111 protein-coding genes and 2 tRNA genes (2 of these 113 only partly in view) are annotated in these 112105 nt (G+C 68.8%); 70 read left to right on the top strand and 43 right to left on the bottom strand.

What is annotated here, in order from left to right:
• Positions 1–2405, top strand: the 3' portion of a protein-coding gene (locus tag ACFVV5_RS04765; RefSeq protein WP_387239728.1) for a phosphoketolase. It extends 28 nt beyond the left edge of the window; 2405 of the gene's 2433 nt are visible here — the last part of the coding sequence; the start codon falls outside the window, past its left edge; it ends in the stop codon at positions 2403–2405.
• Positions 2406–2419: 14 nt separating this feature from the next.
• On the opposite strand, the gene ACFVV5_RS04760 is transcribed toward ACFVV5_RS04765, so the two are convergent.
• Positions 2420–2800 (bottom strand): VOC family protein, encoded by a 381-nt coding sequence (locus tag ACFVV5_RS04760; protein ID WP_387239725.1) that lies wholly within the window; start codon positions 2798–2800, stop codon positions 2420–2422.
• 24 nt (positions 2801–2824) lie between these two features.
• Positions 2825–3601, bottom strand: coding sequence for an SGNH/GDSL hydrolase family protein (locus ACFVV5_RS04755; protein WP_387239722.1), 777 nt, complete (start codon positions 3599–3601; stop codon positions 2825–2827).
• Positions 3602–3685: 84 nt separating this feature from the next.
• Between ACFVV5_RS04755 and ACFVV5_RS04750 the strand changes: the two genes are divergently transcribed.
• On the top strand, positions 3686–4162 hold the full coding sequence (locus ACFVV5_RS04750) for a VOC family protein (protein WP_387239719.1): 477 nt from the start codon (positions 3686–3688) through the stop codon (positions 4160–4162).
• Positions 4163–4168: 6 nt separating this feature from the next.
• On the opposite strand, the gene ACFVV5_RS04745 is transcribed toward ACFVV5_RS04750, so the two are convergent.
• From ACFVV5_RS04745 to ACFVV5_RS04735, 3 genes are all read right to left on the bottom strand, one after another.
• Entirely contained in the window at positions 4169–5104 is a 936-nt protein-coding gene (locus ACFVV5_RS04745; RefSeq protein WP_387239716.1) for a hypothetical protein, read from the bottom strand.
• Between the two features lie 136 nt (positions 5105–5240).
• Positions 5241–6263, bottom strand: a complete 1023-nt coding sequence (locus tag ACFVV5_RS04740) for an LLM class flavin-dependent oxidoreductase (RefSeq protein ID WP_387239713.1) — start codon at positions 6261–6263, stop codon at positions 5241–5243.
• Positions 6264–6346: 83 nt separating this feature from the next.
• Positions 6347–7147, bottom strand: coding sequence for an alpha/beta hydrolase (locus ACFVV5_RS04735; protein ID WP_387239710.1), 801 nt, complete (start codon positions 7145–7147; stop codon positions 6347–6349).
• A 108-nt stretch (positions 7148–7255) separates the two neighbouring features.
• On the opposite strand from ACFVV5_RS04735, the gene ACFVV5_RS04730 reads away from it, so the two are divergent.
• Positions 7256–8065, top strand: coding sequence for an MBL fold metallo-hydrolase (locus ACFVV5_RS04730; RefSeq protein ID WP_387239707.1), 810 nt, complete (start codon positions 7256–7258; stop codon positions 8063–8065).
• A 36-nt stretch (positions 8066–8101) separates the two neighbouring features.
• Here the strand turns inward: ACFVV5_RS04730 and trxA are convergent, their stop codons facing one another.
• Positions 8102–8425, bottom strand: coding sequence for a thioredoxin (gene trxA / locus ACFVV5_RS04725; RefSeq protein ID WP_387239704.1), 324 nt, complete (start codon positions 8423–8425; stop codon positions 8102–8104).
• A gap of 69 nt (positions 8426–8494) precedes the next feature.
• Between trxA and ACFVV5_RS04720 the strand changes: the two genes are divergently transcribed.
• Positions 8495–8995: an FBP domain-containing protein gene (locus tag ACFVV5_RS04720; RefSeq protein WP_387239701.1), complete on the top strand. Its 501-nt coding sequence runs from the start codon at positions 8495–8497 to the stop codon at positions 8993–8995.
• A gap of 39 nt (positions 8996–9034) precedes the next feature.
• A complete protein-coding gene (locus ACFVV5_RS04715; RefSeq protein WP_387239698.1) occupies positions 9035–9439 on the top strand; it encodes a DUF6855 family protein in 405 nt (134 codons plus the stop codon).
• Positions 9440–9485: 46 nt separating this feature from the next.
• On the opposite strand, the gene ACFVV5_RS04710 is transcribed toward ACFVV5_RS04715, so the two are convergent.
• The gene (locus tag ACFVV5_RS04710) at positions 9486–11171 is read right to left on the bottom strand and encodes an HAD family acid phosphatase (RefSeq protein WP_387239696.1); all 1686 of its coding nucleotides are present in this window, start codon (positions 11169–11171) and stop codon (positions 9486–9488) included.
• Between the two features lie 177 nt (positions 11172–11348).
• Between ACFVV5_RS04710 and ACFVV5_RS04705 the strand changes: the two genes are divergently transcribed.
• The 4 genes from ACFVV5_RS04705 (at position 11349) to ACFVV5_RS04690 (ending at position 13871) form a co-directional block, all read left to right on the top strand.
• On the top strand, positions 11349–11660 hold the full coding sequence (locus ACFVV5_RS04705; protein WP_387239693.1) for a putative quinol monooxygenase: 312 nt from the start codon (positions 11349–11351) through the stop codon (positions 11658–11660).
• Between the two features lie 191 nt (positions 11661–11851).
• Entirely contained in the window at positions 11852–12295 is a 444-nt protein-coding gene (locus ACFVV5_RS04700; protein WP_387239690.1) for a VOC family protein, read from the top strand.
• A gap of 79 nt (positions 12296–12374) precedes the next feature.
• Positions 12375–12527, top strand: a complete 153-nt coding sequence (locus tag ACFVV5_RS04695) for a hypothetical protein (RefSeq protein WP_387239687.1) — start codon at positions 12375–12377, stop codon at positions 12525–12527.
• A 12-nt stretch (positions 12528–12539) separates the two neighbouring features.
• Complete coding sequence (locus tag ACFVV5_RS04690; protein WP_387239684.1) at positions 12540–13871, top strand: dihydrolipoyl dehydrogenase family protein; 1332 nt, start codon at positions 12540–12542, stop codon at positions 13869–13871.
• A gap of 54 nt (positions 13872–13925) precedes the next feature.
• Here the strand turns inward: ACFVV5_RS04690 and ACFVV5_RS04685 are convergent.
• Positions 13926–14008 (bottom strand) — tRNA-Leu (locus ACFVV5_RS04685).
• 38 nt (positions 14009–14046) lie between these two features.
• Here ACFVV5_RS04685 and ACFVV5_RS04680 point away from each other — a divergent pair.
• Positions 14047–14652 (top strand): ANTAR domain-containing response regulator, encoded by a 606-nt coding sequence (locus tag ACFVV5_RS04680; protein ID WP_387239681.1) that lies wholly within the window; start codon positions 14047–14049, stop codon positions 14650–14652.
• A 37-nt stretch (positions 14653–14689) separates the two neighbouring features.
• On the opposite strand, the gene ACFVV5_RS04675 is transcribed toward ACFVV5_RS04680, so the two are convergent.
• Positions 14690–15094, bottom strand: a complete 405-nt coding sequence (locus ACFVV5_RS04675; protein WP_387239678.1) for a hotdog fold thioesterase — start codon at positions 15092–15094, stop codon at positions 14690–14692.
• 66 nt (positions 15095–15160) lie between these two features.
• Here ACFVV5_RS04675 and polA point away from each other — a divergent pair, with 66 nt between their 5' ends.
• From polA to ACFVV5_RS04565, 22 genes are all read left to right on the top strand, one after another.
• Positions 15161–17833 carry a DNA polymerase I gene (gene polA / locus ACFVV5_RS04670; protein ID WP_387239675.1) on the top strand — a complete coding sequence of 891 codons (2673 nt, stop codon included), beginning with the start codon at positions 15161–15163 and terminating at the stop codon, positions 17831–17833.
• Between the two features lie 81 nt (positions 17834–17914).
• Positions 17915–19588 (top strand): DUF885 domain-containing protein, encoded by a 1674-nt coding sequence (locus ACFVV5_RS04665; protein WP_387239672.1) that lies wholly within the window; start codon positions 17915–17917, stop codon positions 19586–19588.
• Between the two features lie 22 nt (positions 19589–19610).
• Positions 19611–20276: a DUF4166 domain-containing protein gene (locus ACFVV5_RS04660; protein WP_387239669.1), complete on the top strand. Its 666-nt coding sequence runs from the start codon at positions 19611–19613 to the stop codon at positions 20274–20276.
• Positions 20273–21256 (top strand): epimerase, encoded by a 984-nt coding sequence (locus ACFVV5_RS04655; protein WP_387239666.1) that lies wholly within the window; start codon positions 20273–20275, stop codon positions 21254–21256. The genes ACFVV5_RS04660 and ACFVV5_RS04655 overlap by 4 nt, the downstream gene beginning before the upstream one ends.
• Positions 21257–21364: 108 nt before the next feature.
• Positions 21365–22816: a 30S ribosomal protein S1 gene (gene rpsA, locus ACFVV5_RS04650; protein WP_387239663.1), complete on the top strand. Its 1452-nt coding sequence runs from the start codon at positions 21365–21367 to the stop codon at positions 22814–22816.
• A gap of 107 nt (positions 22817–22923) precedes the next feature.
• The gene (gene coaE / locus ACFVV5_RS04645; protein ID WP_387239660.1) at positions 22924–23520 is read left to right on the top strand and encodes a dephospho-CoA kinase; all 597 of its coding nucleotides are present in this window, start codon (positions 22924–22926) and stop codon (positions 23518–23520) included.
• An 80-nt stretch (positions 23521–23600) separates the two neighbouring features.
• Positions 23601–25673, top strand: a complete 2073-nt coding sequence (gene uvrB / locus ACFVV5_RS04640; RefSeq protein WP_387239657.1) for an excinuclease ABC subunit UvrB — start codon at positions 23601–23603, stop codon at positions 25671–25673.
• Positions 25674–25733: 60 nt separating this feature from the next.
• On the top strand, positions 25734–26468 hold the full coding sequence (locus ACFVV5_RS04635; protein WP_387239654.1) for a DUF4129 domain-containing protein: 735 nt from the start codon (positions 25734–25736) through the stop codon (positions 26466–26468).
• Positions 26465–27028, top strand: coding sequence for a hypothetical protein (locus ACFVV5_RS04630; protein WP_387239651.1), 564 nt, complete (start codon positions 26465–26467; stop codon positions 27026–27028). Before ACFVV5_RS04635 ends, ACFVV5_RS04630 begins: the two co-directional genes overlap by 4 nt.
• Positions 27018–28079, top strand: coding sequence for an AAA family ATPase (locus tag ACFVV5_RS04625; RefSeq protein WP_387239648.1), 1062 nt, complete (start codon positions 27018–27020; stop codon positions 28077–28079). Before ACFVV5_RS04630 ends, ACFVV5_RS04625 begins: the two co-directional genes overlap by 11 nt.
• The gene (locus ACFVV5_RS04620; RefSeq protein ID WP_387239646.1) at positions 28076–29398 is read left to right on the top strand and encodes a DUF58 domain-containing protein; all 1323 of its coding nucleotides are present in this window, start codon (positions 28076–28078) and stop codon (positions 29396–29398) included. Before ACFVV5_RS04625 ends, ACFVV5_RS04620 begins: the two co-directional genes overlap by 4 nt.
• Complete coding sequence (locus ACFVV5_RS04615; RefSeq protein ID WP_387239643.1) at positions 29395–29925, top strand: hypothetical protein; 531 nt, start codon at positions 29395–29397, stop codon at positions 29923–29925. The genes ACFVV5_RS04620 and ACFVV5_RS04615 overlap by 4 nt, the downstream gene beginning before the upstream one ends.
• A gap of 142 nt (positions 29926–30067) precedes the next feature.
• Positions 30068–32953 (top strand): excinuclease ABC subunit UvrA, encoded by a 2886-nt coding sequence (gene uvrA / locus ACFVV5_RS04610; RefSeq protein ID WP_387239640.1) that lies wholly within the window; start codon positions 30068–30070, stop codon positions 32951–32953.
• A 9-nt stretch (positions 32954–32962) separates the two neighbouring features.
• On the top strand, positions 32963–34993 hold the full coding sequence (gene uvrC, locus ACFVV5_RS04605; protein ID WP_387239637.1) for an excinuclease ABC subunit UvrC: 2031 nt from the start codon (positions 32963–32965) through the stop codon (positions 34991–34993).
• 37 nt (positions 34994–35030) lie between these two features.
• Entirely contained in the window at positions 35031–35906 is an 876-nt protein-coding gene (rapZ, locus tag ACFVV5_RS04600) for an RNase adapter RapZ (RefSeq protein WP_387239634.1), read from the top strand.
• 55 nt (positions 35907–35961) lie between these two features.
• Positions 35962–36942: a DNA-binding protein WhiA gene (gene whiA / locus ACFVV5_RS04595; RefSeq protein ID WP_387239632.1), complete on the top strand. Its 981-nt coding sequence runs from the start codon at positions 35962–35964 to the stop codon at positions 36940–36942.
• 109 nt (positions 36943–37051) lie between these two features.
• Positions 37052–37678 (top strand): superoxide dismutase, encoded by a 627-nt coding sequence (locus ACFVV5_RS04590; protein ID WP_387239629.1) that lies wholly within the window; start codon positions 37052–37054, stop codon positions 37676–37678.
• Positions 37679–37779: 101 nt separating this feature from the next.
• Positions 37780–38787: a type I glyceraldehyde-3-phosphate dehydrogenase gene (gene gap, locus ACFVV5_RS04585; RefSeq protein ID WP_387239626.1), complete on the top strand. Its 1008-nt coding sequence runs from the start codon at positions 37780–37782 to the stop codon at positions 38785–38787.
• 16 nt (positions 38788–38803) lie between these two features.
• On the top strand, positions 38804–40021 hold the full coding sequence (locus ACFVV5_RS04580; RefSeq protein ID WP_387239623.1) for a phosphoglycerate kinase: 1218 nt from the start codon (positions 38804–38806) through the stop codon (positions 40019–40021).
• Entirely contained in the window at positions 40009–40812 is an 804-nt protein-coding gene (gene tpiA / locus ACFVV5_RS04575; protein WP_387239620.1) for a triose-phosphate isomerase, read from the top strand. The genes ACFVV5_RS04580 and tpiA overlap by 13 nt, the downstream gene beginning before the upstream one ends.
• A gap of 99 nt (positions 40813–40911) precedes the next feature.
• Positions 40912–41163, top strand: coding sequence for a preprotein translocase subunit SecG (secG, locus tag ACFVV5_RS04570; protein ID WP_271178736.1), 252 nt, complete (start codon positions 40912–40914; stop codon positions 41161–41163).
• 29 nt (positions 41164–41192) lie between these two features.
• Entirely contained in the window at positions 41193–41561 is a 369-nt protein-coding gene (locus ACFVV5_RS04565) for an RNA polymerase-binding protein RbpA (RefSeq protein ID WP_387239617.1), read from the top strand.
• Between the two features lie 232 nt (positions 41562–41793).
• On the opposite strand, the gene pgl is transcribed toward ACFVV5_RS04565, so the two are convergent.
• Genes pgl through tkt form a run of 6 tightly spaced genes read right to left on the bottom strand, consistent with a single transcriptional unit; the run spans position 41794 to position 49936 of the window.
• Positions 41794–42564 (bottom strand): 6-phosphogluconolactonase, encoded by a 771-nt coding sequence (pgl, locus tag ACFVV5_RS04560; protein WP_387239614.1) that lies wholly within the window; start codon positions 42562–42564, stop codon positions 41794–41796.
• The gene (locus ACFVV5_RS04555) at positions 42561–43523 is read right to left on the bottom strand and encodes a glucose-6-phosphate dehydrogenase assembly protein OpcA (RefSeq protein WP_387239611.1); all 963 of its coding nucleotides are present in this window, start codon (positions 43521–43523) and stop codon (positions 42561–42563) included. The genes pgl and ACFVV5_RS04555 overlap by 4 nt, the downstream gene beginning before the upstream one ends.
• Complete coding sequence (zwf, locus tag ACFVV5_RS04550) at positions 43520–45064, bottom strand: glucose-6-phosphate dehydrogenase (RefSeq protein ID WP_387239609.1); 1545 nt, start codon at positions 45062–45064, stop codon at positions 43520–43522. Before zwf ends, ACFVV5_RS04555 begins: the two co-directional genes overlap by 4 nt.
• A gap of 29 nt (positions 45065–45093) precedes the next feature.
• The gene (locus ACFVV5_RS04545; protein WP_387239606.1) at positions 45094–46704 is read right to left on the bottom strand and encodes a glucose-6-phosphate isomerase; all 1611 of its coding nucleotides are present in this window, start codon (positions 46702–46704) and stop codon (positions 45094–45096) included.
• Positions 46701–47813 (bottom strand): transaldolase, encoded by a 1113-nt coding sequence (gene tal, locus ACFVV5_RS04540; protein WP_387239603.1) that lies wholly within the window; start codon positions 47811–47813, stop codon positions 46701–46703. Before tal ends, ACFVV5_RS04545 begins: the two co-directional genes overlap by 4 nt.
• Positions 47814–47842: 29 nt before the next feature.
• Positions 47843–49936, bottom strand: coding sequence for a transketolase (tkt, locus tag ACFVV5_RS04535; RefSeq protein WP_387239600.1), 2094 nt, complete (start codon positions 49934–49936; stop codon positions 47843–47845).
• 277 nt (positions 49937–50213) lie between these two features.
• Here tkt and ACFVV5_RS04530 point away from each other — a divergent pair, with 277 nt between their 5' ends.
• Both ACFVV5_RS04530 and ACFVV5_RS04525 read left to right on the top strand, forming a co-directional pair.
• The gene (locus ACFVV5_RS04530; RefSeq protein WP_387239597.1) at positions 50214–51134 is read left to right on the top strand and encodes a heme o synthase; all 921 of its coding nucleotides are present in this window, start codon (positions 50214–50216) and stop codon (positions 51132–51134) included.
• A gap of 2 nt (positions 51135–51136) precedes the next feature.
• Positions 51137–51694 carry a GNAT family N-acetyltransferase gene (locus tag ACFVV5_RS04525; protein ID WP_387239594.1) on the top strand — a complete coding sequence of 186 codons (558 nt, stop codon included), beginning with the start codon at positions 51137–51139 and terminating at the stop codon, positions 51692–51694.
• On the opposite strand, the gene ACFVV5_RS04520 is transcribed toward ACFVV5_RS04525, so the two are convergent.
• Positions 51656–52612: a heme A synthase gene (locus ACFVV5_RS04520; protein WP_387239591.1), complete on the bottom strand. Its 957-nt coding sequence runs from the start codon at positions 52610–52612 to the stop codon at positions 51656–51658. The two genes, ACFVV5_RS04525 and ACFVV5_RS04520, sit on opposite strands and share 39 nt — an antisense overlap.
• Before the next feature lie 298 nt (positions 52613–52910).
• Between ACFVV5_RS04520 and sufB the strand changes: the two genes are divergently transcribed.
• From sufB to ACFVV5_RS04490, 6 genes are all read left to right on the top strand, one after another.
• The gene (gene sufB, locus ACFVV5_RS04515) at positions 52911–54329 is read left to right on the top strand and encodes a Fe-S cluster assembly protein SufB (protein WP_387239588.1); all 1419 of its coding nucleotides are present in this window, start codon (positions 52911–52913) and stop codon (positions 54327–54329) included.
• Entirely contained in the window at positions 54330–55523 is a 1194-nt protein-coding gene (gene sufD, locus ACFVV5_RS04510; RefSeq protein ID WP_387239585.1) for a Fe-S cluster assembly protein SufD, read from the top strand.
• The gene (locus ACFVV5_RS04505; RefSeq protein WP_387239582.1) at positions 55523–55846 is read left to right on the top strand and encodes a non-heme iron oxygenase ferredoxin subunit; all 324 of its coding nucleotides are present in this window, start codon (positions 55523–55525) and stop codon (positions 55844–55846) included. The genes sufD and ACFVV5_RS04505 overlap by 1 nt, the downstream gene beginning before the upstream one ends.
• A gap of 4 nt (positions 55847–55850) precedes the next feature.
• Positions 55851–56660, top strand: coding sequence for a Fe-S cluster assembly ATPase SufC (gene sufC / locus ACFVV5_RS04500; RefSeq protein WP_387239580.1), 810 nt, complete (start codon positions 55851–55853; stop codon positions 56658–56660).
• Between the two features lie 9 nt (positions 56661–56669).
• A complete protein-coding gene (locus ACFVV5_RS04495) occupies positions 56670–56999 on the top strand; it encodes a metal-sulfur cluster assembly factor (RefSeq protein WP_387063772.1) in 330 nt (109 codons plus the stop codon).
• A 98-nt stretch (positions 57000–57097) separates the two neighbouring features.
• Positions 57098–58696, top strand: a complete 1599-nt coding sequence (locus ACFVV5_RS04490) for an ABC-F family ATP-binding cassette domain-containing protein (protein WP_387240108.1) — start codon at positions 57098–57100, stop codon at positions 58694–58696.
• 42 nt (positions 58697–58738) lie between these two features.
• Here ACFVV5_RS04490 and ACFVV5_RS04485 read toward each other — a convergent pair whose 3' ends face one another.
• Genes ACFVV5_RS04485 through ACFVV5_RS04475 form a run of 3 tightly spaced genes read right to left on the bottom strand, consistent with a single transcriptional unit; the run spans position 58739 to position 60119 of the window.
• Entirely contained in the window at positions 58739–59590 is an 852-nt protein-coding gene (locus ACFVV5_RS04485; protein WP_387239577.1) for an SURF1 family protein, read from the bottom strand.
• Positions 59587–59811, bottom strand: a complete 225-nt coding sequence (locus ACFVV5_RS04480) for a hypothetical protein (RefSeq protein WP_387239575.1) — start codon at positions 59809–59811, stop codon at positions 59587–59589. Before ACFVV5_RS04480 ends, ACFVV5_RS04485 begins: the two co-directional genes overlap by 4 nt.
• Positions 59808–60119, bottom strand: coding sequence for a DUF3099 domain-containing protein (locus ACFVV5_RS04475; RefSeq protein ID WP_387239572.1), 312 nt, complete (start codon positions 60117–60119; stop codon positions 59808–59810). Before ACFVV5_RS04475 ends, ACFVV5_RS04480 begins: the two co-directional genes overlap by 4 nt.
• 60 nt (positions 60120–60179) lie before the next feature.
• On the opposite strand from ACFVV5_RS04475, the gene fabG reads away from it, so the two are divergent.
• The gene (gene fabG, locus ACFVV5_RS04470) at positions 60180–60890 is read left to right on the top strand and encodes a 3-oxoacyl-ACP reductase FabG (RefSeq protein WP_387239569.1); all 711 of its coding nucleotides are present in this window, start codon (positions 60180–60182) and stop codon (positions 60888–60890) included.
• Between the two features lie 21 nt (positions 60891–60911).
• Here fabG and serB read toward each other — a convergent pair whose 3' ends face one another.
• Together serB and ACFVV5_RS04460 are read right to left on the bottom strand one after the other, a co-directional pair.
• A complete protein-coding gene (gene serB, locus ACFVV5_RS04465; RefSeq protein WP_387239566.1) occupies positions 60912–61577 on the bottom strand; it encodes a phosphoserine phosphatase SerB in 666 nt (221 codons plus the stop codon).
• Positions 61574–62815: a glucose-1-phosphate adenylyltransferase gene (locus ACFVV5_RS04460; RefSeq protein ID WP_387239564.1), complete on the bottom strand. Its 1242-nt coding sequence runs from the start codon at positions 62813–62815 to the stop codon at positions 61574–61576. The genes serB and ACFVV5_RS04460 overlap by 4 nt, the downstream gene beginning before the upstream one ends.
• Positions 62816–62862: 47 nt before the next feature.
• Here ACFVV5_RS04460 and glgA point away from each other — a divergent pair, with 47 nt between their 5' ends.
• The 5 genes from glgA (at position 62863) to ACFVV5_RS04435 (ending at position 66180) form a co-directional block, all read left to right on the top strand.
• Complete coding sequence (glgA, locus tag ACFVV5_RS04455; RefSeq protein ID WP_387239561.1) at positions 62863–64047, top strand: glycogen synthase; 1185 nt, start codon at positions 62863–62865, stop codon at positions 64045–64047.
• A gap of 22 nt (positions 64048–64069) precedes the next feature.
• Positions 64070–64867 (top strand): ABC transporter ATP-binding protein, encoded by a 798-nt coding sequence (locus ACFVV5_RS04450; protein ID WP_387239558.1) that lies wholly within the window; start codon positions 64070–64072, stop codon positions 64865–64867.
• Between the two features lie 132 nt (positions 64868–64999).
• Positions 65000–65251, top strand: a complete 252-nt coding sequence (locus ACFVV5_RS04445) for a type B 50S ribosomal protein L31 (protein WP_387239555.1) — start codon at positions 65000–65002, stop codon at positions 65249–65251.
• 90 nt (positions 65252–65341) lie between these two features.
• Positions 65342–65770, top strand: a complete 429-nt coding sequence (locus tag ACFVV5_RS04440; protein ID WP_387239552.1) for a hypothetical protein — start codon at positions 65342–65344, stop codon at positions 65768–65770.
• The gene (locus tag ACFVV5_RS04435) at positions 65770–66180 is read left to right on the top strand and encodes a RidA family protein (RefSeq protein WP_387239549.1); all 411 of its coding nucleotides are present in this window, start codon (positions 65770–65772) and stop codon (positions 66178–66180) included. Before ACFVV5_RS04440 ends, ACFVV5_RS04435 begins: the two co-directional genes overlap by 1 nt.
• 31 nt (positions 66181–66211) lie before the next feature.
• Here the strand turns inward: ACFVV5_RS04435 and ACFVV5_RS04430 are convergent, their stop codons facing one another.
• The 3 genes from ACFVV5_RS04430 to treS are packed head-to-tail and all read right to left on the bottom strand — an operon-like array spanning position 66212 to position 69037.
• Entirely contained in the window at positions 66212–66538 is a 327-nt protein-coding gene (locus tag ACFVV5_RS04430; protein WP_387239547.1) for a DUF4190 domain-containing protein, read from the bottom strand.
• Positions 66539–66589: 51 nt separating this feature from the next.
• Entirely contained in the window at positions 66590–67276 is a 687-nt protein-coding gene (locus tag ACFVV5_RS04425; protein WP_387239544.1) for an exonuclease domain-containing protein, read from the bottom strand.
• Between the two features lie 51 nt (positions 67277–67327).
• The gene (gene treS, locus ACFVV5_RS04420; protein WP_387239541.1) at positions 67328–69037 is read right to left on the bottom strand and encodes a maltose alpha-D-glucosyltransferase; all 1710 of its coding nucleotides are present in this window, start codon (positions 69035–69037) and stop codon (positions 67328–67330) included.
• A 135-nt stretch (positions 69038–69172) separates the two neighbouring features.
• On the opposite strand from treS, the gene ACFVV5_RS04415 reads away from it, so the two are divergent.
• Positions 69173–70099: an alpha/beta fold hydrolase gene (locus tag ACFVV5_RS04415; protein ID WP_387239538.1), complete on the top strand. Its 927-nt coding sequence runs from the start codon at positions 69173–69175 to the stop codon at positions 70097–70099.
• On the top strand, positions 70096–71187 hold the full coding sequence (locus tag ACFVV5_RS04410) for a glycosyltransferase family 4 protein (RefSeq protein WP_387239535.1): 1092 nt from the start codon (positions 70096–70098) through the stop codon (positions 71185–71187). Before ACFVV5_RS04415 ends, ACFVV5_RS04410 begins: the two co-directional genes overlap by 4 nt.
• Positions 71188–71227: 40 nt before the next feature.
• Here the strand turns inward: ACFVV5_RS04410 and ACFVV5_RS04405 are convergent, their stop codons facing one another.
• Positions 71228–71827 carry a histidine phosphatase family protein gene (locus ACFVV5_RS04405; RefSeq protein WP_387239532.1) on the bottom strand — a complete coding sequence of 200 codons (600 nt, stop codon included), beginning with the start codon at positions 71825–71827 and terminating at the stop codon, positions 71228–71230.
• A 31-nt stretch (positions 71828–71858) separates the two neighbouring features.
• The gene (locus ACFVV5_RS04400; protein WP_387239530.1) at positions 71859–72704 is read right to left on the bottom strand and encodes a Sir2 family NAD-dependent protein deacetylase; all 846 of its coding nucleotides are present in this window, start codon (positions 72702–72704) and stop codon (positions 71859–71861) included.
• Between the two features lie 107 nt (positions 72705–72811).
• On the opposite strand from ACFVV5_RS04400, the gene ACFVV5_RS04395 reads away from it, so the two are divergent.
• Positions 72812–73636, top strand: coding sequence for a TrmH family RNA methyltransferase (locus ACFVV5_RS04395; RefSeq protein WP_387239527.1), 825 nt, complete (start codon positions 72812–72814; stop codon positions 73634–73636).
• 19 nt (positions 73637–73655) lie between these two features.
• Entirely contained in the window at positions 73656–74897 is a 1242-nt protein-coding gene (locus ACFVV5_RS04390) for a D-alanyl-D-alanine carboxypeptidase family protein (protein WP_387239523.1), read from the top strand.
• A gap of 22 nt (positions 74898–74919) precedes the next feature.
• On the opposite strand, the gene ACFVV5_RS04385 is transcribed toward ACFVV5_RS04390, so the two are convergent.
• Positions 74920–75711 (bottom strand): SGNH/GDSL hydrolase family protein, encoded by a 792-nt coding sequence (locus ACFVV5_RS04385; protein ID WP_387239520.1) that lies wholly within the window; start codon positions 75709–75711, stop codon positions 74920–74922.
• Positions 75712–75815: 104 nt separating this feature from the next.
• Between ACFVV5_RS04385 and ACFVV5_RS04380 the strand changes: the two genes are divergently transcribed.
• From ACFVV5_RS04380 to ACFVV5_RS04370, 3 genes are all read left to right on the top strand, one after another.
• On the top strand, positions 75816–77639 hold the full coding sequence (locus ACFVV5_RS04380) for a DEAD/DEAH box helicase (RefSeq protein WP_387239517.1): 1824 nt from the start codon (positions 75816–75818) through the stop codon (positions 77637–77639).
• Between the two features lie 150 nt (positions 77640–77789).
• Positions 77790–78533 (top strand): VIT family protein, encoded by a 744-nt coding sequence (locus tag ACFVV5_RS04375; protein WP_387239514.1) that lies wholly within the window; start codon positions 77790–77792, stop codon positions 78531–78533.
• A 50-nt stretch (positions 78534–78583) separates the two neighbouring features.
• On the top strand, positions 78584–79363 hold the full coding sequence (locus tag ACFVV5_RS04370) for an AMP nucleosidase (RefSeq protein WP_387239511.1): 780 nt from the start codon (positions 78584–78586) through the stop codon (positions 79361–79363).
• A 36-nt stretch (positions 79364–79399) separates the two neighbouring features.
• Here the strand turns inward: ACFVV5_RS04370 and ACFVV5_RS04365 are convergent, their stop codons facing one another.
• The 3 genes from ACFVV5_RS04365 to ACFVV5_RS04355 are packed head-to-tail and all read right to left on the bottom strand — an operon-like array spanning position 79400 to position 85158.
• A complete protein-coding gene (locus ACFVV5_RS04365) occupies positions 79400–82789 on the bottom strand; it encodes an error-prone DNA polymerase (RefSeq protein ID WP_387239508.1) in 3390 nt (1129 codons plus the stop codon).
• 26 nt (positions 82790–82815) lie between these two features.
• Complete coding sequence (locus ACFVV5_RS04360; protein ID WP_387239505.1) at positions 82816–84366, bottom strand: DNA polymerase Y family protein; 1551 nt, start codon at positions 84364–84366, stop codon at positions 82816–82818.
• Entirely contained in the window at positions 84367–85158 is a 792-nt protein-coding gene (locus ACFVV5_RS04355; RefSeq protein WP_387239502.1) for a hypothetical protein, read from the bottom strand.
• Positions 85159–85247: 89 nt separating this feature from the next.
• Between ACFVV5_RS04355 and ACFVV5_RS04350 the strand changes: the two genes are divergently transcribed.
• Complete coding sequence (locus ACFVV5_RS04350; protein WP_387239499.1) at positions 85248–85679, top strand: NUDIX domain-containing protein; 432 nt, start codon at positions 85248–85250, stop codon at positions 85677–85679.
• 70 nt (positions 85680–85749) lie between these two features.
• Here the strand turns inward: ACFVV5_RS04350 and ACFVV5_RS04345 are convergent, their stop codons facing one another.
• The 3 genes from ACFVV5_RS04345 to ACFVV5_RS04335 all read right to left on the bottom strand — a co-directional run bounded on the left by ACFVV5_RS04345 (position 85750) and on the right by ACFVV5_RS04335 (position 87381).
• On the bottom strand, positions 85750–85953 hold the full coding sequence (locus ACFVV5_RS04345; RefSeq protein WP_223690547.1) for a cold-shock protein: 204 nt from the start codon (positions 85951–85953) through the stop codon (positions 85750–85752).
• Between the two features lie 179 nt (positions 85954–86132).
• Positions 86133–86972, bottom strand: a complete 840-nt coding sequence (locus ACFVV5_RS04340) for a DUF3097 domain-containing protein (RefSeq protein ID WP_387239496.1) — start codon at positions 86970–86972, stop codon at positions 86133–86135.
• A gap of 118 nt (positions 86973–87090) precedes the next feature.
• Positions 87091–87381 (bottom strand): DUF6504 family protein, encoded by a 291-nt coding sequence (locus ACFVV5_RS04335; RefSeq protein WP_387239494.1) that lies wholly within the window; start codon positions 87379–87381, stop codon positions 87091–87093.
• 149 nt (positions 87382–87530) lie between these two features.
• Here ACFVV5_RS04335 and ACFVV5_RS04330 point away from each other — a divergent pair, with 149 nt between their 5' ends.
• Positions 87531–88013, top strand: coding sequence for a DUF1707 domain-containing protein (locus ACFVV5_RS04330; protein WP_387239491.1), 483 nt, complete (start codon positions 87531–87533; stop codon positions 88011–88013).
• A gap of 42 nt (positions 88014–88055) precedes the next feature.
• Here ACFVV5_RS04330 and ACFVV5_RS04325 read toward each other — a convergent pair whose 3' ends face one another.
• The 4 genes from ACFVV5_RS04325 to ACFVV5_RS04310 all read right to left on the bottom strand — a co-directional run bounded on the left by ACFVV5_RS04325 (position 88056) and on the right by ACFVV5_RS04310 (position 91346).
• Positions 88056–89153, bottom strand: a complete 1098-nt coding sequence (locus ACFVV5_RS04325) for a VIT1/CCC1 transporter family protein (protein ID WP_387239488.1) — start codon at positions 89151–89153, stop codon at positions 88056–88058.
• Positions 89154–89167: 14 nt separating this feature from the next.
• The gene (locus ACFVV5_RS04320) at positions 89168–90154 is read right to left on the bottom strand and encodes a helix-turn-helix transcriptional regulator (RefSeq protein ID WP_387239484.1); all 987 of its coding nucleotides are present in this window, start codon (positions 90152–90154) and stop codon (positions 89168–89170) included.
• Between the two features lie 75 nt (positions 90155–90229).
• Positions 90230–91180, bottom strand: coding sequence for a cation diffusion facilitator family transporter (locus ACFVV5_RS04315; RefSeq protein ID WP_387239481.1), 951 nt, complete (start codon positions 91178–91180; stop codon positions 90230–90232).
• An 81-nt stretch (positions 91181–91261) separates the two neighbouring features.
• Positions 91262–91346 (bottom strand) — tRNA-Leu (locus ACFVV5_RS04310).
• A 100-nt stretch (positions 91347–91446) separates the two neighbouring features.
• Between ACFVV5_RS04310 and ACFVV5_RS04305 the strand changes: the two genes are divergently transcribed.
• From ACFVV5_RS04305 to mshC, 3 genes are read left to right on the top strand one after another with little or no spacing between them, the layout of a single operon-like run.
• Positions 91447–92760: a M20/M25/M40 family metallo-hydrolase gene (locus ACFVV5_RS04305; protein WP_387239478.1), complete on the top strand. Its 1314-nt coding sequence runs from the start codon at positions 91447–91449 to the stop codon at positions 92758–92760.
• Between the two features lie 39 nt (positions 92761–92799).
• Positions 92800–93663 carry an undecaprenyl-diphosphate phosphatase gene (locus ACFVV5_RS04300; protein ID WP_387239475.1) on the top strand — a complete coding sequence of 288 codons (864 nt, stop codon included), beginning with the start codon at positions 92800–92802 and terminating at the stop codon, positions 93661–93663.
• A 6-nt stretch (positions 93664–93669) separates the two neighbouring features.
• A complete protein-coding gene (gene mshC / locus ACFVV5_RS04295; RefSeq protein ID WP_387239472.1) occupies positions 93670–94917 on the top strand; it encodes a cysteine--1-D-myo-inosityl 2-amino-2-deoxy-alpha-D-glucopyranoside ligase in 1248 nt (415 codons plus the stop codon).
• A 25-nt stretch (positions 94918–94942) separates the two neighbouring features.
• Here mshC and ACFVV5_RS04290 read toward each other — a convergent pair whose 3' ends face one another.
• The gene (locus ACFVV5_RS04290; protein WP_387239469.1) at positions 94943–95884 is read right to left on the bottom strand and encodes a proteasome assembly chaperone family protein; all 942 of its coding nucleotides are present in this window, start codon (positions 95882–95884) and stop codon (positions 94943–94945) included.
• 88 nt (positions 95885–95972) lie between these two features.
• On the opposite strand from ACFVV5_RS04290, the gene ACFVV5_RS04285 reads away from it, so the two are divergent.
• The 10 genes from ACFVV5_RS04285 to lnt all read left to right on the top strand — a co-directional run bounded on the left by ACFVV5_RS04285 (position 95973) and on the right by lnt (position 106211).
• Complete coding sequence (locus ACFVV5_RS04285; protein ID WP_387239466.1) at positions 95973–96659, top strand: HAD family hydrolase; 687 nt, start codon at positions 95973–95975, stop codon at positions 96657–96659.
• Positions 96656–97681, top strand: a complete 1026-nt coding sequence (locus ACFVV5_RS04280) for a tRNA (adenine-N1)-methyltransferase (RefSeq protein ID WP_387239463.1) — start codon at positions 96656–96658, stop codon at positions 97679–97681. The genes ACFVV5_RS04285 and ACFVV5_RS04280 overlap by 4 nt, the downstream gene beginning before the upstream one ends.
• 58 nt (positions 97682–97739) lie before the next feature.
• A complete protein-coding gene (locus ACFVV5_RS04275; protein WP_387239461.1) occupies positions 97740–98660 on the top strand; it encodes a peptidylprolyl isomerase in 921 nt (306 codons plus the stop codon).
• A gap of 17 nt (positions 98661–98677) precedes the next feature.
• Entirely contained in the window at positions 98678–99763 is a 1086-nt protein-coding gene (locus ACFVV5_RS04270; RefSeq protein WP_387239458.1) for a helix-turn-helix transcriptional regulator, read from the top strand.
• Positions 99756–100730 carry a helix-turn-helix transcriptional regulator gene (locus ACFVV5_RS04265; RefSeq protein ID WP_387239455.1) on the top strand — a complete coding sequence of 325 codons (975 nt, stop codon included), beginning with the start codon at positions 99756–99758 and terminating at the stop codon, positions 100728–100730. The genes ACFVV5_RS04270 and ACFVV5_RS04265 overlap by 8 nt, the downstream gene beginning before the upstream one ends.
• A 10-nt stretch (positions 100731–100740) precedes the next feature.
• Positions 100741–101091: a hypothetical protein gene (locus ACFVV5_RS04260; RefSeq protein WP_387239452.1), complete on the top strand. Its 351-nt coding sequence runs from the start codon at positions 100741–100743 to the stop codon at positions 101089–101091.
• 4 nt (positions 101092–101095) lie between these two features.
• Positions 101096–101365 carry a Sec-independent protein translocase subunit TatA gene (gene tatA, locus ACFVV5_RS04255; RefSeq protein WP_387239449.1) on the top strand — a complete coding sequence of 90 codons (270 nt, stop codon included), beginning with the start codon at positions 101096–101098 and terminating at the stop codon, positions 101363–101365.
• Between the two features lie 42 nt (positions 101366–101407).
• Positions 101408–102160, top strand: a complete 753-nt coding sequence (tatC, locus tag ACFVV5_RS04250) for a twin-arginine translocase subunit TatC (RefSeq protein ID WP_387239446.1) — start codon at positions 101408–101410, stop codon at positions 102158–102160.
• 9 nt (positions 102161–102169) lie between these two features.
• Complete coding sequence (locus ACFVV5_RS04245; RefSeq protein WP_387239443.1) at positions 102170–104599, top strand: DEAD/DEAH box helicase; 2430 nt, start codon at positions 102170–102172, stop codon at positions 104597–104599.
• A 61-nt stretch (positions 104600–104660) separates the two neighbouring features.
• Positions 104661–106211, top strand: a complete 1551-nt coding sequence (gene lnt / locus ACFVV5_RS04240) for an apolipoprotein N-acyltransferase (RefSeq protein WP_387239441.1) — start codon at positions 104661–104663, stop codon at positions 106209–106211.
• Positions 106212–106241: 30 nt separating this feature from the next.
• On the opposite strand, the gene ACFVV5_RS04235 is transcribed toward lnt, so the two are convergent.
• The 4 genes from ACFVV5_RS04235 to ACFVV5_RS04220 all read right to left on the bottom strand — a co-directional run bounded on the left by ACFVV5_RS04235 (position 106242) and on the right by ACFVV5_RS04220 (position 108952).
• Positions 106242–106610: an RNA polymerase-binding protein RbpA gene (locus ACFVV5_RS04235; RefSeq protein ID WP_387239438.1), complete on the bottom strand. Its 369-nt coding sequence runs from the start codon at positions 106608–106610 to the stop codon at positions 106242–106244.
• A 91-nt stretch (positions 106611–106701) separates the two neighbouring features.
• Positions 106702–107457: a glycerophosphodiester phosphodiesterase family protein gene (locus ACFVV5_RS04230; RefSeq protein ID WP_387239436.1), complete on the bottom strand. Its 756-nt coding sequence runs from the start codon at positions 107455–107457 to the stop codon at positions 106702–106704.
• On the bottom strand, positions 107454–108458 hold the full coding sequence (locus ACFVV5_RS04225; RefSeq protein WP_387239433.1) for an SPFH domain-containing protein: 1005 nt from the start codon (positions 108456–108458) through the stop codon (positions 107454–107456). Before ACFVV5_RS04225 ends, ACFVV5_RS04230 begins: the two co-directional genes overlap by 4 nt.
• The gene (locus tag ACFVV5_RS04220; RefSeq protein WP_387239430.1) at positions 108455–108952 is read right to left on the bottom strand and encodes an NfeD family protein; all 498 of its coding nucleotides are present in this window, start codon (positions 108950–108952) and stop codon (positions 108455–108457) included. Before ACFVV5_RS04220 ends, ACFVV5_RS04225 begins: the two co-directional genes overlap by 4 nt.
• A 107-nt stretch (positions 108953–109059) precedes the next feature.
• Between ACFVV5_RS04220 and ACFVV5_RS04215 the strand changes: the two genes are divergently transcribed.
• Together ACFVV5_RS04215 and ACFVV5_RS04210 are read left to right on the top strand one after the other, a co-directional pair.
• Entirely contained in the window at positions 109060–109830 is a 771-nt protein-coding gene (locus ACFVV5_RS04215; RefSeq protein ID WP_387239427.1) for an SDR family oxidoreductase, read from the top strand.
• On the top strand, positions 109827–111824 hold the full coding sequence (locus ACFVV5_RS04210; protein ID WP_387239424.1) for a S9 family peptidase: 1998 nt from the start codon (positions 109827–109829) through the stop codon (positions 111822–111824). Before ACFVV5_RS04215 ends, ACFVV5_RS04210 begins: the two co-directional genes overlap by 4 nt.
• A 33-nt stretch (positions 111825–111857) precedes the next feature.
• Here the strand turns inward: ACFVV5_RS04210 and ACFVV5_RS04205 are convergent, their stop codons facing one another.
• Positions 111858–112105 carry the final stretch of an HdeD family acid-resistance protein gene (locus ACFVV5_RS04205; protein ID WP_387239421.1) on the bottom strand. Its footprint extends 376 nt past the window's final position, so 248 of the gene's 624 nt are visible here — the last part of the coding sequence; the start codon falls outside the window, past its right edge; the stop codon is at positions 111858–111860.

Genomic DNA, 112105 nt, shown 5'->3' with positions numbered 1-112105 from the left:
CTCCCGAAACACTCGACCGACTGGATGCTTGGTGGCGTGCCGCCAACTATCTCTCGGTCGGCCAGATCTATCTGCTGGACAACCCGCTGCTGCGAGAACCGCTCGGCCGCGATCACATCAAGCCGCGCCTGCTCGGTCACTGGGGTACGACGCCCGGGCTCAACTTCATCTACGCGCACCTGAATCGGGTGATCCAGGAGCGGGATCTGGACACGATCTTCATCGCCGGTCCGGGTCACGGGGGACCTGGGGTGGTGGCGAGCGCCTATCTCGATGGAACGTACAGCGAGATCTACAGCACCATCGACAAGTCCGTGGACGGGCTGCGCAGGCTCTTCCGGCAGTTCTCGTTCCCCGGTGGCATCCCGAGCCATGCGGCGCCGGAGACGCCCGGGTCCATCCATGAGGGGGGCGAGCTCGGCTACTCTCTGTCGCACGCTTACGGCGCCGCGTTCGACAATCCGAACCTGCTGGTGGCGGCGGTCGTCGGCGATGGGGAGGCCGAGACGGGTCCGCTGGCGACGGCGTGGCATTCGAACAAGTTCCTCGACCCGGTGACGGATGGGGTCGTGCTGCCGATCCTGCATCTCAACGGGTACAAGATCGCCAACCCGACGATCCTGGCGCGCATCCCGGAGACCGAGCTCTTCGAGCTCATGCGCGGCTACGGGTACACGCCCTACCTGGTGTCGGGCGGGTTCGACGGCGAGGACCCGCGCGCCGTGCATCAGCGCATGGCCGAGACGCTGGACAGCATCCTGGATCAGATCGCCGGCATCAAGAAGGCGGCGGCGGCCGGCGAGCTGACCGAGCGACCGGCCTGGCCGATGCTCATCTTGCGGACGCCGAAGGGCTGGACCTGCCCGAAGGAAATCGACGGGCATCCGGCCGAGAACAACTGGCGTTCGCACCAGGTGCCGTTGGCGGATGCACGTGACACGGAGGCGCACACGCGTCTGCTGGAGAGCTGGCTGGCCTCCTACCGGCCGGAGGAGCTGTTCGACGAGAGCGGGGCACCGGTCGAGCTGGTGACCGCGCTCGCTCCGCGGGGGGAGCGGCGGATGAGCGCCAACCCGGTCGCCAACGGCGGGCTGCTGCGCAGCGACCTCCGGCTGCCCGATTTCCGGGACTACGCCGTCGATGTGCCGTCGCCGGGCGAGACGGTCGCCGAGGCGACGAAAGTGCTCGGGGAGTGGCTGCGGGACGTGATGGTGGCCAACCCCCGCGACTTCCGGCTGTTCGGGCCGGACGAGACCGCGTCCAACCGGCTGCAGGCGGTGTTCGAGGTGACGGACAAGCAGTGGAATGCGGAACGCTGGCCCATCGACGACGACAACCACCTGGCACCGAGCGGCCGGGTGATGGAGATGCTGAGCGAGCACCAGTGCCAGGGCTGGCTGGAAGGCTACCTGCTGACGGGACGGCACGGCGTCCTGAACTCGTACGAGGCGTTCATCCATATCGTCGACTCGATGTTCAACCAGCACGCTAAATGGCTGAAGACGTCGAGGGGCATCCCGTGGCGGCGGCCGGTCGCCTCGCTCAACTATCTGCTCAGCTCGCACGTCTGGCGGCAGGACCACAACGGCGCGTCGCACCAGGACCCGGGGTTCATCGACCACGTGGTCAACAAGAAGGCCGACGTGGTGCGGGTGTACCTCCCGTTCGACGCGAACACCCTGCTCTCCACCTACGACCACTGCCTCCGCTCGGTGGACTATGTGAACGTCGTCGTCGCCGGCAAGCAGCCCGCCCCCAACTGGCTCACGATGGAGGAGGCGATCGCGCACTGCACGCGCGGCATCGGCATCTTCGACTGGGCCGGCACCGAGGTGGAAGGCGAAGAACCGGATGTGGTGCTGGCGGCAGCCGGCGACGTGCCGACTCTCGAAGTGCTCGCCGCCGCGTCGATCCTGCGGGAACGCATCCCGTCACTGAAAGTTCGTGTCGTGAACGTGGTGGACCTGATGCGCATGCAGACCGAAGGCGAGCATCCGCACGGACTGAACGATCGCGAGTACGACGCGATCTTCACCACCGACAAGCCGGTCGTTTTCGCGTACCACGGCTATCCCTGGCTGATCCACCGGCTCACCTACCGCCGGAACGGTCACGACAACCTGCACGTGCGCGGCTACATGGAGGAAGGCACCACGACCACGCCCTTCGACATGGTCATGTTGAACGACCTCGACCGCTACCACCTGGTGATCGACGTGCTCGACCGGGTGCCGGGGCTGGCGGCGCGGGAGGGCACGCTTCGTCAGGAGATGCAGGATGCGCGGCTGAAGGCGCGCCAGTACACCCGCGATCACGGAGAGGACATCCCCGAGGTGGCGGAGTGGGGGTGGGGCGATGGCACCCGCACCACCCGGTTCGACACGACCGGCGGGGACAACGACTAGGGCGCCGGCCGGCCTCAGTGGGCGATCTGGATCAGGTTGCCACAGGTGTCGTCGAGGATCGCGGTGGTCACCGGACCCATGGCGGCGGGCGGCTGGGTGAAACGCACGCCGAGCCCGAGGAGCCGCTCGTACTCCGCCGCGACGTTGTCGACGCCGAACGAGGTGTACGGGATGCCATCGGCGACGAGCGCGTCCCGGAAGGGCTTCGCCGCCGGGTGGCTGCTGGGTTCGAGCAGCAGTTCGGTGCCGTCCGGGTCCTGCGGGGACACCACGGTCAGCCAGCGGTACTCGCCCACCGCCACGTCGTTCTTCTTCACGAAGCCCAGCACCTCGGTGTAGAAGCGCAGCGCCTGCTCCTGGTCGTCGACGAGCACGCTCGTCAGGTTGATCCTCATGGCGGCCCTTTCTGAGTCGATCGGTTAGAGGGGTGCGGCGGCCGACGGGTCGACGACCGTCAGGGTCGCGATCTTGGCGGTGCGGCCGTCGCCGGACGAGCGGCCGGTGAGCCGGCGCCCGATCCACGGGAGCACGTACTTGCGGTAGTAGTCGACGGTGCGGCGCGACTTCTCGCCCGCCGGAGCGGCCGCGACCTCCTCGACGCCCCACTCGCCGGGAACGGGGACGCCGAGGGCGGTGAGCACGTTGCTCGCCACGCGGGCGTGGCCGAGCGGGTTGAGGTGCAGGCGGTCGACCGACCAGTAGCGGAAGTCGCCCAGGCCCTCGTCGGCCCAGTTGTCGACGAACGTGACGTTCTCACGAGGAAGCAGCGCGCGCACGGCGGCGTCCAGCTCGTCTCCGCGGCGGCGCATGACCGAGCCCATCGGCAGGTGGGCTGTCGGGTTGGCCCCGCTCAGCAGCAGCATATGGAGTCCGGCGTCGGTGACGCGCGTGGCCGCGTCGTCGAGCATCCGGACCACCGACTGCATCGAGATCTTCGGCCGCATGATGTCGTTGCCGCCGCCGTTCAGGCTGACCAGCTGCGGTCGCTGGTCGATGGCGGGCTGCAGCTGCTCGGCGATCAGCGGCGCGAGCTTGCGGCCCCGGATGGCGAGGTTGGCGTAGCGCACCGGCTCGGGCGTGGCTGCTGCGAGACCGAGGGCGACGAAGTCGGCCCAGCCTCGTGCGCGACCGTCGGGAAGCTCGTCTCCGACTCCTTCGGTGAAACTGTCGCCGATGGCGATGTAACTCGTGAACACACGGCTACGCTACCCGGACCGCGCGTAGCATGGGTGCCACTCGCACCACCGAACGATTCATCTGACTCGCAAGGAGCAAACGCAATGCAGCGGATCTCACCTTTCCTGTGGTTCGACGACCAGGCCGAACAGGCGGCCGAGTTCTACGTGTCCCTGTTCCCGAACTCGCGCATCCTGGAGGTGATGCGGTTCGCCGACGACGCACCGGGGCCGTCGGCCGGAGTCACGAGCGTGCGGTTCGAGCTCGACGGTCTGGAGTTCGGCGCGCTCAACGGCGGTCCGCTGTTCCCCTTCACCGAGGCGGTGTCGTTCTACGTCAACGTCGACGACCAGGAGGAGATCGACCGGTTGTGGAACGCGCTCACAGCGGACGGCGGCGAGCCGGGCCAGTGTGGCTGGCTGAAGGATCGCTGGGGTCTGTCGTGGCAGATCGTGCCGACGTCGCTCACGCAACTGCTCGGAGACCCGGACCCGGCCCGCGCCAAGCGCGCGACCGAGGCGATGCTCTCGATGGGCAAGCTCGACATCGGCGCCCTCCAGGCTGCCGCCGACGGAGTCTGACGCCCGTCAACGGGCGAGGAGCGCCTGCCAGGCGAGGAGGTGCTCGACCGTGACGCCGCGATAGGCCGCGACGGACGCGAAGTGCGAGCGGACAAGGGCGGCCTGAGTCTCGAGCGCCGTAGGACCGTCGTCGAAGAAGGTGTACTGCGCGCCGCCGGCGACGGCCGGGGTGTCGGTCTCGACTCCGATCGTGAACGGCACCGACGCGGCCGCAGCGGCATCGGCGGCGGGCTGCGCGAGTGCGATGATCCCGTCGGGTCCGCCGGCATGGTCGGAGAACGCCACGATCGCGACGCTCTGCACGTGGGGGAGGATCGCGTCGAACGCGGTTCCGCTCCCGACCGGCTTCGCCGCCAGCCACCACGGCAGATCCGCGCCGATCGGGGTGTCTCCGGCGACGGCCTTCGCCGCTTCGAGCATTGCCGTGTACTGCGGCACGATCACCGTGAGGTCGGGGTCCGGGATGCCTGCCCAGGGCTCCACGTCGAACTGGAACGCGTCGAACGGGGCCGTGGCAAGGGCATCCGTCACCCATTGGGCTGCGAGCGACGGCTGACTCGCCCAGGCGGAGTCGCCCCCGAGTGCGGAGACCGAGATGCCCGCGTGGTGGAGAGCCTGCACGGCCGACGGCAGCCAGGCGGCGAACGCACCCTGGTTCGCCGCCCACGGAACCGAGAGGTACACCGAGTGCAGTCCGTGCGCCCGCGCGAACGAGACGAGGGCGGCGGGCTCGAACTGGGGCTGGCCGAGTCCGCGGGCGTCCGTCGCCGGGTCGATCGGGTTGCCCCATGCCCACAGGCTGGTGACGGCCGATGGAGCCGACCCTTCGAGGGAGTTCTGCACGGCCGCGGCCGGGCTGGCGGTGACTCCGGATGCTCCCGCCACGACGATCATCGCGGCGATCGCGCCGGCGAGTGCGGACCCGAACCCGACTGCTGACATGGCACACCCTTTTCAACCGCGCTGGCAACGACTGCGCTGCGGGTTCGGGTGTGCAGCCCGCTCAGTCTGTCAGGTCGCGGCCCAGCGGCGCCAGGGAGCGGACCTCGGGTCTGTACCCCACCTTCGCGGGCCGTCGTCAGTCCCGCCAGCCGAGGGCCGGGGCGAGTTGCGTGACGATCGTCTCGAGCAGGTGGGCGTTGTAGTCGACGCCGAGCTGATTGGGGACCGTAACGAGGACGGTGTCCGCCTCGCGCACGGCGGCATCGTCGCGGAGCTCCTCGACGAGCTGCTCGGGCTCGCCGGCGTAGGTCTTGCCGAAACGCGCGATCCCGCCGTCGAGGTGGCCGATCTGGTCGGTGCGCTCGCCGAGCGCCGACGCTCCGAAGTACTTCCGGTCGAGGTCCGAGACGATCGGCAGGATGCTGCGGCTCACCGAGACGCGCGGCTCGCGCTCCCAGCCGGCCTCCTTCCACGCCGCCCGGTAGAGGGCGATCTGCTCGGCCTGCAGGTCGCCGAACGGCACCCCGGTGTCTTCGGTGAGCAGAGTGGAGCTCATCAGGTTCATTCCCTGTTCGGCGGTCCACACAGCCGTCGCGCGGGTCCCGGATCCCCACCAGATGCGGTCGGGCAGGCCCGGCGACTGCGGCTGGACCGCCAGGCCGCCGGTGGTCCCCGTCATCTGCGGGTTCGCGACCGCGACGGCAGCGCCGTCGATCGCCGCACGGAACAGGGCCGTGTGCTGCCGGGCCATGTCGGCATCCGTTTCGCCCTCATCCGGCACATAGCCGAACGACTCGTAGCCCTTCAGCGCCGTCTCGGGAGATCCGCGGCTGACGCCGAGCTGCAGCCGGCCACCGCTGATCAGGTCGGCGGAGGCGGCCTCCTCGGCCATGTAGAGGGGGTTCTCATAGCGCATGTCGATCACGCCGGTGCCGAGCTCGATGCGGCTGGTTCGCGCGCCCATGGCGGCGAGGAGGGGGAACGGCGACGAGAGTTGCCGGGCGAAATGATGCACGCGCACGAACGCGCCGTCGATCCCGAGCTCCTCCGCCGCCACCGCGAGGTCGATGGTCTGCAGGAGCGCGTCGTCGGCGGTTCTCGCCACCGAGCCGGGGATCGGCTGCCAGTGGCCGAAGGAGAGAAATCCGATGCGTTTCACGATGAGGCCAAGCGCGGTCGCGCCGCAGGTATTCCGTCACCGGCGGCAGTCGCGCTCACTGCCGACTCCCGACGACGGGCCCTTCAGTCCATGACATGCTGCTGGCTCAGCCAGACGAGGACCTCGGTCGCGACGTCGTTCCAGCCGTGGTCGATGGCGAGGGAGTGCCCTCGGCCGTGGAACTTGATCAGCTCGGTGACCGCCGTGGAGTCCCGGTACTGCTTCATCGTGGCGTCGGTCACGACATCCGGGACCGTGTGGTCGGCTGTGCCGGAGACCAGCAGGAGCGGTCCGCGGTCCTCGTTGCCGGTGTCGACCTTCGCCTGCGAGTGCAGCGCGAAGTTGGCCGCAGCGGCCTGGAAGAGCGGGCGCACCGTCGACGGGATCGTGTACTCGTCGTAGAGCCGGCGTGCCTCGTCCTCGTCGAGCGCGTTGGCGAACCCGAACGTGAACTCCTCGAAGGTGAGGGCGATCGGCTTGCTGATGTTCGCGGGGTTCTTGAGAGCGGGGAGCGACGACCGGAGCTGGGCCAGGGGCAGCGGGAGCACTCCCTTGATCTGGGCGGGGTCGATCGCGACGGCGCAGTTGCCGTAGCCCTGGCCGAGGAGCTTCTCGGCGATGAGGCCGCCGAACGAGTGCCCGATGATGACGGGCGGAGTGTCCATGGCGTCGATGATCTTCGCGTAGTGCTCGGTCACGTCGTCGATGCTCTTGTTCGCGACGTCGTCTGCGTGCTCACGCGTTTCGGCGACGGTGTCGTGCTCACCGGGCCAGTTCGGCGCGACCGGGTCGAAGCCTTCCGCCTGGAAGCGTTCGACCCACGGTTGCCAACTCACCGCATGCAACCACAGTCCGTGGATGAAGATCACTGGTTGATTCGCCATTGCTCGCACCTTTCGAGGAACGTCAGAGGGAAGAGACCACCGTGCTGCGTGCCCAGGCTATGCCCAGGGTCTGGGCACGGCAATGGGGCGAACGGTATGGTCTGGTGAATGGCCGACTGGTTGTGCGCGACGTGCGCCGTTGAGTATCCGTCCGGGGACGAGCATCCCGGCACCTGCCCGATCTGCGAGGACGAGCGACAGTACGTGCCTCCCGGCGGCCAGGTCTGGACGTCGCTGCTGGAGCTCGAGAGCGCCGGCGAGCGGATCGCCGTGTCCGAACTGGAGCCCGACCTCTACGCGCTGCGCTCGCAGCCGAAGGTCGGCATCGGCCAGCAGAGCATGCTGCTGCGCACCACGGAGGGCAACCTGCTCTGGGACCCGACCGGCTACGTCGACGAGGCGGCCGCTGCTGCCGTTCGCGAACTCGGGGGCGTCTCGGTGATCGCCACCAGCCACCCGCACATGTTCGGCGCTCAGACCGCATGGTCCCGGATGTTCGGGGACGTCCCTGTCCTCGTGTCGGAGCCCGACCGGGCCTGGGTGCAGCGGGATGAGCCGTGCATCCGGACCTGGTCGGGCGAGCTGGAGGTGCTGCCCGGGGTGACGCTGCGCACGATCGGGGGCCATTTTCCCGGCAGCGCGATCGTGCACTGGGCGGAAGGAGTGGTGCTCGCCGGCGACACGGTGTTCCCGGGCCCGTCGGGCCGGTGGGTGACGTTCATGCGCAGCTACCCGAACGACATCCCGCTGTCGGGCGCGGTGGTGCGGCGGGTGGCCGACGCGGTGTGCGCGCGACCGTTCGAGCGGCTCTACGGCAACCTGGGCAACTCGGTGCTGCAGGATGCCCGCGGAGCGGTGCTGCGGTCGGCCGACCGCTACATCGGCTGGGTCACCGGCGCGTACGACCACCTCACCTGAGGCCGGCCGGGAGGCCGCCCGGCGGGCGGATCGACTCTAGAGGTAGGGCGCGAGCTCGAACTCCAGAGCCGGCTTGGGCTTGGCGCCCACGATCGTCTTGACGACCTGCCCGCCCTGGAACACCTTCATCACCGGCAGGGCCATGGCCTTGTACTCCATCGCGGTCCGCAGGTTGTCGTCGGCGTTGATCTTGACGATGTCGAGCGTGTCGGCGTGCTCCTCGGCGAGCTGTTCCAGAATGGGTGTCAGAGCCCGGCAGGGCCCGCACCAGGGGGCCCAGAACTCGACGATCGTGGTGCGGGGGGCGGAGAGGACCGTCTCGTCGAAGGTGGCATCGGTGACGGCTGAGAGATGTGTCATGCGGCGAGGTTAGACCGTGACCCCGGGGGCAGGGTCAAGCTGTGACAGCATGGAGGAGGAGGAAAATCGATGGACATCCTTTCCCAGCAGGAGATCCGCGACGCGTTCGTCAACTGCTCGCGCACCGAAGCGGAACAACTGCCCATGCCGCCGGGACTGCACGAGGTGGACTGGTCGCGTCGCGAGTATCTGGGCTGGAACGACCCGCGCCTCCCGCAGCGCGGCTTCGTCGTGGTGCCCACCGAGAACGGGCCGGTCGGCATCGTGCTCCGAGCGTCCGACGCGTCGATGCGATCGCACGCGCCGACGATGTGCGGCTGGTGTCAAGACGTCCACCTCACCCACGACGTGTACCTCTATGTGGCGAAGCGCGCCGGTCAGGCCGGCCGCAACGGCGACACCGTGGGAACCCTGCTCTGCGGCGGTTTCGAATGCTGCGAGAACGTCCGCCGCACGCCGCCGCCCTCGTATGTCGGATTCGACGCCGACGCGGTGATCGCCGACCGCATCTCCGGCCTCGCGGAGCGGGCCCGGCGTTTCGCGGCCACAGTGGTGGGCGCGCGGATCTAGCCGCATACTCATAGCATCCGTTCGTCGAAGGAGGCCGACATGGCCGAAGGCACGAAAGACGACCCGTGGATGCTCAAGACGGCTCCCGGCTCCTCGGAGTACTCGATGTGGCGCGACGAGGCCGGAGACCCTCCCGCGCTGGTCTGCCAGGTCGGCCCGACCATCCTGAAGTACCACCTGAGTGCGATCGACGACCTCGCGGCCTGGCTGCGGGAGCAGGGCGACTGGGTTCCACTCGGCGCGGCGGACGAGCAGAAGCCGGCCGCGTCCGGCACGGTCGAGGCCTGGGGGCGCGACGAGTCCAACCCGGTGGGCGGCTGGTACGGGCTCCGCAAGGGCTACCGCGGACGGTTCGGGATGTACCTCCCGCCGCTGCTCGAGGAGCTCGGGCTGGTCGAGCTCACCCACGACGCGCGGAACAACCGGGTGCGTTCGATCGGGTGAGCATCCGGCCGGCCCGCGGCAGTGAGCGGTAGGCCGGCCGGAACCGCTACGGCAGGTAGTACGTCGGGTTCGGCAGCTTGATCGTACGATCCGCCGAGCCGCCGATCAGGTCGCTGAACTGGTCGCCGAAGTTCGCCACGATGTCGTAGTGGCCGCCGCCGGCCGACTCCACGTGCGCGCGCGTCTGCGACTTGTACTCGATCGTGGTGCACTTCGCGGCGGCGCAGGTGATGTACGACGGCTGCTGCGAGGCGCCGATGCCCGTCCACTTGGTGTAATAGTTCGCCGCGGTGAAGCCGGAGTAGCCCACCTTGGCGAGGTTGCCGAGCGTGGCCGCCTTCTGGTCGTCGTTGCGCCCGGTGAGGCCCACGATCGTGCATCCGGACTTCTGGGCGACCGTGGCGAGGCTCACCATCGAGGGCGTGGCGGGGAACCGCTGAGCCTGCACCCAGACGTCCTGTTCGGCGGGATTGAACGTGAAGTGCATGTCGGCGACTTCCATGTCGTACGTCCAGAGCGTGGTGTCGTCGGCGTCGAGGACGATCGCCGGGTTCGTGTGCAACTTCTTGCCGACGAAGCACGCCGCGGCCACGGCCGGGAGCTGGCGCTGCACGAGGGCCCGCAGTTCCCGGATGTACGGGGAGTCGGTCTTGTTCGCGATGCCGGTGCCCGGGTCGCCGTAGTAGGTGTAGATCGTCGACTTCACCGAGTCGATGTTCGGGATGCCCTCACCGCCGACGGTCGCACCGCTGGAGCCATCCGGTGCCATCGTGAAATGCGTGCGCGGGGTGAGCCGCGGCTCGTTCACGCCGGGCAGGTTCGCGGACGGCAGGTAGTAGGTCGGGTTCGGGAGCTTGAGCGCGCGGTCGGCATAGCCGCCCTGCAGGTCGGACCACTGGTCGCCGACGTTGAGGGCGATGTCATAGCCGAGGCTCTCGATGTGCTTGCGGGTCAGAGCCTTGTACTCGACGGTGGTGCACTTGGCCGTGACGCAGGTGATGTACGACGGCTGCTGGGACGCGCCGACGCCGGTCCACTTCGTGTAGAAGTTCTGGTCGTTGAAGGGTGTGTAGCCGACCTTCGCGAGGTTGCCGAGGGTGGCCGCCTTCTGGTTGTCGTTGCGTCCGGTGAGCCCGAACACGGCGAAGCCCATCGCCGCGGCCTTGTTCACGAACGCGACCATGCCGGGCGTGGCGGGGAACCGCTGGTCCTGCACCCAGACGTCCTGTTCGGCGGGATTGAACGTGAAGTGCATGTCGGCGACTTCCATGTCGTACGTCCACAGCGTGGTGTCGTCGGCGTCGAACACGATGGCCGGCTTCTTGCCGTGCCGCTTCGCGTCGAGGTAGAGGGCGTTCAGCTTCGCGGTCTCGAGCGACACGATCGACGCCAGCTCCGAGATGTAGGGCGAGCTCGTCTTGTTCGCGATGCCGGTGCCCGGGTCGCCGTAGTAGGTGGCGATGGTCTTCTTCACCGAGTCGATGTTCGGGATGCTCTCGCCGCCGACGGTGGCACCGCTCGACCCGTCGGGCGCCATCGAGAACTGGGTGTGCGGTGCGAGCGCCTGGGAGCTGCCGTGGCCGGGGCCGTTACCGTGTCCCGGATCCCAGGCCTGGGCGCCGGATGCTCCGACGAGGCTGAGCCCGAGTGCGAGCGCGATCGCGGCGGCGGTTCCGCCGAGAAGGCGGCGGCCGGGGCCGGTGTGCCGCGGGGAGTCGAGTCGAGTGGTCATGGAGTCTCACCGTTCCGTTCATCGCTGAACGCCCCCGGATGGGGGCCTCCGTGAACTTTAGCGACGAGGTCCGTCGGGCGCCAGACCCGGCCGGGCCGCGCATCCGGGCAGGTTGACGTGACGGCGCGGGTGACGCAAGGCTGGAGGCTCGCCGTTCCGCTCGCAGAGGAGAGCCCCATGCCGGTCATCGTCGTCGCCACACTCACCCCGCTCGACGGTCACACGCAGAACGTGCTCGACGCGTTCGGCGCGGCCTCGCCGCTCGTCCACGAGGAGAAGGGCTGCGAGCTCTACGCCGTGCACACCGACGGCAAACGCGTGGTCGTCGTCGAGCGATGGACGGAGCTCGCCGACCTGCAGGCGCACTCCGAGGGAGCCGCCATCGCCGAGCTGAACCGTCTGAACGCGGGCCACCTGGAGGGTCCGGCGGAGGTCCTCGTCACCGAGAACGTGCCGATCGGCGACCCGCGCAAGGGCACCATCCAGTAGCATCGCGCCCGCCCGGGCGCCCGAAGCCGACGCCCGAAGCCAGCGCCCGTGCACGCGGCCGAACTGGTCGACCACCCCGGATCTCGCAGGGAGGCGCGAGCGGTGAGCATCCGCTTGACTCGCCTGTGGTCCACGAGGAGACTCGTGCCGATTGCGCTTGTGGGCATCCGATGCGAGAGGACACGCGATCCATGGACATGAAGCTCGAGGTGGTGATTCTGCCGGTGGCCGACGTCGATCGGGCGAAGGTCTTCTACGAATCGCTCGGGTGGCGGCTCGACGCCGACTTCCAGGGAGCGGACGGCTTCCGCGTCGTGCAGCTGACGCCTCCGGGATCGGCGTGCTCGATCATCTTCGGCAGCGGTCTCACCTCGTCCCCTCCGGGCACGTACGACGGGCTTCAGCTCGTCGTCGAGGACATCGAGGCGGCGCGAGCCGAGCTGACCGGTCGCGGCGTCGACGTCAGCGAGGTGTTCCACGACGCCGGCGGCGTCTTCCACCACGCGGGCCACGAGTCACGCGCTCCGGGACCGGCGCCGGACCGCCAGAGCTACGGCTCGTTCGCCTCGTTCAGCGACCCGGACGGCAACGAATGGTACCTGCAGGAGATCACGACGCGACTTCCCGGCCGCTGACGGACCGGCTGCCGCGCCGGCGTCGCTCTCCGCGTCGCTGACGATCGACCTCCCAACACACAGAACCGAGGAAACCGCGATGGCAACCACCTACGAATCCGTGCCCGAACTGGCCGAAGCCCTGCGCCGAGCCGCTGCGGCCCACGGCCGTCACGAGGAGGAGACCGGCGAGGCCGATCCGGACTGGCCGGACTGGTACGCCCAGTTCATGGTGGACGCGCAGAACGACTGAGGGGACGGGCGGATGGGAGACTACGACGTCATCGTCGTCGGCGCCGGCGCGCCCGGCGAGCACTGTGCGGGGGAGCTGTCCGACGGAGGACTTCGCGTCGCCCTCGTCGAGCGCGAACTGGTGGGCGGTGAGTGCTCCTATTGGGCGTGCATCCCGTCCAAGTCGCTCCTCCGTCCCGGCGAGGCGGTGAAGGAGGCTCGCGACATCGGGGCGACCGCCGAGGTCGATGTGGAGGCGGCGCTCGCGTGGCGCGACTTCATGGTCTCCGACTACTCCGATGCGGGAGCGGCGAAGTGGCTCGACTCGAAGGGGATCGACCTGCTGCGGGGCACCGGCAAGCTGGCCGGACCCGGGGTCGTCGACGTCGACGGGGTGCGTCACACCGCGGCGAACATCGTCCTGGCGACCGGCTCCGACCCGTCGATGCCGCCTCTCCCTGGCCTGGCCGGACTGGACGGGGTCTGGACCAACCGGGAGGTGACTGGGATGAAGGCCGTCCCGCGACGGCTGATCGTGCTGGGAGGCGGGCCGGTCGGGACGGAGATGGCCCAGGCCGTCCACCGCCTGGGCGGCGAGGTGATCCTCGTCGGCGGCGCCGCCCACTTGCTGCCCCATGAGCCCGCGCCGTTGGGCGAGGGGCTGGGCGAGGCTCTCCGAGCGGACGGCATCGAGCTCGTCCTCGACGTCCACGCCACCGCCGCCCGACGCGACGGGGACGACTACGTGCTGGAGCTCGACGACGGCCGGGAGGTGCGCGGAGACCGTCTGCTGGTTGCGACGGGCCGGCACCCGCGCGTGGCGGGAATCGGGTTGGAGACGATCGGCGTCGAGGCGAATCCTCGGGGGGTCCCGATCGACGACCATCTGCGCGTGGCCGAGGGCGTCTGGGCCGTCGGCGACGTCACCGGGGTGCGACTGCTCACGCACGTCGGCAAGTACCAAGGCGACGTGGTCGCCGCCAATATCCTCGGCCGGCCCCGTCCCGCGAACTACGAGGCGGTTCCGGATGTCGTCTACACCGACCCGCAAGCCGCATCCGTCGGCGTCGGCGACGACCGCTTCAGCGCCACCGCGCTGGTCTCCGAGGTGGCCAAGACGGCCACGTACACGCACGCCTACGCCGAGTCCAACGGCTTCCTGACCATCCTGAGCGACGGGGAGCGGTTGACCGGCGCCTACGCGCTCGGTCCGGAGGCCGGCGAGTGGCTCCAGCTGGCGACGCTGGCCATCCGCGCCCATGTGCCGCTGGCGATCCTGTACGACACCATCCAGCCGTTTCCGACCTTTTCGGAGATCTATGTCGCCGCGCTCAAGTCGCTTCGCCTGGCGATCGCTGAGAGCTGAGCGCCTACGCGCGCGGTCCGAGTCGTGGGGACCGCGCGCGTGGCCCAGGTGAAGTGCCGGTGGTGGGACTCGAACCCACACGCCCTTTCGGACAAAGCATTTTGAGTGCTCCGCGTCTGCCATTCCGCCACACCGGCGCACAACAACACAGAAAGAATACCGTAGGCTTTTACCCGTGACTGACCAGGAAGCAACCTCAACAGCCCCGCGACGCGTCGTCGTCGCGGAAGACGAATCCCTGATCCGGCTCGACATCGTCGAGATCCTCCGTGACAACGGATTCGAGGTCGTCGGGGAGGCCGGAGACGGCGAGACGGCCGTCGCGCTCGCCACGGAGCTGCGTCCCGACCTGGTCATCATGGACGTCAAGATGCCTCAGCTCGACGGCATCTCCGCGGCCGAACGCCTCTCCAAGGGCCACATCGCCCCGGTCGTCCTCCTCACGGCGTTCAGCCAGAAGGAGCTCGTGGAGCGCGCCACCGAGGCCGGCGCCCTCGCCTACGTCGTCAAGCCGTTCACGCCCAACGACCTCCTGCCCGCCATCGAGATCGCCCTCGCGCGCTACGCGCAGATCATCGCGCTCGAGGCCGAGGTGTCCGACATGGTCGAGCGCTTCGAGACCCGCAAGCTCGTCGACCGGGCCAAGGGCCTGCTCAACGAGAAGATGGGGCTCAGCGAGCCGGAGGCGTTCCGCTGGATCCAGAAGGCGTCGATGGATCGCCGCCTCACTATGCACGATGTCGCTCAGGCGATCATCGAGCAGCTCGCGGCCAAGAAGTAGCGCTCTCCGCGCAGCGGCCCCGCCGCGGGGGACGCGATCACAGATCCTTGATGAGGTTCGTGATCCGGATGGTCGAGCAGCGTCGTCCCTGCTCGTCGCTGATCGCGATCTCGTGCGTCGTCAGCGTGCGGCCGAGGTGGATGGGCGTGCAGACGCCGGTCACATAGCCGCTCGTCGCGGAACGGGTGTGCGTCGCGTTGATCTCGATGCCGACCGCGAGACGATCCGGGCCCGCGTGGAGGTTGGCCGACATCGATCCGAGCGACTCCCCGAGCACGACGTAGGCGCCACCGTGCAGGAGGTCGGCCGGCTGCGTGTTGCCCTCCACGGGCATCCGGGCGACGGCTCGATCGATGGTGAATTCGAGCATCTCGATCCCCATCTTGTCGGCCAGGCGGCCGAGGCCTCTCTGGTTGATGTATGCGAGCGCATCCTCGGTCATCCGGGTCCTTCTCACCTTCGTCGGCGGGGGCGATTCTGTGTCACAGGTGCCTTGTAGGCTTGCCTGGTGTCAGACTCCGAAAAGCCTACCCTTCTCATCATCGACGGCCATTCACTGGCATTCCGGGCCTTCTACGCGCTCCCGGTTGACAGTTTCGTCAACCGTGACGGGCAGCACACGAACGCGATCCACGGCTTCATCGCGATGCTGATCAACCTGCTCACCCAGCAGAACCCCACCCACATCGCGGTGGCCTTCGACATCTCGCGGTACTCGTTCCGCACGCGGGAGTATCCCGAGTACAAGGGGACCCGCGGCGAGACCCCGTCGGAGTTCGTCGGGCAGATCCCTCTGCTCGAAGAGGCGCTGCACGCGATGAACATCACGACGGTCACGAAGGAGGACTACGAGGCCGACGACATCCTGGCGACGCTCGCCACCCAGGGGGCCGAAGACGGCTACCGTGTGCTCGTCGTCTCCGGCGACCGCGACACGATCCAGCTCGTCAACGACGACGTCACGCTGCTCTACCCGAATGTCCGCGGAGTCTCCGAGCTCAAGGTGTACGACACGGATGCCGTTCGGGAGCGTTACGGCATCGAGCCCCACCAGTACCCCGAGATCGCCGCGCTGGTCGGCGAGACCAGCGACAACTTGGTCGGCATCGACAAGGTGGGCGAGAAGACCGCCGTCAAATGGGTGCAGCAGTACGGCAGCGTCGACGAGATCATCGCCCACGCAGACGAGATCAAGGGCGTCGTCGGCCAGAACCTGCGCGACCAGAAGGAGAAGGCGCTCCGGAACCGCCGCCTCAACAAGCTCCTCACCGACGTGGAGCTGCCCGTCCGTCCGGCCGACCTCGAGCGGCGTGCGATCAACGAAGACGCTGTTCGCGACATCTTCGCCCGGCTCCAGTTCAAGACCCTCCTCGACCGGCTTCTCAAGACGTCGGCCGACGAGGGGTACCTCGACGGGGCGGTCAGCCTCAGCGAGCGAATCGAGACAGGCGCTCTGAGCATCCCGCCCGTTCGCACCATGGTCGACGAAGAACTCGGCAACTGGCTGACCAAGGCATCGGCCGACGATGAGGCGATCGGCGTGCAGGTCGAGTTCGGGCCGGCCGGCATCACCGGGTTCGGGCTCGCCGCCGCAGCAGACACGGTGTACGTGCCCTGGGCGCCCGGCCGGATGGACTACCTCCCTCTCGAGCAGTGGCTCGCGAGCAGCGCGCCCAAGTATTTCTTCCACGCCAAGCCGCAGTTCAAGGCGCTCAGCCGCGTCGGCCTCATCGTCGACGGGCTCGCCTTCGACACGCGCATCGCGTCGTGGCTGATGCGGCCGGGCGCCGCTCCGCAGTCCCTCGCAGAGCAGGTCTACGAGGTGCTGGAAGAGACGCTCCCGGTCTCCGACCCCAATCAGCTCGTGCCGCTGAACGACGCGGTCAGCCCCGCCACCGAGGCCTGGTACATCCGGCGAGTCGCCGAGGGGCAGATGCTCGCACTCGACGAAGGCACCCGGCAGGTGCTCGACAAGATCGAGCTGCCGCTGGTCGCAGTGCTCTCCGAGATGGAGCTGAGCGGCGTCACGATCGACCCCGAGGTGCTCGCCCGGCTCCGCGGCGAGCTCACCGACAAGGCCAACGACTACGCCGCGCGCGCCTACGCGGAGATCGGCCACGAGGTGAACCTCGGCTCCCCGAAGCAACTGCAGCAAGTGCTCTTCGACGAGTTGCAGATGCCGAAGACGCGCGCGACGAAGACCGGCTTCTCCACCGACGCCGCCTCGCTCGCCGACCTCCAGGAGAAGAACCCCCACCCCTTCCTCGGGCTGCTCCTGCAACACCGCGACGCGTCCAAGCTCAAGCAGATCGTCGAGACCCTGGAGCGCGCGGTCGAATCCGACGGCCGGGTCCACACCACCTACGACCAGACGGGCACGAGCACGGGCCGCATCTCGTCGAACGACCCGAACCTGCAGAACATCCCGGTCCGCACCGAGGAGGGTCGCGAGATCCGCTCCGCGATCCGCAGCGGGGCGGAGTTCGAGACCCTGCTCACCGCCGACTATTCGCAGATCGAGATGCGCATCATGGCGCACCTCTCCGAAGACCCGGGCCTGATCGAGGCGTTCAACGCCGGTGAAGACCTGCACCGCTTCGTGGGCGCGCGTATCTTCAGTGTCTCACCGGACGACGTCACCTCGGCGATGCGGTCCAAGGTCAAGGCGATGTCCTACGGCCTCGCCTACGGCCTGAGCGCCTTCGGGCTGTCGAAGCAGCTGCGCATCGAGACCGCCGAGGCGCGCCAGCTGATGAGCGACTACTTCGAGCGGTTCGGAGCCGTGCGCGATTACCTGCGCAATGTGGTCGAACAGGCACGCGTCGACGGCTACACCGAGACGATCTTCGGCCGCCGTCGCCCGTTCGCCGACCTCACCAGCACCAATCGTGTGCTGCGCGACAACGCGGAACGTGCCGCCCTCAACGCGCCGATCCAAGGGTCGGCCGCCGACATCATGAAGATCGCCATGCTCGGCATCGCGGGCGACCTGATCGATCAGCGGCTGTCGTCCCGGATGCTCCTGCAGGTGCACGACGAACTGATCTTCGAGGTCGCAGCGGGGGAGTGGGACGCGCTCGAGGCCATCGTCCGGAGTCGCATGGCCGGTGCCGCCGACCTCCGGGTCCCGCTCGACGTGCAGATCGGCCGCGGCGAGAACTGGGACGCCGCCGCGCACTGACCCCGTCATCCACAGGCCGAGTTGTGCACGGCCGCGCATCGGGCATGGCATGCCCGGGGCGCGGCCCAATAAGGTCGAAGTATGACGAACGCAGAGAAGCGAGAGCCCACTCCGATCGACACGATCGCTGACGAGTGGGTCGACACCCAACTGGAGTTGTACCCGGAGTTCCACGTGTGGCTCGGCCGGCCGGGGCGCGAAGGCGAATACGCCGACTACTCGCCCGCCGGCGCAGAGCGCGCGGTCGCGAAAGTGAAAGAGGCGCTAGCGAAGATCGAGGCGGCCGAGCCGGTCGACGACATCGACCGCGTCACCAAGATGGACCTCGCGCGCGACCTGCAGCTGCACGTCGAGAAGCACGACGCCGGTTTCAGCCAGCGCGACCTCAATGTGATCGCCTCCCCGGCCCAGGAGCTCCGCGACATCTTCGACCTGGTGCCCACCGACACCGAAGAAGACTGGTCCAACGTGGCCAAGCGCCTGCACAACCTGCCGGCCGCGATGGACGGCTACATCGAGACGCTGCGCAGCGGCATCGCATCCGGCAACGTGCCCGCCATCCGTCAGGTGCGCGAGGTGCTCGCGCAGGCGAACAAGCAGGTGGCCGGCACCGGCTTCTTCTTCGAGTTCACAGGCAGCGCCACGGCCGCCGACGGCGAACTGCCTGCATCCCTCTCCGCCGATCTCGCCGCCGGCGCCCAGGAGGCGGCAGCGGCCTACGCCACGCTCGCCGGCTTCCTCCAGAACGAGCTGGCGCAGCACGCTCCCGAGAAAGACGCCGTCGGCCGCGAGCTCTACTCGCTCGCGTCCCGCGATTTCCTCGGAGCCACGGTCGACCTCGACGAGACCTACGAGTGGGGCATCGAAGAACTCGCGCGCATGGTCGCCGAGCAGGAGTCGATCGCGCGCGAGATCAAGCCGGGCGCGACCGTGCGCGAGGCGATCGAGTTCCTCGACGGTGACGCCAGCCGCAAGCTCCACGGCACCGCTGCGCTGCAGCGCTGGATGCAGGAGACCAGCGACCGCGCCATCGAAGAGCTCGGCAAGTCGCACTTCGACATCCCCGCCGAGATCCGCCGTCTGGAATGCATGATCGCTCCCACCCAAGAGGGCGGCATCTACTACACCGGCCCGAGCGACGACTTCTCGCGTGCAGGCCGCATGTGGTGGAGCGTCCCCGAAGGCGTCACCGAGTTCGACACCTGGCGCGAGCTGACCACGGTCTACCACGAGGGCGTTCCCGGGCACCACCTGCAGATCGCGCAGGCCACCTACAACAAGGCGCAGCTCAACTCGTGGCGGCGCATCGCCGGCACGTCCGGCCACGCCGAGGGCTGGGCGCTCTACGCGGAGCGGCTCATGGAGCAGCTCGGCTATCTCGACGACCCGGCCGACCGCCTCGGGATGCTCGACGGGCAGCGCATGCGCGCCGCCCGCGTCGTGCTCGACATCGGTGTGCACCTCGAGAAGCAGCTGCCGGACGGCTCCGGACCCTGGACCGGCGAGTACGCCTTCCAGTTCCTCGGCGAGAACGTCAACATGAACGAGGGCTTCGTGCGCTTCGAGGTGAACCGCTACCTCGGCTGGCCGGGACAGGCCCCGTCGTACAAGATCGGGCAGCGCATCTGGGAGCAGCTGCGCGACGAGTACGCGCGTCGAGAGGGCACCGACTTCGACATCAAGGCCTTCCACAAGAAGGCGCTCGACATCGGCGGTGTCGGCCTCGACACCCTCAAATCGGCCCTGCTCGACTGAGCGCGGACGGACGGTCGGTCGAGTGACGGCCAGCAACGGCGATCCGGAGGGCCGCGACGGCACCGGGTCGCCGTACCGGGTCGTGCTCGGAGACAAGCTCGATGAGCTGCATCCGCGGCTCCGCGCGTACTTCGAGCGCATCCCAGACGGTAGCCACGGCTACGGCCGGGGCGTGTTCGACGCGGTCGGCACGCCCCGGCGATGGCTCTGGCCGATCATCGCGCTGGTGTCGCCCGCGCACGTGATCTTCCCGGTCTGGCAGCGGGACGTGCCCTTCACCGTGGTCAACCGTCCCGGGACGAGTCCCGCTGGCGGCGCCGCCGTCCGGGCGGAACGGGTCTTCGAGCTGGGCGACTGCCGGCGCACCATGATCGACGAGATCGCCGCCGAGCGCGGCCGGATCGTCGACCGTCTCGGCTCGCCCGTCCGGGTGGAGTCGTGGTTCCGCGCCACCGTGGTCGACGGCGGGCTGCGGCTGGACTCGACCACGGTTGTCGTGCGATTCGGCCGGGCGGGCATCCGGTTGCCGCGGTTCGCGTCGCCCCGGGTCTCGCTCACCGAGCGCTACGACCAGGCGCACGATGCGCAGCGCGTCGCGATCACGATCGAGCTGCCCGTGATCGGTAGGCTCTACGAGTACGCGGGGACCTTCCGCTACGAGATCCGAACGGGGGAGCGGACCGCGTGAGCGAGCGCATCGTCATCGCCGGGGCATCCGGTTTCATCGGCGCCTACCTGGCCGAGGCCTTCCGGACGCGTGGGGCGAGCGTCCAGCTCATCGGACGGCACGGCGCCGACGCCTCCTGGGGCGACACCGCCGCGATCACCCGGCTGGTCGACGGGGCCGACCTGCTGATCAACCTCGCCGGCAAGAGCGTCAACTGCCGCTACGGCGACGCCGAGCGGGCCGAGATCTTCCGCTCCCGGCTCGACACCACGCGGGAGCTCGGCACGGCGGTGGCCGCCAGCGAGAACCCGCCGCCGCTCTGGATCAACTCGTCGACCGCCACGATCTACCGGCACGCCGAAGACCGCGCCATGACGGAGTCGACGGGCGAGCTGGGCAGCGGCTTCTCCGTGAACGTCGCGAAGGCGTGGGAGGGCGCGCTCTTCGAGCGCGAGCTGCCGAAGACGCGTCGGGTCGCGCTCCGCATGGCGATCGTGCTCGGCGACGGCAGCGCGCTCGTCCCGCTCATCCGCCTGACGCGGTTCGGGCTCGGCGGCCCGCAGCGCGACGGACGCTGGTTCGCCACGACCGCCCGGCGCAACGCCGGCACTTTCCACGAGTTCCGTGCTCGCGCCGGCCGTCAGCGCTTCAGCTGGGTGCACCTCCGCGACGTCCTCGGCGCGATCGATTTCGTGCGCGAGCATCCGGAACTCGACGGCACAGTGAATGTGGCGTCCCCCCATCCGGTCGACAACCGCACGTTCATGGCCACGTTGCGACGGGTGCTCGGCGTCCCGTTCGGATTCCCCGCCTACCGGTGGATGCTCGAACTGGGGTCCGCTGCCATCCGCACCGAGACCGAGCTCGTCCTCAAGAGCCGCTGGGTCGTGCCCGAACGGCTGCTCGACGCCGGGTACGAGTTCGCCTATCCGGAGCTCGAGCCGGCGTTGCGCGACATCGTGACAGCGCGCGGGTTGCCGGTCGCCTCAAAGCACAGCTAGACTGGACTGTCACATTTGTGGCGCCTCTATCCGCCTGCCGTTCGCGGAACAACAAATGCAGCATCTCGCGATCGGCCCGAATTATGTCCATAACGGAGCACTCACTACATGACAACCGCAACGACCGACAAGGCACCCAAGCAGGTCGCCGTCAACGACATCGGATCTGCTGAAGACTTCCTTGCCGCGGTCGAAAAGACGCTGAAGTTCTTCAACGACGGTGACCTCATCGAAGGTACTGTCGTCAAGATCGACCGCGACGAGGTCCTCCTCGACGTCGGGTACAAGACCGAGGGTGTCATCCCCTCCCGCGAACTTTCCATCAAGCACGACGTGGACCCGAGCGAGGTCGTCCAGGTCGGCGACACCGTCGAGGCGCTCGTTCTCCAGAAGGAGGACAAAGAAGGCCGCCTCATCCTGTCGAAGAAGCGTGCGCAGTACGAGCGCGCGTGGGGCGACGTCGAGAAGATCAAAGACGCTGACGGCGTCGTCACCGGTACCGTCATCGAGGTCGTCAAGGGCGGCCTCATCGTCGACATCGGTCTTCGTGGCTTCCTCCCGGCATCGCTCATCGAGCTGCGCCGCGTCCGCGACCTCACGCCGTACCTCGGCCAGGAGATCGAGGCCAAGATCCTCGAACTCGACAAGAACCGCAACAACGTGGTCCTGTCGCGTCGCGCCCTGCTCGAGCAGACGCAGTCCGAGAGCCGCACCACGTTCCTGAACAACCTCCACAAGGGTCAGGTCCGCAAGGGTGTCGTCTCGTCGATCGTCAACTTCGGCGCGTTCGTCGACCTCGGCGGCGTCGACGGACTCGTGCACGTCTCCGAGCTCTCCTGGAAGCACATCGAGCACGCCTCCGAGGTCGTCGAGGTGGGCCAGGAAGTCACCGTCGAGATCCTCGAGGTCGACCTGGACCGCGAGCGCGTGTCGCTCTCGCTCAAGGCCACCCAGGAGGACCCGTGGCAGGTCTTCGCCCGCACGCACGCGATCGGACAGGTCGCACCGGGCAAGGTCACCAAGCTGGTTCCGTTCGGTGCGTTCGTGCGCGTCGCAGACGGCATCGAGGGCCTCGTGCACATCTCGGAGCTGTCGGGCAAGCACGTCGAGCTCGCCGAGCAGGTCGTGTCGGTCGGCGACGAGGTCTTCGTCAAGGTCATCGACATCGACCTCGAGCGTCGCCGCATCTCCCTCTCGCTCAAGCAGGCGAACGAGGGCGTCGACCCCGAAGGCACCGAGTTCGACCCGGCCCTCTACGGAATGCTCACCGAGTACGACGACCAGGGAAACTACAAGTACCCCGAGGGCTTCGACTCCGAGACCAACGAGTGGAAGGAAGGCTTCGACGCCCAGCGCGAGAAGTGGGAGCAGGACTACGCTGCAGCCCAGGCTCGCTGGGAGGCGCACAAGAAGCAGGTCGCCAAGGGTCTCGAAGAGACGTCCACCGAAGGTGCTTCCACCGGCGGTTCGACGTTCTCGAGCGAGCCGAGCACGGCCGGCACCCTCGCCGACGACGAGTCGCTTGCGGCTCTGCGCGAGAAGCTCAGCTCGAACTCCTGATCGGGCAGCACGTCAGGAACGGCCGGTCCTTCGGGGCCGGCCGTTCCGGCGTTAACCGACGTTGCGTCCGTCCGTCCGCCCCGCCTCCACTCGCCTAGCATGGGGGAGTGCAGCTGATCGGACTCACCGGCGGGATCGCCTCCGGCAAATCGACCATCGCCCGACGCCTCGCCGAGAACGGTGCGGTCGTCGTGGACGCCGACCGGATCGCCCGCGAGGTGGTGGAGCCGGGGACTCCGGCCCTCGCCGAGATCGCCGAGACCTTCGGCGACGGGGTGCTCCGCGACGACGGAAGCCTGGACCGTCCTGCCCTCGGGGCGATCGTGTTCGCCGACGGGGAGGCGCTGCTCCGGCTCAACGCGATCACCCACCCCGCGGTGCTCCGCGCCTCGACGGCGCGTTTCGATGAGGCCGCTGCGGCGGACCCCGACGCTGTCGTCGTCTACGACGTGCCGCTGCTGGTCGAGTCGGCCAACGAGTACCCGTTCGACCTGATCGTGGTCGCCCACGCCTCGGCGGAGACCAGAGTGGATCGTCTGGTCGCGCTGCGCAGCATGGAGCGCGCGGAGGCCGAGCGGCGCATCCGGTCGCAGGCGTCGGACGACGAGCGGCTGGCGGTCGCCGACGTCGTGATCGACACCGACGGGACGCTCGAGCAGACCCTCGAGCAGACCGATCTGCTCTGGGATCGCCTGACGGCCTGACGGCCAGGCGGGCTCCGGCGGCGGTTCCGCCCACAGCGCACACCCGGCTCGATGTCGGAGGTGCTCCGTAGACTTGACGCATGGAACCAACGCGCGCCGTCCGTCCGTTCGAGGTCGTGAGCGAGTACACGCCGAGCGGCGATCAGCCGCAGGCGATCGCAGAGCTCGCGGGCCGCATCAACGCGGGAGAGACGGATGTCGTCCTCCTCGGCGCCACCGGAACCGGCAAGTCGGCCACCACCGCCTGGCTCATCGAGCAGGTGCAGCGCCCCACCCTCGTACTGGCGCACAACAAGACCCTGGCCGCGCAGCTGGCCAACGAATTCCGCGAGCTGCTCCCGAACAACGCAGTCGAGTACTTCGTGTCGTACTACGACTACTACCAGCCCGAGGCCTACGTCCCGCAGACCGACACTTTCATCGAGAAAGACTCCTCGATCAACTCCGAGGTCGAGCGGCTCCGGCACTCGACCACCAACTCGCTGCTCAGCCGGCGCGACGTCGTCGTCGTGTCGACCGTCTCGTGCATCTACGGTCTCGGTGCGGCCGAGGAGTACCTGGAGGCCATGGTGGCGCTCCAGGTGGGCGAGAACGTGGGGCGCGACGCCCTCATCCGGCGCTTCGTCGGCATGCAGTACGAGCGCAACGACATCGACTTCTCCCGCGGCAAGTTCCGTGTGCGCGGCGACACGATCGAGATCATCCCGGTGTACGAAGAGCACGCGATCCGCATCGAGCTCTTCGGCGACGAGATCGAGGCGCTCTACTCGCTCCACCCGCTCACCGGCGAGATCATCAGCAAGATGGACGCCGTCTCCGTGTTCCCGGCCACCCACTACGCGGCGAGCCCCGCCACGATGCAGCGCGCCATCGGCACCATCCAGACCGAGCTGCACGACCGGCTCGTCGAGCTGGAGCGCGAAGGCAAGCTGCTCGAAGCGCAGCGACTCCGCATGCGCACCCAGTTCGACATCGAGATGATGGAGCAGATCGGCTTCTGCTCGGGCATCGAGAACTATTCGCGGCACATCGACGGCCGCGCGCGGGGTGAGGCGCCGAACTGCCTGCTCGACTACTTCCCCGACGACTTCCTCGTCGTCATCGACGAGTCGCACGTGACGGTCCCGCAGATCGGCGCGATGTACGAGGGCGACTCCTCGCGCAAGCGCACCCTCGTCGAGCACGGCTTCCGCCTGCCGAGCGCTCTCGACAACCGTCCGCTGCGATGGAACGAGTTCAAAGACCGCGTGGGGCAGACGGTGTACCTCTCGGCCACTCCCGGCCGGTACGAGATGGGCATCGCCGACGGCGTCGTCGAGCAGATCATCCGGCCCACCGGCCTCGTCGACCCCCAGATCGTCGTCAAGCCCACCAAGGGGCAGATCGACGACCTGCTCGAAGAGATCCGGCTGCGCGTCGAGAAGGACGAGCGCGTGCTCGTGACCACGCTCACGAAGAAGATGGCCGAAGAGCTCACCGACTTCCTCGCGGAGGCGGGAGTCCGTGTGCGTTACCTGCACTCCGACGTCGACACGCTGCGGCGCGTCGAGTTGCTCACCGAACTGCGGGCGGGCGTGTACGACGTGCTCGTCGGCATCAACCTGCTCCGTGAAGGACTCGACCTGCCCGAGGTGTCGCTCGTCGCGATCCTCGACGCCGACAAAGAGGGCTTCCTGCGCTCGTCGACGTCGCTCATCCAGACCATCGGCCGTGCGGCCCGAAATGTGTCCGGCGCTGTTCACATGTACGCCGACGTGCTCACCGACTCGATGAAGAAGGCCATCGAAGAGACCGACCGGCGCCGCGACAAGCAGCTCGAGTACAACAAGGTCAACGGCATCGATCCCACGCCGCTGCGCAAACGCATCGCCGACATCACCGATGTGCTCGCCCGTGAGGGCGCCGACACCGCCAAGATGCTCGCCGGACGCGACGCGAAGAAGAAGAGCCCGACGCCCAACCTGCGCAAGGGCGGGATCGGAATCGCCGCGCAAGGCGGCGCGGAGCTCGAGGCGTTGATCGCCGACCTCAACGAGCAGATGCTCGCGGCGGCCGGCGAGCTCAAGTTCGAGTTGGCGGCACGACTGCGCGACGAGCTCGGCGACCTCAAGCGCGACCTGCGGCAGATGGAGAAGGCCGGGCACCTGGGCTGACCGAATCCCGTCGGCGGCGCGCTACGGTGTCAGAATGGGCCGCGCAACGGGGAGAGGGCGATGAGACGTCATCGCACGCTGGTCGTGTGCTCCGGGCTCGCCCTACTCGTGCTCGTCGCTGTCGCGCTGCAAGGAGCGCCGGTGTTCGGCGGAATCGTCTGGATCCCCGACTGGGCGAGCCGGCAGCCGCCACCCGCTGAGCTCACCCAACCGGCCTCGACCGAGACGGCGGTGCCGCGGCCACCCGCCGAGGTCACCCGTGTCGACCTCTCGTGGATCGCCCTCCTCGTCATCGTGGTGGTGCTCGGGGTGATCGCCATCCTGATCTGGCGAGCCGTGCGCAAACGCCTCCGGCGGGTCGACGCGAGCGGCGAAGCGCTGGTGGTCGACGCTCTCGACGACATCGAGCCCGATGCCCCGCAACCGGATGCTCCGCAGCTGCGGCGAGGCCTCGACCGCGCCCTCGACATCCTCGGCGAAGACCGGGAACCGCGAGACGCCATCGAACAGGCCTGGCTCGGACTCCAGGAGGCGGCGGAGGAGTCCGGCGTGCGCAGGCTGCCGGCCGAGACGCCGAGCGAGTTCACGGCGCGAATCCTGTCGCGGGTCGGCGCCGACCGCTCCGCCGCCCGAGCGCTGCTGGAGCTGTACCTGCGGGTGCGATTCGGAGACGCGCCGGTGACAGCCGAGGACGTGGCGGCGGCGGTCTCGTCGCTCGACGCGCTCCGGGCATCCTGGACCCGCGGCACCGCCGGTGGCACCACGAGCACCGCAGCGAGTGGGGGGACGCGATGACGGACACCGGCCGGCGGCGTTCGCTGCTGCGGCCGCCCTACCGCGGACGGCTGCTCGGCTGTCTCGCCTTCGCACTCGCGGTCGGGGTCGCCGCCTGGTATTTCGGCGTCGACGTGGGTCACGCCGTCGGGCTCGGAGCGGTCGTGCTCGCCTTCGCCGCCTGCGTCGGTCTGGTCGGCGATCAGCCGCGGGTCGACTGGGCGCCCGAGCATCCGGCGCCGCGCGACGGCTCGCGACGCGAGATCGTCCAACTGGGCTGGGCCCTCCACGCGCGCGGCGGGGGAGTCGCGCCCGAAGCCGTCCGCCGGCTCCGCACTCTCACGGCCCAGGCCCTCGAGCTCCACGGGCTCGACCTCGACGATCCGGCCGACCGTCCCGAGATCGAACGCGCCGTCGGGGCGGACGTGCTCCGGATCATCCGGCGTGGCACGGCCGAGCTGCCGAAACTCTCCACCTACCAGTCCGTGCTCGGCGTGCTCGACGGACTGGCCGACGCGCGGCCGGGCCGGCTGGGCACGGCCGACCGCCGCCCCACCGAGGAGGACACCCATGCCCGATGACGCCCTGATGCGTCCCGCCGCCGTGACGGCTCCGCCGGCATCCGCGACCCCGCTCCCGGTCCCGGAGATCGCCCGGCTGAGCGCCGAGGTGCTCGATCGCGTCTCGACCGTGGTCGTCGGAATGCGCCCGGCGCTCGAACTCGCCCTCGCGACGATCCTCGCCGGCGGGCACGTCCTGTTCGAAGACGTGCCCGGTCTGGGCAAGACCCTCGCCGCGCGCTGCATCGCCTCGGCGATCGGCCTGGAGTTCCGTCGCTTGCAGTGCACGCCCGACCTGCTCCCGGCCGACATCACGGGCTCCTTCGTCTACGTCCCGTCGAGCGGCGCGTTCGAGTTCCGGCCGGGGCCGGTCTTCACCGGCCTCTTCCTCGCCGACGAGATCAACCGGACCTCGCCCAAGACGCAGTCCGCCCTCCTCGAGGCGATGGCCGAAGGCCAGGTCACCGTCGAGGGGAGCAGCTTCCCGCTGCCGATACCGTTCCACGTCGTCGCGACCTCCAACCCCATCGAGTACGAGGGCACGTACGCCCTCCCCGAGGCGCAGCTCGACCGTTTCATGGTGCGGCTGGCGGTCGGCTATCCGGATGCGCAGGGCGAGAGCCGCGTGCTCCTCGCCCGGGTGGACAGGCGGCAGGAGAAGGCCTCGGTCGAACCCGTGATCGACACGGCCACCCTGCTCGCGATGCAGGCGGGCATCGAACAGGTCGACGTCGACCCGGACATCGCCGCGTACTGCGTGGCACTCGCCGCCGCCACCCGCCGCCACCGCTCGGTCGAGGTCGGGGCCTCGCCACGCGGATCGCAGGGGCTCCTGCTGGTCGCCCGGGCGCGCGCGGTCATGGCCGGACGCGACTTCGTCATCCCCGACGACGTGAAGGCGGTCGCGACCTCGGTGCTGTCCCACCGGCTCTCGCTGACGGCCCAGGCCTGGACCAGCGGGATCGAGGCGTCCCAGGTGGTCGCCGAGGTCGTGAACTCCGTGCCGGGACCGCCGGTCGTCGGTTCCCGGGAGCGGGCGGCGAGCAGCGTGGCGGACGGGTCCGCGGTGTGACCGGCGCCCATGACGACGGCCGGCCGGCGCGCACCACCTGGTTCGCGCCGCGCTGGAACCTGAGCCCAGCGGTGGTGGCCGCCGTCGTCGCGTCGGTGGTCTGCCTCGTCGCCGGGTTCGTGGCAGCGCGGGTCGACCTCGCGCTCGTCGCGGCGCCGCTCATCGTCTCCGCGGCGCTCGCCTGGGATCGGCGGCCGTCCGAACGACTGCGGGTGGGCATCCGGGCCCAGGTCGAACCCGCGGGAGGCGCGACCCTCGCCGCCTCGGTGCACGCCCACGCGGATGCTCGCGCAGACGCGTTCGAGCTCCGGCTGTCCCTGCACGACCAGCCGCCGATCGAAGCGGTCGTCTCGACCCGGGCGGCAGCACGGCTCGGCGCCGCTCTCACCGTCGGGCACTCCGGCCCGCAGAGCTTCGTCGCCGTCGAGGTCCGGATGCTCGGAGCGGACGCCTCGATCGTCAGCGAGCCGACCCCGGTCGTCACGGCGGACCGCGTCGTGCCGCCGCGCGTGCTGCCCGTGCGCAGCCTCCCGTTGCCGTACCGGCTGGGCGGGCTGACCGGTCCGCACGACTCGGCGCGGCCGGGAGACGGCGGCGAGTTCCGCGATGTCGACCGCTTCACCGCCGGCGACCGGCTGCGTCGCATCGACTGGAAGGCGACGGCGCGGCGCGCCCAGCTGCCCGGGGAGCTCTACGTGCGCCGGACGATGGCGACATCGGATGCCGCGATCCAGTTCGTTCTCGACAGCCGCGACGACCTGACCGCGCGGGTCGCCGACTGGGCCGTGCCGCATCCGCTTCCCGGCGTCAGCTCGCAGGACCTCGCCCGGGAGGCGGCGGCCTCGCTCGCCGGCGCCTACGTGGCGGCGGGGGACAGGGTCGGGTTCGACGACCTCGCCGACGCGGCCCGCGGCATCCCCGCCCGCTCGGGCGCGCGCCATCTCCAGCGCGTGCTGCGAGCCGTCGCGCTCACGGGGCCGCGCGGTGTCGCCACCGAACGTGTGCGGGCTCCGATCCTGCCCCCGGGAGCGCTCGTCTACGTGCTGTCGACGTTCCTCGACGAGCAGGCGCTCCGGCTCGCCCTCGTCTGGCGCGCCGCCGGCCACCGGGTGATCGCGATCGACGTGCTGCCCGATCCGAGCACCGACGATCTCGCGGCGCGCGAGGCTGTGGCGCTGCGGGTCGTCCAGCTGGAGCGCACACTGCGCTTCCGCCGGCTCACGGCGGCCGGGATCGACCTGCTGCGGTGGCAGGATACGCCGGGCGCGGCCCCTGAGGCCCGTCTGCGCGAGCTGAGCCGGCCGAGGAGGCGGCGATGAGCGTCGCAGGGACGGCCGCTCCCGACCTCGGACGGGTGTTCCCCGGCTGGGCGCTGCGGGCCGCCTTCGCCGCGGTCGCAGTCGGGCTCTGCGTGGCCGAGGCGACGGCCGGATTCTGGCTCGGAGTCTCGCTCCTCCTCGCCGCAGCCGCCGTGGCGATGCCGCGCTGGCTGACGGCGTGGTTCCTGATCGGCGTCCTCGCGTTCACGGTGCTCCTGCGCGACCAGAGCGTCGCCGACTGGCACCCGTATGTGCTGATCGCCGGAGTCCATCTCCTGCACATCCTCGGGTCCTGGATGCTCGTGGTCGCGCCCTCCGCGCGCGTGCAGCCGGCCGCACTCTGGCCCAGCGCGCGGCGGTTCGTCCTCGTCCAGGCGCCGGTGCAGCTCGTGGCCGCGGGTGCCCTCGCGCTCGCCTCCGCGTTCTCGGGCGCGTCCGTCCTCGGGCTCGCCGTCGTCGCCGGTGCGGGGGTTCTCGCTCTCGCCGTCGCCCTCGCCGCGCCCCTCCTCGTGCGGCCACGCGGCTGAGGTTGCAATGTCGGTGGTCCGGCATAGACTCGGCGCGTGCCGGGGCACGGCAGCGGGGGATCGGTTACAATCGAACATATCTTCGATCCGCGGTGCGCGAACACGGCCCGGGCCCCCACTTGAGTAGCGGAGAATTGATCGAGTGACTATCAGCAAGGTAACCGGATCCCACCTCAGCGTCCGGGGCGCACGTGTGCACAATCTGCACAACGTCGACCTCGAGATCCCGCGCGATTCCCTGGTGGTGTTCACCGGTCTCTCGGGGTCGGGCAAGTCCTCGCTGGCATTCGACACCATCTTCGCCGAAGGGCAGCGCCGGTACGTCGAGTCGCTCTCGGCCTACGCCCGCCAGTTCCTCGGGCAGGTCGACCGGCCCGACGTCGACTTCATCGAGGGTCTGAGCCCGGCGGTCTCCATCGACCAGAAATCCACCAACCGCAACCCGCGGTCGACGGTGGGCACCATCACCGAGATCTACGACTACATGCGCCTGCTCTGGGCTCGCATCGGCGTGCCGCACTGTCCGGTCTGCGGTGAGCCCATCCAGCGCCAGACCGTCCAGCAGATCGCCGACCAGCTCATGGAGCTGGAGCCAGGCACCCGCTATCAGGTGCTCAGCCCGGTCGTCTCGCAGAAGAAGGGCGAGTTCGTCGACCTCTTCAAGGAGCTCGCGGCCGGCGGATACTCCCGTGCCATCGTCGACGGCGAGCAGATCCAGCTCAGCGATCCGCCGACTCTCAAGAAGCAGTACAAGCACGACATCGCAGTGGTGGTCGACCGTCTGGTGGCCGGTCCCGATATCCTGACCCGCCTCACCGACTCGCTCGAGACGGCACTCCGCCTCACCGACGGCATCGTGCAGGTCAACTACGTCGACGCCGAAGGCCCCGACGCGTGGCGCACCTTCAGCGAGAAGCTGTCGTGCCCGAACGGCCACCCCATCCAGCTCACCGAGATCGAGCCGCGCACCTTCTCGTTCAACGCACCGTTCGGCGCCTGCCCCGAATGCTCCGGTCTCGGAACACGGATGTCCGTCGACGAAGACCTGCTCCTCGGCGACGACGAGCTGAGCATCGCCGAAGGCGTCATCGTGCCGTGGACCACCCAGGGCAAGGGCCTGTTCAACTACTACGAGAAACTGCTCGACGGTCTGTCGCGCGATCTCGGCTTCTCTCTCACGACCCCGTGGCGCGAGCTGAGCTCCGAGGTGCGCAACGCCGTGATGCGCGGCGACAACTTCGAGGTCAAGGTCAAGTGGAAGAACCGCTACGGCCGTGAGATGAGCTACACCTCGGGCTTCGAGGGCGTCGTGCCGTACATCGAGCGTCAGTACCTGCAGGCCGAGACCGACTCGCAGCGTGCCCGCTGGGCGGAGTACCTCCGCGAGGTCCCGTGCCCGGTGTGCGGTGGCAAGCGACTCAAGCCGGAGGTCCTGGCGGTCCTGGTGCACGGCGCGAGCATCGCCGACGCATCCGAGCTGAGCCTGATCGACGCGCGCGCGTTCATGGACAAGCTCCACCTCACCGAGCGTGAGGAGAAGATCGCGGCCCAGGTGCTGCGCGAGATCAAGGTCCGCCTCGACTTCCTCATCCAGGTCGGGCTCAACTACCTCAACCTGTCGCGGGCCGCCGCCACCCTCTCCGGCGGAGAAGCGCAGCGCATCCGGCTCGCCACGCAGATCGGCTCCGGGCTGACCGGTGTGCTCTATGTGCTCGACGAGCCCAGCATCGGTCTGCACCAGCGCGACAACCGCCGGCTGATCGACACCCTGATCGCCCTGCGCGACCTCGGCAACACGCTCATCGTCGTCGAGCACGACGAAGACACAATCCGCACCGCCGACTGGATCGTCGACATCGGTCCGGGCGCAGGAGTGAACGGCGGCCACGTCGTGCACTCGGGCTCCTACCACGACCTGCTCGCCAACACGAAGTCGCTGACCGGCGACTACCTGGCCGGCCGCAAAGAGATCGAGACCCCGTCGAAGCGGCGGCCGATCGACAAGAACCGCATGATCTCGGTGGTCGGAGCAGAGGCCAACAACCTCAAGAAGGTCACGGTCGACTTCCCGCTCGGCACCTTCGTCGCCGTCACGGGCGTGAGCGGTTCGGGCAAGTCCTCTCTGGTCAACGACATCCTCTACCGGGTGCTCGCCAACCGGCTGAACGGTGCGCGCAAGCTGCCCGGCAAGCACAAGGCGGTCACCGGCCTCGACAACCTCGACAAGGTCGTGCACGTCGATCAGGCCCCGATCGGCCGCACCCCGCGCTCGAACCCCGCCACCTACACGGGCGTGTTCGACCGCATCCGCACCCTGTTCTCCGAGACGATCGAGGCGAAGACCCGCGGGTACCTTCCCGGCCGGTTCAGCTTCAACGTCAAGGGCGGCCGCTGCGAGGCCTGCTCGGGAGACGGCACGATCAAGATCGAGATGAACTTCCTGCCCGACGTGTACGTCGCCTGCGAGGTGTGCGGGGGAGCCCGCTACAACCGCGACACGCTCTCGGTCCACTACAAGGGCAAGAACATCGCCGAAGTGCTCGACATGCCGATCAGCGAGGCGGCCGAGTTCTTCGAGCCGATCTCGGCCATCCACCGTTACCTGCAGACGCTGGTCGACGTGGGACTCGGCTACGTGCGTCTCGGGCAGAGCGCCACGACGCTCTCCGGCGGAGAGGCGCAGCGCGTCAAGCTCGCCACCGAACTGCAGCGCAGGTCCAACGGCCGGAGCGTGTACGTCCTCGACGAGCCGACCACCGGTCTGCACTTCGAAGACGTACGCAAGCTCCTTCTGGTCCTCAACGGCCTGCTCGACAAGGGCAACACGGTCGTCGTGATCGAGCACAACCTCGATGTGATCAAGTCGGCCGACTGGATCATCGACATGGGGCCGGAGGGCGGGGCCGGCGGTGGTCGCGTGATCGCGACGGGCACGCCCGAGCAGGTCGCCGAGGCACCGGGCAGTCACACCGGGTACTTCCTCAAGGAGCTCCTGCAGGGGGCGGAGAGCGCCCGGGGCGCCGCGTAGGATACCCGCGTGGCAGACACCGTCAGTTACCGGCCGAAAGCCGGGGAGATCCCCACCCAGCCGGGCGTCTACCGCTTTCGGGATGCTCATCGCCGGGTGCTCTACGTGGGCAAGGCGAAGAACCTCCGCGCACGGCTGAGCAACTACTTCCAGCCCCTGCGCAGCCTGCACGATCGCACCCGGCGCATGGTCACCACGGCGGCGTCGGTCGAGTGGACGGTGGTCGCGACCGAGTTCGAAGCGCTTCAGCTCGAGTACACCTGGATCAAAGAGTTCAACCCGCCCTTCAACGTGCAGTTCCGCGACGACAAGTCGTACCCGTACCTCGCGGTCACGCTCGGCGAGCGCATCCCGCGAGTGATGGTCACGCGCAACCGCGGCGTCAAAGACGCCCGATACTTCGGCCCGTACACGAAGGTCTGGGCCATCCGCGACACGGTCGACCTGATGCTCAAGGCGTTCCCGGTGCGCAGCTGCTCCGACGGCGTCTACCGTCGCGCCGAACTCACCGGGCGCCCCTGTCTGCTCGGCGACATCGGCAAGTGCGCAGCGCCCTGCGTCGGGCGCGTCACCCCGGAGGAGCATCGCGAGCTCGCAGAAGACTTCGTCTCCTTCATGGCGGGCAACGACTCGAAGTACATCCGGGCCCTCACCGAACGCATGAAGGCGGCGGCGAGCACGCAGGACTACGAGGCCGCCGCGCGCCACCGCGACGCGATCCAGGCGCTCGAGGCCGCGATGGGCAAGAGCGCGGTGGTGCTCCCCGACAACGTGGACGCCGACGTCTTCGGGATCGCTCATGACGAGCTGGCCGCGGCCGTGCAGCAGTTCATCGTCCGCGGCGGTCGCATCCGCGGCGTGCGCAGCTGGGTGGTCGACAAAGAGATCGACGTCGAACTCGGCGAGCTCGTCGAGACCGTCGTGCAGAACGCCTACGAGGGCACGGATGCTCCGCCGCGCGAGATCCTCGTCCCCGAGCTCCCCGAAGACGCGGCCGAGCTGGAGCTCTGGCTCACGGCCCGCCGTCACGAGATCGGCGACCCGTCGGCGCCGCGCGGCACGCTGGCGGGCCGGGTCGCACTGCGGGTCGCGCAGCGCGGCGACAAGGCCGCACTGGCGCAGACCGTCGAGATGAACGCCAAGAACGCGCTGGTGCTCTACAAGACGCGCCGCAGCTCCGACTTCGTGGCGCGCTCGAAAGCCCTCAACGACATCCAGGACGCCCTCGGCATGGCCGACGCGCCCCTGCGGATGGAGTGCTACGACGTGTCGCACCTCAGCGGCACCAACATCGTGGCCTCGATGGTCGTCTTCGAAGACGGGCTGCCCCGAAAAGACCAGTACCGGCGATTCAGCATCCCGGAGTCGACCGACGACACAGAGTCGATCTACCAGGTGATCACCCGACGGCTCGCCTACCTCAAGAACCCCGAGCTCGACGCGGTCGAGAACGGCGCGGCCCTGACGGCGGCGGAGGCCGCAGGCGCCGGGGAGCCCGGGAACGCCGGGGAGCCGACGAGCGAAGACGACCTCGCCGGCGACGACCCGGTCATCGACATCGACGCCGAACTGCAGGAGGCCGCCGAGAAGCGCCGCAAGAAGTTCTCGTACCCGCCCAACCTCCTCATCGTCGACGGCGGACAACCGCAGGTGGCCGCCGCCCGTCGTGCACTCGAGGAGTCCGGCGTCCAGGGCATCCAGCTCGTCGGAATCGCCAAGCGCCTCGAAGAGCTCTGGCTGCCCGACTCCGACTTCCCGGTCATCCTGCCCCGCAACAGCGACGCGCTGTTCCTGATCCAGCGCATCCGCGACGAGGCCCACCGGTTCGCGATCACGTACCAGCGCGCCCGCCGCAAACGCGATATCGGTTCGGTGCTCGGCGAGATCCCGGGCCTTGGCCCGTCCCGCGTCAAAGAACTGCTGAAGCATTTCGGCTCGGTCGCGCAGCTCAGAAAGGCGACCCCAGAGGAGATCGCGGAGGTTCGCGGGGTCGGCCCCACCCTAGCTGGGGCCATCCATGAACGACTCGCCAGTAGATAGGCTGAGCACACCACCCCGATCGCGAGGAGCGCGCCTGATGAGCACCGAACACGAGCAGCAGGAAGTGCTGATCGTCACCGGAATGTCGGGGGCCGGCCGCTCGACGGTCGCGAACGCGCTGGAAGACCTCGACTGGTATGTGGTCGACAACCTGCCGCCGCAGATGCTCCGCCCGCTGATCGAGCTGGCCAACCGGGCCGGCTCGACCCTCCCGCGCATCGCCGCCGTCGTCGATGTGCGCGGGCGCAACTTCTTCACCGACCTGCGCGACATGATCCAGAGCCTGCGCGAAGGCACCAAGGTGCGCGTGCTCTTCCTCGAGGCCACGGATGCCGCGCTCGTCCGCCGCTTCGAGCAGGTGCGCCGTCCGCACCCGCTCCAGGGCGACGGGACGATCCTCGACGGCATCGTCGCCGAGCGCTCACGGCTGCGCGAGATCCGGGAGGCGAGCGACATCATCGTCGACACCTCCGACCTCAACATCCATCAGCTCGCCACGAACATCACGGAGACGTTCGCGGCGGAGAACACCGCGGGCGTGCAGGTCACGCTGCTGAGCTTCGGCTTCAAATACGGCCTGCCGCCCGACGCCGACCTGGTGAGCGACGCGCGCTTCCTGCCCAACCCGTTCTGGAATCCGGAGCTGAGGCCGTTCACCGGCCTCGACGACGTGGTGCGCGACTACGTGCTCGAGCAGCCCGGAGCAATGGAGTTCATCGACGCCTACGTCGACGCTCTCCGCCCTGTCCTCGCCGGGTACCAGCGCGAGAACAAAAGGCACGCCACGATCGCGGTAGGCTGCACGGGGGGAAAACACCGCTCGGTGGCGATTGCGGAAGAGCTCGCCACCCGTCTGCGTGAACTCCCAGGGCTCGCGGTGAACACAAAACACCGCGATCTCGGCCGTGAATGACGCCGGCCACCGATTTACGGCCCCATCCCGGCCGACGACACAGATAGGAACCCGATTGGCTCTCACCTCCGACGTCAAAGACGAACTCACGAAGGTCGAGATCAGCAAGACCACCGTCCGGGCGGCCGAGCTCGCGACGATCCTCCGGTTCTCCGGCGGTCTTCACCTGATCAGCGGCCGGATCGCGGTGGAGAGCGAACTCGACACCCCTGAGCTCGCCCGGCGGGTGCGCAAAGACCTCGCCGAGCTCTACGGCGTGCGCAGCGACGTGTCCGTGATCTCCGCATCCGGGCTGCGCCGCACCAGCCAGTACCTCGTGCGGGTGCTCGATGGCGGCGAGACCCTCGCTCGTCAGACCGGGCTCCTGGATGCTCGCCGCCGCCCCATCCGCGGCCTGCCCAACCGGCTCACCACGGGCTCGCGCGACGAGCTCGCCGCCGTGTGGCGCGGCGCCTTCCTCGCGCACGGATCGCTGACCGACCCCGGACGCTCTGCGGCGCTCGAGGTCACCTGCCCGGGTAACGAGTCGGCCATGGCCCTGGTCGGCGCCGCCGGCCGGCTCGGCATCGCCGCCAAGGCCAGGGAAGTGCGCGGGGTGCACCGCGTCGTCATCCGCGACGGTGACGCCATCAGCTCGATGCTGGTCCACATGGGCGCCACGAAGACGGTCGAGAACTGGGAGGCGCTGCGCCAGCGCCGGGAGGTGCGCGCCACCGCCAACCGGCTCGTCAACTTCGACGACGCCAACCTGCGCCGCTCCGCGCAGGCCGCCGTGGCCGCCTGCGCCCGGGTCGAGCGGGCGATGGAGATCCTTGCCGACGACGTGCCGGAGCACCTCCGCTACGCGGGAGAGCTGCGGCTCAACTTCCGCGACTCCAGCCTCGACGAGCTCGGGCACCACGCCGACCCGCCCATGACGAAGGACGCCGTCGCCGGCCGCATCCGCCGCCTCCTCGCGATGGCTGACAAGCGCGCCGCCGACCTCGGCATCCCCGGCACGGAGGCGAACCTCCCCGCCGACCTCGACGAGGTGTAACGTCCGGGAAGCAACCCGTGGCACGACCGGTTGCCCTTACTAGACTGAAGAAGTCGCTCGAAGCCCGTACCGAACCGCTCGGGCCGGGAACCACAAGAGGAGATGAGTAATGGCTGACTACACGCTCGCCGAACTTCCGTATGACTACTCGGCGCTCGAGCCGAACATCAGCGGACGGATCATGGAGCTCCACCACGACAAGCACCACAAGGCCTATGTCGACGGTGCGAACACCGCCCTCGCCAAGCTCGCCGAAGCTCGCGACGCCGATGACCTCACCTACGTGAACAAGCTGCAGAAAGACCTGGCGTTCAACCTCGCCGGCCACGTCAACCACACGGTCTTCTGGAACAACCTCTCGCCCGACGGCGGAGACAAGCCCACGGGTGAGCTCGCGGCCGCGATCGACGAGTTCTTCGGATCGTACGACAAGTTCCGCGCGCACTTCACGGCATCGGCACTGGGCATCCAGGGCTCCGGCTGGTCGATCCTCGCCTGGGACTCCCTCGGCCAGAAGCTGATCATCGAGCAGCTCTACGACCACCAGGGAAACCTTGCGGCGGCCACGATTCCGCTCCTGCTCCTCGACATGTGGGAGCACGCCTTCTACCTCGACTACGTCAATGTGAAGGCGGACTACGTCAAGGCGTTCTGGAACATCACCAACTGGGCCGACGTCGACCGTCGCTTCGTCAGCGCGCGCGAAAAGACCGCGGGCCTGCTGCTACTGTCGTAGCGGGGAGAGGTGTCCCGGAAGGGCTGCCTCCCGGGACACCGCCGTCCGTTTTCATCCCATACAAGTGCGCCGTCGGCGCCTCTCAGTAACAGGAGACATCTGTGTCCGTAAAGATCGGAATCAACGGGTTCGGTCGCATTGGTCGTAACTTCTTCCGCGCCGCGCTGGCCAAGGGGAGCGATCTCGAGATCGTCGCCGTCAACGACCTCACCGACAACAAGGCCCTCGCGCACCTTCTGAAGTACGACTCCATCACGGGTCGTCTGGATGCGACGGTCGAGCTCGAAGGCGACAAGATCGTCGTCAACGGCAAGCCGATCATCGTTCTCGAGGAGCGCGACCCGGCGAACCTCCCGTGGGCCGAGCTCGGCGTCGACATCGTCATCGAGTCCACCGGACGCTTCACCAAGTCGGACGACGCCCGCAAGCACATCGCGGGTGGCGCCAAGAAGGTCATCGTCTCGGCTCCCGCCAGCGGCGACGACGTCGCCACGATCGTCCTCGGCGTCAACGAGCAGACCTACGACAGCGCGGTGAGCGACATCATCTCCAACGCTTCGTGCACGACCAACTGCCTCGCGCCGCTCGCCAAGGTGATGCTCGACAACTTCGGCATCGAGCGCGGTCTGATGACCACGGTCCACGCCTACACCGCCGACCAGAACCTGCAGGACGGCCCGCACAGCGACCTCCGCCGCGCCCGCGCCGCCGCCGCGAACATCATCCCGACCTCCACCGGTGCGGCCAAGGCGCTCGGCCTGGTCATCCCGGAGCTCGTCGGCAAGCTTGACGGCTACGCCCTCCGCGTGCCCGTCATCACCGGCTCGATCACCGACCTCACGGTCGAGGTTTCGAAGCCCGTCACCGTGGCCGAGATCAACGCGGCGTACAAGGCGGCCTCCGAGGGTCCCCTCAAGGGAATCCTCAAGTACACCGAAGACCCGATCGTCTCGACCGACATCGTGAGCGACCCGCACTCGTCGATCTTCGACGCCGGCCTGACCAAGGTCATCGGCACGCAGGTCAAGGTCGCGTCGTGGTACGACAACGAGTGGGGCTACTCCAACCGTCTCGTCGACCTGACCGAGTACGTGGCCGAGCGCCTCTAACCACCAGGGAACCGACGTGACGCTACGCACACTTGATTCACTCGGTTCGCTCGCCGGCAAGCAGGTCATCGTCCGCTGTGATCTGAACGTTCCTCTGCAGGACGGTCAGATCACGGACGATGGCCGCGTGCGAGCGTCGATTCCCACCCTGAACGCCCTGATCAACCAGGGCGCGAAGGTGGTCGTGATCTCCCACCTGGGCCGCCCCGAGGGCGCGCCCGATGCGAAATACAGTCTGGCGCCGGTCGCCCAGCGACTCTCCGAGCTGCTGGGCAAGCCGGTGACGTTCGCGCGCGACACCGTGGGCGGAGGCGCCGAAGAAGCTGTCGCCGCACTGCAGGACGGCGACGTCGCGTTGCTGGAGAACCTCCGGTTCAACCCGGGGGAGACCAGCAAAGACCAGTCAGAGCGCGCGGCCTTCGCGGGCAAGCTCGCGGCCTTCGGAGACGCGTTCGTCTCCGACGGCTTCGGCGTCGTCCACCGCAAGCAGGCGAGCGTCTACGAGCTCGCCCAGGCTCTCCCCAGCGCGGCCGGCCTGCTGATCGCGACGGAGCTCGACGTGCTCGAGCGCCTCACCGAGAAGCCCGAGCGCCCCTACGTGGTCGTTCTCGGCGGCTCGAAGGTGTCCGACAAGCTCGGCGTGATCGGGCACCTGCTGCCTCGTGTCGACTCGCTGCTCATCGGCGGAGGCATGCTCTTCACGTTCCTCGCGGCCCTCGGCCACACAGTGGGGTCGAGCCTGCTCGAGGCCGACCAGATCGACACCGTCAAGGGCTACCTGGCCACGGCCAAGGAGCTCGGCGTCGAGATCGTGCTGCCGCGGGATGTGGTGGTCGCGTCGAAGTTCAGTGCGGACGCCGAGCACGTGGTGCGTCCGATCGACGGCATCGAGGACACCGACTGGGGTGCGAACGGCCTCGGCCTCGACATCGGCCCCGAGACCGCGCAGCTGTTCTCCGAATACGTGCGCGCCGGTCGCACGGTGTTCTGGAACGGCCCGATGGGCGTGTTCGAGCTGGCGCCGTTCGCAGCGGGCACCAAGGCGGTCGCCCAAGCACTCACGGAGGTCGACGGTCTCGGTGTCGTCGGCGGAGGCGACTCCGCCGCTGCCGTTCGGGCGCTCGGCTTCTCCGACGACCAGTTCGGTCACATTTCTACGGGTGGCGGTGCGAGTCTCGAGTTCCTCGAGGGCAAGCACCCGCCGGGACTGGAGGTCCTCGGATGGCAGCAGTGAGCTCGTCGGTGCGGCGTACGCCGCTCATCGCCGGCAACTGGAAGATGAACCTCGATCACCTGCAGGCGATCGCGGTCGTCCAGAAGCTGGCGTGGAGTCTCAAAGACGCCGGTCACGACTTCTCAGCGGTCGAGGTCTCGGTCTTCCCGCCGTTCACCGATTTGCGCAGCGTGCAGACCCTGGTGTCCGCGGACAAGCTCCCGATCGCGTTCGGCGGTCAGGACGTCTCCGAGCACGAGTCCGGCGCGTACACGGGCGAGATCGCGGCTTCCTTCCTTGCCGCCCTCGAATGCCGCTATGTGATCATCGGACACTCCGAGCGCCGCACCCTGCACGGTGAGACCGACGAGCAGGTCGCCGGCAAGGTCGCGGCGGCCCTCGAGCACAACCTCGCCCCGATCATCTGCGTCGGCGAGACGGCGGAAGACCTGGAGTTGCACGGCGCCAGCGCCGTTCCCGTCGCTCAGCTGCGCACGGCCTTGTCCAAGGTCACCTCGGCCGCCGACATCGTCGTGGCCTACGAGCCTGTGTGGGCGATCGGGTCCGGTCAGGCCGCGACGCCCGAGCAGGCCGAACAGGTCGCCGCCGCGCTGCGCGCCGTCCTCGTCGAGGTGCTGGGCGAAGACGTGGCGGCCAAGACGCGCATCCTGTACGGCGGCTCGGTGAAGTCGAGCAACATCGCGAGCTTCATGCGTGAGCCCAATGTCGACGGCGCGCTCGTGGGTGGCGCCAGTCTCGACGTGACCGAGTTCACCAGCATCATCCGCTACCAGAAGCACGTCGGACTCTAGACTCCGCGAAACCGCGGGCGGCTCGGGGAGTCGCCTGCGGTTATACTGGTCGTTGGTCTTCCCGGGCGTCTGACCCGGTCGCATTGCGAAAGGTTTCTCGTGCAAATTCTCCAGGTCGTCCTGCAGGTTCTGCTGGGCATCACCAGCCTCCTGCTGACGCTGCTCATCCTCCTGCACAAGGGGCGTGGCGGCGGACTCTCCGACATGTTCGGCGGCGGCGTGACCTCCAACCTCGGTGCATCCGGCGTCGCGGAGCGCAACCTCAACCGCATCACGGTGATCCTGGGCCTGATCTGGATCACCTGCATCGTCGTCCTCGGCCTCATCACGAAGTTCGATTCCGGCGCGTAAGCGCGCCAGTAAACACAGCGAGGAGCAGCATGGCATCCGGAGGAAGTGCAATTCGGGGTTCGCGCGTCGGCGCAGGCCCGATGGGGGAGCAGGACCGCGGTTTCCACGCGGAACGGATCTCGGTCTCGTACTGGGACGCCCTCGGTAACGAGACGGTCCGCCACTTCGCGGCCAATCTCCCCGACGAGGAGATCCCCGAGGTCATCGATTCGCCGTCGTCGGGCCTTCCCGCCGGCCGCGACAAGGAGAACCCTCCGTCGGTGGCCAAGCTCGAGCCGTACAAGACCCACCTGGCATACGTCAAAGAGCGTCGCACCGAAGAAGAGGCGGAACAGCTCCTCGAAGACGCGCTCAACCAGCTCCGCGCCCGACGCGGCAAGCTGAGCGCCGCCAACTAGAGCGTTTGCGAAAAGCCTAGAGCGTTCGCGAAAAGCCCCGCCAGTCCCTGACCGACGGGGCTTTTCGCGTGCCGCCGACGAGAAGGGGTCCCGAACCACCACTTCACGTCTTCGAGGCGGCACACTGGGACCACTCGTTCGGCAGGGACTCCCAGCGGTGACGAACCCGGGGACGAAGACCGGCAACGACGAAGCCCCGCGGTCCATGGGATCGCGGGGCTTCGTGCGTCGCTCAGTAGCTGGGGGCGATGAGGTTCTCGGGAACGTCGACTGCCGCTTCGTTGTCGACGAAGAACACGGTGCGCTTGCGGCCCTTCGCGCCGGCCACGGGGACCTCGGTGTAGCTGGCGCCGGCCAGCGCGAGGCCCAGAGCCGACGCCTTGTCGGCGCCGGCCAGCACGAGCCAGATGCGATCCGAGGCATTGATCACCGGACGCGTGAGGCTGAGACGCTCGGGCGGCGGCTTCGGAGCGTCACGAACGGACACGACGGTCGCCTCGGTCTCGCGGATGCCCGAGCGATCGGGGAACAGCGAGGCGATGTGGCCGTCCGGCCCGACGCCGAGGAAGGTGATGTCGAACCGGGGGTGACGGGCGCCATCCGGAGCGAACGCCTCGAGTTCTGCAGCGTAGACCGCCGCCGCCTCGTCGATGTCGGCGATTTCGTCGGAGGCCGGGAACGGGTGGATGTTCTCCGGCGGAACGGCGATGTGGTCGAGCAGTGCCTCACGGGCCTGCTTCTCGTTTCGGTCGTCGCTGTTCTTGGGGACGAAACGCTCGTCGCCCCACCAGAAATGCACCTTGGTCCAGTCGACGCTGTCGCGTGCAGGCGAGCTGTTGACCGCTTCGAGAACAGCGATGCCGACGGTTCCGCCGGTCAGAGCGACGTTCGCTTCGCCGAGGTCGTCGAGGATGTCGACGGTCTTGGTCAGGAAGCGGGCGGCGACAGAGCCGGTGAGCGCTTGTTTATCGGGGTGGACAAGCACCCGCCGTTCGTTCGTCATGCCGTGGTGCCCACTCCCAGGTCGTTGGCCTCGAGCTGATCGAGGCCTTTGGTGATCACCTCACCGTACAGATCATCGGGGTCCAGCCTACGCAATTCCTCGGCGAGGCAGTCACGGAGGCTCCGGCGCGGCAACGACAGGTCGTGTGTCGGCTGGTTGGGCTGTGACAGCCGGGCGATGTTCGGGATCTCCCGTTCGAGCTCGATGATGCCGGCGCGCCTGGCCATCCGCACGCCGTGGATGCCGCTCGAGCCGGTGGCGCGCGACGTGAGGTCGTGCTGGACCGGCACCTGGAGCTGCAGCGACAGCCACGCGGCGAGCAGCACCGTCGAGGGCGAGTCGGCGGCTCCGGCGACCTCCACGCTCTCGACCGGCTCGTACGGCGGCTGGTCGAGCACAGCGGCGAGCTGAGCGCGCCACAGGGTGAGGCGGGTCCAGGCGAAGTCCGTGTCGCCCGGGGCATAGGTCTTCGCCAGGTGCCGCAGGGCCTCCTGCGGGTCGGGCTGCGCCGACGCGTCGGTGATGCGCCGGGTGGCGATGCGCCCGAGCGGCGACTTCGAGACGACGGCCGGGGCCAATCCCGGCCACCAGACGACCACGGGGGCGTCGGGGAGGAGCAGGCCGGTGACCAGTCCCTCTTCGTCGCTCGCGGTGGCCCCGTAGGCGCGGAGCACGATGACCTCGCTCGCGCCGGCGTCGCCGCCGACCCGGATCTGAGCATCCACTCGGCCGTCGCCGTCGGAGGAGCGCTCCTCCTCGGTCGAGACCACGATCACGCGCATCGGATGCTCGCGCGACGCGTCGTTGGCGGCCTCGATAGCCTCCTCCTCCTCGCCGAGGTGCGTTGCGATCACCAGCGTCAGCACGCGGCCGAGAGCGACAGCGCCGCCCTCTTCGCGGATCTTGACGAGGGCTTTCGAGACTTTGCTCGTTGTCGTGTCGGGCAGGTCGACGATCATGGGCGCCTCCAGGTTCGGCCGTCGCGGGCGAGCAGTTCGTCGGCCGAGCTCGGTCCCCACGTTCCGGGACGGTACTGCTCGGGCTGACCCAGGGTCGCCCAGTACTCTTCGATCGGGTCGAGGATCATCCAGGAGAGCTCGACTTCTTCATGACGCGGGAACAGCGGCGGTTCGCCGAGCAGCACATCGAGGATGAGACGCTCGTACGCTTCGGGGCTCGCCTCGGTGAATGCGTGCCCGTAGCCGAAGTCCATGCTCACGTCACGCACCTGCATGCCGGCGCCGGGGACCTTCGAGCCGAAGCGGATGGTCACCCCTTCGTCGGGCTGCACACGGATGACGAGCGCGTTCTGGCCGAGCGCGGAGGTCTGGCTCTCCGCGAACAGCTGCTGCGGCGCACGCTTGAACACGACGGCGATCTCCGTGACGCGGCGGCCGAGGCGCTTGCCCGCTCGCAGATAGAACGGCACTCCGGCCCAGCGGCGCGTGCCGATCTCCAGCTTGATGGCTGCGTAGGTCTCGGTCGTCGACTCGGGGTTCATCCCGTCTTCTTCGAGGAAGCCCACGACCTTCTCGCCGCCCTGCCAGCCGCTTGAGTACTGTCCCCGGGCGGTGGAGGTGCTGAGGTCGGCGGGCAGGCGAACCGCCGCCAGGACCTTCTCCTTCTCGGCGCGCAGGTGGTCTGCGTTGAACGAGATGGGCTCCTCCATGGCCGTGAGGGCGAGGAGCTGCAGGAGGTGGTTCTGGATGACGTCGCGGGCGGCGCCGATTCCGTCGTAGTAGCCGGCGCGGCCTCCCACGCCGATGTCTTCGGCCATCGTGATCTGCACGTGGTCGACGTAGTTGGCGTTCCAGAGCGGCTCGTACAGCTCGTTGGCGAATCGCAGCGCCAGGATGTTCTGCACGGTCTCTTTGCCGAGGTAGTGGTCGATGCGGAACACCGCGTCGGGCGGGAACACCGACTCCACGACCGCGTTGAGCTCGCGGGCCGTCTTGAGGTCGCTTCCGAACGGCTTCTCGATGACGACGCGGCGCCAGCCGCCGCCCTCCTTCTGGTCGGCCAGCCCGGAGCGGCGCAGCTGCTCGGTGACGAGCGGGAACGCCTTGGGCGGGATCGACAGGTAGAAGGCGTGGTTGCCCATCGTTCCGCGCTCGGTGTCGAGGGTCTCGACGACCTCCTTGAGACGCTCGAAGGCCTTCTCGTCGTCGAACTCGCCCGGCACGAACCGGATGCCCTGAGCGAGCTGCTGCCACACGTCTTCTTGGAACGGGGTTCGCGCGTACTGCTTGACCGCCTCGTACACGACCTTCTCGAAGTCCTGGTCCTCCCAGTCGCGGCGTGCGAACCCGACCAGCGAGAAGCCGGGCGGGAGCAGGCCGCGATTGGCGAGGTCGTAGACGGCAGGCATCAGCTTCTTGCGGGACAGGTCGCCTGTCACGCCGAAGATGATGAGGCTGCTCGGACCAGCGATGCGGTTGAGGCGGCGATCGGAGGGCAACCGCAACGGGTTGAACTCCGGGGTGATTTCCACCGGGGACATGAAGCTCCTTGGATGCGGGGAGAGCGCTGCTAGTTGACGGCCTCGAACAGCGGGACCAGGTTGGCCTCGGGGTCCGTCAGGTTCAGGGTGAGGACGGGGCGTCCGTGCTCGCCGAGCACGCTCGCGTCGCCCGCGGCCTGCGCCTGGATGAGCTGACCGAAGGTGAACGGGCGGTCGGGGATCGCCAGGTCTTCCGCCGGGTTCTCGGTGATCTGCAGGAACACGCCGACAGCGGGTCCGCCCTTGTGGAACTGGCCGGTCGAGTGCAGGAACCGCGGTCCCCATCCGAAGGTCACCGGACGCTTCGCCGAGGGGGCGAGGAGGTCGCGGAGACCGGCGAGCTGGGGGAGCGCGATGCGGTCGACGTAGGCCTGGATCGACACGTAGCCATCCGGTCCGAGCTGCGCCAGCAGGGCGTTGATCGCCGCGTCGAGCGTCGCGGCACCACCGAGGAAGTCACCCGTGGTGCGCACTTCGATGCCATCGGCGACGAACGCCGGCGTGACGGGCTCGGGGCGGTTGTCGAGCAGCGAGCGTGCGGCGACCTTGGCGGCCTCCACGTCGGGCTGGTCGAACGGGTTGATGCCGAGCAGGCGTCCGGCGACCGCGGTCGCGAACTCCCACACCAGGATCTGGCCGCCGAGGCTGCCGGAGACGAGGATCTCGCCCTCGTGGCGGTTGCTCGGGAACAGGTGGTGGGCTTCCGCGTTGTCGACGAGGCGCACGATCTGCAGGTCGGGCAGGTTCATCCCGAGCTCCGGCGAGAGGGGGTCGAGGACGACCGGGAGGATGCCTGTGCCATCCTTGCCGGTGGACTCAGCGATCAGCTGCTCCGCCCAGTCGGCGAAGCCGACGATGTGCGTGCCGTCGGAGATGATGCCCAGTTTGTCGCGGAGCGGGTTGGTGCCGGCGATGGCCGCAGCGAGGATGAGCCCCGGGTTGGTCGGGTCGTCGATCGCGAGCTCGAGGGACATCGTCTCGGCCTCTTCGAGCAGCTCTTCGAGGTCGACACCGGCGAGTCCGGACGGGACGAGACCGAACGCCGTGAGCGCCGAGTAGCGGCCGCCCACGTCAGGGTCGGCGTTGAACACGCGGTAGCCGGCTTCGCGGGCCGACGCGTCGAGCGGCGATCCGGGGTCGGTCACGACGACGATGCGCTCGCGCGGGTCGATGCCGGCGTCGGAGAACCACTTCTCGTAGATGCGACGTTGGCTGTCGGTCTCGAGGGTCGAGCCCGACTTGCTCGAGATGACGACGGCGGTGCTCGCCAGGCGGTCGCGGAGGGCCGACAGCACCTGACCCGGCTCGGTGGAGTCGAGCACGGTGAGCTCGACTCCGGAGGTGCGGGTGATGACCTCGGGGGCGAGCGACGAGCCGCCCATCCCGCCGAGAACGATGTGGTCGATTCCCTTCGAGCGCAGTTCGTCGCGGAGAGCGTTGATCTCCGGCACGAGCGGACGCGAGTTCGCGACTGCTTCGGTCCAGCCGAGGCGTTTCGCGGCCTCGGGCTCGGCGGCGGGACCCCACAGCGCGGGGTCCTGAGCAGTGATGCCGGAGGCGACCAGATCGGTCACCAGCTGCGGGACGACCCGCTTGACCGCTTCTTCAGCGGCGCCGGTCACGTGGATCCTGAAGCTCATTTCGCCGCCTCCAGCGCTTTCGTGACGGTTTCGAGGAGTTCGTTCCAGGAGACGTTGAACTTCTCGACGCCCTCCTTCTCGAGGAGCTCGGTGACCTCGTCGTACGAGATGCCGAGCGCGTCGAGCGCATTGAGGACCTGGTTGGCGTCGTCGTAGTTGCCGGTGACCGTGTCGCCGGTGATGACGCCGTGGTCGAAGGTCGCGTCGAGCGTCTTCTCCGGCATCGTGTTGACGGTGTTCGGGGCGACGAGCTCGGCCACGTAGAGCGTGTCCGGCAGGCTCGGGTCCTTGACGCCGGTGGATGCCCACAGCGGGCGCTGCTCGTTGGCGCCTGCGGCGACGAGGGCCTGCGCCCGCTCGCTCGCGAACTCCTGCTCGAAGACCTGGTAGGCGAGTCGCGCGTTGGCGACGCCGGCCTTGCTCTTGAGCGCGAGCGCCTCGTCGGTGCCGATGGCGGTCAGGCGCTTGTCGATCTCGGTGTCGACGCGCGACACGAAGAACGAGGCGACCGACCGGATGCCCGCCAGGTCGATGCCGGCGGCCTTGGCCTTCTCGAGTCCCGTGAGGTACGCGTTGATGACCTCGCGGTAGCGCTGCAGGCTGAAGATCAGTGTGACGTTGACGCTGATGCCGGCCGCGATCGTCTCGGCGATGGCCTCCAGGCCTTCGACCGTGGCGGGGATCTTGATCAGCACGTTGGGCTTGTCGATCTTGGCGGCGAGCTTCTTGGCCTCGGCGATGGTGCCCGCGGCGTCATGCGCCAGGCCCGGCTCGACCTCGATGGACACGCGGCCGTCGAGGCCGTCGGTGCGCTCGTAGATGTCGTGGAAGATGTCGCTGGCCGCGGCCACGTCGTCGGTCGTGATCTCGAAGACCGCGTCGACGACCGAGGCGCCGGCGGCGGCGAGCCGGCGGACCTGCTCGTCATACGCCTCGCCCTTCGAGAGTGCGGCGGCGAAGATCGTCGGGTTCGTGGTCACGCCGACCACGTTCTTCTCGGCGATGAGCGCCTGGAGTCCGCCCGTCTTGATGCGCTCACGAGAGAGGTCGTCGAGCCAGATGCTGACGCCGGCGGCGGAGAGCTGTGCGGTGGGGGTGGTGTCGGTCATGTCTTCTGTTTCTCCTGTTGTGCCCGCGCTCAAAGCGACGCGAGCGATTCTTTGACGGCGGCGACGGCGTGCTCGGTGGTCATGCCGAACTCGCGGAACAGGGTCTTGTAGTCGGCTGAGGCGCCGAAGTGCTCGATCGAGACGCTGCGGCCGTGGTCGCCCACGTAGGCGCGCCAGGTGAGGGCGAGGCCGGCCTCGATGGACACGCGGGCCTTGACGGCTGCCGGTAGCACCGACTCCTTGTACTCGTCGCTCTGCTCTTCGAACCATTCGAGGCTCGGGGCCGAGATGACGCGGGCGTTGATGCCCTCGCCCCTCAGCACCTCGCGGGCGTCGACGGCGATCTGCACCTCGGAGCCGGTGGCGATCAGCAGCACGTCCGGCGTGCCGTTCGGCGCCTCGGCGAGGATGTAGGCACCCTTCACGACGTTCTTGGCCGATGCGAAGGTCTCGCCCGTGGCGTCGCCGTCGCCGCGCGCGAACACCGGGATGTTCTGGCGCGTGAGGGCGATGCCCGCCGGTCCCTTGCGACGCTCCAGGATGTGCTTCCAGGCGTAGGCGACCTCGTTGGCGTCGCCCGGGCGCACGACGTCGAGCTGCGGAATCGCGCGCAGGGCGGCGAGCTGCTCGATCGGCTGGTGCGTCGGGCCGTCTTCGCCGAGCGCGACGGAGTCGTGCGTCCAGACGAAGATCGACGGCGCCTTCATGAGGGCGGCGAGACGGACGGCCGGGCGCATGTAGTCGCTGAAGATGAGGAAGGTGCCACCGAACGCGCGGGTCGGGCCGTGGAGCACGATGCCGTTCAGGATGGCCGCCATGGCGTGCTCGCGGATGCCGAAGTGCAGCACGCGGCCGTAGGGGTTGCCCGCCCACTCGTGCGTCGAGTGCTCCGTGGGGACGAAGGATGCGGCACCTTCGATCGTGGTGTTGTTCGACTCCGCGAGGTCGGCCGAACCGCCCCACAGCTCCGGGATGATCGCGCCGAGTGCGTTGAGGACCTTGCCGCTGGCGGCGCGGGTCGAGACGTCTTTGCCGGCCTCGAACACCGGGAGCGCCTCCTCGACGCCCTCGGGAAGGGCGCCGGTGAGAAGTCGGTCGAGGAGCTGCTTGCGCTCGGGGTTGGCCGCAGCCCAGGCGTCGAAGCCCTTCTGCCACGCAGCGTGCTCGTCGGCGCCGCGGTCCACGGCCTTGCGGGTGTGCTCGAGGACCTCGTCGGCGACCTGGAAGGTCTGCTCGGGGTCGAAGCCGAGGACCTCCTTGACGGCGCGCAGCTCGTCGGCGCCGAGGGCGGAACCGTGGATCTTGCCTGTGTTCTGCTTCTTGGGCGCGGGCCAGCCGATGATCGTCTTGAGGATGATCAGCGACGGCTTGTCGGTGACGGCCTGGGCCGCGAGGATCGCGGCGTACAGCTCCTGCACGTCTTCGTGGTAGACGCCCGTCTTCTTCCAGTCGACGACCTGCACGTGCCAGTGGTAGGCCTCGTAGCGCGCCTTGACGTCTTCGGTGAAGGCGATGTTGGTGTCGTCTTCGATCGAGATCTGGTTGCTGTCGTAGATCGCGATGAGGTTGCCCAGCTCCTGGTGGCCGGCGAGCGACGAAGCTTCGCTGCTGACACCCTCCTGCAGGTCGCCGTCTCCGGCGATCACATAGACGAAGTGGTCGAACGGGCTCGTGCCCGGGTCGGCCTCCGGGTCGAACAGCCCACGCTCGAAACGGCTCGCATATGCGAAACCGACGGCGGAGGAGATGCCCTGACCGAGTGGTCCGGTGGTGATCTCCACGCCGTCGGTGTGTCCGTATTCGGGGTGTCCGGGAGTGAGCGAGCCCCAGGTTCGGAGTGCCTTGAGGTCGTCGAGCTCGAGGCCGTATCCGCCGAAGTAGAGCTGGATGTACTGGGTGAGCGAGCTGTGACCCGCCGAGAGGATGAAGCGGTCGCGCCCCAGCCAGTGCTGGTCGTGCGGATCGCGGCGCATCACCTTCTGGAACAGGAGGTAGGCAGCCGGGGCGAGGCTCATGGCGGTGCCGGGATGCCCGTTGCCCACCTTCTCGACCGCATCCGCCGCGAGGACGCGAACGGTGTCTACTGCCTTGTTGTCAATGGGATCCCATTGCAGAGCTGCCACGTGAAACTGACCCTTCGTAGAGATGGTGAGGGCCGTCGTGGTCCCGCACCGATTGAGGTAGTGCGCGCCGTGGACGTCATCGGCACCTCGGCCGCATCGTTCGCGTCCTACAAAAGAACGGGGGATGAGTCGGCTTCGGCTGGCGAGCACCTCCAAGTATAGGTAACACGCACGAAACGTGGAGTGTTCCGGCTCCTGCTTGTGGATAACCGCGGAGCAGAGTAGGCGGAGGCGATATCGTAGACTCGTCGGGGGTCATCGAGTCGTTAGAGGAGCAATGGACGTCGCTGTAGAGAGCCGTGTCGAGCCGGGCCGCATCGGCTTCGGTCGCAAGCTGAAGGCGTACGTCGCTCTGACCAAACCGCGCGTCGTCGAACTCCTCCTCGTCACGACCGTGCCCACGATGATCCTGGCTCAGAACGGCATCCCGAACCTCTGGCTGGTGCTCGCGACGGTCGTCGGCGGCTACATGAGCGCCGGCTCGGCGGGCGCCTTCAACTGCTACATCGACCGCGACATCGACCGCGTGATGAAGCGCACGCGCAACCGTCCGCTCGTCACGGGGGAGCTGAGCGACCGTGAGGCGCTCGTGTTCGCCTGGGGCCTCGGCATCGCGTCGATCCTCGTGCTCGGCCTCTTCGCCAACTGGCTCGCCGCGGGCCTCTCGCTGGTCGCCATCCTGCTCTACGTCGTGTTCTACACGCTCATCCTCAAGCGCCGCACTCCGCAGAACATCGTCTGGGGCGGAGTCGCCGGCTGCATGCCCGTGCTCATCGGCTGGGCCGCCGTCACCGGCTCGCTCGACTGGGCCCCGTTCATCCTGTTCGGCGTCATCTTCCTCTGGACCCCGCCGCACTACTGGCCGCTCTCGATGAAGTACCGGGAGGACTACAAGGAGGCGGGCGTGCCGATGCTGGCCGTCGTGCGCGGCCGCGCCGTCGTCGGTCTGCAGGTCATCCTCTACGCGTGGGCCATGGTCGCGTGCTCCCTGCTGCTCATCCCGGTGGCGCACATGGGGCTCCTCTACACCGCGGTCGCGCTGGTCGCGGGCGGCTGGTTCCTCTACGAGTCGCACCGCCTCTACAACCTCTCGATCCGCCACGAGACGGTGTCGCCGATGCGTGTGTTCCACGGCTCGATCGCCTATCTCACCCTGATCTTCCTGGCCGTCGCGATCGATCCGCTGCTCCCGTTCTGACCATGATCCGGCTGCGCACGCCGCGGCTCGTGCTCGATGCGCCGCGCGAGGGCGACATCGACGCGGTCTTCCGGGCGTGTCAGGACGCGCAGATCCACGAGTGGGTGCCGCTGCCCGACCCGTACACGCACGAGAGTGCGGAGTTCTTCGTCCGCAGCTATGTGCCGCACGGAGAGGCGAGCGGGGCGTTCACGGTGTGGGCCGTCCGGCTCGACGACGATCCGCTGATCGGCGTCGTCGAGGTGCGCCGTGACCGCGCTGCGGGCTCGGCGTCGCTCGGATGCTGGCTGGCGGCTCCGGCGCGAGGCAACGGTTACATGCACGAGGCGCTCTCACGAGTCGTCGAGCACGCGCTCGACCCGCAGGGGCTGGGATTCTCCCGCCTGCGCTGGGAGTACCTGCTGGGCAACGAGACGAGCAAGCACCTCGCCGAATCCGTCGGATTCGAGTTCGATCCGTCGACGGCTCACGAGGTCGTGTTCCACGGCCGCATGCGGCACGCCGTCGTGGGATACCTGGGCTCAGGCGGTGGGGGCGCCCGACGCGGCCGACGGGGCTGACGCGGGAACCGCATCCGGAACCGTCGCCAACGGCGCCTTGAGTGCGAGCACGACCGCGGTCATGGCGGCGGCCAGCATCGCGGCCAGCGTCAGGTGGATGCCCACCAGGATCGGGGGCAGCCCCGTGTTCGCCTGGATCAGCCCGACGGCGATCTGCAGGACCTCCACGGCGAGCAGGTACATCGTGTACCGGTGCACAGGCGTGGTCCGGATGCGCAGCGAGCCGATCACGAGCACGAGTGTCAGCGCGAACGTCACGTACGCCGGGATCGCATGCACGTGCTGCAGGATCTCCGGGTCGAGGCCGTTGCGGGGAGCCTTGGCGTCGCCGGCGTGGGGGCCGGACCCGGTCGTGAGGATGCCGACGAGGATCGTGAGAGCGACCACGAAGCTCGTGAGGTGCGCGGTGATGGCGAACCAGCGCGGGACCGCGCGCTCACGCGGACCGGGCACGGCGTAGACGCGCACCAGGAAGGCGGTGCACAGCGCGACGAGCACCATGGACACGACGAAGTGCAGCCCGACGACGTACGGGTTGAGGTCGGTCAGCACGCTCAGACCGCCGATGACGGCCTGCATCGGGATGCCGAGACCCGCGAGGAGGGTGAGCCAGAACAGGTCGGGGCGCTGCTTGCGGATGCGCAGCACGGCCACGAACGCGACGATCGCGATGATGCCGAGCAGGACGCCGAGGAGCCGGTTGCCGAACTCGATGACGCCGTGGATGCCCATCTCTGGCGTGTTGACGAGCGAGTTGCCGGTGCAGCTGGGCCAGGTCGGGCAGCCGAGGCCGCTGCTGGTGAGCCGCACCAGGCCGCCGGTGCCGACCAGCACGATCTGGGCGACGAGGTACACCCAGGCGATCACTCGCAGCCTGACATCGACTCGATCGGGCAGCCAAGCGGTGATGCGGTTCATTCTCGGGGGGTTTTCCTTGCTTCTGGATCGGATACTCGGCCAACGTGCAGGCGCGCCTCTACTATTACCGCGCCGCACCTGTAGAATTGGTGGGTTCGAGAAACGCGCCGTTCATGCGCGTGTCCGCACCGCTTTCCCGTGGTGCGGCCGGGGCAACGTCGCCCGTGTCCTTGAACAGTTTAGGTACGCACACCAGCCACCCGCACAATCACGAACCGTTTCGGCAGACGCCTGTCAGCCGTGAAGGGGAATGAGCCGGATTGATAGCCGGTTACGAGTGGTAGGAAACGAGGTAGATATGTCAGACATCCTGATCGACCGCCCCGAACTCGAGAGCCTTGGGCAATACGAGTTCGGCTGGGCGGATTCCGACGCAGCGGGTGCCTCAGCACGCCGCGGGATCTCGCCGGAGGTGGTGACCGACATCTCCGCGCTCAAGAGCGAGCCGGAGTGGATGCTGCAGCGCCGGCTCAAGGCCCTCCAGCTCTTCGAGCGCAAGCCGATGCCCACCTGGGGCGCCGACCTGTCGGAGATCGACTTCGACAACATCAAGTACTTCGTGCGTTCCACGGAGAAGCAGGCCCAGACCTGGGAGGACCTGCCCGACGACATCAAGAACACCTACGAGAAGCTCGGCATCCCCGAGGCCGAGCGTCAGCGTCTCGTCGCCGGCGTCGCCGCGCAGTACGAGTCCGAGGTGGTATACCACCAGATCAACGAAGAGCTCGAGGCTCAGGGCGTGATCTTCATGGACACCGACACGGCGCTGCGCGAGCATCCGGAGTTCTTCGAAGAGTACTTCGGCACGGTCATCCCGAGCGGCGACAACAAGTTCGCGGCGCTCAACTCCGCGGTGTGGTCGGGCGGCTCGTTCGTCTACGTCCCGCCGGGTGTGCACGTCGACATCCCGCTGCAGGCCTACTTCCGCATCAACACGGAGAACATGGGCCAGTTCGAGCGCACGCTCATCATCGCCGACGAGGGCAGCTACGTGCACTACATCGAAGGATGCACGGCGCCGATCTACAAGTCGGACTCGCTGCACTCCGCTGTGGTCGAGATCATCGTCAAGAAGAACGCCCGCGTCCGTTACACGACGATCCAGAACTGGTCGAACAACGTCTACAACCTCGTCACCAAGCGCGCCACGGCCGCCGAGGGCGCGACGATGGAGTGGATCGACGGCAACATCGGCTCCAAGGTGACGATGAAGTACCCGTCGATCTACCTGATGGGGGAGCACGCCAAGGGCGAGACCCTCTCCGTCGCATTCGCCGGCCCCGGCCAGCACCAGGATGCGGGCGCCAAGATGATCCACATGGCTCCCTACACGCAGTCGTCGATCGTCTCCAAGTCGATCGCCCGTGGCGGCGGCCGTGCCGGCTACCGCGGTGAGGTCCGGGTGGACGCGAACGCGCACCATGCCGCCAACACCGTGCGCTGCGACGCTCTGCTCGTCGACTCGATCTCGCGGTCCGACACGTATCCGGCCATCGACATCCGCGTCGACGACGTGCAGCTCGGCCACGAGGCGACGGTGTCGCGCGTGAGCGAGGAGCAGCTGTTCTACCTCATGTCGCGCGGCATGCCCGAAGACGAGGCCATGGCCATGATCGTGCGCGGGTTCATCGAGCCGATCGCACGCGAGCTCCCCATGGAGTACGCACTCGAACTCAACAAGCTCATCGAGATGGGCATGGAAGGATCCGTCGGCTAAATGACCTCCGCCAGCACTCCGACGAAGACCATCGACACCGACAGACCGGCCGCGCCCACGCACCTGCGCAGCGCCGTGCCCGTTCAGACGCGCTCCGATCGTTTCCACTCCACGAACGTGGCCGACTTCCCCGACGTCACGGGTCGTGAGGCCGGGTGGAAGTACACCCCGGTCGCGCGCATCGCCGAACTGATCTCGGGCGAGCTCGACGGCTCGCCGTACGCCTACGAGGCGACCACCGCCCCCGGCGTGACCACCTCGTGGACCGCGCGCGACGACGCCCGCATCGGCTCGGCCGGCAAGCCGGAGGATCGCGCCTCGGCCAACGCCTGGACCGGGTTCGAGCAGGCCCTCGTGATCTCGATCGCGGGGGAGGACGCGAAAGAGGTGACCGTCACGCGGTCGGCGCTGGGCAACGGCGCGCGAGCCGCTCACACGATCATCGAGGCGGCCCCGTTCAGCCGGGCCACCCTCATCCTGCAGAACGACGGCCCGGCACACCTCGCCGAGAACGTCGAGCTGCTGATCGGCGACGGTGCGCACATCACCGTCGTCTCGGTGCAGGAATGGGACGACGACGCGCTCCATGTGGCGACGCACTTCGCGTCCCTCGGTCGCGACGCCCTCCTGAAGCACGTGGTCGTCACCCTGGGTGGCGGCGTCGTCCGCATCAATCCGACCGCCCACCTCGTCGGCACCGGATCCGACGCCGAGCTGTACGGGGCGTACTTCGCGGATGCCGGCCAGCACCTCGAGCAGCAGGTCTACGTCTTCCACGACGCGGCCAACACGCGCAGCCGGGTCACCTACAAGGGTGCTCTGCAGGGCGCGGGCGCTCGCACGGTCTGGATCGGCGACGTGCTCATCGGCCCGAAGGCCGTCGGCACCGACACCTACGAGCAGAACCGCAACCTGGTCCTCACCGACGGCGCCCGCGCCGACTCGGTGCCGAACCTCGAGATCGAGACCGGGGACATCGTCGGCGCCGGCCACGCCAGCGCCACCGGCCGGTTCGACGACGAGCAGCTCTTCTACCTGCAGTCCCGGGGGATCACCGAAGACGAGGCACGCCGCCTGGTCGTTCGCGGTTTCCTCTCGGAGATCGTGCAGCAGATCGGCTCGCCCGCCCTGCAGGAACGACTGCAGGCTGCGATCGAGGCGGAGCTCGAAGCCGTCGCGGTAGCGGCCGGCTGATGCCCGTCCGTATCTGCTCGATCGACGAGCTCGTAGAGAATCAGGCGTCGCGCGTCGTCATCGACGGCGTGCCGATCGCGGTGGTCAAGGACTCCGACGGTCACGTCCACGCCATCGGCGACACCTGCACCCACGGCGAGATCTCGCTGGCGGAGGGCTTCGTCGAAGGCGAGACCCTCGAATGCTGGGCCCACGGCTCGCAGTTCTCGCTGGTCTCGGGCAAGCCCATCAACCTCCCGGCGTACGAGCCGGTTCCCGTCTACCCGGTCGAGATCATCGACGGAGACGTCTACATCGACCCGAATGCAACGAAAGAGATTTAGATCCATGTCAGTTCTCGAAATCCGCGACCTCCACGTCACCGTGGAGACCGAGCAGGGCACCAAGCCGATCCTGAACGGCGTCGACCTCGTCATCCGCGAGGGCGAGATCCACGCGATCATGGGACCGAACGGTTCCGGCAAGTCCACGCTGGCCTACACGATCGCCGGTCACCCGAAGTACAAGGTCACCCAGGGCACCATCACGCTCGACGGTGCGGACGTGCTCGCGATGACCGTCGACGAGCGCGCCCGTGCAGGCCTCTTCCTGGCCATGCAGTACCCGGTCGAGATCCCCGGCGTCACCAACACCAACTTCCTGCGCACCGCGAAGACCGCGATCGACGGCGAGGCCCCCTCGATCCGCAGCTGGGTCAAAGACGTGCGCGAGTCGATGAACAAGCTCCGCATGGACAGCTCGTTCGCGGAGCGCAACGTCAACGAGGGCTTCTCGGGCGGCGAGAAGAAGCGCAACGAGATCCTCCAGCTCGAACTGCTCAAGCCCAAGTTCGCGGTGCTCGACGAGACCGACTCCGGCCTCGACGTCGACGCTCTCAAGGTGGTCTCCGAGGGCGTCAACCGCGCCAAGGAGAACACCGGCCTGGGCATCCTGCTCATCACCCACTACACCCGTATCCTGCGCTACATCGAGCCGGACTTCGTGCACGTGTTCGTCGCCGGCCGGGTGGCCGAGGAGGGCGGCCCCGAGCTCGCCGAGCGTCTCGAAGAAGAAGGCTACGACCGTTTCGTGGATGCTCCGGAGCCCGCCAAGGCCGACGCTCTGGATTCGGATGCTCCGGTCAGCGCGGAAGCGTAGGCTGAGAGCATGCCCGCCACATTAGCCCCCGCGCTCTTCGACCAGGTCGAAGAGGCGCTGAAGAACGTCATGGACCCTGAACTGGGCATCAACGTCGTCGACCTGGGCCTGATCTACGACCTGGCCTGGGACGAGGAGAACAACGCGCTCATCATCTCGATGACGCTGACCTCCGCCGGCTGCCCGCTCACCGACGTGCTCGAGGAGCAGACGGCCGAATCCCTCGACGGCATCGTGGAGGCATTCCGCATCAACTGGGTGTGGATGCCGCCGTGGGGCCCCGAGCGGATCACCGACGACGGGCGCGACATGATGCGCGCTCTCGGATTCGCAATCTGACCATGACGACGTGGCCCCGGCTGAAGCCGGGGCCTCCTTCGTGTTGTGCCGCAATATACTGATGACTTCCCCCCGACGAATGAAAGTGGATGACGCCTGTGCTCACCGTGCACGACCTTGAGCTCAGAGTCGGAGCCCGCCTCCTGATGGAGAACGTGAGCTTCCGCGTGGCCGCCGGAGACAAGATCGGTCTCGTCGGACGCAACGGCGCCGGCAAGACCACCCTCACGAAGGTGCTCGCCGGCGATCTCCTGCCCAACGGCGGCAAGGTGGAGCGCAGCGAGAACCTCGGCTACCTGCCGCAGGACCCGCGTTCCGGAAACCTCGACGACCTGGCCCGCACGCGCATCCTGGACGCCCGCGGGCTCGGGTCGATCGTGCTCGGCATGCAGCAGGCGACCCACGACATGGCCAGCTCCGACTCCGCGGTCTCCGACGCGGCGATGAAGAAGTACGGCCGGCTGGAGGAGAGCTTCCACATGCTCGGCGGGTACGCGGCGGAGGCGGAGGCCGCGTCGATCGCGAGCAACCTCAACCTGCCCGACCGCATCCTCGACCAGCCGCTCAAGACGCTCTCCGGCGGTCAGCGCCGCCGCATCGAGCTGGCGCGCATCCTGTTCTCGGACGCGCAGACGATGATCCTCGACGAGCCCACGAACCACCTCGACGCCGATTCCGTCGTCTGGCTGCGCGACTTCCTCAAGAACTACTCGGGCGGGTTCATCGTCATCTCGCACGACGTCGAGCTCGTGGGGGAGACGGTCAACCGCGTCTTCTATCTCGACGCGAATCGCCAGCACATCGACATCTACAACATGGGCTGGAAGCACTACCAGCGCCAGCGGGCGGCCGACGAGGAACGCCGCAAGAAGGAACGCTCCAACGCCGAGAAGAAGGCCGGCGCGCTGCAATTGCAGGCCGCCAAGTTCGGTGCCAAGGCCTCGAAGGCGGCAGCCGCCCACCAGATGGTCGCCCGTGCCGAGAAGCTACTCTCCGGACTGGACGACGTGCGCGTGGCCGACCGCGTGGCCAAGCTGCGGTTCCCGACGCCGGCGCCCTGCGGCCGCACGCCCTTGCAGGCCAGCGACCTCTCCAAGAGCTACGGGTCGCTCGAGATCTTCACCGCCGTCGACCTCGCGATCGACCGCGGCTCCAAGGTGGTCGTGCTCGGACTGAACGGCGCGGGCAAGACCACGCTGCTCCGGATGCTCGCCGGAGTCGACGCCCCCGACACCGGCCAGGTCGAGCCCGGGCACGGTCTGCGCATCGGCTACTACGCGCAGGAGCACGAGACCATCGACGTGGAGCGCTCAGTGCTCGAGAACATGGTGTCGTCGTCCCCGAACCTCACAGAGACCGAGGCGCGTCGCGTGCTCGGCTCCTTCCTGTTCACCGGCGACGACTCGCACAAGCCAGCGGGTGTGCTCTCCGGCGGCGAGAAGACGCGTCTCGCGCTGGCGATGATCGTCGTCTCCGGCGCCAACGTGCTGCTGCTCGACGAGCCCACGAACAACCTCGACCCCGCGAGCCGCGAGGAGATCCTGGATGCGCTTGCCCACTACGAGGGCGCGGTCGTGCTGGTCAGCCACGACGAGGGCGCCGTCGAGGCGCTGAACCCCGAGCGGGTCCTGATCCTGCCCGACGGCGTCGAGGACCACTGGAACCGCGACTACCTGGACCTCATCTCGCTGGCGTGAGCCGAGCGGCTGCTGCTGCAGCGGCAGCCACCTGAGCCGACCTCAGCGCGTGGCGTCGAGCAGGTCGTCCTCCACGTCGGCGTCGGTGCGCCGCAGCGCACGCTTGCGCTGGCGCTCCGCCGCCCGGGCCTTCTCCTCGGGGTCGTCCTCGTTGCGCTTGCGGTACTCCGTGCGCAGCGCGTAGCCGAGACCGAAGAAGCCGATCAGCGCGAAGATGATCCACTGGATCATGTACGACCAGTGAAGGCCCTCGTCCTGCGTGGGCGGGTCGGTGACCGTCGGCACCGGCGCGGACGCCGGCGACGGCTTCTGCGAGTCGAGCAGGCCGTAGGCGCCCGTGTACACGTCGGCGCCGCCCAGCTTCTGCTTGACGACGGAGAGCTGGATCGTGCCGACCTGTTTGCCGGATGCGGAACGCCCCGGGATGCCCGGCTCGCTCGGCTTCAGGCGCGCGATGACGGTGACTGTGCCTGACGGGGCAGCCGGGACGGAGTCGGGGGAGTCGTCCGAGTTGCCTGTGGGCACCCAGCCGCGGTCGACGATGAAGAGGGCTCCGCTCGCGGTGCGCAGCGGTGTGAGCACCTCGAAGCCGGGGCCGCCGTTGAACGGCCGGTTGCGCACGAGCAGCTCGTGGTCGCGCTCGTAGGTGCCCGTGACGGTGACGCGCGTCCACTCCTGCTTCGAGCTGAACGCGTCGAGCCCGGACAGCTCGTCGGTGAGCGGCACCGGATGCGAGTCGAAGTTCGCGGAGATCAGCGCGTTGGCCGCCGCCGCCTCCTTGCTGCGGGCGAGCTGCCACGCCGACAGGCCGGCGCAGGCGATCGCGAACGCGATCGCGAAGGCCAGGTAGCCGAGCCAGCGGCGCGAGAACGCGAAGCCCCAGCCGCCGCTCACGCGGTCGACCTCTCGTCGGACACGGCCAGGACAGTCAGCGGGAAATCACGCGCGGCGAGGAACTCCCGGAGGAAATCGACGTGCTCGTCGCAGGCGAGCCAGACCTTCACACGATCGGCGGTGTGGATCTTGGGATTGCGCCATTCGATGCGCCACGTGGCCGTGTCGGAGCATCCGGCGCGCGAGCAGGTCAAAGCCTCTGGCTCTCCGAACCCGATCACTCGTCGTCGCCTTTCGTGTCGTCGTGGGACTCCGCAGACGGCGGAGGTACCAGGGGAAGGATATTGCCTGGCCGCTGAACGTCCGCTTTGCGCGGGTCGGTCGAGACGTTCGCGATGACCACCGCGAAGTAGGGGAGGAAGACAGCGCCGATCGCCGGGATGATGACCCACCAGCCGGGGACGAACAGGATCGAGATGATGCAGAGCACACGGATGCCCATGGCGACCGAATACTTGATCATCCGGTTGCGTCGCTCTTCGTCGGGCGAGAGCGGAAGATTCGTGATCGACTGCTGCTGATGCTTCATGTGCGTTGCCCCCAGCCTACGTCCATAAACTGGTACCCGTTCCGTTCGAGAGGATATTGAATGACCACCCCACGCACTGTGCTCGTCACCGGAGGAAACCGCGGGATAGGCTACGCGATCGCTGAGGAGTTCGTCGCCCGAGGGTACCGGGTCGCCGTCACCGCCCGCTCGGGCGAAGGTCCTGAGGGAACTCTCACGGTACGCGCCGATGTGACCGACAGCGAGGCCATCGATGCCGCGTTCACAGAGATCGAAGAGAAGCTCGGACCGGTGGAGGTCGTGGTGGCGAACGCCGGGATCACCCGCGACACACTCCTGATGCGCATGACCGCCGAGGACTTCGACACGGTCGTCGACACCAACCTCGGGGGGTCGTTCCGGGTCATCAAGCGCGCGTCGAAGGGGATGCTCAAAGCGCGTTTCGGTCGCATCGTGCTGATCTCGAGCGTGGTCGGCCTCTACGGCTCGGCCGGCCAGGTGAACTACGCCGCTTCGAAGGCAGGGCTCGTGGGAATGGCACGGTCGATCACGCGCGAGCTCGGCGCCAGAGGAATCACCGCCAACGTCGTCGCTCCCGGGTTCATCGAGACCGACATGACGGCGGCGCTGCCCGACACGCAGCAGGCCGAGTACAAGAAGAACATCCCGGCCGGCCGATTCGCGACCGCCTCCGAGGTCGCGAAGGTCGTGGCGTGGGTAGCCGGCGACGACGCCGGCTACATCTCCGGAGCGGTGATCCCCGTCGACGGCGGCCTCGGAATGGGCCACTAGCCGGAACTCGACGGCGGGCGGTCAGCCGCGCAGGCCGAGCAGCGGGAGGATCTGCGAGAGGTCCTGGCGGTCTACCACGACGTCGGCCTCCGCGCGCACCCGCGGCTTGGCGTTGAACGCGACCGCGAGACCGGCGATCGACATCATCCGCAGATCGTTGGCCCCGTCGCCGATAGCGACCGTGCGGGAGAGCGGGATGCCCGCATCCGCCGCCCACTCGGTGAGCGCCGTCGCTTTGGCGTCGGCGTCGACCACATGACCGACGAGACCGCCGGTGAGTGCTCCATCCACGACCTCCAGCCGGTTCGCGCGCCACTGGTCGAGGCCCAGCCGGCGACCCAGCGGGTCGAGCGTCTCGTGGAAGCCCCCTGAGACGACACCGACGAACCCTCCGGCGGCGTGCACGCCGGCGATCAGCTCCGGCACACCGTCGGTGACTCGGATGCGCTCACCCACACGGGCGAAGACCTCGGCGGGAAGACCGGCGAGGGTCTTGACGCGTTCGCGCAGGCTCTGCTCGAAGTCGAGCTCGCCGCGCATGGCCCGCTCGGTGATGTCGGCGACCTCCGTGCGGGCGCCGGCCTCCTCGGCGAGCAGCTCGATGACCTCGTCGTGGATGAGCGTCGAGTCGGCGTCGAGGACCACCAGGAAGCGGGGGGATGTCCGATTGTGTCCGCTGACCGTCATGGAACGACGTGCACTCCTTTGCCGACGACGGTGAGGCCGCTGTCGGTGACGGTGAACCCGCGGGCCCGGTCGCGTTCCGGGTCGACGCCGATCGTCGCGCCCTCGGCGACGACCACGTCTTTGTCGAGGATGGCGCGGCGCACGACGGCGTTGGGATCGATGACCGCCCGCTCGAACACGACGGAGTCCACGACCTTGGCGCCGGAGTCGACCTTCGCCCACGGGCCGAGGACGCTCCGCTCCAGGTGAGCGCCCGAGATGACGGAGCCCAGCGAGACGATCGAGTCGACGGTCGACCCGAGTGCCCCGCGCCCGTCGCGGACGATCTTCGCCGGAGGCGAGTTGAGCACCTGGCTGAAGATCGGCCACTCGCGGTTGTACAGATTGAAGACCGGCAGGGCCGAGATCAAGTCTTGGTGCGCCTCGAAGAAGGAGTCGATCGTTCCCACGTCGCGCCAGTAGTAACGGTCGCGGTCGGTGGACCCCGGCACGTCGTTGCGGTTGAAGTCGTAGACGCCGGCCTCGCCGCGGTCGACGAAGTCGGGGATGATGTCGCCGCCCATGTCGTGGTTCGAGTCGGGGCGGTCGCCGTCGCGCACCACGGCGTCGATGAGCGCGTCGGCGTCGAACACGTAGTTGCCCATCGAGGCGAGCACCTCGTCGGGGGAGTCGGGCAGGCCCGCCGGGTCGGACGGCTTCTCGAGGAACGCGGCGATGCGGTCCGGATGCGCGGGGTCGACCTCGATGACGCCGAACTGATCGGCGAGGCTGATCGGCTGCCGGATGGCCGCGACGGTCGCGGGGGCGCCGGACGCGATGTGGGCCTCGATCATCTGGCCGAAGTCCATGCGGTACACGTGGTCGGCTCCGACCACGGCCACGATGTCGGGCTTCTCGTCGCGGAGCAGGTTGAGGCTCTGCAGGATCGCGTCGGCCGAGCCGCTGAACCAGCGCTTGCCGAGCCGCTGCTGGGCGGGCACCGAGGCGATGTACGAGTTGAGCATCCCGTCGAGCCGCCAGGTCTGCGACACGTGGCGGTCGAGGCTGTGCGACTTGTACTGCGTGAGGACGACGATCTGGCGGAGCCGGGAATTGATCAGGTTGGACAATGCGAAGTCGATGAGGCGGTACTGGCCACCGAAGGGCACCGCGGGCTTGGCGCGGTCGGCCGTGAGCGGCATCAAGCGCTTCCCTTCGCCACCCGCGAGAACTATGCCGAAGATCTTCTTGCTTGCCATAGGCACCACAGTAGAGGCAACACGAGTGGTGTACTAGCGTTCAGGTCATGCGCGTTGACCTTCTGACCCGTGAGTACCCGCCGGAGATCTACGGCGGCGCCGGGGTCCATGTGACCGAGTTGGTGCGCGCCCTCCGGGCCGACACCGAGGTGATCGTGCGCTGTTTCGGCGCCCCCCGAGACGAGGCCGACACGGTCGGCTACCGGGTCCCGGAGGAGCTCCAGGGCGCCAACGGCTCGCTCACGACGCTCGGCGTCGACCTGCAGATGGCTCAGGATGCCGGCGGAGCAGACCTGGTGCACTCGCACACCTGGTACGCGAACGCGGCCGGCCATCTCGCGAAGCTGCTGCACGGCATCCCGCACGTGGTCACCGCGCACAGTCTGGAGCCGCTGCGGCCGTGGAAGGCCGAGCAGCTCGGCGGCGGCTACCGCGTGTCCAGCTGGATCGAGAAGACGGCGTTCGAGGGTGCGGACCGCGTGATCGCGGTGAGCGAGGGGATGCGCCGCGACATCCTGGCGTCGTACCCCGCCCTCGATCCCGAGAAGGTCACCGTCGTCTACAACGGCATCGACCTGGAGCGCTGGAAGCCGCTGCACGACGACGAGCGAGCGCGCGCGCTGGGAATCGACCCGTCGCGCCCGGCCGTCGTCTTCGTCGGCCGGATCACACGTCAGAAGGGTCTGCCGTATCTGCTGCGGGCCGCCCGGCTGCTGCCGAAGGACGTGCAGGTGATCCTCTGCGCAGGAGCGCCGGACACTCCGGAGATCATGGCCGAGGTCACGCGCGGTGTCGAGGCGCTGCAGGCCGAGCGCGACGGCGTGGTGTGGATCGACCGCCTGCTCTCGCAGGAGGAGCTGCGGATCGCGCTCACGGCATCCACGGTGTTCGTGTGCCCATCGATCTACGAGCCCCTCGGGATCGTGAACCTGGAGGCCATGGCCTGCGGGCTGCCGGTCGTCGGAACGGCCACCGGGGGAATCCCCGAGGTGATCGTCGAGGGCGTGACGGGGCGGCTGGTGCCGATCGAGCAGGCCGCAGACGGCACGGGGACGCCCACGAATCCCGACGCGTTCGTCGCCGAGCTGGCGGCCGCCCTGATCGACGTCGTGAACGACCCGGAGCGCGCCGCGCTGATGGGCGCTGCGGGCCGGTTGCGGGCCGAGACGTCGTTCGGCTGGGCCTCCATCGCGGAGCAGACACGGGAGATCTACCGGTCACTCGTGAGCTGACGACGCCGCTAGGCTAGAGGTCATGGCCAGCGTTCTCAAGCTCGAAGATGTGTCCGTCGTCCGTGATGGGAATACGATTCTCGACTCGGTCAACTGGACCATCGAGCCGGACGAACGCTGGGTCGTGCTCGGGCCGAACGGCGCCGGAAAAACCACGCTGTTGCAGATCGCGGCAGCCGCGATGCACCCCACGTCCGGGCACGCGACCGTGCTCGGCGAGCCGATCGGGCACAGCGACCTCGCGGAGCTGCGACCGCGCCTCGGCTTCGCGTCGAGCGCGCTGGCCCGCCGCATCCCGCGCAACGAGAAGGTGCTCGACGTGGTCATGACCGCCGCCTACGCGGTCACCGGCCGCTGGAACGAGGAGTACGAGGAGATCGACGAGCGTCGTGCTCGCCGCGTGCTCGCCGAGTGGCACCTCGACCACCTGGCCGAGCGCACCTTCGGCCACCTCAGCGACGGCGAGCAGAAGCGGGTGCAGATCGCCCGGGCCGTGATGACCGACCCGGAGATCCTGCTGCTCGACGAGCCGGCCGCCAGCCTCGACCTCGGAGGCCGCGAAGAGCTGCTGCAGCTGCTCGGCGGCTTCGCCAGCGATCCGCGCTCTCCCGCCATCGTCATGGTCACCCATCACGTCGAGGAGATCCCGCTCGGATTCGGGCATGCACTGCTGCTGAAGAACGGCGGCGTCTCGGCCCAGGGCACGGTCGACAACGTGATCACGTCCGAGCGACTGAGCGACACGTTCGGCATCGAAGTCGACCTCATCGAGCAGGGCGGGCGCTACACCGCGCGCGCTCGACAGGCCGTCGCCGAGTAGAGACCGTAATCCCGCCGAGCATCTGCTAAACTCGGTAGCTGGCCGTCGAGCCCCTTGACTCGCGCCACTATGCTTCCCGTCCTGGCTGAGCCTGGACACGACCAACACACACTACGCAACAAGGAAGTCCTCATGAAGACTGGCATCCACCCCGACTACGCTCCGGTAGTTTTCCGCGACCTGGCCTCGGGTGCGACGTTCCTCACCCGTTCCACGGTGTCGAGCGACAAGACCATCGAGTGGGAAGACGGCAACACCTACCCGGTGATCGACGTCGAGATCTCCTCCGCCTCGCACCCGTTCTACACGGGCAAGCAGCGCATCCTCGACTCGGCCGGTCGCGTCGAGAAGTTCAACTCGCGCTACAAGAACTTCGGCAAGTAGTCACTACTTCGCACGACGAACGGCCCTCGCCTCACGGCGGGGGCCGTTCTCGTTGCCCCGTCGTCGGTCCCGCGCCCGTATGCTGACTGCGTGGGGAACACGGGGGTTGCCGAGGGGTCGGCGGGGGCACGACGCTGGAAGCCCATCGGGATCGCCGTCGGAGCGGTCGGCGCGCACGTGCTCGTAGCCGGCATCCTGATCGTCGTCGTGCTGATCAGCGCCGACCGGGTCGCGGGTCACGGTGTGAGCGCCGACGCTCTCTACACCCTCGGCCCCGGACCGGTGAACGCCGCCTATGGTGCGTGCATCCCGATCCTGTTCGGAGCGACGGGCGCCTGGGTCCTGATCCTGAGCCCGCGCCGCCGCTTCGCGTGGGTCGCACCCGTCGTCGGCATCGTCCTCAGTGTCGTGCTCTGCGTGGCCTCCATCACGACGTTCCAGGTCCCGAGAAGCACGCCCGGCGGTGTCGGCGAGGGTGGCGGAGTGTCGGAGGACGGCGGCATACTCAGGAGGATCTGATGGAAGGGGACACCACCATGACCAACCTGCCGACACCCATCGACCCGCCTCAGCTTCATCACAGCCCCGCCTTCGCCCACGGCATGATTCTTCCTGCCGGACCGACGCTGTACGTCGGCGGACAGAACGGGACAGACTCCGACGGCGCGCTCCTCGAGGGGCTCGAGGCGCAGACGGAGCAGGCGCTGCGCAACGTGCTCGCCGTGCTGGCCGAGGCCGGGACGGGCCCGGAGCAGGTCGCCAAGCTGACGATCTACCTCGCTGCCGGAATCGACCCCGGCGAGGCGTACGCTGCGACCCGCACGGTCTGGGGCGACCACCGCACGGCCGTGACCGTCTTGGCCGTCACGCCGGCCCGCCCGGGCGCCCTCGTCGAGATCGAAGCAGTGGCCTCGCTTCCCGCCGATTGAGCGACCGCCGGCAGCAGATCAGGGAGCGCCGTCAGTTGGTGCTGTACTGGTAGCCGACGCTCGCTGCGATCGCAATGAAGATGATCGTGATGATGATGCCGAGAACGATCTCGGCGAAGCCGATGATGATGCCGGCGATCGCGAAGCCGCGGCCCTGTTCGCCGGTCTTCTTGATCTGGGAGAGGGCGACGAAGCCCAGGATGACTCCGACCAGTGAGATGAAGAACGACAGGATGAAGGCGACGATCGCCATCGTGTTGTAGCCGGGCTGCTGACCTGGCTGATACTGCGGAGCGCCGGGCGCGGGCTGATACTGCGGCTGCTGGGGCTGCTGCGGAGGCAGGTCTGGTGTGCTCATGCGCCGACTCTAGCGGCGCGGGCGTGCCTGGCGGAACCCTCCACCAGAGGGTCAGCGCACCGGCCAGGTGCCGGACGTGGTGAAGGCGGGGTCGCGTTCGCGACGCATGTAGGCCTGGAAGTCGTCGGCCTGCTCCTGGCACCAGGCGATCTGCAGGCGGTGCAGCTCGGCGGCCTCGAGGGCGAGCGCTTCGGTGTGCACGCGGGCGAGTGCCTGGGCGACGCGACCGGCCGCGATCGCATCCGCTCCTGCATCGTGGGCGTCGGTGAGGTCGACGCCGTAGTGCAGGGCGGTGACCTCGAGGGTGCGCTTGCCGCGGCGGTACTTGTCGACGGCCTTGTCGATCACGAGCGGGTCGATGATCGGCCCGGGGGAGACGAGGGGCGTGATGCCGTGACGGTGCGCCTCGCGGTCGAGCAGGGTGAAGTCGTACGGCGCGTTGTAGGCCACGACGGGGACACCGCGGTTGAAGAGCTCCCGCAGGGCGGCGACGATCTCGGCGACGGCGCGTGCAGCGGGCATCCCGGATGCTCGAGCGTGCTCAGTCGTGATGCCATGCACGGCGGTGGCGCCGGCGGGGATCTCGACGCCCGGGTCGACGAGCCAGTCGCGGCGCCGGGCGACCTGACCGGTGTGGTCGAGGAGACCGACATGAGCCGAGACGACCCGGGCGGATTCGACGTCGATCCCCGTGGTCTCGAGATCGAAGACGCCCAGTTCGTCGTGCCAGTTGCTCATGGATCAAGCGTAGGAGGCACCACCGTCATCGGACGGCGTTCGCCCGGCGCGTCAGCTGTGCCGCGGCTCGATGTGCAGCCAGTAGAAGTTCTGCGTCCCGAGGGTGAGGGTGAACCGGCCGTCTTCGGCGACCGTCGGGAACTCCGCGCCGCCGAACATGTCGTACAGCGTGCTGCCCGCGAACTCGGGCGCCTCCAGCGAGACGGAGACCGGGTTGTGTGCGAACGAGAACACGCAGAGCACGTCCTCCGGCTGGTCGCCGAAGTGCGTGCCGCTGCCCTCGTAGGAGCGCACGAACGCCAGCACGGACTCGTGATTGGTCTGCAGGACGCGGATGGAACCGAGGCCGAAGACGGGGTGCGCCTTGCGGACGTGGATGACGTTGCGGATCCAGTGCAGGAGCGACCGCGACTGCGCGAGCTGCGCCTCGACGTTGACCTGGTTGTAGTGGTAGACCAGCGACTGCACGACGGGGAGGAACAGCTTTCCCGGGTCGGCGGTCGAGAACCCGGCGTTGCGGTCGGGCGTCCACTGCATGGGCGTGCGGGAGCTGTCGCGGTCGGGCAGCCAGATGTTGTCGCCCATCCCGACTTCGTCGCCGTAGTAGAGGAACGGGCTCCCCGGCAGCGAGAAGAGCAGGGCGTGGGCCAGTTCGAGCTCGGCGCGCGAATTGTCGAGCAGGGGGGCGAGGCGGCGGCGGATGCCGATGTTGGCGCGCATCCGCGGGTCGTAGGCGTACCAGCCGTACATCGCCTGCCGGTACTCCTCGCTCACCATCTCGAGCGTGAGCTCGTCGTGGTTGCGCAGGAACACGCCCCAGCCGGCGCCCTCGGGGATGTCGGTGGTCTCGGAGAGCACCCGGATGAGCTCGGCCGCCTGCTGCGAGCGGAGGGCGTAGAAGATGCGCGGCATCACGGGGAAGTCGAACGCCATGTGGCATTCGGGCTCCTCCTCGGTGCCGAAGAACGCGGCGACCTCACGAGGCCACTGGTTGGCCTCTGCGACCATCACGCGCCCCGGGTAGTCGCGGTCGACCATCGAACGCAACTGCTTGATGAAGTCGTGGGTCTTCGGCTCGCCCTCGCCGTTGCCCTCGTCGGACTCGTACAGGTAGGGGATCGCGTCGAGCCGGAAGCCGTCGACGCCCAGGTCGAGCCAGAACCGGACGATGTCGAACATCGCCTCGTGGACGGCCGGGTTCTCGAAGTTGAGGTCGGGCTGGTGCGAGAAGAAGCGGTGGAAGTAGAACTGGCGACGCGCCTCGTCGAACGCCCAGTTGGAGTCCTCCGTGTCGACGAAGATGATGCGGATGTCCGGCCACTTGTCGTCGGTGTCGTTCCACACGTAGAAGTCGCCGTACGGCCCCTCGGGATCGGAGCGCGACTGCTGGAACCACTCGTGCTGATCGGAGGTGTGGTTCATCGGCAGGTCGATGATGATGCGCATGTTGCGCTCGTGCGCCTTGGTGACGAGGTCTTTGAACTCGTCGATCGTGCCGAACTCGGGGAGGATCGCCCGGAAGTCGGAGACGTCGTATCCGCCGTCGCGCAGCGGCGACTGGAAGAACGGCGGAAGCCAGAGGGCGTCGATGCCGAGCCACTGCAGGTAGTCGAGTTTTGAGGTGAGTCCGGCGATGTCGCCGGAGCCGTCGCCGTTGCTGTCGACGAACGACCGCACCATGACTTCGTAGAACACCGAGCGTCGGTACCACGCAGGGTCGAGGGTGAGCCCGGGGAGCGTGATGGGCGCAGTGAAACTCACGGTTCTCCTTCTGGCACGGTGGCCGACTGCAAGCGATTACAACCAGATGAGTCTAGGTGCTGGCGATGGTGGCCTGTCCAGTCCCGGCGGTCGATTGCCGGAAGCGTCCAGCAGCGCTGCCTAGACTGGTCTGCGATGATCCCCCTCACACGGTATGCAGCTTCACCTTACGCCGACGCGCTCGGACGTATACCCGTGCGCGCTGCCGAGCTGTCCGTGCTGGGCGGCGTCACCCGCTACTGGGACTACGGCGATCCGCACGCCGGCACTACGATCGTGCTCGTCCACGGCTTCCGCGGCGACCACCACGGCCTCGAGCCGGTGGTCGCCAGCCTGGGGAGCGCCCGCATCGTCTCGCCCGACCTCCCGGGCTTCGGCGAGTCCGACCCGCTCGGCGAGGCCGCCCACGACATCGACGGCTACGCACGGTGGCTGCGGGCGTTCGTCGCCGGCCTCGGCATCGAGGGGCGTCTGGTGATCCTCGGCCACTCGTTCGGCTCGATCGTGGTCGCGGCGACCCTCGCGGGTCACGACGTTCCGGATGCTCTGGAGCCCGCCGCCGTCATCCTGGTGAACCCGATCGGTCAGCCCGCTCTCGAAGGCCCGCGCGGTGTGTTCACCCGGCTCGCGATCTTCTACTACTGGCTGGCCGCCGTGCTCCCCGAGAGGCTCGGCTTCTGGCTCCTCCGCAACGGCCTGATCGTGCGCGTGATGAGCATCACGATGGCGAAGACCAAGCAGAAGGGCCTCCGGCGCTGGATCCACGACCAGCACGACCGCTACTTCAGCGCGTTCAGCGACCGACAGGTGGTGCTGGAGGCGTTCAAGGCCTCGGTGTCGCACGATGTGAGCGAGTACGCGCCGGGCATCCCGGAGCGCACGTTGCTGATCGCCGCCGAGAAGGACGACATCACGCCGGTGGCCGCCGAGTACCGGTTGCAGACGCTGTTCCCGGATGCCCGGCTGATCGTGATCCCCGGTGTCGGCCACCTCATCCACTACGAGACCCCGGGCCAGGCCGCGAGCGCCATCGAGGAGTTCCTCGCGGAGGGCGCCCGATGAGGATCGTGTTCGACTGCCGCTACACGCGGATCGGACGGCACGACGGGATCAGCCGCTACACGGCCGGCCTCGTCACGGCCCTCGCGAAGCGTCACGCCGTCACGATGCTGATCAGCGACCACCGGCAGCTGGAGATGCTCCCCGACCTGCCGTGGGAGATCGTCAGCTCTCCGACGAGCGCGGCGGAGCCGTGGGTGGCCCGCACGGTCAACCGGCTGCGGCCCGACGTCGTGTTCACCCCGATGCAGACCATGGGCGGCTGGGGCCGTCGGTACCGGCTGGTGCTGACGGTGCACGACCTCATCTATTACCGCAACCGCACGCCGCCGCGCGACCTGCCCGCGCCCATCCGGTTGCTGTGGCGGTTGTACCACCTGGCCTGGTGGCCGCAGCGGATGCTCCTCAACCGGTCGGATGCGGTGGTCACGGTGTCGAACACCACCAAGCAGCTCATCGCGGAGCACCACCTCACGAAGCGGCCGGTGCACGTGGTGCCGAACGCGGCGGACATGCCCGCCATCTCCGAGGAGCGCGCGTCGCGCACCGCGCCCGAGAGCAAGAGCCTCGTGTACATGGGCTCGTTCATGCCGTACAAGAACGTGGAGACGCTGGTGCGGGCGGCCGCTCTGCTGCCCGACTACGAGCTGCACCTGATGAGCCGCATCACCGATGCCGAGCGCGAACGTCTCACCGCGGTCGCCCCGTCGGCGCGCGTGGTGTTCCACAACGGGGCCAGCGACGCCGACTACGCCGAGACGCTGGCGCGGGCGACCGCGCTGGTGACGGCGTCGCTCGACGAGGGCTTCGGCATCCCGCTGGTGGAGTCGATGACGCTGGGGACGCCGGTCGTCGTCAGCGACATCCCGATCTTCCGTGAGATCGGCGGGGACGCGGCGCTGTACTTCACCCCCCACGGAGCGGACGAGTTGGCGGCGCGCATCCGACAGCTCGAAGAGGACGGGGTGTGGGCCGCTCGCTCTGCCGCCTCGCGTGCGGAGGCGGCCCGTTTCACCTGGGACGCGTCGGCCGAGCACCTGATGACCGTGCTCACCGCGGCGGTCGCCCGCGCCCGGCGCAAGCTCGACTAGCGTCCCACCGGCTCCCTCCGGCTGCCTCGACGCCGTCCGGTCAGAGGACGGAGGCGGTGAAGAGGTCGCGGTCCTCCGGCTTCAGGTTGAAGCGGTCGAGGGTGAGCGTGCCGTCGTCGTAGACGAACTCGTGCACGGAGCCGTTCGGGATGACCTCGCCGGGGCCCGGCAGCGCGTGGCCGGTCACGTGACGCACCAGAGAGCCGATCACCCCGCCGTGGCTGACGACGATGATCGACTCGCCCGGATGCTTCTCGCCGAGGTCCAGCAGCGCCGGCAGCGCGCGCTCCACCACGGCGTCGCGCGACTCGCGTCCCGGGACGGGCGTGCCCTCCGGCCAGCGTGCCAGGATCTCCGAGCCGGTCAGACCTTCTGCCTCGCCGTACCGCCGCTCGGCCACCGCCTCCAGCGGCAGCGGAGTGTCGAGCCCCGTGTGTCTCGCGATGATGCTGGCTGTCTCGTTCGCCCGGCTCAGCGGGCTCGCGTAGATGGCGTCATAGCTCCCGCCGGCCAGGGCGCGGCCGGTGGACTCGGCCTGTTCGCGGCCCGTGTCGTTCAGCGGGATGTCGCTCGACCCCTGGATGCGCTTCGAGAGGTTCCAGTCGGTCTGACCGTGCCGAACGAGGGAGATCCGGGTCACGCGCGTCCTTTCGTCGCAGGACGCGCGGAGGTCAGCCGAGCCGCCTGGCGAGTTCGACCAGGGTTTCCGTGGTCCCGGCGTCCAGCTTAACCGCAGCGCGCGTGTCGCCTTTGGTCACGCCCCGGTTGACGATCACGATGGGGAGCCGCCGACGGCGTGCCTCCTCCAGCAGACGGATGCCCGAGTTGACGACCAGCGACGAGCCGGCGATCAGGAGGGCATCCGAAGACCGCACCAGGGCGCTCGCCTCACGGTACTTCTCGGCCGGGATGAACTCGCCGAAGAAGACGACGTCGGGCTTCAGCCGGCCGCCGCACACCGTGCAGTCCGGAATCACGAACGCGTCGATGTCGGTGACGATCGCGTCGCCGTCGGGCGCGATCTCCACGGCGCCGTCGCCGTCGAGCCACGGATTGGCCGCATCGATGCGCGCCGAGACGCTCTCGCGGGCGAAGACCTGGCCGCACGTGAGGCAGAGCACGCGGTCCATCGCGCCGTGCAGGTCGACCACCTTGCGGGAGCCCGCCTGCTTGTGGAGACCGTCGACGTTCTGCGTGATCACGCCGTTCGCCGCCCCGGACGCCTCGAGGTCGGCGATCGCCCGGTGCCCCGCGTTCGGAGCTGCCGCGGCGAACCGGCGGTAGCCGAGGTGGCTGCCCGCCCAGTAGCGCTTGCGGAAGCTGTCGTCGGAGAGGAACTGCTGGAACGTCATGGGCGTGCGCTTGGGCGCGCCCTCCCCGCGGTAGTCGGGGATGCCCGAGTCGGTGCTCACCCCTGCGCCGGTGAGCATCGCGAACCGCCGGCCGGAGAGCAGGTCGACCGCTCGGTCGATCCCGCTCGCGAGGTCAGGCGGGACCTCGGTCGTGAACGCAGCCATCGACACCTCCAGGAACAGCTTGCACTGAGTCTAAACACGGGAGTTTTCCGAATTGTTTCCAGCTACTGGCAATCTGGATGCTGCACTCCCGAAGAAAGGCGGCCCCCGTGCGCATCCACCGCATCACCGATCTGAGCGACGAGGGCCTCGCCGACTACTCGCGACTCACGGATGTCGCCCTCCGCCGCGTGAGCGAGCCGGCGGGCGGTCTCTACATCGCCGAGTCGACCAAGGTCATCACGCGGGCCCTCGCTGCGGGCCACACCCCGCGGTCGGTGCTGCTCCAGGAGCAGTGGCTGGCCGACATCGAGCCGTTGCTCGCCGGGTTCGCCGACGTGCCGGTGTTCGTGGGGGAGAGCGCCGTGCTGGAGGAGCTGACCGGATACCACCTGCACCGGGGCGCCCTCGCGGCGATGCACCGGCCGGAGCTGCCCGCTGTGACCGAGCTGCTCAGGGACGCGAGGCGCGTCGTGGTCCTCGAGGACATCGTCGACCACACGAACGTCGGGGCCATCTTCCGCTCGGTCGCCGGGCTCGGGGCTGACGCCGTGCTGATCAGCCCGCGGTGCGCCGACCCGCTCTACCGCCGGAGCGTGCGGGTGAGCATGGGCACGGTGCTGCAGGTGCCCTGGACGCGCATCCCGGAGTGGGATTCCGCGGCGCCCATCCTGCACGACGCCGGCTTCGAGATCGCCGCGCTCGCCCTGGCGGAAGGCGCTGTGTCGCTCGACGACTATGCGGCCGACCCGCCCGAGCGCGTGGCGATGGTGCTGGGCTCCGAAGGCGACGGTCTCAGCCGCCGGGCGCTGGCGGCAGCGGACCGGGTCGTGACGATCCCGATGCTGCACGGGGTCGACTCGCTCAACGTGGCCTCCGCCAGCGCCGTGGCACTCTGGGCGCTGCGGGCGCGTTCTCAGGCATCGCCTGAGTAGCCCACCGTAGAATCTTCGGGTGCACGATCAGCCCCGCAGAGTCTCCCGTCAGGTGTATCGCCGACGCCGGATGGTCGTCTTCAGCCTTCTCAGCGTCGTGCTGGTGGGCATCCTGTACGTCTCCGGGTCGCTGTTCGCGCCCGTACCGGCCACCGCGGCCGTCACGGAGCACGAGGCGAGCATCGCGCAGCCGAAAGCCGCGCTGACCTGGCCGGGCTGGGGTGCGAGCGGGATCACGGCTCCGGACTATCCGGGCGCCACCGAATACCACGGGTCGTCGGCGAGCGTCCCCATCGCGAGCGTGACCAAGACGATCACGGCGCTCGTGGTGCTCGACAAGAAGCCGATCGCATCCGGTCAGAACGGACCGACGATCTCGTTCACCCAGAAAGACGTCGACATCTGGAACCAGGTGATCGCCGAGGGCGGGTCGTGGGCGCCGGCGGTCGCCGGAACGTCGATGTCGGAGAAGCAGGCGCTCGAGGCGATGCTGCTGCCGTCGGCCAACAACTACGCCATCTCGCTGACGAACTGGGCGTTCGGCTCGAGTCGCGCGTTCGTCAAGGCGGCCAACGCCTGGCTCGCCGCGCACAAGTTCACCGGCAGCAAGCTCGACAGCCCCGACGGGCTGACGCCGGGCAGCGTCAGCACGACGAAAGACCTCATCGGCATCGGAAAGCTGGCGCTCGCGAATCCGGTGCTGTCGGCCATCGTGTCGCAGAAGAGCGTCAGCCTGCCCGGGGCCGGCAAGCAGGACAACACCAACACGCTCCTGGGCGTGGGCGGAATCGACGGGATCAAGACCGGCAACACCGACCAGGCGGGCAACTGCCTGCTGTTCTCCGCCCAGGTGACCGTCGGTCAGAGCAAAGTCCGCGTGATCGGGGTCGTGCTCGGCGCCCCCACCCACGACGACCTGTGGGCCGGGGTGAAGACCCTCCTGAACAGCATGACGAACGGCTTCCACGAGGTCGACGCGTCGAAGGCGGGCCGGGCGTACGGCACCTACACGACGCCGTGGGGCGCGAAGTCGACCCTGGTGTCGACGGCGACGAAGATGTTCGTCGTGTGGTCGGACACCCCGATCCAGGTCTCGATGCAGACGCGACCGGTTCAGTCGGGGGAGAAGGGCGAGGTGGTCGGTCAGGTGCGCTTCACGCTGAACGGCACGACGCAGACGGCGCAGCTGGCCCTCGCCAAGGCGATTCCCGACCCCGGTCTCTGGTGGCGGCTCGCGCATCCGGGTGGGCTCGGCGCGTAGCCGGATGCTCGGCGGGCCGGCGTCAGTCCTCGGAGCGCAGGAGGAACGGCACCGCATCGGGACGCTTCGCCGTGATGCGATCGCCGGACGACTGGTGCCGGATGCGCCGGATGACCCATGGAACCAGGTATTCGCGCGCCCAGGACAGATCCTCCGAGCGGGCGCGACGCCAGGTGTGCGGCGGAAGGGGCTCCGGCTGGAGCGGCTGCAGGTCGTTCTCCACGTTGAGGGCGGCGAGGACCATGCGCGCCACGGTGTGGTGACCGAGGGGCGCGAGGTGCAGGCGGTCGGGCGCCCACATCCGAGAGTCCTGGATGCCGGTGAGCGACCACTGGTCGGCGACGATGCAGTCGTACCGGGCGGCGATGGCGCGCACGTTCTCGTTGTAGATGGCCACCTTGCCGCGAATGCCTCGGAACACCGGGGAGAAGCCGACGTCGACGCCGGTGAACACGACGACCGTCGCGCCGTCGGAGGCGAGCCGGCGCACGGCCTGATCGAAGTACAGAGCGATCTGGTCGGGGTCGGTGCCGGGACGGATCACATCGTTGCCGCCCGCCGAGATCGTGATCAGGTCGGGGCGCAGGGCGAGGGCGGGCTCCACCTGCTCCTCGAGGATCTGCTTGATGAGCTTGCCCCGCACCGCGAGATTGGCGTAGGCGAAGTCGTCGGTCTGCCGGCTGAGCACCTCGGCCACACGATCCGCCCACCCGCGGTGACCGCCGGGGCTGCGCGGCTCCGGGTCGCCGATCCCTTCGGTGAACGAGTCGCCCAGGGCGACGTAGCGGGACCAGGGATGCTGAACTTCGGCCATGTCTCCATTCTGCACACCGGCCGGAGGCCGGCAAATCGCGCGGCACGCCCGGGCGTCGCGACGGGTCGGCGGTTTGTCAGCGGCAGGCGGTAAATTCGATACACGTGGAAACGCCGACCTCACCCCCTGAACCCGATCGTCCGGGCGCGCGCGCGGGTACCTTCGCGGCGGAACATCTCTCTCCCTCCTTCCCGGAGCGCGCCGCCTGGGGCACGGCCGAGAAGCTCCGTGCGTGGCAGGCGGAGGCGCTCGACGTCTACTTCCAGAACGAACCGCGCGACTTCCTCGCCGCGGCGACACCGGGCGCCGGCAAGACCACCTTCGCGCTGAGGCTCGCCACCGAACTGCTCGCCCGTCGGGTGGTCGAGCGGGTGACCGTCGTCGCCCCGACCGAGCACCTCAAGCGGCAGTGGGCAGAGGCGGCGGAGCGCGTCGGACTCCACCTCGACCCCGAGTTCAAGAACTCCGACGGGAGGTACGCGCGGCACTTCAAAGGCGTGGCCGTCACGTATGCCCAGGTCGCGATGCGGCCCAAGCTGCACAAGGACATCACCGAGAACTACCGCACCCTGGTCATCCTCGACGAGGTGCATCACGGCGGCGACGCGCTCAGCTGGGGGGACGGCATCCGGGATGCGTTCGAGCGGGCCACGCGCCGGCTCTCGCTCACCGGAACCCCGTTCCGCTCCGACACCGCGCCCATCCCGTTCGTGACCTATCTGCCAGACGAGCACGGCATCCGCACGTCGCTGACCGACTACAACTACGGCTACGGCCGCGCGCTCGAAGACGGTGTCGTCCGGCCGGTGATCTTCATGGTCTACGCCGGCCACATGCGCTGGCGCACCAAGGCCGGCGACGAGATGGAGGCGCGGCTCGGCGAGGGCAACACCAAAGACATCACCTCGCAGGCGTGGCGCACCGCCCTCGATCCGAGTGGCGAATGGATCCCGGCGGTGCTGAACGCGGCGAACCGGCGCCTCACCGAGGTGCGCAACGCGATTCCGGATGCCGGCGGCCTGGTCATCGCCACCGACCACTACACGGCGCGCGCCTACGCCGACCTGCTGGAGCAGATCTCCGGCGAGCCGGTGACGGTCGTCCTCTCCGACGAGAAGGAGGCCAGCGACCGGATCGCGGACTTCTCGAACGGGACGTCCCGCTGGATGGTCGCCGTGCGCATGGTGTCCGAGGGTGTCGACGTGCCCCGGCTCGCGGTCGGGGTGTACGCGACGAGTGCGTCGACGCCCCTGTTCTTCGCGCAGGCGATCGGCCGCTTCGTCCGTGCCAGGCGCCGCGGCGAGACGGCGTCGGTGTTCCTGCCGAACGTGCCCAGTCTCATGGCCCTCGCGAACGCGCTCGAACTGGAGCGCGACCATGCGCTCGACCGGCAGAGCGAGGAGAACGCCGAAGGCGACCTCTTCAACCCCGAAGACGCGATGATGGCCGAGGCCAACCGTGACGAGAAGGCGTCGGAGGCCCTCAACGAGCTGTTCGCGTTCGAGGCGCTCGGCTCGGAGGCGAACTTCGACCGGGTCCTCTACGACGGCCAGGAGTTCGGCAGCTTCGCGGTGCCGGGCAGTGACGAAGAGCACGACTTCATCGGCCTGCCGGGCATCCTGGAGCCGGAGCAGGTGCACGAGCTGTTGAAACAGCGGCAACAGCGCCAGGCGCGGCGCACATCGTCGCGTCCCGCTACGGCCGAGGGGCATCCGCCGGCGCCGCTGTACCGCAACCTCAAGGAGCAGCGGACTCTCCTGAACAGCCTGGTCGGCCTCTACTCGAAGAACACGGGCGAGGCGCACGGCCTGATCCACGCCGAGCTGCGCCGGGTCTGTGGTGGACCGGCCGTCGCTCAGGCGAGCGTCACCCAGCTGCAGTCGCGCATCGACTTCCTGCGCAAGCGCCTCGGCCGCCCGCTCGTCTGATGGCGTGCCGGGCCGTGGGGGTGCGAAAAGGGCCTCATCCGGCGAGAATGCGGCACCTTTCGCACCTCCGGCGCAGGTCGTTCGCAGCGCGCACGTTCGGTGAGCCTGTCCTTGGTGGTGCGCGATCGACAGAAGTGCTGTGCTTGAGGCATGACTGACGCTGCAGATGGCGAGACGTTCGCTCCGGGGCAGCACCCGGAGGAACCGCACCGCGAAGGACTCGCCCAACGATTGAATTGGCTGCGCGCCGGCGTGCTCGGCGCGAACGACGGCATCGTCTCGGTCGCCGCCGTCGCGGTGGGTGTCGCGGGCGCCACCACGGCGATCGCCCCCATCCTCACCGCCGGTCTCGCCGCACTGGTCGGCGGGGCGATCTCGATGGCGCTTGGCGAGTACGTCTCGGTGAGCAGCCAGCGGGACAGCGAGCATGCGCTGATCGCGAAAGAGCGGCGCGAGCTCGCCGAGATGCCGGAGCAGGAGCTGGAAGAGCTCACCGGCCTGTACGTGGCGAAGGGCTTGAGCCGCGAGACCGCCCAGAAGGTCGCCGTCGAGCTCACCGACCACGATGTGCTGGCCGCGCACCTGTCCGCCGAGCTCGGCATCGACCAGAACGACGTCGTCAGCCCGTGGCATGCCGCACTCGCATCCGCGGTCGCGTTCATGATCGGCGGCATCCTGCCCCTCATCCCGATGCTGCTGCTGCCGGCGGCCGCGCGGGTGCCCGTCACCTTCGTCGTGGTGCTCGTCGCTCTGGCGATCACCGGATGGGTGGCCGCCTACATCGGGGGCAGCTCACGCGGGCGTGCGACCCTGCGCGTGGTGATCGGCGGAGCGCTCGCCCTCATCGCGACCTTCGCGATCGGCGCGCTGCTCGGCACGACGGGCGTGGTCTAGGAGGAGACTGGCCTCGACGTGCGTGTTGTGCGGGTTCGAAGGGAGTGGTCGTGAAAGACAAAGAGGAGATCGTCTCCAATTGGCTGCCCCGCTACACCGGCACGCCGCTCGAGGACTTCGGCGACCACATCCTCCTCACCAACTTCGGCGACTACGTCGAACGGTTCGCGAGCTGGAACGGCGTGAAGGTGCGCGGGGCGGACCGGGCGATGCCGAATGCCACGGCCGATGGCATCACGATGATCAACTTCGGGATGGGCAGCCCCAACGCGGCGACGGTGATGGACCTGCTGAGCGCGGTGTCGCCTCAGGCCGTGCTGTTCCTCGGCAAATGCGGCGGCGTGAAGAAGAAGAATTCGATCGGCGACCTGGTGCTGCCGATCGCGGCCATCCGCGGTGAAGGGACGTCGAACGACTACCTGCCGCCCGAGGTCCCTGCGCTGCCAGCCTTCCAGTTGCAGCGCGGCGTCTCCACGACCATCCGGGACCTCGGCCACGACTACTGGACGGGAACGGTCTACACGACCAACCGCCGGGTCTGGGAGCACGACGACGCGTTCAAGACGTACCTGCGGCGCACCCGGTGCATGGCGGTCGACATGGAGACGGCGACCATCTTCGCGGCCGGCTTCGCCAACCGGATCCCGTGCGGGGCACTGCTGCTCGTGTCCGACCAGCCGATGGTGCCCGAGGGTGTGAAGACCGAGGCGAGCGACCGCAGCGTGACGGCCGAGTTCGTCGACCTGCACATCCGGGTCGGAGTCGAGTCGCTCAAGCTCGTGCGGCGCAACGGCCGGAGCGTACGGCACCTGCGCTTCGAAGACGAGTAGGCGGGTAGCCGGCGTCGGCCGAGCGGCAGTGCCGGCCTACCGGAAGTCGCGCGACGTGGTGCGCATCCCGACGGTGAGGGTCTCCAGCCGGTCGGCGATCACGTTGATCACGCCTTCCTCCGATCGTTCCAGCATGCCCCGGATGACCATGGCCGGCGCCTCCCGGGCGACCCGGCGGTAGCGGTTCCAGACCCCCACCGGGCACACCACGTTGACCAGACCGGTCTCGTCCTCCAGGTTGAGGAAGGTGACCCCGGCCGCTGTCGCCGGACGCTGCCGGTGCGTCACCACGCCGCCCACCTCCACGCGGCGGCCCGACTCGGCGAACGGCAGCTGCTCGGCGCTGAGCACACCGCGGTCGGCCAGCTGCGTCCGGAGGAAGCCGATGGGATGGTCGTCGGTCGAGATGCCGGTGGCCCACAGGTCGCTGGCCAGTTGCTCGGCCGGCGTGAGCATGGGCAGCAGCGGCGGCTGCACCGAGATGGTGGTGCCGGCCAGGTACTCCGGCTTCTCCTGCGCCGCGTTCCCGGCCTCCCAGATCGCCTGGCGGCGGCTCAGGGCGAGGCTCTCGAAGGCGCCGGCGGCGGCCAGCGCCTCCAGCTGGGTCACGGTGAGCCCGACGCGCCGGGACAGGTCGCCGAGGTCGGTGAACGGGCCGCCGGATGCTCGTTCCGCCACGATCCGCCCCGCCAGCTTCTCGCCGATCGAGGTGACACCGGCGAGGCCCAGCCGCACGGCGTGCCCGGCATCGCGGCGGTGGCTGTCGTAGTCGAGGGGAACCGCGCGCCGGTACGGCCCGATCTCCGGCTGCTCGGTCGTCAGGCACGGGTCCATCCCGGTTGGCCCCGGATGCGCGGTGTCGAGCGGCTCGAGCACAGGGAACACGTCGGAGAGCTGGATATCGGGGCGGTGCACGACGACGCCGTGCCGCCGGGCATCCGCCGTGAGCGTGCGCGGGGAGTAGAAGCCCATCGGCTGCGCCCGCAGCAGGGCGGCGAGGAAGGCGCCGGGGTAGTGCAGCTTCATCCACGAGCTCACGTAGACGAGCAGAGCGAAGCTGATCGCGTGGCTCTCGGCGAACCCGAAGTTGGCGAACGCCTCGATCTTCGAATAGATGGCGTCGGCGTCGTCGCCCGTGATCCCGTTGTTCGCCATGCCCGCGTAGAGCTTGTCGCGCAGTGTGCCGATCTTCTCCTGACCGCGTTTCGACCCCATCGCCCGCCGCAGCAGGTCGGCGTCTTCGGCCGTGCAGTCGCCGACCGCCACCGCCATCTGCATGAGCTGCTCCTGGAAGAGCGGCACGCCCATCGTTCGCTCCAGCACCGGCTCCAGCTTCGGGTGCAGGTAGGTGACCTCCTCCTGGCCGAGCTTGCGGCGGATGTACGGATGCACCGCGCCGCCCTGGATGGGCCCGGGCCGGATGAGCGCGATCTCGATCACCAGGTCGTAGAACGCACGCGGCTGAAGGCGGGGCAACGTGCCGATCTGGGCTCGGCTCTCCACCTGGAACACGCCGATGGAGTCGGCCCGGCAGAGCATGTCGTACACGCCCTGCTCCTCTTTCGGGATGCTGTCGAGCGTCCATTCCTCGCCGAGGGACGCCGCGATCGTCTTCATCGAGTAGTCGAGCGCGCTGAGCATCCCGAGCCCCAGCAGGTCGAACTTGACCAGCCCCATCCAGGCGCAGTCGTCTTTGTCCCACTGCAGCACGGTGCGGTTCTCCATGCGGGCGTGCTCGATCGGGCACACCTCGCCGACCGGCCGGTCGGTGAGCACCATGCCGCCGGAGTGGATGCCGAGGTGCCTCGGGAACTTGAGCACCTGCTGCGCCAGGCCGACCACCGCATCCGGGATGTCGTGGTCGGCCGTGGCCTGCACCGAGCCCCACGAGTCGATCTGCTTCGACCAGCCGTCTTGCTGGCCGGGGCTGTAGCCGAGCGCCTTGGCCATGTCGCGCACCGCGTTCTTCGGCCGGTAGGTGATGACGTTGGCGACCTGCGCGGCGTTCAGCCGGCCGTACTTGCGGTACACGTACTGGATGACCTCCTCGCGCCGGTCGGAGTCGAAGTCGACGTCGATGTCCGGCTCCTCCTCGCGCATGCTGGAGAGGAACCGCTCGAACGGCAGGTCGTATTTGATCGAGTCGACGGCGGTGATGCCCAGCAGGTAGCAGACCGCCGAGTTCGCCGCCGATCCGCGACCCTGGCACAGGATGCCCTGCTCACGCGCGTACTTCACGATGTCGTACACGATCAGGAAGTAGCCGGGGAAGTCTTTGGCCTCGATCACGTTGAGCTCTTTCTCGATGCGCTCCCGCTTGGCCGCGTCGAGCTGCGGATAGCGTTCGGCCGCGCCGCGCCAGGTGAGCTCGCGCAGCCAGCTCATCGGGGTGTGGCCCTCGGGGACCTCCTGCTTGGGCAGGTTGGGCCGGGCGCTGCGCAGCCGGAACGAGAGGTCGTCCGCGACCTCCACGGTGCGTTCGACGGCGCCGGGATAGCGGGCGAACCGGGTGGCCATCTCCCGGCCGCTGCGCAGGTGGGCCGTGTCGGCGGCGGGCAGCCAGCCGTCCAGCTCGTCGAGGCTGCGGCGGGCGCGCACGGCGGCGAGTGCGGAGGCGAGCGGATGCTGGGCGGGCGTGGCATAGTGCACGTTGTTGGTGGCGACCACGGGCATCCGGAGCCGGCCGGCGATGCGGGCGAGCGTGTCGTTGTCGGTGGTGTCGCGGGGGTTGCCCTGGTCGGTGAGCTCGACGAGCACGTTGTCACGGCCGAACAGGTCGGCCAGGCGCGCGATCTCGCGTTCGGCCGCGCGCTCTCCGCCGTCGGCGAGGGCCAGGCGCACGTCGCCTTTGCGGCAGCCGGTGAGCACGGTCCAGTCGCCGCCGGCCCGGTCGGACAGGGCGGCGAGGTCGTAGACCGGGCGGCCTTTCTCCTGACCGGCGAGCTGGGCGGCGGTGAGGGCGGCGGCCAGCTTGTGGTAGCCGGCCTGCTGCCGGGCGAGCACGACCAGGTGGCTGCCCTCGGGGTCGGCTTCGCCGTTCTGCGGCCGGCTGAGCTCGAGGGAGAGCTCGGCGCCGAACACGGTCTTCACCCGGTCGTACGCTTCGGCCGCCTCGGCCAGGTGCACGACGCCGTAGAGACCGTCGTGGTCGGTCATCGCCAGGGCGTGCAGCCGCAGCCGGGTGGCCTCCTCGAGCAGTTCCTCCGGCGAGCTGGCGCCGTCGAGGAAACTGAAGTTGGAGTGCGCGTGCAGCTCGGCGTACGGGACGTGGCCGTCGTCCGCCTCGTCGGGCGGCGGCGGGGGCGGAATGTATGCGGGGCGTTTGCGCGACGACGGGCGCTCGTCGACCTGCTCGCCGGTGCGCCGTGTGCCGGAGAGCCGCCGCTCGAACTCGGCCCAGGGGATCGGCGGGTTATTGAAGCCCATGGCGTCCGCCCCTTCCCGCTCCGCGGTCAGTCATAGCGGGCCTCCGCACGCCAGCCCCCGTCGTCGAGCACCAGCAGCCAGGCGGTGCCGTCGGAGTCGACCACCTGGAAGCGCTGCACCGTGCGGGCGTGCTCGGGGTCCCACCAGCGCTCACGCACCGGCCACGGCCCCGCCCAGGCGTCGACCTCGCGGGCGTCGCGGGGGGAGCCGGTGGCCGAGAACCGATGGATGGGCGCACTGACCGAGCCCCGCACATCCACCGCCACCGGGTCGCCCTGCTCGGAGAACACGCCCACCTGGCGCGGCGCCTCGAACACGGTCGCGGGCGCCGGGGCCGGGAGGCTGCCCGGCCACGGCTGCTCGATGCGGGCCACGCCGACCGGCCGATCGCCCCACGGCACCAGCACCTGCCGTTCGGCGAGGGCACGACCGCCGCCGATGGTGGCGGTGAGCACGGCGTCGTGGCCGAGCATGCTCTGCACGCGGGAGAGGCCGTGGTGGATGCGCTCGTCGGCGCCGCCGCCCCAGAGGCCGTCTTCGTGGTGGCCGATGTCGTCCACGCTCTCGGGCGCCACCACCACCCGTGCGATGGGGGAACCGAGCCCGCTGTCGATCGCCCCGCTGCCCTGCAGCTGCCAGCGCACCCGGTCGACGACGTCGGCGGCCGAGAAGAGCCGCGGGTGCAGCCAGGTGCGTTCGCTGAGGCGGCCGGACTCGTCGGTCACCTCGATGCGCAGCGAGGTGCAGACGAGCCCCGCCTTGGTGAGACCGGCGACGAACGCCTCGGCGGTGCCGCGGAAGGCGAAGGTCACCTGGTCGACGCGGTCGAGCGGCGGTTCGAACTCGATGACGCGGTCGAGTTGTTTGGGCGGGGTGCGCGGAACGACCGCCGCCCCGTCCAGACCGCTCGCCAGGGTGTGGCAGCGGGCGCCCAGCTCGCCGAACCGCTCCCGTACATCGGTGGGGTCGAGCGCGGACAGGTCGCCGAGCCGGTGGATGCCGAGCCGGTGCAGCAGGGGAGTGAGCGCATCCTGGCCGAGCACCGAGACCGGGAGAGGGGCCAGGAAGGAGGGGGAGGCGCCGGGGGGAATCACCCGCACCCGGTCTGCTCCTGTGCTGCGTGCCGCCTGCTCGGCCGCGAACGGTCCGTCGGCGATGCCGATGCGCGCATCCGGGATGCCGAGCCCTTCCAGGCAGCGCAGCAGCTCGGCAGCCGCCTGCTCCTCGCCGCCGTAGTAGCGGGCGGGGCCGCGTGCGCGCAGCACGCAGGTTCCCGGGCGCACCAGCTGCACGCCGGGAGTGATCTCCTCGACGGCGGCGAGCACCGGCTCGAAGGCGCGAGCATCCACCACCGGGTCATAGGGGTGCACCAGCAGCTGCGTGCACCGTGCCTGGGCCTCCCGGATGCGCAGCCCGCGTTTGACGCCGTCGGCCCGCGCTGCGGCGGAGCAGGCGAACACGAGGTTGTGGTGCACGAGGGCGAGGGGGCTGTCGGCGGGGAGCTCGAGGGTCTGCACGGTCGCTGTGACCGGCCAGTCGGGGCACCACAGCACGATCGCTCTGGTCACGGCCGGCACTCAGACCACCGCCTCCAGGTGCGGGGAGCGGAGCTCGGCCGGTGTGCGCTGCTCGAGCGAGGCCCGCTGCTCGCTCGGGGCACGCTCGCTCAGCGCGGATTCGGACCCGGCCGATACGGGGACCGACGCGGCCGGCCGGAAGGTCTCGCCCAGGTCGGGCAGCCACAGATCGGCGCGGCGCAGCGACCCCGGGCCACCGCGGGCGGCCGACTCCACGGTGACCCGGTGCGCCGCGAGGTAGCCGGTGCCGGCGCCGAGGCCGTCCCACCCGCTGCGCGACACGGTGAGCGTCGCCTCGACCTGCGGCCAGTCGCCGACCACGATCAGGGTCGCCTCGCGCTGCCGCAGCCGGGCGGTGAGCCTGGCCACGTCGCCGTCGCGCGCCCGGGTGGGGGGAACGATCACCACCACGCTCAGCACGTCGACGACGGCCGCCGTCACGGTGAGCCATTGCTCGCCGGGATGCGGGACCAGCACGAGGCGTTCCAGGTCGATGCCGAACCGCCTGGCGGCCTCAGCGCCGAAATCGGGCATGCCGACCACGCCGCACCACGCGCCGGCCGCGCTCGGGCCGGCCAGCAGGGCCATGACGAGAGTGGTGGACCCGCGCACCGAATAGGCGGCCCCCGCCTTCAGCGCCCCGCCGGGCAGCAGGGAGGCGAGGACGGGATGCGTCTCCTGACGCCGGTCGTCGAGCTTGGTGGCCTGCATCTGCCGGATGCGCGACTGCAGCTCATGCACCTGCGCCCGGTCGGGGACCGGGGAGGCGAGGGCGGCTGCTGTCGTGAACACCCTTCAAGTTTCGAACATATGTTCGAAGATCGCAAATGCAATTTTCAGGGTGCAGAGAGGACGATACGCCTCCGGTGCGACAATCGACTATGCGCCCCACGTTCCCGGCCGCCGTCTACCTGTGCCTGCGCGACGGAGCGGACATCCTCTTGTTGCGGCGCGCCGGAACGGGTCACCGCGACGGGGAGCTCGCCGTGCCGGCCGGGCACATCGAGGCGGGGGAGTCGGCCACCCGGGCCGTCCTCCGTGAGACACGCGAGGAGATCCAGCTCGATCTCGCGCCGGACGACGTGCGCATGGCGCTCGTGCAGCACGGCCGCGCCGACGGCGACACCTACGTCGACTTCTTCTTCACGGCCGACCGCGGCGACGCGCAACCGGCCATCGGCGAGCCGGACAAGGCCTCGGAGCTGCTCTGGGCGCCGGTCGACCGGCTGCCGGCCGATGTCGTCCCGGTCGTGCGCCACGCCCTCGAGGCGATCGAACGCGGCGAGACCTACACCGAGTTCGGCTGGGACTGACGACGCGGACGGTCCGACAACGAGAGAAGGGGCCGGACCATCGGTCCGACCCCTTCTCCGAGCTCAACGACTAGAGCGGACGGATGTTCTCCGCCTGCAGGCCCTTCGGACCCTGGGTCACCTCGAACTCGACCTTCTGGTTCTCTTCCAGCGAGCGGTAGCCGCCCGTGGTGATTGCCGAATAGTGCGCGAAAACGTCAGCGCCACCGTCATCGGGGGCGATGAATCCGAAGCCCTTTTCGGCGTTGAACCATTTGACCGTACCTGTTGCCATGTCTCCTCCAGGAGCGAATTGTCGACCTCGAACGTCGAGGCCTCGCCTCGTGTTGTAAGCCTGCTCCTGAAAAGGTGGCCACGCTCCGCTTTGGGGACGTACCGCTCCAACACATGCAAAACACGTGGCGTATGGTCCAGCCTAGCGGCAGGAAAGCGAAAATTCACCCGTTTATGACCTCACGGTTCGGTGACGAAGTCGATCAGCTGCTCGACACGGCCGAGGAGCACGGGCTCCAGATCGGCGTAGCTGCGCACCGTCCCGAGGATCCGCTTCCATGCGTGAGCGACATCCGCCTGGGTCTCGTGGGGGAGTCCGAGTGCCTCGCAGATCCCGTGTTTCCAAGGGATCGAGCGAGGGATGTCCGGCCACGCCGCCAGCCCGACACGTGCCGGTTTCACGGCCTGCCAGATGTCGATGTACGGATGCCCGACGACCAGGACGTGCGCCCCGAAGGGCCCACCTGCGACTTTGTCGGCAATTCTACTTTCTTTCGATCCGGAGACCAGATGATCGACCAGAACGCCGATTCGGCGGTTCCGGTCGGGCGCGAACTCCCGAACGATCGCGTCGAGATCGTCGACTCCTTCGAGGTATTCGACGACCACTCCTTCGACCCGGAGGTCGTCTCCCCATACCCGTTCGACGAGCTCGGCGTCGTGCCTGCCCTCGACGAAGATCCGGCTGGCACGGGCGACACGCGCCTTCTGGTCGCCGACCGCGAACGATCCGGATGCGGTGCGCGCCCGCGACCCGCCGCCCGCCTTGCCGGGCACCACGAGGGTCACCGGTTCGCCGTCGATCAGGAAGCCGCCGCCGAGCGGGAACACCCGCTTCTTGCCGAAATAGTCCTCCAGTTCGACGGTCTGGACCTCGATCCGGGTGACGGCGCCGCAGAAACCGCTGGCGGCATCCTCGACCACGAGGTCGCGCACGGCCTCCACCTCGGGAACGGGCTTGCGGCCGGCGTTCTTCCAGTCGGAGGCCAGCACATCGGATCCATAGCGGTCGTACGTCACCCGGCGAGAGTAGTTCGCGCCGGCCGCCGACCGTCGGAGGCACGCGGCGGATGGGGTGAGTGATGGTCGCGGCTGGCGAGCGGGAGCTCGGGCGGGGGTCGCGCGAGCGGTCGCGGTGTCAGTCGAAGATGCGCACCAGCTGCCACGTGCGCCGGTCGTTGTCGTGCCGCACATCGAAGACGTGCGCCTCGCCGCGATCGTCGGTGGCCTGGAACCGCCAGCCGCCGATCTCCCTCGGCAGCGTTCCGACCCCGTAGTGGTGCTCGCCGAACGGTCGCCACCAGGCGCAGACATCCGCCCACACCGTCGGCGTGTCCGTCACGCGGTAGCGCGTCGTACGCCACACCAGCCGGGTCGGGATGCCCTCCTCGGTCGTCCACACCGTGACGGCCTCGTCGATCTCCGCCATTCTCTCCACCTCGATCAGTCGAACGTATGTTCGATTAACGAGTGTAAGACGATCCGCGTGCATCCGCACCCTGGATCTCGCCCCCGGGGCACCTGTCGACGGCATGACGACCGGTCGCGTCGCGAGGCGCCTGCTGCCATACTGGCGCCATGAACGACTTCTCCGACTCGTCCGGCGCATCGTTGCGCCTCAGCAACGCGGAGCGCGACCGCGCGGTCGCCGCCCTTCAGGCCCATGCCGGCGACGGCCGCCTCTCCGACGTCGAGCTCCAGACGCGGGTGCAGTCGGCCCGCTCGGCGGTCACGCGCGGAGACCTCGCCCCGCTGTTCGCCGACCTGCCCGGGTTCGTCGCCTTCGACGGAGGCCGCCCGCAGGCGCCGGGTGCCGGTTTCGGCTCCTCGACCGCCCAACGCCCGTATGAGAGCGGGTCGGGTCAGCCGTTCGGCCGCAACGGCTACATCATCGTCTCGATCACGCCGTTCATCGCGCTCATCCTGTTCTTCCTGTCGAGCTGGGTGTGGGGTTTCGCCTACAGCTGGCTGTGGTTCCTGCTCGTCCCGATCGTGGGCGTGATCGTCTACGGCAGTGGATACGGCGGGCGCGAACGCGACCGAGACCGCGACCGGCGCTGACCCGGAGACCCGGCGAAGCGCCGGCTCGCGCCTCCGCAGCGACTAGCCGAGCGTCGCGCCGAACACCAGGCCGAGCAGGTACGTCGCCGCGGCGGCGCCGAAGCCGATCCCGAGCTGGCGCAGCGCGCGCTTGAGCGGGGATGCTCCCGAGAGCAGTCCGACGACCGCTCCCGTGCCCAGCAGAACGATGCCGACCAGCACGGCGGCGACGATGACCGCGGTCGTTCCGCCCAGTCCGAACAGGTACGGGATGATCGGGATGAGCGCCCCCGAGGCGAAGAAGCAGAAGCTCGAGATCGCGGCGCTCCAACCGTTGCCGACCGCTTCGTGCTCGTCGATCGCGTCGACGTCGGAAGCGGTATCCGGTTCGACGGTGTAGGTGGAGAGCCCGTGCAGGACCTCGTCCGCATGGCTCTGCGCCTCGTCCGCCGACATCCCGCGCGCCCGGTACACGAGGGTGAGCTCGTTGGCGTCGACGTCGAGGTGGGGGAGCACCGACCGGGTCGCCGGGTTGGGGGTGGATGCCTCGAGCAGTTCGCGCTGCGATCGCACCGACACGTACTCCCCGGCCCCCATCGAGAGGGCTCCGGCGAGCAGACCGGAGATGCCGGTCAGCAGCACCACATGGGTGGGGACTCCGCTCGCGCTGATTCCGAGCACGAGCGCGAGGTTGCTGACGAGGCCGTCGTTCGCACCGAACACGGCGGCGCGGAACGTTCCGGAGAGCCGTTGCCGGCCCCGGGCGGCCAGGGCGCGGACGACCTCCTCGTGGATCTGCTCGTCGGCGGCCATCTGCGGGGTCGCATCCGTGTCGGCGCTGTACGGCGAACGTGCTTCGGCGCGCTGGGCGAGGGCGAGCACGAAGACCGAGCCGAACCGGCGCGCGAGGAAGCCGAGCACGCGCGTGCGGAGGTCGCCCCGCAGCGGCTTGCCCACCTGGTCGCCGAGGAGGTCGAGCCAATGCTGCTCGTGGCGCCGTTCCGCTTCGGCGAGGGCGAGCAGGATCTCCCGCTCCTCACCGCTCCGTCGGCCGGCCAGGTCGCGGTACACGGCGGCTTCCGCGCGTTCGTCGGCGAGGTATCGGCGCCAGCGGCGGATGTCGGCGGGACCGGGCTGGCGGGAGGACGTCTCGATGCTCATAACGGTAGACGAGTCTATGGGGCTTCCCTGCTCGGCGGGCTGCTCTGCGCGGCCCCGTCGGTGAAGCGGCGGCCCCAGTCGCGCATCCGCTCGACCAGCTCGGGCGGTGACACGGCCTCGATCGGCGCTTCGACCGCACCGAGGCCGAAGAGCGCCCAGTCGGTGCTGTCGGCGGTCATCCGGATGCGCGTGCGGCCGTCGTCGATCTCCTCGGCCTGCACCCACCGGCCGATCGTGGCTTCGACCTGAGCCAGGGGAGCATGGACGATCGCCTCGATCTGGAGCGTGGTCGGTGCGATGCTGCCGAGGGAGGCTGTGACGAAGTCGGCGGCGTCGTCGGCCGGCAGGGTGCGCGGGCGGAACCGGACGCCGGTGGGTCGCGGCTCGGCGAGCCGGTCCAGCCGGAAGCTGCGCCAGTCGAATCGGGTGAGGTCGTAGGCGACCAGATACCAGCGTCTCCCCACCGAGACCAGGCGGTGCGGCTCCACGCGTCGCTCGGTGCGCTGTCCGTCGCGGGCGACGTAGACGAAGTCGAGACGCTCCTCGTCGCGGCAGGCCTGGGCGACGGCGGTGAGCACCTCGGCGTCGACACTGGGACCGGGACGCAGCTCGCCGGCGACCGTTGCCGTGCGGAGGGCCTCGACGCGGCGACGCAGGCGCGGCGGCATGACCTGCACGACCTTCGCGAGCGCGCGGACCGAGGCGTCTTCGATGCCCGCGATGCCGCTCTGCGCCGCCGTGCGCAGTCCCACGGCGAGCGCCACCGCCTCTTCGTCGTCGACGACGAGCGGCGGAAGCGACGCGCCGGCGGCCAGCTGGTAGCCGCCGTCGACTCCGCGGGTGGCGTCGACCGGGTAGCCGAGCTCCCTCAGCCGGTCGACGTCGCGGCGCAGTGTGCGGACCGAGACCTCGAGGCGGTCGGCGAGCTCGCTGCCGGGCCAGTACCGGTGCGTCTGCAGCAGCGAGAGGAGCTGGAGGGTTCGGGATCCTGTGGTGGCCATGCGCTCAGTCTCGACGGTATTGCGGTCGGAAAGTGTCCGCTATCGAGCATACGCGCGTCGCGTGGGCCCCTCGCGTCAGCCTGTCGTCTCCGTCGTCAGAGCCGTCGCACCGGGCCGCGAGAGGGTGAGGATGGCCTCCGTGATGTAGGGGCTGCGTTCGAGCCGCGCGCCGACGGCCGCCAGGTCGGCTGCGACATCCGATTCGGGATCGTTGCCCACCAGGTCGACGGCGGCCACCAGGTAGAAGCGTTCGGGTCCGAGGAACTCGAGGTGCAGATAGGTCACCCTGTCGACCTCCGGATGTTCGAGCAGCACCACGAGCACCGCGCGTTGGACGCGGTCGGGCGCAGGCTCGCCGAGCAGGAACCGCCGGTTGCGGTCGATCAGGATGACCGCGACCACGGCGAGCAGCAGACCGATCAGGATGGACCCCATCGCGTCATAGACGGCCTGACCGGTGAGCTGATGGAGGAGCAGGCCGAGGAACGCGATGACCAGGCCGATGAGGGCCGCGGAGTCTTCGGCGAACACAGCTCGCAGCGTGGGGTTGGAAGTCCTCAGAACGTGCCCGATCGTGCTGACGCCCCGTCGCGTCGCCACCTCGTGGGCCTGGCGGTACGACTGCAGGAACGAGATGCCCTCGAACACGAACGACACCGCGAGCACGATGTAGCCGACCAGGTAGTCGCCGGCCGGCTCGCTGCTGCTCAACTGCGACACGCCGTGCAGAACCGAGACCACGGCTCCCGCCGTGAACAGACCGACGGCCGCGAACAGCGACCAGATGTAGGCGTCGCGACCGTACCCACCCGGATGCGCGGCGTCCCGTGGCTTGGCCGAGCTGCGTTCGGCCTGCAGCAGGAAGACCTCGTTGCCGGCATCCGCCCACGAGTGCGCGGACTCGGCCACCATCGACGCCGAACCGGTCAGCACGGCGGCGATCGTCTTGGCGATCGCGACCAGCACATTCGCGCCGAACGCGATGAGAACCGTGAGGAGGCTGGAGGATCCGCGGTCGTCCGACATGCGGCCAGCGTAGCCCCGGCTGCAGAGAACCCGGGTGCTCCGAATGCAGAGAACCCCGGTCGATGACCGGGGTTCTCTCTGTGTCCGAGGGGGGACTTGAACCCCCACGCCCTATACGGGCACTAGCACCTCAAGCTAGCGCGTCTGCCATTTCCGCCACCCGGACGAGTGTTTTCGGCAGCAGGCCGAACCGGCCGCCGAAGAAAGACATTAGCATGAAAAGCGTCACCGATTTCACACCTCGGTCGCGTTGATAGGTTGAGTCTATGACGGATTCCCGCAACGAGAGTCAGCTCGACGAGACGGCGATCATCGCCCGCGATCTGATCCGCTTCGACACCACCAATTACGGCGAGGGCCGCTCGAACGGCGAGACGGACGCCGCGGAGTACGTCGAGGCGAAACTGAGGGCGATCGGCCTCGAGCCGCGCATGTTCGACTCGGACCCGGGGCGCACGAGCGTCGTCGCGCGTGTCGCCGGGCGCGACGCGTCGAAGCCTGCTCTGGTCGTGCACGGGCATCTGGATGTCGTACCGGCCGATCCTCACAACTGGACGGTCGATCCGTTCGGCGGCGTAATCAAGGACGGCCTGCTGTGGGGCCGCGGCGCGGTGGACATGAAGAACATGGACGCGATGATCCTCACGGCCGTGGGCGACATCCTGGGCGCGGGCGGGCAGCCCGAGCGCGACCTGGTCGTGGCCTTCTTCGCCGACGAGGAGGACGGCGGCCGTCGCGGCTCGCACTATCTCGTCGACAACCATCCGGAACTCTTCGCCGGTGCGACCGAGGCGATCAGCGAGGTCGGCGGCTATTCGATCGAGCTCGACGGCAAGCGCGCCTACCTGATGCAGACGGGGGAGAAGTCCCTCGTCTGGATCAAGCTGATCGCCCGGGGACGCGCAGCGCACGGTTCGCGCCTCATCCGCGACAACGCGATCACCCGGCTGGCCGAGGCGGTGGTCGCGATCGGCCGCCAGGAGTGGCCGATCCAGCTGACCGACACGACGACGCAGCTGCTCGCCGAGCTGTCCCGCATCCTGGGCGTCGATCCCGAGAAGGTCGGACCCGACGAGATCGTCCTGCGCACCGGAACCGCCGCGGGCTTCATCCTGGCCACGCTGCGCACCACGACGAACCCGACGCTCCTCAGCGCCGGCTACAAGCACAACGTCATCCCCGACACGGCCGAGGCGCTCATCGACATCCGCACCCTGCCCGGCGACGAAGACCACGTGCTGCAGCGCGTGCAGCAGATCGTCGGCGACGACATCGAGATCCAGATCATGCACCGCGACGTCGGCCTCGAGGCGAGCTTCGACGGACCCCTGATCGACGCGATCGTCGGCACTCTCGATCGGCACGACCCCGGCGCGCCCGTCCTGCCCTACCTGCTCTCCGGCGGAACCGACAACAAGGCGCTCAGCACGCTCGGGATCACCGGCTACGGCTTCGCCCCGCTGCGTCTTCCCGCCGATCTCGACTTCCCCGGCATGTTCCACGGCGTGGACGAGCGCGTCCCTCTCGACGCGCTAGTGTTCGGTAGAACTGTGCTGCGCGATCTTCTGCTCAGCTACTGACGACCGTCCCTTCTTCCCCTCCCGTCAGCGAAAGCACGCATGGACTACATCAACGCCATCATCCTCGGGCTCGTGCAGGGCCTCACGGAGTTCCTCCCGATCTCGTCGAGCGCGCACATCCGGATCGTGGGGGAGCTGCTCGGCACCGGGGCCGACCCGGGTGCGCGCTTCACCGCGATCATCCAGCTCGGCACCGAGGCGGCGGTGCTGCTGTACTTCTGGAAGGACATCGTCCGGATCGTCTCGGCCTGGTTCCGCGCCCTGCTCGGCCGGATTCCCCGCAACGACCCGGATGCCCGGATGGGCTGGCTGGTCATCATCGGCAGCATCCCGATCGTGGTGCTCGGCGTGCTGTTCCAGAACGCGATCGAGACCACCCTCCGGTCGCTCTGGATCGTGGCGGCCACGATGATCATCTTCGGCATCCTGCTCGGCGTCGCCGATTACGTCGGCGCCAAGACCCGCCGGCTCAAAGACCTCACCTGGGGCCACGGCATCATCTTCGGCTTCGCGCAGGCCCTCGCACTGATCCCGGGCGTCTCCCGCTCGGGCGGCACCATCACCGCCGGGCTGTTCATGGGCTACCAGCGCAAGGCCGCCGCCCGCTACTCCTTCCTCCTGGCGCTTCCGGCGGTGTTCGGGAGCGGATTCTTCCAGCTCTACAAATCCATCAAGGAGCCGTGCACGGAGGCGCTGGCCGCTGCCAACACCTGCACGCTCGAGGTGTTCGGCCCGGGTGAGACCGCTGTCGCCACCATCGTCGCCTTCGTCGTCGGCCTCCTGGTCATCGTCTTCTTCATGGGCTACATCTCGCGCCACAGCTTCCTGCCGTTCGTGATCTACCGCCTCGCGCTCGGTGGACTGCTGGTCGTGCTGCTCTCCACCGGCGTCCTCGCCGCCTAGCCCCGGATGCGCGCCTGGACGCGGCCAGCGGTGCCGCACGCCGCCGGCGAGTCCGTCCCTCCCCGGTTGTACGACACCGCGTCCCAGCAGCTGGTGGAAACGCGGCCGGACGATGTCGCCCGGCTGTATGTGTGCGGCATCACCCCGTATGACGCGACGCACCTCGGTCACGCTGCGACCTACCTCGCGTTCGACACCCTGCAGCGGGTGTGGCTGGACGCCGGCTATCGCGTGCACTACGCGCAGAACGTCACCGACGTCGACGACCCGCTCCTGGAGCGTGCGGCGGCGACGGGGGTCGACTGGCGGGACCTCGCGGCGCAGCAGATCGAGCTCTTCCGTCACGACATGGAGAGTCTGAGGATCCTCCCGCCCGACGACTACGTGGCCGTGACCGAGGTGATCGAGCAGGTGGGGCGCGCCACGCGCATCCTGCTCGACCGCGGCATCGCGTACCTCGTCGACGACGACGTGTACTTCGACAACCGGGCGGCCCAGGAGGCCGCGCCGTGGGTGCTGGGCGACGAGAGCAACCTCGACCGCCAGACGATGCTCGCTCTGTTCGCCGAGCGTGGGGGAGACCCCGACCGTGCAGGCAAGAAGGACCCCCTCGACCCGCTGCTCTGGCGCGCGAGCCGCGACGGGGAGCCGAGCTGGCCCTCGGAGGCCGGCGCCGGGCGTCCCGGCTGGCACATCGAATGCTCCGTGATCGCGCTCATGCACCTCGGACGCGACTTCACGGTCCAGGGAGGCGGCTCCGACCTGGTGTTCCCGCACCACGAGCTGAGCGCAGGCCACGCGGCGGCGCTCAGCGGGCATCCGCTGGCCCGGGTGTACAGCCACGCCGGGATGGTCGCATACCAGGGCGAGAAGATGAGCAAGTCGCTCAGGAATCTGGTGCTCGTGTCGCAGCTGCGCGACGCCGGTGCCGACCCGCGTGCCATCCGCCTCGCCCTGCTCGCGCACCACTACCGGTCGGACTGGGAGTGGTTCGACGACGGGCTGGGCGAGGCGGCCCAGCGGCTCGCGACCTGGGCCGCGGTCGTCGACCGGGCGCGCGCCAACGGCGTGCTCGAGGCCGTCCCGGCGCCCGCGGAGCGGGAGATGCTCGACCGGATGCGCGCAGCGCTCCGCGACGACCTCGACACCCCCGGCGCCCTGCGTGCCATCGATGAGTGGGCGGCGGGCCGTCCTGGTGCCGTGTCGACGCAGCTCACCGACGCGATCGACGCGCTGCTGGGCATCCGGCTCTAGCGGTCGTCAGGCCGAGGGCTGGGGCTCAGGAGCGCCAGGGCTCGTCCGGGCGACCGCCCGCCTGGCCGTCGCGGCCGTCCCGTCCGTCGCCTCGGCGCCGGAGGTAGCGCTCGAACTCCTGGGCGATCGCCTCGCCGCTCGCCTCGGGGGAGTCGACCGTGTCGCGCGCCTGCTCCAGCTGCTGGATGTAGGCGGCCATCTCCTCGTCGTCGGCCGCGAGCGCGTCGATGCCGGCCTCCCACGCCGACGCCTCGTCGACGAGGGTTCCCCGGGGGATCGTCACGTCGACGAGCTCCTCGAGCTTGTCGATCAGGGCGAGCATCGCTTTGGGGCTCGGCGCGTTGTGCACGTAGTGGGGCACGGACGCCCAGATCGTGACGGTCGGGATGCCCACGGCCTCCGCACCCTCGGCGATCGCGCTCAGGATGCCCACCGGGCCCTCGTAGGTGGAGCGCTCGATGCCCAGCTCGGTGCGGACGGCCGAGTTCTCGCTCGAGGCGAAGATGGAGATGGGGCGGGTGTGCGGCACGTCGGCCAGCATCGCGCCGAGGAAGACGATTCCCCCGACGTCGGAGGCGAGCGCCGCGTCGAGGATCTCGGCGGTGAAGCTCTTCCACGAGCGCGACGGCTCGGTGCCGAGCAGCAGATAGATGTTGCCGGTGTTGTCGCCGCTCACCCGCAGATTGGCGTCGTCGGCCAGTTCATGCGACGGATCACCCGGATGCACGGGACCGTACATCAACGCGGACGGCCAGATCAGCCTTCGGTGCCCGTCGTCGTCGGTCACCGTGGGCCGATTGAACTGGAAGTCGAAGTAGAGCTCAGGGTCGACTTCGGCGATCGGCACCACATCGAGGACGTCTTGCAACGTCTTGACGGCGCCGCTCGCCGCCTCGCCCGCGTCGTTCCAGCCTTCGAACGCCACGACCAGGATGCGGCCGCTGAGGAAGTTCGTGCCCTGGGTCACAGTGGGTGTACCTCGTCCTCTCCCATGCGCCCGTTCGGACGCCATCCATCCAGGATAGGCCCGCGCGTCACCGATACACTTGTGGCCCGTGACCTCTCTGACTCCTCCGTCGCTGCCATCCGCTGTTTTATGGGACATGGACGGCACCCTCGTCGACACCGAACCGTACTGGATGGCCTCCGAGTCCGAGCTGGTGGGATCGTTCGGGGGCACGTGGACCCACGACGACGGCCTGACCCTCGTCGGGCTCGGCCTGTGGAACTCGGCGAAGATCCTCCAGTCGCGCGGAGTCGACCTGACGCCCGACGAGATCGTGCGGTGGCTGACCGACCGCGTCCAGCGGATGCTCGACGCCGAAGGGGTGCCGTGGCGGCCGGGCGCGCGCGAGCTCCTCGCCGAGCTGCGGGAGCGGGGCATCCCGACCGCGCTCGTCACCATGTCGGTGCGCTCCATGGCCGAGCAGATCGTGTCGCAGATCCCGTTCGACGCCTTCGACGTGATCGTCAGCGGCGACGAGGTCACCGAGGCGAAGCCGCATCCGGAGCCCTACCTGCGCGCCGCTGAGCTCCTCGGCGTCGCCCCGGCCTCCGCCGTCGCCATCGAGGACTCCCTCGTGGGTCTCACCTCGGCCGTCGACTCCGGCGCCGTCGCCATCGGCGTTCCCCACACCGTCCCGCTGCCCGAGAGCGACGAGCACGCACTCTGGCCGTCGCTGGAGGGCAAGACCGCCGCCGACCTCATCGACCTCTTCAACTCCCGGGCGGTCGTGCGATGAGCGACACCGAGCTGCCGCAGAGCAGCGGACCGTTCCGCGCCGGCGATCGTGTGCAGCTCACCGGCCCCAAGGGGAAGATGAACACCATCACGCTCGAGCCGGGCAAGGTGTTCCACACCCACCGCGGGATCCTCGAGCACGACACGATCATCGGCCTTCCCGACGCGTCCGTGGTCACGAACAACGTCGGCGTCGAGCACCTCGCGCTGCGCCCGCTGCTCAACGACTTCGTGATGTCGATGCCACGCGGCGCCGCCATCATCTACCCGAAGGACGCGGCGCAGATCCTCGCCCTCGCCGACATCTTCCCCGGCGCGAACGTCGTGGAGGCCGGAGTCGGCTCCGGCGCGCTGTCGCTCTGGCTGCTGCGAGCGATCGGCTCGGCGGGAACGCTCCGCTCGTTCGAACGGCGGGACGAGTTCGCAGAGGTGGCGCGCGCCAACGCCGCGACGTTCCTCGGGCGCGACCCCGAGAACTGGTCGATCACCGTCGGGGATCTTCAGGTAGCGCTTCCGTCGGCCGTCGAGGATCAGAGCGTCGACCGCGTCGTGCTCGACATGCTCGCGCCGTGGGAGTGCCTGGACGTGGTCACGGCCGCGCTCAAGCCGGGCGGCGTGCTGCTCTGCTACATCGCCACGGTCACCCAGCTGTCGCGCGTCGCCGAGGCGATCCGCGCATCCGGTCAGTACACGCACCCGCAGTCCAGCGAGACCATGGTGCGCGGCTGGCACGTCGAGGGACTCGCCGTGCGGCCCGACCACCGGATGATCGGCCACACCGGCTTCCTCATCACTGCACGACGGCTCGCGCCGGGGACCGTGCTGCCCGAACTCAAACGCCGTCCGTCGAAGAGCGACTACAGCGACGAGGACGTGGAAGCGTGGACGCCCGGAGCGCTGGGGGAGCGCCAGTCGAGCCCGAAGAGCCTGCGCAAGCGGGTCAGGGCGGCGGCCACGAGCGCCGAGCTCTCCAAGGCGCGCGGCCTCGACGGGGCGTCCGACGACGACCCCGCCATCAACTAGCATGGGAGGCCGGAGGGCGCGTCCCTCCTCTCCCACCGATCGCACCGAAAGAGGACTCGTGCGCAGAGCAACCGCACTCGTCGTAGCCGCTGGGCTGCTGGCCATCACACTCACGGGATGCTCGTCAGACCCGAACGCCGACTGCAGCAAGGCTCTGAAGCCGGGAGCGGCCTCCGCCCTGATCAGTGTCAGCGGAAAGTTCGGCGAGAAGCCGAAGGTCACGTTCCCGACCCCGGTCGAGACCACGACCTCGCAGCGGTCGACGATCATCCAGGGCGATGGGGAGAAGCTCCAGAAGGGGCAGATGGTGGAGTTCCAGTACTCCTTCCTCGACGGGGCGACCAAGCAGAGCCTCGGCGCCAGCACCTATGAGGGTGGCGGAGGTCCGCTGATCGCCGTCGGCGCCATCCCGATCCCTGCACTGAACGACGGTCTGCTCTGCGCGACGGTGGGCTCGCGCCTGGCCATCGCCATCGCTCCGAAAGACACCTCGGCCGACCCGTCTTCGCAGTCGACCGACTCCGCGATCGCGGTCGTCGACATCGTCAAGGCCTACCTGCCGCGGGCGAACGGAACGCCGCAGCCGTCGGTCTCCGGGTTCCCGACCGTCGTGCTTGCGCCGACCGGCCAGCCGGGCGTCACGATCCCCAGCGGTTCGGCGCCCAAGAAGGTCGAGACCGAAGAGCTGAAAGCGGGTTCCGGCGCGACCGTCAAGAAAGACAGCAGTGCGGTGCTGCACTACACGGCGGTCGGCTGGGAGAACAAGAACGTCGCGCTGAGCACGTGGCAGGGCGGCAGCCCCGACGTGGTCACCATGGACACGGGCGCGAGCGCTGTGCAGCAGGGCTCGGCGCTTCCGCAGGCCATGCTCAAGGAACTGGTCGGCAAGAAGGTGGGCTCGCAGGTCGCCGTCGTGACCCCGACCGACGGCAGCACGCCCGCTCTGGTCTGGGTCGTCGACATCCTGGGAGTGCGCTAGCCGATTAGGATGGAGGGGTGCCTCCGTCCTCGTCTTCGCCCTCCCGCGTGCCGGTCGAGGAGCGTCTCTTCAGCCTTGTGCTCGCGTTGCTCGCGACCGAGACGGGACTGACGAAGAACGAGATCCTCTCGACTGTTCAGGGCTACCGTCAGCGATACGCGTCCCGCGGTGACAACAGCAGCCTCGAGCGCCAGTTCGAGCGCGACAAAGACGACATCCGCGAGCTGGGCGTGCCTCTCGAGACCGTCGAGGCGCCGGGAGATGCGGGCAACAACCAGCTGCTGCGCTATCGCATTCCCAAAGGGGCATACGATCTGCCGGCCGACGTCGTCTTCTCTCCGGAGGAGATCACCCTGCTCGGGCTCGCGGCCACCGTCTGGCGCGAGGGGAGCCTCTCGTCCGAGTCGCGTCGTGCCCTTATGAAGCTGCGTTCGCTCGGTGTCGAGGCCGACGACCCGATCGTGGGCTACGCGCCTCGGCTGCGCGCGCGCGAGAGCGCGTTCGACCCGCTCAACATCGCTCTCGAACGGCACGCGATCGTGCAGTTCCCGTATCTCAAGCCCGGTGAGAGCTCCGGGCGCACGCGAACCGTCGCGCCGCTCGCGCTCGTGCAGCATCAGGGCCGCTGGCACCTGCAGGGCATCGATCAGGACGCGAAGGGCTCGCGCACGTTCCTGCTCTCGCGCATGGTCGGCCCGGTCAAGGTGACCAGCCGCACCTTCGAGCCCGAGGGCACGGACTTCGCGGCCAAGGCGCTGGAGGAGCTCGAACGCATCTGGGCCGACAACCTCGCCGAGATCGAGGTCGCGGCGGGCACCGATGCGGCGACCCGGCTCGGCAAGCGCTACGGTGACGCGGTTCCCACCGCTCGCGACGGCGAGTCCTTCCGCCTCACCGTCAACTACTCCGACTTCAACATCCTCGCCGACCAGCTGGCGAGTTTCGGCCCCGAGGTGGTGGTGCTCTCGCCTCCGGAGCTGCGCGATGCCGTGCGTGACCGACTGCTGGTGACCTTCCGGGCGCACGACGATGACGGCATCTCCGGCGACTCAGCCGACCCGGCCGACTCCGGCGAGCGACGCGGGGAGGCCGTCGATGGCTGAGCGCCGCAGACCGATGCAGGCGCAGGACAAGCTCGCGTTCCTGCTCGCCCTCGTCCCCTACCTCATGGATCGCGACCGGGTGAGCGTCTCCGAGGCCGCCTCGCACTTCGGCGTCGAGAAGGAGCAGCTGCGCGACGCCGTACGGCTCATCGCGGTGTCCGGCATCCCCGGTGAGACCAACCAGTACCAGCCGGGCGACCTGTTCGACATCGCCTGGGACGACTTCGAGGAGAACGACCAGATCGTCCTCACCCACCAGGTCGCGATCGACGACTCGCCGCGCTTCTCAGCACGGGAGGCGGCGGCCCTGATCGCGGGGCTGCAATACCTCACCTCGCTGCCGGAGAACGCCGACCGCGATGTGATCGGCTCGCTGATGGCCAAGCTCGCACGGGGCGCGTCCGGGGCGCCGAGTCAGGTCGCCGTCGCGGGCTCCGAGACGGATGAGACCCTCGCGATCATCCGGGACGCCGTCGCCACCGGCACCCAGCTCGACTTCGACTACCTCAACTCGCGGGGCGAACGGGAACGGCGCCGTGTCGACCCTCTGCGCATCGAGTCGATCGACCAGGACTGGTACCTGCGCGGCTGGGACCACCTCCGAACCGCGATCCGCACCTTCCGTCTCGACCGCATCGACGACCTGACGGCCACCGACGAGCCGATCACGTACCGCCCGGGCGACGTGACACTGCCCGAGACGCTCTTCGAGGGCACCCCCGACGACCTCCTCGTGCAGATCGAGGTGTCGGCGTCGGCCATCCCGCTGATCGTCGACTACATCCCCGACGGTGCGCCGCGGGACGAACAGGACGGCCTGGTCCGCACGAGCGTGCGCGTCGCCCACTACCACGGGCTCAAACGCCTCGTCGCCGGGCACTCGGGCGTGCTCACCGTGCTCGACCCGCCCGAGGCGCGCCGCGTGGTCGCCGACTGGGCGCGTGCCGGCGCCGAGCGGTACCGGTAGGCTGCCCGACATGCCCTGGTGGTCGTGGCTGGTGATCTGGGGAGCGCTCGTGCTGGCGCTCCTGGGGATGCTCGCGCTCTTCGCCGTCCGGCTCTTCCGCAAGCTCATGGCGGCCGCGGCCGAGGTGACCGCCCTCGCCGAGAAGGCGCAGGTGCTCTCGGAGCGGGCCGACGAGCTCCGCGAGGCCCCCTTCCGGTCGGCCGTCTTCGAGGATGCCGGGAAGCTCCGCGCCGAGCGGGAGCAGGCCGTCGCCGATCGTGCCGTTGCGCGGCAAGCTCGCAGGGACGCACGGGTCAGACGAGGTAAACTTCTGGTCAACGCGGATCCCACCCAGTTTTCGCACCTGACTCGAAGGAATTGATCTCATGCTCGGCGGACTCACCGGATGGCACCTGCTCATCATCCTCGCTGTGATCTTGCTTCTCTTCGGTGCGCCCAAGCTCCCGGGTCTCGCGCGCAGCATCGGCCAGTCCATGCGCATCTTCAAGGGTGAAGTCAACGAGATGAAGAAGGACGGCGAGAAGACCGCTCCCGGCGACGCTGCGGCTCCGGTCGACGGCACGCAGGCGTCCGCCGCTCCCACGCCTCCTCCCGCTCCCGCCGCTCCGTCGTCCGAATCGCCCACGAAGCCGTAGGTCGTGGCCTCCGATAAGCGAGGCAGGAACCGCGAAGGTCGCATGACGCTCGGCGAGCATTTCGTCGAGCTTCGCAAACGCCTCTTCCGTTCTGCCCTGGGACTTCTCGCCGGCGCGATCGCCGGCTGGTTCCTCGCGGACTATCTCCTGGATGCTCTGCGCGGGCCGATCACGGAGATCGCCACCCAGCAGGGCCGCCAGGCCCAGCTCAACTACGACAGCATCACCGGCGCGTTCGACCTCAAGATGCAGGTCGCGATCACGATCGGCGTGCTGATCTCGAGCCCGATCTGGCTCTACCAGATCTGGGCGTTCTTCGTGCCCGCGCTGAGCCGCAAGGAGCTCAGGTACGGCTTCGGCTTCTTCTTCACCGCGGTCCCGCTCTTCCTGGCCGGCGCCTTCGCGGGCTGGCTGCTGGTGCCCCACATCGTCAACCTCCTGACGAGCTTCGCGCCGGGAGAGGACTCCGCCATCATCTCGGCCAAGACCTACTTCGACTTCGTGCTCAAGCTGGTCCTCGCCGTCGGAGTGGCGTTCGTGCTCCCCGTGTTCCTGGTGCTCCTCAACTTCGTCGGAGTGCTGAGCGCGAAGTCGATCATCCGGTCGTGGCGCTGGGCGTTCATCCTGATCGCGCTGTTCACGGCGATCGCGACGCCGGCCGCCGATGTGATCTCGATGTTCCTCCTGGCCATCCCGATGGTGGTGCTCTATCTGGCCGCCTACGGGGTGGCGTGGCTGCACGACCGCCGCGCGGCGAAAGCCGCCTTGCGCCTGGAGGCCGAACTCGCGACATAGGCTGGTGCAGTGACCGATCAGCTGTCCCCGGCCGAACGCTTCGCGGCCTCCCGCTCCCGCACCCGGCAACCCCTGCTGGAGGCGTTCCGAGCGGGCCTGCGTTTCGACCTCGACCCGTTCCAGCGTGAGGCGTGCGCGAGTCTGGAGAACGGCAAGAGCGTGCTGGTCGCCGCCCCCACCGGCGCCGGCAAGACGATCGTCGCCGAGTTCGCCGTCTTCCTCGCCATGCGCGAGGCGAACGCGAAGGTCTTCTACACGGCGCCCATGAAGGCGCTGAGCAACCAGAAGTTCCAGGAGCTCGTCGAGGTCTGGGGCCCCGAGTCGGTCGGCCTGCTCACCGGCGACACCAACATCAACTCGCGGGCCCGCATCGTCGTGATGACGACCGAGGTGCTGCGCAACATGCTCTACGCCGACTCCGACCTCCTCACCGACCTGGCATACGTCGTGATGGATGAGGTGCACTACCTCGCCGACCGGTTCCGCGGCGCCGTGTGGGAAGAGGTGATCATCCATCTGCCCTCGGAGGTGCGGATGGTCTCGCTCAGCGCGACGGTCTCGAACGCCGAGGAGTTCGGCGACTGGCTGCAGGCCGTGCGCGGCGACACCGACGTCATCGTGTCCGAAGAGCGTCCGGTGCCGCTGGAGCAGCACATCCTGATGCGCACCAAGCTCATCGACCTCTTCGACTCGTCGGGTCTCGCCGCGACCAACCGCGTGAATCCGGAGCTCGTGCAGATGGCCCGGTACGGCGGCCGCACCCTGAACTCGCGCCAGATGCGGGATGTCGGGCGATACCACTCCCGGGGCGGCCGGGTCGAGTCGTTCCGGATGGACCGTGCGGAGATCGTGCACCTGCTGGCGGAGCGCAACCTGTTGCCGGCGATCTTCTTCATCTTCAGCCGCAACGGCTGCGACCAGGCCGTGCGCCAGACGCTGCGGTCGGGGGTGCGGCTGACCGAGCAGCATGAGCGCGACGAGATCCGGGCGATCGTCGAGGACCGGTGCCGTACGTTCCTCGACGAGGACCTCGCGGTGCTCGGCTACTGGGAGTGGCTCGAAGGGCTCGAGCGCGGTGTCGCCGCGCACCACGCCGGCATGCTCCCGGCGTTCAAAGAGGTCGTCGAGGAGCTCTTCCGCCGCAAGCTCGTGAAGGTCGTGTTCGCCACCGAGACGCTCGCGCTCGGCATCAACATGCCGGCGCGCACCGTCGTGCTGGAGAAGCTGGAGAAGTTCAACGGCGAGGCGCGGGTGCCGATCACGCCGGGGGAGTACACCCAGCTCACCGGTCGCGCCGGCCGTCGCGGCATCGACGTCGAAGGGCACTCCGTCATCCAATGGCAGGACGGCCTCGACCCGCAGTCGGTGGCCTCGCTCGCGTCCCGTCGCAGCTACCCGCTCAACTCGAGCTTCCGGCCGACCTACAACATGGCGGTCAACCTGGTCGACCAGTTCGGCCGGGAGCGCACCCGCGAGATCCTCGAGTCGTCGTTCGCCCAGTTCCAGGCCGACCGGGCCGTGGTCGACCTCGCGCGCAAGGTGCGCCAGCAGGAGGAGTCGCTCGCCGGCTACGAGAAGGCGATGACCTGTCACCTGGGCGACTTCAAGGAGTACTCGGGCATCCGGCGTGAGCTCAGCGACCTGGAGCGCAAAGGCGCGCGCATCGAGAACGCCTCGCGTGCCGACCGCGAACGCCGCCAGCGCCAGCTCACAGCCTTGCGCAAGCGCATGAAAGAGCATCCGTGCCATCGCTGCCCCGACCGCGAGCAGCACGCGCGCTGGGCGGAACGCTGGTGGAAGCTGAAGCGGGAGACGGATGCTCTCAGCGGGCAGATCCGGTCGCGCACCGGCGCCGTGGCGAAGGTCTTCGACCGCGTCACCGACGTGCTGCTCGAACTCGGCTACCTCACGGACGACGACGGGACCACCGCCCTGACCGTGCACGGCCGCACCCTCAAGCGCATCTACGGCGAACGCGACCTGCTGGTGGCCGAATGCCTGCGTCGCAACATCTGGAACCAGCTCGACGCGCCGAGTCTCGCCGCCATGGCGTGCGCCCTCGTCTTCGAGCCGAGACGGGATGAAGGGCTCGCCCACGACCGGTATTTGCCGAAGGGCGCGTTCCGGCCCGCCCTGGAGAAGACGATCGAGATCTGGAGCAGGCTCGACGACCTGGAGCGCGAGAACCGGCTGTCGGGGAGCGAACCGCCCTCGACCAGCCTGGCGCTGGCGATGCACGCCTGGGCCAGAGGGACGAGCCTGAACGCCGTGCTCTCGGAGGCGGACATGGCCGCGGGCGACTTCGTGCGCTGGACCAAGCAGACCATCGACCTCCTCGATCAGCTCTCCCTGGTCGCCCAGGGACCGGTGGGGCGCACGGCGCGCCAGGCGCTCGAATCGATCAGACGCGGCATCGTCGCGTACTCCTCCGTTGCTTGACGAGGGAACGCTCAGCGCACGTGCGGAGACCGCTCGGCCGGGTGCTCTAGGCTCTGTCCCCGTGACCCGTTTCCCCCGCGCGCCGCTGCCGCTCTGGCTGGCGCTCGCGATCGCGGTGCTGGCCGGGCCGGTGATGGACGCGGGCTTCCCCGACATGGACTGGTGGCCGCTCACCTTCGTCGGCGTCGGCATGGTGCTCATCTCCCTCCGGGGACGTCGCGCGGGCAGCGCCTTCCTCGTCGCGACCGTCGCGGGGGAGTCGTTCTACCTGGTGCACGTGTCGTGGACCTCGCTCTACCTCGGTCCCGTCCCCTGGGTGGCGCTGTCGACGCTGGAAGCTCTGTTCTTCGGCCTGGGCGGGATGCTGGTCGCCCTGGCCTACCGCTGGGTGCCGAGGGCGTGGCCCAGCAGAGCAGGACGGCTCGGGATGCTCCCGCTGATCGTCTCCGGCCTGTGGGTCCTCCGCGAGTACGTCGCGGGCAACTGGCCGTACGGCGGGTTCTCCTGGGGCCGGGTCGCCGAATCCCAGTCGGAGAGCCCGTTCGCGCCGCTGGTCGCCTGGCTCGGCATCTCCGGCCTCGGTTTCGTGATGGTGTGGCTGGTGGCGCTGCTGCTCGAGCTCTGCTTCGCGTTCGACGTGCAGCGCGTGTGGCGCGGCGCCCTGGCGATCGGAGCGGTCGCCCTCGTGCTCGTCGTCCCGGCCTGGCCGGCTGCGACCCACGGCACGACGCGTATCGCGGCGGTGCAGGGGAACGGACCGGCCGGCTACTTCGACAACGCGCCGCCGGATGCCGTGCTGAACAGCCAGATCGCCGAGACCCAGAAGATCGAGGACCAGAAGGCCGACATGGTCGTCTGGCCCGAGGGAACGGCGCAGCCCGACCCGACCCGCGACGACGACACGGCCGCCATCCTCGACGCCCTCAGCCGCCGGATGGGCGCCCCGTTCATCGTCGGGACCATCACCCAGCGTGACGGCGAGTACTTCAACACATCGCTGCTCTGGAAAAGCGGGCAGGGTGCGGTGGACTACTACGACAAGAAGCACCCGGTGCCGTTCGGCGAGTACGTGCCCGACCGTGCCTTCTGGCGTCAGTTCGCCCCGTCGCTGATCGACCTGATCGGACGCGACTACACCCCGGGCACGCGGAACAACGTCTTCGACGTGAACGGTGTCCGGGCCGGCATCTCGATCTGCTTCGACATCGTCGACGACCAGCTCCTCACCGACATGATGGACGGCGGCGCGCAGGTCATCCTGGCCCAGACGAACAACGCGGACTTCGGGGAGACCGACGAGAACCAGCAGCAGCTCGCGATCGCCCGGCTGCGGTCCATCGAGTCCGGACGCTCGCTCGTGAACATCTCGACGGTCGGCAGCAGCCAGATCATCGACCCGTCCGGTCGCACCATCGCGAGCATCCCACCGTTCACCCCAGGCCACATGGTGGCGGATGTGCCGCTCGGAACGACGACGACACCCGCCACGCTCCTGAGCCGCGGAATCGAGTTCCTGGTCGCGGGCCTGGGACTGTTCGGGCTGCTGATCGCCTTCGGCGCCCGTAAGCAGCCGCACCCGGACGTGGAGAAGGCCGCCCCCATCGTGAGATGAGAACGGCCTTCGGGTCGTGCGGGTGGGCGCTCAGGCGCCGATCTTGTGCTCGCCGCCGCGACGGGCGCGCAGGTACGTGAGGCGCTCCTCGAGGAGCTCTTCGAGCTCGGCACGGGTGCGACGCTCGAGCAGCATGTCCCAGTGGCTGCGAGGGGTCTTGACGTCGGAACGGTCGACCTCGACGGGGAGGTCGCCGACGAGCAGAGTCGCCTCGTGCCCGCAGTGCCTGCACTCCCAGGTGTCGGGGGCCTCTGCCTCGGCCGAGAACACCATCTCGGTCTCCTGGCCGCACTCGGGGCACAGGTATGTATAACGGGAACGCGGGGAGTAGACGACGCCTTCTTCACTCTGTAAGCTCTGGGCGCCGAGCCTCATTCCGCGCAAACTACGATCTGCCATTGTGTGGTCTCCTCTTCGCGCGATGCTCACCAGTTATAAACCAACAAGCTGGGGATTCTCTTTCCGTCGGCGCGTTTCTCCCAGGGCCTTCTCAGGCTCGGATTCGTGACGCGACCAGCGATTTCAGGAGGTCGCAGCGGTCGGTGACGAGGCCGTCCACGCCGAGATCCAGCAGGCGTTCCATATCGAGCGGTTCATTGACGGTCCACACGTGCACTTCGACGCCGGCAGCGTGCAGGATCCGCACCGTCCGGGCGGTCACCAGACGCACGCCGTGGTCGCGTTCGGGGATCTGCACGGCCACCAGGCCACGCAGCGCGCGACGCGCGACCCCGGTCAGCCCGAGCTTCGCGCCGAGGATGGCCGGGAGGAATCGGGTGACGGATGCCGAGCTCGCGACCCCGGGAAGGGCATCCGCGGCCGCGCGCCTGCGCTTCTCGTCGAAGCTCGTGATCAGCACGCGCCCGGTCGCGCGCGCTTTCAGCACGGCATCCGCGGTCGGGCCGGCGGCGCGGGCATCCTTGATGTCGACGTTGAATCGGGCGTGGTGGAACGCGTCGAGCGCTTCGGTGAGCGAGCAGAACGACTGACCGTGCCCGAGGTCGACGCGGCGCAGCTCGGGCATCGTGAGCTGCTCGATCCGCACGTCGCGGCCGACGAGTCGGGAGAGGTCGGAGTCGTGACTGATCACCGCCACGCCGTCGGCGCTCGCGTGCACATCGGTCTCGAGATGCGTGGCGCCCGCGTTGAGTGCGTGCAGGAACGCGAGGAGCGTGTTCTCCGGAGCCTCGATCGCGAGGCCCCGGTGAGCGATGATCCGGGGGAGCGGACCGGAGAGGAACGTCACGCCGGAGGAGCGGTGTCACCGCCGGCGGAGGCCGCCGCGACGCTGGGGGCGGCCGCGACATCAGGAGCAGAGGCGACGCCCGACGTCTCGGGAGCTCCCGGCGCGCCCTTCGGTCCGAACGCCTGGCCGAGGCCCTGAAGCGCCTGGGTGAGCTCGCTCGGGATGATCCACAGCTTGTTGGCGGGACCCTCGGCCAGCTTCGGAAGCGTCTGCAGGTACTGGTAGGCGAGGAGCAGGTTGTCGGGGTTGCCCTCGTGGATGGCGCCGAACACGGTGGTGATGGCTTTCGCCTCGCCCTCGGCCCGGAGTACGGCCGCCTTCGCGTCGCCCTCAGCCTTGAGGATGGAGGCCTGCCGCATGCCCTCCGCGTTGAGGATCTCGGACTGCTTGGTGCCCTCTGCGGTGAGGATGACCGCACGGCGGTCACGCTCGGCGCGCATCTGCTTCTCCATCGAGTCCTGGATGGAGAGGGGCGGGTCGATCGCCTTGAGCTCGACGCGCGACACCCGGATGCCCCACTTGCCGGTGGCTTCGTCGAGCACGATGCGGAGCTGGCCGTTGATCTCGTCGCGGCTGGTCAGCGCCTCTTCGAGGTTCAGCCCGCCGACGACGTTACGGAGCGTCGTGGTGGTCAGCTGCTCGACCGCACCGAGATAGTTGGCGATCTCGTAGGTCGCGGCACGGGCATCCGTCACCTGGAAGTAGACGACGGTGTCGATCGAGACCACGAGGTTGTCCTCTGTGATCACGGGCTGCGGCGGGAACGACACGACCTGCTCGCGCATGTCGAGGAGCGGTCGCACCCGGTCGACGAACGGCACCACGATGTTCAACCCCGGGTTGAGGGTCTTGTGGTAGCGGCCGAGACGCTCGACGACACCCGCCGTGGCCTGCGGAACGATCCGGATGGCCCTGAACAGGGTGACGAGAACGAAGATCGCGATGATCGCGACGATCACGAAGACCACGATCTGGACGACCAGCTGGGTTGCGGGAGTCACGAGACGCTCCTTTCGGTGAAGCCGTCTGCGCCGGCCGAGATGGGTGCGGGCGCCACGACGGCGGTCGCCCCCTCGATCGCGACGACGACGACATGCTCGCCCGGCACGAGGTCGGCGGGAGCCGAGCCGGGCGCGAGCCGGGAGGTCCAGGTCTCGCCGACGGCGAGCTTGACCAGCCCGGAGGTGCGGGAGACCGTCGAGACGACTGCACCGGACATTCCGATGAGAGCATCCACGTTGCTCTTGGTGGGGTCGCCGCCGCGTTTCAACAGGCGCAGCAACGGCGGCCGGATGGTGAAGATCAGCAACACGGACAGCGCCGCGGCGATGAGCAGCTGCAGCCACCATTCGGCTCCGAACAACCCGGAGATCAGGCCGCCGACGCTGCCGACGGCGATCATCAGAAACACGAAATCGAGGGTCAGCATCTCAATGATGATGAACACCAGGATGAGGACGAGCCACACGATCCAGGCAAAGGACGTGATGTCCATGTCGGCTCCCTTCGCTGGTTGATTCGAAGGTATCAGTTGCGAGGCCGGACGTGCGGAACCCACTTGGTAGTCTCAGGGACGAGTAAACCATCGTGCTAGGAGTCTTCGTGTCCAACCCTCTCGCCCCCGGTGCCCTCGACGGAAAGCGCGCCCTGATCACGGGCTCTTCCCGCGGAATCGGCGCCGACACCGCTCAAAACCTCGCGTCCGCCGGCGCCGCTGTGGTCATCAACTTCCGCAACAAGGAGGCGCGCGCCGTGAAGCTCGCCGACGCCATCCGCGAGGCGGGCGGCACCGCCCTCACCGTGGGCGCCGACCTCACCGACCCGGTGTCGGTGGCCGGGATGTTCGACACGGTCGCGACGGAGTGGGGCGGCCTCGACGTGCTGATCCTCAACGCCTCCGGCGGGATGGAGTCGGGCATGGCCGCGGACTACGCCATGCAGCTCAACCGCGACGCGCAGGTCAGCACCCTGAACGCGGCGTTGCCGCTGCTCGCCCCCGGCTCGCGGGTGGTGTTCGTGACCAGCCACCAGGCGCACTTCATCAAGACGACCGAGACGATGCCCGAGTACGAGGCCGTCGCTCAGAGCAAGCGCGCCGGCGAAGACGCCTTGCGTGCGCTCATTCCGTCGCTCACCGAGAAGGGCATCGACTTCGTCGTGGTCTCGGGGGACATGATCGAGGGCACGATCACCGCGACCCTCCTCAACCGCCTCAATCCGGGCGCGATCGACGCGAGGAAGGAGGCGGCAGGCAAGCTCTACAACGTGAGCGAGTTCGCAGCCGAGATCACGCAGGCGGTCGTCGACCCGATCCCGGCCGACCACACGCGGCTGGTCGGCGACGTCTCGAGCTTCGAGCCGGTCTCCGAATGAGGGCCGCCGATCTCGGGCTGCTGACCAGCGTCTCGAAGCCGACCGTGCATCCGGGCGGGGGTCGCGCCGTCGTCGGCGTGACGCATCCGTCGCTCGAGGCGGACGCCACGGTCGGGCAGCTCTGGACCGTTCCGCTCACCGGCCACGCCGCCCCCAAGCGCTTCACGCGCGGCTTCCGCGACGGGGCGCCGCAGTTCTCACCGGACGGCCGGTTGATCGCCTTCCTGCGGGTCGTGCCCAAGTCGCCGCCCCAGGTCTACGTGGTGGACGCGGCCGGAGGCGAGCCCGTACAGGCCACCGACCGCACCCTCGGCGTCTCCGAGTTCGCCTGGGCTCCGGATGGGCGCACGCTCGCCTTCGTCAGCCGGGAGCCCGAGCAGGGCCGGTACGGAACGGTCGACGGTCTCGAGCCGGACGCGGAGGCTCCGCGGCGCATCCGGACACTGAAATATCAGTCGAACGGACTCGGTTTCATCACTGATCGGCCCGCCCATGTCTTCTCGATCCCGGTGCCCGACGTGTGGGGCGAGCCGATCGCTCAGCCCGCTCCGACGGCGGAGGGCACGGCCCCGGCCAGGCCGGCCGTCTCCGAGCCGGTGCAGCTGACGTCGGGGGAGTGGGACGACCACGGGATCGCGTTCTCGCCGGACGGCTCGACGCTCGCCTTCCTCTCGTCACGGCACGAGGGACGCGACGACGATCTGCGGGAGAACGTCTTCCTGCTCGTCCTGGGCAGTGACGCCGAGCCCCAGGATGCGACCGGGTCGTTCGGCGACTTCTCGACGGTCGCCGTCGGGTACGGACTGAACGGGGTGCTCTACTTCACCGCACAGGATGTGGGCCCGAGCGGCACCGACTTCGTCGCGCGCAACACGGCGCTGTACGCCATCGACACGCCGAACGCGGAGCCGCGCCGGCTGACCGACCCCGAGACGGTCGACCTCACCGACTCCGACATCGTCGCGTACGAAGACGACTCGGTGCTGGTGCGCGACACCAGCAGAGGCGGGCTCGTGCTCACCGTGGTGAGCGCATCCGGGGCTTCCCGTCGGCTGACGGCTCCGAAGACGATCGTCAACGGCGTCGGAGTCGCCGGGACGACCGTGGTCGCGTCCGTCGCCGACGAGACGACCTTCGGCGACGTCGCGCTAGTCGAAGTGGGCGGCCTGCGACGCCTGACCGACTTCTCGCGCGAACTGCGGGGGAGCGGCATCGTCACTCCGCGCGAGCTCACAGTGAGCGGCCGTGATGGCTACCCGGTGCACGGCTGGGTGGTGGTCCCGGAAGGCGAGGGGCCGCATCCGGTGCTGCTCAGCATCCACGGCGGGCCGTTCGCGTCGTACACGGGAAGCATCTTCGATGAAGCCCAGGTGTATGCCGACGCCGGCTACGCGGTCGTGATGTCCAACCCGCGGGGATCCGCGGGGTACGGACAGGAGCACGGCCGAGCGATCCGGCAGGCGATGGGGACGGTCGACTTCACCGACGTGCTCGACTTCCTCGACGGCGCGATCGCCGAGACGCCCGGCCTCGACGGGTCGCGCGTCGGGATCATGGGCGGCTCCTACGGCGGGTACCTCACGGCCTGGACCATCGCGCACGACCACCGCTTCGCCGGAGCGATCGTGGAACGCGGCTACCTCGACCCCGAGGCGTTCGTGGGGACGAGCGACATCGGCAGCTTCTTCAGCGACGAGTACACGGGCACCGATCCGGAGCTGATCCGGTCGCAGAGCCCGCAGGCCGTCGTCGGAGAGGTGACGACGCCGACGCTGGTGCTGCACTCGGCGAACGACCTGCGCTGCCCGCTCGGGCAGGCCGAGCGCTACTACGCCGCGCTCAGACGCGGGGGAGTCGACGCCGAGCTGCTGATCTTCCCCGGTGAGGACCACGAGCTCAGCCGAGGGGGACGCCCCCGTCACCGTCAGCAGCGTTTCGACGCGATCCTCGACTGGTGGGCGCGCTACCTGCCGAGCTCGCGCAACGACGTCTGACCGGGCTCACGGAGCCTCCCTCGGGCCGCCGCCTCACGCGACGGCGGGGGAGGCCTTCCGTGCGTCGCGGCCGAACGTGAAGGCGCGCATGATGCCGATGATGCCGAGCACCACCAGAGCGATGGCGGCGAACCACAGGAGGAACACGGCGGACGACGCCGGCAGGAACAGGACCACGATGCCGGCGAGGATGCTGACGACGCCGTAGGTGATCGCCCAGCCCGACCGGGATGCGCGGCTGGACTCGGCGATCGACATCACGCCTTCGATGATCCACCCGA

The sequence above is a fragment of the Leifsonia sp. NPDC058248 genome (genome assembly GCF_042881905.1).
Classification (GTDB): domain Bacteria; phylum Actinomycetota; class Actinomycetes; order Actinomycetales; family Microbacteriaceae; genus Leifsonia.
Note: the sequence above shows the minus strand (reverse complement) of the source record. Positions and strands in the feature narration are given on the sequence as shown.

Excerpts from the sequence above, each read along its gene's own strand:
- ACFVV5_RS04760 (WP_387239725.1), bottom strand. The coding sequence starts at position 2,800 with ATGAGGATCAACCTGACGAGCGTGCTCGTCGACGACCAGGAGCAGGCG.
- ACFVV5_RS04750 (WP_387239719.1), top strand. The coding sequence starts at position 3,686 with ATGCAGCGGATCTCACCTTTCCTGTGGTTCGACGACCAGGCCGAACAG.
- ACFVV5_RS04745 (WP_387239716.1), bottom strand. The coding sequence starts at position 5,104 with ATGTCAGCAGTCGGGTTCGGGTCCGCACTCGCCGGCGCGATCGCCGCG.
- ACFVV5_RS04735 (WP_387239710.1), bottom strand. The coding sequence starts at position 7,147 with ATGGCGAATCAACCAGTGATCTTCATCCACGGACTGTGGTTGCATGCG.
- ACFVV5_RS04730 (WP_387239707.1), top strand. The coding sequence starts at position 7,256 with ATGGCCGACTGGTTGTGCGCGACGTGCGCCGTTGAGTATCCGTCCGGG.
- trxA (WP_387239704.1), bottom strand. The coding sequence starts at position 8,425 with ATGACACATCTCTCAGCCGTCACCGATGCCACCTTCGACGAGACGGTC.
- ACFVV5_RS04720 (WP_387239701.1), top strand. The coding sequence starts at position 8,495 with ATGGACATCCTTTCCCAGCAGGAGATCCGCGACGCGTTCGTCAACTGC.
- ACFVV5_RS04715 (WP_387239698.1), top strand. The coding sequence starts at position 9,035 with ATGGCCGAAGGCACGAAAGACGACCCGTGGATGCTCAAGACGGCTCCC.
- ACFVV5_RS04710 (WP_387239696.1), bottom strand. The coding sequence starts at position 11,171 with ATGACCACTCGACTCGACTCCCCGCGGCACACCGGCCCCGGCCGCCGC.
- ACFVV5_RS04705 (WP_387239693.1), top strand. The coding sequence starts at position 11,349 with ATGCCGGTCATCGTCGTCGCCACACTCACCCCGCTCGACGGTCACACG.
- ACFVV5_RS04700 (WP_387239690.1), top strand. The coding sequence starts at position 11,852 with ATGGACATGAAGCTCGAGGTGGTGATTCTGCCGGTGGCCGACGTCGAT.
- ACFVV5_RS04695 (WP_387239687.1), top strand. The coding sequence starts at position 12,375 with ATGGCAACCACCTACGAATCCGTGCCCGAACTGGCCGAAGCCCTGCGC.
- ACFVV5_RS04690 (WP_387239684.1), top strand. The coding sequence starts at position 12,540 with ATGGGAGACTACGACGTCATCGTCGTCGGCGCCGGCGCGCCCGGCGAG.
- ACFVV5_RS04675 (WP_387239678.1), bottom strand. The coding sequence starts at position 15,094 with ATGACCGAGGATGCGCTCGCATACATCAACCAGAGAGGCCTCGGCCGC.
- ACFVV5_RS04665 (WP_387239672.1), top strand. The coding sequence starts at position 17,915 with ATGACGAACGCAGAGAAGCGAGAGCCCACTCCGATCGACACGATCGCT.
- rpsA (WP_387239663.1), top strand. The coding sequence starts at position 21,365 with ATGACAACCGCAACGACCGACAAGGCACCCAAGCAGGTCGCCGTCAAC.
- uvrB (WP_387239657.1), top strand. The coding sequence starts at position 23,601 with ATGGAACCAACGCGCGCCGTCCGTCCGTTCGAGGTCGTGAGCGAGTAC.
- ACFVV5_RS04635 (WP_387239654.1), top strand. The coding sequence starts at position 25,734 with ATGAGACGTCATCGCACGCTGGTCGTGTGCTCCGGGCTCGCCCTACTC.
- ACFVV5_RS04630 (WP_387239651.1), top strand. The coding sequence starts at position 26,465 with ATGACGGACACCGGCCGGCGGCGTTCGCTGCTGCGGCCGCCCTACCGC.
- ACFVV5_RS04625 (WP_387239648.1), top strand. The coding sequence starts at position 27,018 with ATGCCCGATGACGCCCTGATGCGTCCCGCCGCCGTGACGGCTCCGCCG.
- ACFVV5_RS04615 (WP_387239643.1), top strand. The coding sequence starts at position 29,395 with ATGAGCGTCGCAGGGACGGCCGCTCCCGACCTCGGACGGGTGTTCCCC.
- rapZ (WP_387239634.1), top strand. The coding sequence starts at position 35,031 with ATGAGCACCGAACACGAGCAGCAGGAAGTGCTGATCGTCACCGGAATG.
- ACFVV5_RS04590 (WP_387239629.1), top strand. The coding sequence starts at position 37,052 with ATGGCTGACTACACGCTCGCCGAACTTCCGTATGACTACTCGGCGCTC.
- tpiA (WP_387239620.1), top strand. The coding sequence starts at position 40,009 with ATGGCAGCAGTGAGCTCGTCGGTGCGGCGTACGCCGCTCATCGCCGGC.
- ACFVV5_RS04565 (WP_387239617.1), top strand. The coding sequence starts at position 41,193 with ATGGCATCCGGAGGAAGTGCAATTCGGGGTTCGCGCGTCGGCGCAGGC.
- pgl (WP_387239614.1), bottom strand. The coding sequence starts at position 42,564 with ATGACGAACGAACGGCGGGTGCTTGTCCACCCCGATAAACAAGCGCTC.
- ACFVV5_RS04555 (WP_387239611.1), bottom strand. The coding sequence starts at position 43,523 with ATGATCGTCGACCTGCCCGACACGACAACGAGCAAAGTCTCGAAAGCC.
- zwf (WP_387239609.1), bottom strand. The coding sequence starts at position 45,064 with ATGTCCCCGGTGGAAATCACCCCGGAGTTCAACCCGTTGCGGTTGCCC.
- ACFVV5_RS04545 (WP_387239606.1), bottom strand. The coding sequence starts at position 46,704 with ATGAGCTTCAGGATCCACGTGACCGGCGCCGCTGAAGAAGCGGTCAAG.
- tal (WP_387239603.1), bottom strand. The coding sequence starts at position 47,813 with ATGACCGACACCACCCCCACCGCACAGCTCTCCGCCGCCGGCGTCAGC.
- ACFVV5_RS04530 (WP_387239597.1), top strand. The coding sequence starts at position 50,214 with ATGGACGTCGCTGTAGAGAGCCGTGTCGAGCCGGGCCGCATCGGCTTC.
- ACFVV5_RS04525 (WP_387239594.1), top strand. The coding sequence starts at position 51,137 with ATGATCCGGCTGCGCACGCCGCGGCTCGTGCTCGATGCGCCGCGCGAG.
- ACFVV5_RS04520 (WP_387239591.1), bottom strand. The coding sequence starts at position 52,612 with ATGAACCGCATCACCGCTTGGCTGCCCGATCGAGTCGATGTCAGGCTG.
- sufB (WP_387239588.1), top strand. The coding sequence starts at position 52,911 with ATGTCAGACATCCTGATCGACCGCCCCGAACTCGAGAGCCTTGGGCAA.
- sufD (WP_387239585.1), top strand. The coding sequence starts at position 54,330 with ATGACCTCCGCCAGCACTCCGACGAAGACCATCGACACCGACAGACCG.
- ACFVV5_RS04505 (WP_387239582.1), top strand. The coding sequence starts at position 55,523 with ATGCCCGTCCGTATCTGCTCGATCGACGAGCTCGTAGAGAATCAGGCG.
- sufC (WP_387239580.1), top strand. The coding sequence starts at position 55,851 with ATGTCAGTTCTCGAAATCCGCGACCTCCACGTCACCGTGGAGACCGAG.
- ACFVV5_RS04495 (WP_387063772.1), top strand. The coding sequence starts at position 56,670 with ATGCCCGCCACATTAGCCCCCGCGCTCTTCGACCAGGTCGAAGAGGCG.
- ACFVV5_RS04475 (WP_387239572.1), bottom strand. The coding sequence starts at position 60,119 with ATGAAGCATCAGCAGCAGTCGATCACGAATCTTCCGCTCTCGCCCGAC.
- fabG (WP_387239569.1), top strand. The coding sequence starts at position 60,180 with ATGACCACCCCACGCACTGTGCTCGTCACCGGAGGAAACCGCGGGATA.
- serB (WP_387239566.1), bottom strand. The coding sequence starts at position 61,577 with ATGACGGTCAGCGGACACAATCGGACATCCCCCCGCTTCCTGGTGGTC.
- ACFVV5_RS04460 (WP_387239564.1), bottom strand. The coding sequence starts at position 62,815 with ATGGCAAGCAAGAAGATCTTCGGCATAGTTCTCGCGGGTGGCGAAGGG.
- glgA (WP_387239561.1), top strand. The coding sequence starts at position 62,863 with ATGCGCGTTGACCTTCTGACCCGTGAGTACCCGCCGGAGATCTACGGC.
- ACFVV5_RS04450 (WP_387239558.1), top strand. The coding sequence starts at position 64,070 with ATGGCCAGCGTTCTCAAGCTCGAAGATGTGTCCGTCGTCCGTGATGGG.
- ACFVV5_RS04445 (WP_387239555.1), top strand. The coding sequence starts at position 65,000 with ATGAAGACTGGCATCCACCCCGACTACGCTCCGGTAGTTTTCCGCGAC.
- ACFVV5_RS04435 (WP_387239549.1), top strand. The coding sequence starts at position 65,770 with ATGGAAGGGGACACCACCATGACCAACCTGCCGACACCCATCGACCCG.
- ACFVV5_RS04430 (WP_387239547.1), bottom strand. The coding sequence starts at position 66,538 with ATGAGCACACCAGACCTGCCTCCGCAGCAGCCCCAGCAGCCGCAGTAT.
- ACFVV5_RS04425 (WP_387239544.1), bottom strand. The coding sequence starts at position 67,276 with ATGAGCAACTGGCACGACGAACTGGGCGTCTTCGATCTCGAGACCACG.
- ACFVV5_RS04415 (WP_387239538.1), top strand. The coding sequence starts at position 69,173 with ATGATCCCCCTCACACGGTATGCAGCTTCACCTTACGCCGACGCGCTC.
- ACFVV5_RS04410 (WP_387239535.1), top strand. The coding sequence starts at position 70,096 with ATGAGGATCGTGTTCGACTGCCGCTACACGCGGATCGGACGGCACGAC.
- ACFVV5_RS04400 (WP_387239530.1), bottom strand. The coding sequence starts at position 72,704 with ATGGCTGCGTTCACGACCGAGGTCCCGCCTGACCTCGCGAGCGGGATC.
- ACFVV5_RS04385 (WP_387239520.1), bottom strand. The coding sequence starts at position 75,711 with ATGGCCGAAGTTCAGCATCCCTGGTCCCGCTACGTCGCCCTGGGCGAC.
- ACFVV5_RS04375 (WP_387239514.1), top strand. The coding sequence starts at position 77,790 with ATGACTGACGCTGCAGATGGCGAGACGTTCGCTCCGGGGCAGCACCCG.
- ACFVV5_RS04365 (WP_387239508.1), bottom strand. The coding sequence starts at position 82,789 with ATGGGCTTCAATAACCCGCCGATCCCCTGGGCCGAGTTCGAGCGGCGG.
- ACFVV5_RS04350 (WP_387239499.1), top strand. The coding sequence starts at position 85,248 with ATGCGCCCCACGTTCCCGGCCGCCGTCTACCTGTGCCTGCGCGACGGA.
- ACFVV5_RS04345 (WP_223690547.1), bottom strand. The coding sequence starts at position 85,953 with ATGGCAACAGGTACGGTCAAATGGTTCAACGCCGAAAAGGGCTTCGGA.
- ACFVV5_RS04335 (WP_387239494.1), bottom strand. The coding sequence starts at position 87,381 with ATGGCGGAGATCGACGAGGCCGTCACGGTGTGGACGACCGAGGAGGGC.
- ACFVV5_RS04330 (WP_387239491.1), top strand. The coding sequence starts at position 87,531 with ATGAACGACTTCTCCGACTCGTCCGGCGCATCGTTGCGCCTCAGCAAC.
- ACFVV5_RS04325 (WP_387239488.1), bottom strand. The coding sequence starts at position 89,153 with ATGAGCATCGAGACGTCCTCCCGCCAGCCCGGTCCCGCCGACATCCGC.
- ACFVV5_RS04320 (WP_387239484.1), bottom strand. The coding sequence starts at position 90,154 with ATGGCCACCACAGGATCCCGAACCCTCCAGCTCCTCTCGCTGCTGCAG.
- ACFVV5_RS04315 (WP_387239481.1), bottom strand. The coding sequence starts at position 91,180 with ATGTCGGACGACCGCGGATCCTCCAGCCTCCTCACGGTTCTCATCGCG.
- ACFVV5_RS04305 (WP_387239478.1), top strand. The coding sequence starts at position 91,447 with ATGACGGATTCCCGCAACGAGAGTCAGCTCGACGAGACGGCGATCATC.
- ACFVV5_RS04300 (WP_387239475.1), top strand. The coding sequence starts at position 92,800 with ATGGACTACATCAACGCCATCATCCTCGGGCTCGTGCAGGGCCTCACG.
- mshC (WP_387239472.1), top strand. The coding sequence starts at position 93,670 with ATGCGCGCCTGGACGCGGCCAGCGGTGCCGCACGCCGCCGGCGAGTCC.
- ACFVV5_RS04280 (WP_387239463.1), top strand. The coding sequence starts at position 96,656 with ATGAGCGACACCGAGCTGCCGCAGAGCAGCGGACCGTTCCGCGCCGGC.
- ACFVV5_RS04265 (WP_387239455.1), top strand. The coding sequence starts at position 99,756 with ATGGCTGAGCGCCGCAGACCGATGCAGGCGCAGGACAAGCTCGCGTTC.
- ACFVV5_RS04260 (WP_387239452.1), top strand. The coding sequence starts at position 100,741 with ATGCCCTGGTGGTCGTGGCTGGTGATCTGGGGAGCGCTCGTGCTGGCG.
- tatA (WP_387239449.1), top strand. The coding sequence starts at position 101,096 with ATGCTCGGCGGACTCACCGGATGGCACCTGCTCATCATCCTCGCTGTG.
- tatC (WP_387239446.1), top strand. The coding sequence starts at position 101,408 with ATGACGCTCGGCGAGCATTTCGTCGAGCTTCGCAAACGCCTCTTCCGT.
- ACFVV5_RS04235 (WP_387239438.1), bottom strand. The coding sequence starts at position 106,610 with ATGGCAGATCGTAGTTTGCGCGGAATGAGGCTCGGCGCCCAGAGCTTA.
- ACFVV5_RS04220 (WP_387239430.1), bottom strand. The coding sequence starts at position 108,952 with ATGGACATCACGTCCTTTGCCTGGATCGTGTGGCTCGTCCTCATCCTG.
- ACFVV5_RS04210 (WP_387239424.1), top strand. The coding sequence starts at position 109,827 with ATGAGGGCCGCCGATCTCGGGCTGCTGACCAGCGTCTCGAAGCCGACC.